Here is a 111,786-nt window from a genome sequence, read left to right as displayed (position 1 = left end):
TAGGTGGTTATCCATCTTATGGCTCAACTTTCATCAAGCAGACTGACTGGCCATATAACAAGAAGATCAAAGAAATGGGTTTAATTTACAGCGTTGGCCCTGTTATTAGCTTAGTACTGGCCTCCTGCTTTTTAACTCTATCCTACCTGGCAAATACTGGGTGGCCTGTAACCTTGGGAATGGTCGGGTTTTGGGTGAACTTTGCACTTGCTCTATTTAATTTGATTCCGATATTTCCTTTTACACCATTTGACGGCAGGAAGATATTTCTTTGGAATAAAATTGCCTGGTCGTTGTTGGTTATATGGCTAGTTGTTCTGGTTATATTTGGGAAATAAACACCCCACTGTTCGCATTATCGCCTAACAGCGGATAAAAGGAAAATCAAAGATTTCCCCAAATTCAAGCGAGGAGTTAAATATGAAAAAACATAAATGGCAAGCATACAATGAGTTTGCATGGACTGATCCAATCATTGCTCCACCTGAGGAATATGTAGAAGAGACAGAGGTATTTAGCAGGGTAATCAAAGATCATTCAAAATCCAAAACAAAAACCTTGCTTCATCTTGGTTGTGGTGCAGGTGGCAATGATTACACCTTTAAAAAACATTTTAAAGTAACAGGGGTGGACTTGAGTCCCGGTATGCTTGAAATTGCAAGAAATTGCAATCTGGAAGTGACATATCACCATGGTGATATGAGAACAGTAAAATTAGGCGAATGTTTTGATGCAGTTGCTATTCCTGATTCTATAGGTTATATGACCACGGTAGAAGACCTCAAAAGTACAATTATTACAGCATACAACCACTTGAAACCAGGCGGTGTACTCTTAATTGTAGCTAATATCAAAGAAGAGTTCATAGAGAATAATTTTGTTTATACTGGTTCTAAAGGAGATATAGAAATCACAATTTTTGAAAATAACTATATTCCAAACCCTGCTCTGACGATTTATGAAGCAACACTTATCTATTTGATTCGTCAAAAGAGTAAACTGAGAATTCACACTGAATGCCATACATTAGGCATTTTCAATTTGAAAACATGGCTTGATCTTTTAAAAGAGGTAGGATTTGAAGTAAAACAAATGAAAATGGAACATCTGTATGACCGTTTTATTATGGAAGATGGTAAATATCCTCTCATGGTGTTTGCATGTGTCAAACCATTAGATAAAAGTGTTAGGAGGATTATATATGACCAATCAGGTAAGTAAGCTTGGAAAAGTAGAAGGAAAGTTACTTTTTAAATCCATTTCTTTCCTTGCATTAATGATTGCTATAACATTCATTGGTGCAGGACGCATCGATTACTGGCAGGGATGGGTGTACAATGGATTGAACATTATTTTTATATTGCTCTCCCATTTCTTACTACCTCCCGAATTAATAAATGAAAGGTTAAAACCTGGAAAAGGCATGAAGAGATGGGATAAAATCATCTATATTGTTTCTGTACCTGTCTTTTTTGCGACTCTTATAATATCAGTCTTTGATGGTGGGCGTTTTACATGGGAACCACGAATCCCTATTTTTATAGTCATCGTCGGAATTGTGGTGTATTCAATAGGGCAGATAATCATATTATGGGCAAAAAAGGTGAACAAATTCTTTTCATCTGTTGTTCGTATCCAGAAGGATAGGGGACAAACAGTTTGTAAAAGCGGTCCATATCACTACCTTAGACATCCAGGATACTTTGGAGGGATACTTTTTATAATTGCTACACCATTAGTTCTTGGTTCATTCTGGGGATTAATTCCATCGGTAATTGCAGTGTTTTTGCTTGTTATAAGAACCTACCTTGAAGATGAAACCCTGCAGAGAGAATTAGAAGGATACATGGAATATACAAATGAAGTAAGATACAGGCTGTTACCTGGAATCTGGTGAATATTGAAATATTTGAAAATGATTTAAAACGGCTCTAAAATCCCTTCTTCAGTAATGATACCAGTAATCAAATCGCTGGGCACAATATCAAATGAAGGATTCTCTACTTCTGTTCCTTCAGGTGCAACTCGGCATTCTCCGAAGTACATAACTTCATTGGGATCTCTTTCTTCTATTTCAGTATCATATATGGAGTTTTCAAAGTCAAATGTACTTTTTGGCGCTGCAACATAAAATGGGATGTTAAACCTTTTTGCAGCAAGGGCAACCATTAAAGTGCCTATTTTATTAGCTACTCCTCCTTTTGCAACTCTATCTGCCCCTACAATAACTTTATTAACTTTTCCAGCCTGCATCATGCGTCCTGCTGCGCTATCAACGATTAGCTTAACTGGAATTTTCTCCTGCTGCATTTCAAAGACACTGAGCCTTGCGCCCTGACAAAATGGCCTTGTTTCATCACATATGACCTTTATTTTTTTGCCTTCATGGAACGCAGCTCTAATAACACCTAAAGCTGTTCCATAATCTACACAGGCAAGTGCACCTGCATTACAATGGGTTAAAATAGTATCTCCATCGTCAATTACTTTTGCACCATGTCTTCCAATGGCTTTATTTGTTTCAATATCTTCATCATACATTTTTAAAGCTTCATCAAGTGCATTATCTGAATTATGTACTCTATCAACTGCCCAGAAAAGATTTACTGCTGTAGGACGTGCTGCTTTAATTTCTTCACCTGTTTTTTCAAGGTCTTCACCTGCCAGTTCTGCAAGTGCCATACCAAAGGCTGCTGCAACTCCTATTGCTGGAGCGCCCCGCACTTTCATGGTTTTAATGGCATAAATAACATCTTTGTGGGTTTTACATTCAAAGTAAGTGATTTCATCAGGTAGTTTAGTTTGATCCAGTAAAAAAAGGTGATTATTTTTCCAGTACATTGTCTTCATGTTCTGCCTCTACCAAAATAGTTTAATAATGGCTCATTGGAGTCATATCAAGGTGTTTGTCCTTTTTACCAGGAACTCCATATGCATCTGCCCTGCATTGGCTGCATGCTCTAAATACTGGGATTATCTCCTCAACCTGGTCTCTTACCTGACTTATCAGTGTGCAGCCTGGTTTTTCATAGTCTTTGAACTTGTTAAGAGGTATCAGTGGAATTACATTCATAAGTGATGCGCCTCTTTTTTTAGCTTCTCTGGCTATATCCACGATATGATCTTCATTTAATCCCGGAATCAGCACTGCATTTACTTTAATAACGATTCCCTTTCGAGCCACCTTTTCTATTCCCTCAAGCTGATTTCTGGAAAGTATTTCAAACCCTTCTCTGCCTCTGTAAATCTTTCCATCATAAAAGACTCCTGCATAAATCTCCTCTCCAATTTCAGGGTCAACAGCATTTACAGTAACTGTAACTGAATTAATCTTAAGTTCGGCCAGTAAATCAGCCTTATCGGGTAATAAAAGTCCATTTGTACTCATACATTTTATGAGGTCTGGAAATTCCTCACCAGCCCTTTTAAAGAACTCAAATGTTTCTTCATTAAAAAGGGCATCTCCCGGACCAGCAACACCGACGACAGATATGGGCATTTCTGCTGTAACCTTTCTTACATGTGCTATCGCATCATCCACGGTCATTACTCTTGAAGTAACTCCTGGACGAACTTCACATTTGTTTATATCTCTTGTACAGAAATTACACTGAATATTACATTTAGGTGCAATTGGAACGTGGATTCTTCCAACTTTATCGTGCATTTTCTCGTTAAAGCAAGGGTGTACCTTTGTTATGTGGGCAAATTTACTTTCTCTCATACCTCATCCTCCAAGCTTTTAATCATTTCTTCCTGCTTTTTAATCCATTCTTCTTTAATAATCTCATCAGAACATACCATTGCAATGATATCTTCCTTAGAATAATGTCTGATAACCTTAAAACCTTCAGGGATAATCCTGAATATGGCGTCGTATATCCTTTTTTTCAGATCTTCTTTTGGGTCGTGAATTGCCAGGCCCTTAAGCTCTGTCTTTGGATCATTGATAATTACTTCAAACCTGCTTGGCTGCCGTATTTTTTCTCTCCCCTCTATTTCCCATAGTTTTTGAAGCAGTTCTGGAAGATAGGTTTCATCTTTAACTCTTATATATGTCATATTTTCATTTTCATCGTATTTATATTCTGTAAAATCATCGATAGTAACTGGAGATGTGATCTTTTCATATTTAACTGCAATTATAAATACTGGTTCTCGGGGGTCTACAAAGACTTTCATGTCCTTTATTGCCCTCCCAATCTGTACATCCTGCAGTATCTGCCTTATTATCATCTCATAAACTTCTGCACCCTGTGGATCATAACATTCAACTAACATTTAAATTCTCCAGAGCTATTTTTTCCCCAGTCCAGATACTAAAAGTGCAGCTCCAACAGCGCCGATATGCTGGGAATTTTCAGGTACGATAATTTCAATACCACCCAGTACAGTGCTTACAGCTTCTACAAGTCCTTCTATAAGAGATGTCCCCCCAACCTGAATTACAGGTTCTCGAACATCGATTTCCTGGAGCTGCTGTTCATAAACCTGTTCAGCAACAGAATAACAAGCAGCGGCGGCTACATCTTCCTTTGAACCTCCAGCAGCAAGTGATGTGACCAGATCCTGGATACCAAATACTATGCAGTAACTGTTTAATAAAGCTTTTTTGAAGTTTCCTTTTAATGCCAGGGCTCCAAGTTCGCTAATGTCCACCCCCAGTCTTCTTGCAGTTATTTCAAGGAATCTTCCCGATGCTCCTGCACAGATCCCCCCCATGGTGAAGTTATCAGGAATACCATCGTTAACAGTAATAACCTTATTGTCCATTCCACCAATATCAAGAACTGTAGCTTCACCTTTCTGCCGACCTGCCAAGTATACAGCTCCTTTTGAGTTTACACTCAGTTCTTCCTGGATTAATGCCGCACCAAAATGTTTTCCTATGGTTAGTCTTCCATATCCAGTTACTCCCATTCCATCGATATCATCTAACCCGTATTCTGTGTCTTGAAAGGCAATATCCATCCCATCTTGAGCAGATTTTATAACATCGATTGTAGGAACCCAGCCGGTTCCAAGTATTTTATCATTTTCCATTAAAACCACTTTGGTGGTTGTGGAGCCTGAATCTATTCCAAGGGTCAGGCCTTCCTGTTTTTCACGTGCAAGCAAGCTTTTTCTATCTACAATGGTGGATAAAGCCTCCATTCTTATAAAAAGCTCATCAGCCTTTGTTCTTTCTGTAAATGAATAAGTTACAACCGGTAAATTTGTGTTTTGCTGGATAAAACGTCTGATTTCATTTCTTACAAGTGCGCCTTCAGCACATCTAAAGCATGTTGCAATGAAAACAGCGTCTGCATCTGATTTTCCCTCAACCAGGGATATTGCTCGTGCTATCATCAGATGTATGCTTGAACTTGCAGCAGTAAAACCGAATTTATTGTATGCTTCCTCAATGTAGTCCAGATCTGCTTCTGGAATAACTATTTCAGCACCAAATGTTCGAGCGGCTTTTTCAATCTCCTTTTGAATACCGCTGTATTCTGTCCCACACGATAACTGTGCTATTTTAACCATCTTTTTCCTCCAGTTTGTCTAAGAATGTGTTAATAGTGTTTACCATTTCTATTGCTTCTTCCTTTGATGCTGGGTATCGAAGTTCTAAAATAGGAATGTTTTTCTTTCTTAAACAGTACATCGAAAGTTCATTTGTTCTTGCACACCCCACACATCCAAATCCGTATGGTGCTTCTTCCATTATAATTGCAGCATCTGCTTCATCAATTAAAGGACCAAATATGGCCATTCTTCCCCTAACACCTGATGGAACTTCAATTGCCGCATATTTAAGCCCTTTTATAGGTTCTTCTTCAGTAATGTTAAATGGTGGTGAATCAATTTCAGGATCTATAACCTTCTTTCTGATTTCCTTTTGTAATGCCAGGGCTTCGTGCCCCTTTCTTTCAACTAAATCTGCGAGTATTAAGGAGTTAGGAGGAAATATAGCTACTTTAATAAAACTCCCCCCGTGGCTCTTCTTTAATTTCCGCTGGTCTTCTTGTAATGTGCATAAGATCACTGAACACTCCTCTGGTTATGTCAACAAGTCCTAATGCACAAATAACTTCATCATTCTCTTTTATTGGTACAACGATAACAGGAATTCCTTTATATACTCCTCTTTCTGGAATTTCCTGGATTATTCTACCTTCAGAAAGTACTTTTTCCAAGACCGGACCAGTATACTCATAATCAATTATTTTTCCCTCTTCAATTCTAACTCCCGTGGAGTTTTTTGTCCTCATTGTTGTGGGCAATTTATGTACAAGCTCGTGAACAGCAAGTGCAAATGGCGCTATTTCCTTACCAGTTGAAAAAGGAGTTATCTGCATTTTATCAAGCCTCTTTATTTTTATGGGTTAAAAAGATAAAAATTATTCACATTCTTCAATGATCTTTTTAAGCAATTCAGGATCAATTTTACATGGTTTTTCCACATACACTCCCCTGGGCTTTGCAAGCGCTTCACTTACACCTTCAAGAAGCTCAAATTCCTTTTCAAGCTGATGAAAACCTTCTCTTGCAGCCCCTCTTTTAGCTCTGCATCGTCTTGGATCGCCTGGAGGAAACCCTCTATCCTTAGTAAAAATATTGTAAGGGTCTAATTTCCTTATTTTCTCCACGGCGTCCATGACAACATCTTCCGGGCCATGAACCATAGCTCCGTAACATGTTGACTTAATGGTAAGTGGAAGTTCCAGCATATGGAGTTTCTGGACAAGTTCTGCCTGATTTATCTTTGCAGAAGGTCCTAATATTATCATCCGGGTCACATCCAAATTTTCAAGATCTGGCGACATAAACAATATCTCCCTCTTTAAATTTCTCAAGATTCTCCAATCCCTTAACCACCATCCCCACAACATTAGTACCATCAAAAGGCTCTCCTATAGAGTCAACCTTTTTTTTAAAAAGGTTGATCAAAAACTCGGGATCCTGACTTGTACATATTATCATCCGGGTCACATCCAAATTTTCAAGATCTGGCGACATAAACAATATCTCCCTCTTTAAATTTCTCAAGATTCTCCAATCCCTTAACCACCATCCCCACAACATTAGTACCATCAAAAGGCTCTCCTGTAGGTCCAAATTCATCATTATCCTCAAATCTTACCCCTACCATCCCCACATGCCTCCTGGACATGTTGGTTATACCAATCTGACCTGCGGTAATGCATTTTGAGGGAATATTTTCTGGAATTAATCCTCTTGCATCTTTTGATCTTCCCTCAAACATCATTACTTTCATTCCAGGAAATGCGAAATGAACTTTAAGGGATCCTATTGGTGAATCTACAAGGCCTGTAAGTTTCTTGAAATACCATGAAGACCGGGGAGCCATGTCATCTATATCAATATAAATTATTTCATCTTTGTTTATTCCAAGAGTTTTAACTTTTCCTTCTTTGATTATATCCATTGTAAATCCTGGTTCCTGCCTTACAATTATCGCATCATCATTTTTTAGTCCTTCACGTATATGTTCCACCCCTTTTGAGGATAAATATTTTTCTGCTTCCTCCTGGGTCATGGAAAGGGTCATTATTCTTTCAGGGTCAGATTTAAATGTGATATAATCTCCAGTACTGGCTATATCTAAAAGCTGCATCCCCTTTTCAACATGCCCTATTACTGTATGGGATGGGGTTGAGACACGGTCCTCCCTGTAAATATAAACGCGGCCAACTCCCTTGCCGCTATTTCTAAGAGTTACGGTGCCTCTTCTTCTTTGATCAATGAATTCAGTTCTTTTTTGAAGCCCCTGTAATTTGTAAAATCCCACAAAGGAGTTTGAATCATAATCTACATGAATTTTACCGGATTGTGACAATGCAAAGAAGTGTTCTGCAGAATCTGGTGATTTAAATTCGGTTTTAACAAGCACATAAGTAAATATTTCATTTCCTTCAGTTACCATCGTTTCTAGATCAGTTATCGTAGCACTTTTAACTGTGCTGCTTCTTTCTATAACAGGTTTAACCTCTTTTATTAAGTCATCATCAGTAATATTATATAGAGTCCTTTTTCCACCAATAACTCTGGCGAATATTCCCCTGTTTTCTTCAGGAGATCCGTAAACTGCTTTATGCTTAGATTTACTGAAAATAACATGGGTTGCATCTGCAGTGAATCCTGAAAGGCTTATTATAACGTCCCACTTTTCATATTGATGTTCATTCTTTGTTGGAGTAAGTTCAGACTTTATTGGACCCATTGAAACTTCGTTGGATGTTGTCCAGCGTATCCTGTGAGCTCCAAACTCTTTATACATGTTTTTCCATGTTTTAATCAAATTAGGAGCTGTTTCTAACAATTCAATTATTATGCTCCCCCTGGTAGTTTTGATTTTGTATTTATTGACGTGCCTTTCAATTTCTTCCTTACCTTTAACAACACCAAGCACGCAACCATCCATATAAGGTGCTTTCGCTGTTTCAATCGCATCCCTAATGGTAGAACCTTCAGGAAGCTCTATTTCTTCACTGTTAACCCTTACAAACATGGGAACTCCTCATGAACTTTATAAATAATTTATCTTGGCTGCTTAAATTTTTTAGCACCATCTTTTGCAATGACTATATTAATTTACAAAAATTAATACTAACTTTTTATTATTTTCTAAATATTTAAAAACTTTTAAAAGTATTTTAAGTTCAGGGAAATTATCAATGATTACATCATGCTTGAAATTCTTTCTTTAATACCTGCTATTATATCCTTTTTAAAGTCAAAAAGAAGTTCTTTTTGTCCTTTATGAGTTAGATACATTTTTTCCTCTTCTATAATTTCCCCACAAACAGATGAACTTATATTCACCTCTTCAAGTAATTTAACACATCTTTGGACTTTATCTTCTGGTGATGTTAAAACAAATCCTGCTCCTGGATAGAGTTTCAGCCACTGGTCCCATCCAATGCTTTTGTTTCGAGGTATTTTTCCAACTTCAACAACTGCACCTTTTCTGGATGTTTCAAGAAGCATTCCAAGAGTACCAAGCGTTCCAGGGTTGCTTATATCCCGTCCTGCAGTAACGAGCTTCAGATGCCCTATCCTATTCATTACCTCGATTTGAGCCTGTACAAGCTCATTACTTTTCATTGTTGTTGTATCCCAGTTTAAATCAAATTTTGGGTGTATTTCACCGTTAATATCAATGGCTACAATGATTTTATCCCCAATTTGTGCTCCGCAGCTTGTAATAATATCATTTTTATCTACAATTCCAGTAATAGAAACATCCAGGGCATTGTAAGGTGTGTCTGGATGATGGTGACCCCCCACCATAGGTACTCCGAATTTTTTCACCCCATCTTTTATTCCATTCATAATTTCGCGGCGTATTTCATCGTTCTGTGTAGATAAGACATTTACCATGCCAATGGGCTTACCTCCCATCGCTGCTATGTCATTAACGTTTACAAGGACAGAACAGTACCCTGCCCAGTAAGGATCAGCTTCCATGAGCTTCCCCCATATACCATCGGCTGCAAGAAGAACTAATTTTTCATCTCCAATGTCTATTGCAGATGCATCATCACCAAAACTTAAGAAAGTATTTCCCGCAATGTTATAGGTATCATCCAAAATACTGGTAATATTTCTTATGGTATTTTTTCTTTTAATCCCTTCAAAATTCTGGATAGAGTCAATGAGAGCGTTTAAATCCAATTATCCACCTCAGTCTTCTTTTATTTTATATTTACTGGCGGTATTGTTTATTATCTGTAGTATTTCATTTTTAAAAGTTTCGATATTTTCTATTTCAATGATTTCTTTTCTATTAAAAAGCTTATCGAAAATTATGTCACCAGTAATATCATCAAAACCTGGTTCCAGTTCAATTATCAAGGATTCAGGTGATTTAAACCCCTTTTCCACAACCTTATCTATATCCCCATCTGTGATCCCAATTATAGGAATTCCAAATCTGTACAGAATATCGCCTGCAAGTAAAGTTGTATCATCTCCAACTGTTACTACATAGTCAACATTTTTTAATTTATAAACATCTTCTGCTCTATGATTTAGGAAAGCAACACAAAACTTACTGCTATCTTTACATGGATTTATAACTCTTGGAATTACTTCTGATCTTCTAAGAAGTCCAGTTTTAATTATTGCTGATTTTAGATCTACTTCTCCCAGTTTTTCTACGCCGTGCTCTTTAAGTTCGCCTCCGATTATTCTGGTTATGGTTCCATCTTCAACTACTAAAGTTACATCTTTTGAAGTTGATTTTCCAATAACAAGACCATTAACAAATATATTTTCTCCCTTGCAAACCCCATAAACCTTTCTCATAGTTTTTGAAACATGATTAGGGTCTATTTTTGAGGTGATTTCTCCAGGTTTAACAAGTTTTAATTTCATCTCTCGGCCGATAGTTTCTGCAAATTCAGTTAGTGAATCCTGCCATGGAATGACGCTGCCATTTGTTTCTCCAGGTCTTTCGATTTGTATGAGTGGTGGATTGGTTTTAGTTCCTTTAAAAACTTTAAATCCAAATGTATGGCCCGTAATGCTGGATTTACCATAATTAATCAGAAAAATAACATCAAATTCTTCTTCTACAAATTTATTAATAGATTGACTTGGAAGCAGCTTCTCGCTTATATCAATTACATTTTCAAGTTCTGCATCGTGAACTGCTGTTCTACCCATCGTTCCTCCAAGACGTGCTTTTACTTCCCCATAATCTTTTAATAACTTCAAAATTCTCTCTGCATGGCCAGAATCAACTATATAAGGTCCATGCACAACCACACCTATTTTCATTATTGAATGTTTGGCAGATGACATATTAAAATTATTGTTATTTTTCATTTTTTAAGTTTCATCCTCTTTTTGTAAACAGGAGACCCACAAATCTCGCAGTCTTCAAAACCATAATCAGAAGGATATTTCTTTTTACATCCCCTGCAGATTTTAGCCCAGTTATATATTTCTTTGATTCCCTCAGTTAAAACACTTCTATATGACATATTAATAGTTTTAAGTGTATTTTGCATGGAATAATCATCAGTTACTACAGTAGGTGTATATCCTTTTCTTTTAAGCTTCAGTGCAAGAGCTATGAGGTTTCGATCAACACAAGAAAGTCTTAAAATGTCTCCTGATGATTCAATGATTTCACTGGTTTTTTCGATATCTTCATCTTCTCCTTCTTCTACATGTACATGTCCATTTTCTATGGCTGATTGAAGTAATAATAATGATTTTAAGTCTTTTATTTCTAAAATAACATCACTGGTTGTAAAATTAGAATAACTCTTCGAATAGAAGCCCCCTATGATTGCAGACGCATCCAGAACATAAATCCTTTTTTGCATAATATCATTTCTCTGTTTTTTAAAATAATAAATATTACCTGAATTCCTGTTTATTCTGGCAAAAAGAAGGATTTTTAATCCATTGATATATTACATTGCAGAAAGTTTTTATTATATGAAGTACATAAAACTATCATGGGAGGGTATAATTAAGACTGAACTTAATTTTTTCCGCAAAAAATCAAACCGCCTCTGATTTGGATTTAACGCCCTCCCTATTTCTAAATTCTTCTTATTTATTTTACCGCAATTTAACGCATTATCTAAATCTAATGCCTTTATCATGGTTTGTTAGAATTATATATAAATCTTTTGTTTTTAAAATGCCTTTAAATTCCCTTTAAAGTTTATTTTAATTTCATTAATTAGTTTAACCCCATGATTATTTATTTTTTATAGATTTGAACTCTAATTTAAGGATTCATCACCCTGTTTGTCTTTGAAATTTCATTGTATGTACAACAAAATATAAAAGAAATAAAAAATATAGCCTCCTATGTATATTAATTAATAATTAAAAACTCAAACTGGAAATTATGGCTTTAATAACCTTTTAAGGAGAAATGGTCAACTATTTAATGGTGATTTTATGAAAAGCAAGAGTATGAATGAGCATAAAAAAAGAGCCCCTGAATCTGTAAATGTGGCAGTAATTACACTAAGTGACTCTAAATACAGAGATTTTTTAAATTTTCAAAAACTGGAAAATAATAGTGATGTATCTGGAAAACTAATTAAAGATGCTTTAAATGAAAAAAATAAAGTTGTTTTTTATTCAGTTATACCAGACGATGCTGGGATTCTTCTTTCAACAATAAACCATGTTATAGAAACCTATGACGTTGATGTAATTATTACTACTGGAGGGACAGGAATTGGGCCCCGTGATATAACTATAGAAACATTAAAAGGTGTTTTTGATAAGGAATTGAACGGTTTTGGTGAGATTTTCAGATATGAGTCATATAAAGAGCTTGGAACCGGGGCAATTTTAAGCAGGGCAGGAGCAGGAGTTTATAAAGGAAAATTGATTGTTTCAATGCCTGGTTCACCCAACGCTGTTAATCTGGCCTTAAAAATTATTTTACCTGAGATGGGGCATCTGGTAAAGCATTTAAAGGAATAAGTATCGAAGTTTAACTTTCTTTAAAATCGTTGATTGAAAGGAGCGGTTCTAAAAGGATCCCCTCTTTTTCAAGATTTTCTATAGCTCCTTCATCCCTATCAACAATCACCACAGCTTTTTTTACATCCCCCCCATTTTCTTCAATGGCTTTAACTGCTTTTAAGAGTGAATCACCAGTAGTGGTAACGTCTTCCACTACAACTACAGAATCTCCTTCTTCAAGAGTCCCCTCAATAAGTTTGGAAGTACCATAACTCTTTTTTGCCTTTCTTATCATAAGCATGGGGATTTCTGATTCAAGAGAAATTGCAGTGGCAATGGGAACAGCTCCAAGTGCAGGACCTGCTATTTTATCTATTTTTTCCGAGGTTATACTGTTTGAGACAATTTTTGCTATGGTTTTCAGTATTTTAGGGTCTGTAACAGCCATTTTCATGTTTACATAGTAATCGCTTTCTTTCCCTGATGAGAGTGTAAATTTACCAAATTTTACAACTTCTTTGTTTCTTAGAAGTTCTATGAGTTCTATTTTTTCGCTATTCATCCTGCATCACTAAACTCGCTGGTCTTTTTTAGAAAATTTTGAAACACCCACGAAATCTTTCAAAAACATAGTTTTTGCAAGCTTTGATTTTTGAAGGTAACTAAATTCTCCTTGGAACTCTTTCACATAACCTGCAGACACCTTTTTTGATATTATAACATTCTCCGCACACTATGTTTCCACAAAGAGAGCATGTATACATTTTTCCAACCCTTCCACAAATATTGCATATTCCCTTAACTTCCAAAATTTTCGATTTTGAAGGTTCAAAAAATCTCTGATTTTTTTCAACTTCCAGATAAACATCCCCATCATTTGGACTTTAAAAAGTAGATTGAGTTTACTAAATCCCTAATTCATGTGCTTCTAATCCAGGCTCATCTATATGTTCTTTAAGCAGTATTTTATCTCCAATTTGCTTAACCATGTCATATGGAATGACATTTTCTTCTCTGGATATACCTATACTTTCAGATAAGCCTCCCTTCCCCACTACAATTGCTTCAATTTTTTTAGTGCCCAGATTTACTTCAATGTCTTTTACTTTACCGATTACAGTTGCTGAACTGTCCAAAACTTCTTTTCCAATAATTTGTTCGGCTACTCTCATTATATCACCTTTTTTTACACGTGAACATAAAAAGTATGTTCATCTCCATTTATGGTTATCAATAATTAAGTTCTACATGATACTTATACTTTCATAATTTATTTTTAAAAGAATAATAGGATTTAAATTGATTTATTTTTGCTATATAACTAATTATATGGATTTAAATTGAGTTATATATTTCATATTTTCTTTTATTTATCTAACCTTTTCCATGATCGCAAAGTTTAAATATCAAAAATATAACATATAACATAAATCATAAAACATAAAGGTGAGGATTGAATGGGAGCAATCACAGTATGCATTCCTGATGAACTTGAAATTGCATTTAGAAGGATTGCAAGGAAGAAATACGGCGATAAACAGGGCAAATTATCTCGTGGAGCTACTGAGGCTCTTTATGACTGGTGCAGGAAGGAAGGATTTGAATATCTATATATGGAAAATGAAAATATCACCTGCGAGTAATTCAGCAGCCATTAATCCTCCACTAAAGAGGTGATTAAATGCTTGATTTAGGAATTCAAAAAGGAAATATCAGTTTTGAAGATGAAGACTATGAAACTATCTATCTTTCTGATGTGGAAGTAGGAAACGAAATAACTGGAGAAATTTATATATCAGAATTGAAAACAAAGGAATTTAAAGGAAACGAGTTCCAGCAGTTCTATTTAATAATTACAGACCGTGAAAACAAACAGAAATGGGTTTGTGGAATAAATACTTCAGTATATACCAATGATGGTATTGTATCAATTTATGGTGCTAAAGGCGGTAGAGTTTACCAGTTAATCGACAGTTTAAGCCACGCTTTAAATGGTACTGAATTAGAGCAGCTTGAAAGTTATTCCGTGGTTTTTAACACATTCAGAGAAACAATAAACGAAAAGGTAGAGAAAGTAACAGTTAAAGCAGTTCAGCCAAGCAACCCTAATGCCAAAACTCCTAATTTGAGTGTAGTTGAGGCTGTCGAAAAACTGTAGGTTTTTTGAAAATATATCCTCATCGAGAACCAATAATCATAATACTCGTCTTAACATTAGTAGTTGCATTTAAAACTAACACCAGCCACAGAATAAGTGCCATCATCACTATTGACTTCAGTAATATTACCTGACATCTGCAAATCCTGCAAGGAGACACATCTATCTTGAACTAATCAAAACCACATCTCCCCTACTTTTATTCCTATAAATATTTTAATAGCTCTTCCTCTGATAGTCTGCATTTTTTCTGCTGACAGTTGCATGCTGGCTGGTGCTGGTACACTGGCTGATAGTTGCTGTCCTTGATAATCTCCATTTCTTCGCTTGTCAAAGCTGTGCCGCACGTACCAGGCCATGCATTGTTGTCCCTGATGTATCTGTGCCCGCAAGAACTATCAGTTCCTGCTCTGTAATATTGAAACCCATGTTCTGCAGGACGGTCGCAAGTGCAGCCGGTCCACAACTGAAATCACTGCTCTGCATTACAATTCCACTGGTATCTATTTGTGGAATTGTAAGGTTTTCTGTGGTATCATTTTCTAAAACAAAAACGCCATTGTTCTCTAAATTATCATTCGAAAGCTGCACTTCTGCATCTGTGACCGGGTCATTTGCTGAAGTCACAGGAACTTGCAAATCTGCACCTGTGGCCTGATCATCTGCTGGTGCAGGATCATTATTTCCTATCGGCCCTATAGCTGTATTTGACGTTTCTGTGGTCATGTTTTGTCCTGTGCTTGTGTTATTTTCGTTTTCTAATATCTGTACTGCCGATTCAGCAGTACCTTTTCCTTTAACTGCCATTGCATCGGCAGTTTCACCATGCGGAATAGCAATTGCTGGCGCCGTCCCTATAATAAGGATCGCAAGCAAGACTGCCATCATTTTTTTCATTCTATTCATGCCTCCTACGTGTTTTAAATTTTGGAAATATGGTTTTAAAGCTGTACATTGTTAAAAAACCATACTTTACTAACTTCCCATTATAGGAAGTTATGTACACATAAATTTTTCATGCCATATAAATTTAACCATTTTAACGTTGTTTTAGCAGGTTTAAATTGCTCTAACAGAACAATATTGTCCTGTAAGTACAAAGAATTTTTATATATTATAAATTATAAAAATAGCCAAGTTATAAATTATATTTAGAAATCTTTAATTAACTTTCAACGTGATTAATACAGAGAAATAATAACACAAAAAAACAAGAAAATTAAACACTAATTTTCAGCGAATATGCCAGTGTGACTTATTTAAACAGAAAAAAATTAATTTAATGGATACTGGAGCGGAAATACAGTTAGCCTGCTAAAACAGATAACTGGATAATTTGAACCTGCTGATTTAATGCAGTTATTTAAAAATGAAACAGAGAGGTCTGTTTTTCTTTATGATCATTTTCTTTTTTAGATGGATCATTCCTGCTTGATTTTTCATCGCCGGATTTTTCCTTCTTCGCTGCATCACTACTTTTTTTAACTTTTTTTGTGGATTTTGAAGATTTAGTTTCTGTTTTTATTTTTGATTCAGGTATTTTAACCTTCCTTGATCTAAAAAGCTTGACTTCATCGTCTTCCAGTCCAAAGTACATCATCATGTTATAGGCAATTTCATTGTCCTGAAACATCACTTCAAAATATGGAAATTGAGATATAGCTACTCTTTTTGAGGTGTGAAGCTTTCTGGCTATTTTACCGGCAACTCTATCCTGTAAATCTCTTTTACTCCTGCTTTTAGAAAGCATAGTATAAACAGATGAATTTGCATAACGTGCAAACTTTTTATAGCTTTCTTCTTTTGAAAGAGCAACTCCAACGCTCATAAAATCATAGGCATATTTCCAGTAAGTGTAAGCGCGGGTTGAAAAAGCTCTTCCCAGGTAGATATCAGCTTCAGAAACCATTTCATAGGCTTTTTCTATCTCCCCTTTTTTTTCATATTCACGGGGGATATTTTCAGTAACTATTTCAAGTAAAAGAGATGGATCAGCTTCTATTTGACGCATAGCAGCCTTTATTCTGGATGGATTTTTACTTTTAAGAATTGTTCTTGCTGCATCAAAAACTGTAGCTCTTTCATCTTTCTGTGCTATAAGCTCAAGGTCTTTAGAAGTTATTTTTTCCTCACCGCCAGCTATTATTTCAAGATCATTAACAGCAGACCTTAAATCCCCCTTTGACCGTTTGGCCAGTTCCCTTAAAACATGTTCTTCAAATTCTACCCCTTCCTTAACACATATTTTCTTTAGAAGAGATACTATAGAGTTAGTATGTATCTTACGAAGATTTATAACCTTACATTTAGGCTTAAAACTTTTAATTCTGTTACTGTAAGGATCATTGGCCATCATTATGATTGGTTGGGTGATATCCTTAATTATTTTATTTATAGCCTTTGATCCGCCCCGATCTTCGTTCCCATGGAGTCCATCAACCTCGTCAAGTATTATTAACTTTAATCTGGATCCAAACAAGGTTTTTGAGGCTGATGCTTCTCCCACAATACTCATAATAGCATCATAAGACCTTTTATCACTTGCATTTAATTCTATAGAATCTGAAAATTCCTCTGCAATTAAACCTGCAAATGTAGTTTTACCTGTGCCTGGAGGACCTACAAGTAAGAGGCATTTTTGAGGATTACCTGCCTTCCAGTCTTCCACCCACTGCAGAATCTCTTTTTTCGCCTTCAAATTCCCCAGAACTTCATCAAAGTTTTTAGGGCGGTATTTTTCTGTCCACAACATTTAATCTGCCTTTGATTTTAATAAAAATTTTGCAAGAAGAGCTTCAAGTTGTATCCGAGGATTTGAACCTTCTCTAATTCTGAAATCGTATTCACCTATGCTTTGAATTAGATCCACATATACATTATTTTCAATGAGACTTTCCATAGACATTCTGGAGACTTCCTGATAAATCTGTGTTATCATGTCCTCTCCACTGGTGCCCTGAATAACCATAACTTCTCTTAAAAGGTCTCTTGAACCTAAGAAATCTCCATTTAATGCCATTTTCACGATTTTTCTCACATCCCGAGGTTTTGCCTTGGATACGATTTCGTATATGCTGTCGTCTGTGATTTCCTCTGTAGTGGATGCAGATGCTTGAAGAATATTTATGGCTTTTCTTAAATCTCCTTCAGCAAAATAAACAATGCTTTCAATTGCACTTCTTGTTACTTTAAGATTCTCTGCTTCTGCTATTAATTCCAATCTCAAAATTATCTGGTTACCTTTTACAGGAGCAAACCGGAATATAGCACATCTTGATTGGATAGGGTCAATGATCTTGGATGAGTAATTACATGAGAGAATAAATGATGCAGTTTTAGTGTACATCTCCATTTCTCTTCGAAGTGCATGTTGAGCATCTTTTGTCATGTTGTCCACTTCATCAAGGAACACTATTCTAAATGGAGCTCCCACAGCTTTTAAACGGCAGAAGTTTTTAATATAGGTTCTTACGGTGTCTATTCCCCGGGCGTCTGATGCGTTCAATTCCATGAAATTCTGCCGCCAGTATTCCCCTAAAATTGATTTTGAAAGTGCAATAGCTGTTGTTGTCTTTCCAACACCTGCAGGTCCTGTAAACATTAAATTAGGCATACTTTGTTCTTCAACATATTTTTTAAGGCGCTCTACTATGTGATCCTGACCTACAACTTCATCTAAATTACCTGGTCTGTACTTTTCAACCCATGGTCCTTTCATTTAATCACCATTAACTTTTTTTTGATAGTATTACATTAATTTAAAAATTTAATTCAGGGGTTTGGTAGAAATCATTGAATTATAATGTTTAAATAGCTTTTTTATCTGTATTATGGTTTGTTAAAAATAGATATAAAATTTATTGTTTGAGGAAAAATGTAATTAAAAAACCTGATTTTAAAAACAAGATTAAATAAATGTATTATTATTCTATTGGGGGCTCATCAGGTGTATTTAATTTTAATATTTCAGTTAAATTATTATATTTAATTAAACACATATTAATTACATGAAATTAAAATATATTGAAACTGGAATCGTTTTCTTAGTTGTTGTTGTGGTTGCACTTTGCAATGGCAGGAATTTCCTTGATTTTAGGGACAATACACGGAATCCTGGCACTTTCAATCCATTTAAACTATTAACTTAAATTTGATCGCATGCCCATTAATTATCCATTAACTACCCAACATTTTTTTATTTCTAATTTTCATAGAATTAACTGTTATTTAACAAATCAATGAGTTCATGATGTATTTTATCTTTAATTCCCAGTTCTTCCAGGGGTTTCCCATAAGAACGGTTAATTATCTTGAATTCTCCTCGAACCATCCCTCTAAAGGCATCGAAACCCATGACTTTACCGTAATTTTCTGTTATAATTCTAATAATCCTGCTGAAGTCAGTAATAAGTGTTTTTTCTCGTTTATCTAAAGGTATATTTTTACTATTTTCTCTTATTTTATCAAAATCAATAGAAGAGTTACTTTTCACCTCAACTCCTTTAAGAAGAGTTTTACAGTCTTCCAGTGGTAAAAATCTCTTTATAAGGCCTCTTGCAGGAGATACACCCATGATCTTACTTGCTCCGATTGACATTGCCAAAAATATAGACTCATAAATATCCAGAACTAAATTAATTCTTTCTTCTGGATCTTCCGGTACTTGTACTGTGTCAGGTAACTTTGGAAATGAAATAGGAGGTTTAATAACTGGAATACTGCTTTCAGGCTTTTTAATTTCTTCATAAACTTCCTTTTGAACTTCAATTTCAGGAGCCATTTCCTCATCTTCTATTTTAACTTTCAGAATTTCTGTAAGTTTCTCTTTGGCCTCTTTAGAATCAAGGGATTCAAATTCTGGTGATTCCCTTATTTCATCTAATTTTTCACTCCCCACCACTTTATCAAACGCTTCTGCTATACCTTCATTTTCAGCAATTTTTTCAATAACTTCTTTTATTTCTTCATGTCCGATGTCTTCGGCTTCAATAATTTTATCAATCTCTGACTTTTCTGGAACTGGTTCAGCAAAAGCTATCTCTTTTGTAAGCTCTATTATGTCTTTGGCTGCTTTTTTTGCTGAAATCATTACAAATCCAAGGTTTGCTGATGCATCCATGAGCAAAATAAGATGTACGTTTCCAGGACGTAAAAATAAAGCTTTTCCTTCCTTTGACTCAACCAGAACTCTCTCTATCTGTCCTTGATTTGCAGAACCAAGCAATCTTTTGGATGAACTTGTGATCACATGTGCCATTGGCCCAAAAAGAGAAGTATCAGTTTCACTGGACATGGTATGGCATATCACATTTCCACTGCTATTAGAAATTAAACTACTTTCTACGCCGTCGATCCTATTCAAATCCATCAGTATGTCCATTAGCTGGTTTTCAAGCTTTGAGTCCATATAACCACTTAGAAATTGAATATTATGTCCTGTTTTTTTATGTTTTTAAAACATTTTACCAAAAATACTATTCCTTTATTGTATTTAAATTCATTACAATTATTTTTATTTGAATTATCAGTTAATAATTATCAATTTAAAAAAAATAAAATAATTAAAAAACTTTATTCTGTTATAACACATGTCTTTTAAGGAGTGCACCTTCACTATCATGTATGTCCACAAGTAAAGGAGATTCTCCGTTTATCATGTGGGTGGCACAGGAAAGACATGGATCATAAGCCCTTATGATCATCTCAAGCTGGTTTTTAAGCCTTTCTGAAACTTCTTCGCCCTTAATCAGGGCTTTTGCAGTTTCCCGTACACCTATATCCATTGAAAGGTTGTTCTGGCCTGTTGAAACTATGAGATTGGCACGGGTTATGTAACCAGCATCATCAGTTTCATAATCATGGATCAGAATTCCTCTTGTAGCTTCAATCATTCCAACTCCTCTCCTTGATCCGCCGGATACTTTTGCCTCCTCCTTTGTCTGGAGGGATTCTGAAAGTCCCTGCCTTAAATCGGTTCCAGTTATTGAATCATCCTCAAGAAGCTTGACAGCTCTTTCAGAGGCGTACATTAATTCTATTAGGCGTGCGTAGTGATACAGGAGAGCATTCTGGGCAATTCCATATTGGTCTTTGTACTCGCTGAAAAGTTCAGAAGCTTTTTCAGTGGGAACATTCTCTGCGATGTTTAACCTTGCAAGCGGCCCAACTCTGTAGTTTCCTTCAGGAAATCCAATCTGTTTTAGATAAGGGAATTTTAGATAAGACCATGGCTGAACCTTCTCTTCAATGTAATCCAGGTAATCGTTTGCCTCGAACTGGTGGAGAGCATTACCCTCTTTGTCAATGATTTTAACCGGTGCATCGTAAAATTCTATATTTCCATTGTTGCTTAAAGCTCCGAAACAGGATTCAACAGGACCTAAAAGTTCTATTGTTTCACTGTACTCTTTAAATAATGGTTTAGATGCTTCAATACCTTTTTCTACTAATTCTACTGCTTCTTTAGCCTGTGATAATAACCTGGATCTTTCTTCCTCACTGATTCCTTTGGACTGGCCTCCAGGTATGGCTGTAACAGGACTTATAGGTTTACCTCCAACCACAGCTGTTATGTACTGTCCTATCTTTCTGGTGTCTATTGCCATTTTTGCAAGGGCCGGATCTTTTTTAAGAATGCCTACAATGTTTCTAAGTGCAGGATCAGATTCAGGACCCATTATAAGGTCAGGAGCCCCCAGGAAATAGAAGTGGAGAGAATGGGAGTGAATGTACTGACCTAAAAGCATCAGTTCTCTTAATTTTTGAGCGGTTTCAGGAGGTTTGAGTCCAAACACCTGATCGGTTGCTTTAGCAGCGGCCAGGTGGTGGGCGGTTTGACATATACCACATATACGTGGAGTTATTCGTGGTGCTTCCTCCACAGCAGCGCCTTCCAAAAATTTCTCAAAACCTCTTATTTCCATCACATGAAAATGCGCATCTGAAACGCTTCCAGAGTCATCTAATTGAACTGTAATTTTTGCGTGTCCTTCAATTCTACTTACAGGGCTTATTTCAATATTTTTCATATAATATCACCTTTTATTTCCTGACAAGCTGAGGGATCAGTGAAACCTGTTTTTCCTCCATTATTGTGCTTCCAATCACAAATCCATATATAATATGCCCTATATCATAGATCTGCTTTTCAACATCCTTTTCAGGCATTTTAGAAAGATGAGCAATTCTTTTGACTATTCCATTGTATACATCGTGGCTCGGCTCTCTTAAAACATCCAGTGAAGGCCCACCGCAACCGTGACATTGAACTCCGGCTTCTGTACAGAGTGCACCGCATCTTCCAAGAGTTACTGAGCCCAAACATACATATCCCTGGCTTAAGAAGCATTGTCTTGGATCAGGCTCTCCTTCCACTCTTCTGTGGATTTTATCAAATTCCACATGGTCCATCCATCTTTGACAGTCTGCACAGACACTCTTTTTAGGAACATCTGGAACTTCACCATTTATTAAAGGCATTAGTATGTCTCCAGTTAACTTTTCTTTAGGCGGGCATCCGGGAATATAGTAATCAACTTCAGTAAAGTCTCCTGCAGGGTGTACGATGGGTAGAAGTTTAGGAACAACTTCTGAGGGCACATCTGCAGGCTCTGTACTTGGATTATCTGAATATGTACGTGATGTAACTTCTTCGGGACTGTATAAATCTGCCATTCCAGTTATGCCTCCATAACATGCACATGTCCCATAAGCAATTAGTGTTTTTGATTTCTCCCTTAATTCTTCGAGTCTTTCCTTATTTTCTTCGTTTCGAACAGACCCAGATACTATTGCTATATCAACGTCGTCAGGAATTTTTTTTGCATCAACTAATACTGGACTGTAAACAATTTCAGATTTTTCCAGTATTTTTAATAGTCCATCGTGTAAATCAAGAATAGAAATTTCACAACCTGCACAGCTTGCAAGTGCTTCCATTGCAATTTTAACCATTATTTACCACCCCATTTTATAGTCAGGGTTTTAAGACATGCATTTGGACCAACATGGTCTATGTCCAGTTTTCCTTTTATGCTCATAACTTCCTCAACTGCACCCACCATATATCCGTATAAAAGATAGCATAATGGCCCTTTTTGAGGGAGTCCTGTCCTCCTAAGTGTTTGTCTTACTACACAGTCCATAAATAGGAGCTGCACCACTGTTTCGTCGCCTTTTTCAATGGTGTATCCTTCTTGGCCTGCTGGCTTCCACATTTCAAAATAAAATTCAATTCCAAGTATTTCGCCAAGCTCCTTCATGGCCTTTTCAAGGTTATCTGTTTTTTCCATGAGTTTACCAGCTTCATGCCCCATTCTTTTTCCTGCCTGGTAAACGATTGCATTAGCACCACGTCCTGAAACCTGTTCCAGTGCACTGGACATTGAACCTACAAATTTCATTAAAACATGCAGTGCTTCTTCATAATCATCAATATCCCCACTGGTTTCTTTAGGAATTAATTCTGGTTTAAAATCGCCCCTTATATCTTCCCTTTCGATCTCCATTACAAATCCCTCATATTATTTTACTTAGAGCTTTGTTCACTTTTCTATCAATATAAAGCCTTTTAGCAACGTGTATGTCGTCGTGTTCAAGTGCCTGAGAAGGGCAGATCTCGTGGCATGAAAGACAGGCCATGCAATCTGCTTCGTTTATCACCACTGTTTTCCCATGTTCTTTATCTAATTCATACACATCGTTTGGACAGTCTTCCACACAGGAACCACACCCAACACATGCATCCTCGTCAACCTTTATTTTTACCATATTAATCCCCCAATTTTCCGTTTTCATTTTTTAAGAGGTTCTTAAATGACTGAACCTCTCTCTTATTTAAAGGTAGTTCCAAAAATTTAAAATACCTTTAGATATGTTTTTTAATATGAAATGTTTTTATTATTAAGGATTTATATTTGCTCCTTGTAGTCAATACCTGATAATAAGAAACCATTATCTGATAATAAAATAAATAAAAGATATTTACAAAAATAACGGCGCATTAATTAATTATATTGTGTTTTTAGTTTGGAAATCGTACATTGCTAATAAGATTTGTGAAAATTTCCTTTTTTCACTTTTAAAAATGAATAAAACTAAAAAGAAATTAGAAGTGGCAATACAAGTAGTTTTATCATCTTAAAATTTCTAATTCAGTTAAATAAAAATTTTTAAGCTTCATAATCTAAAATATCAGATTATTTTGTCTAAAATTTTGTTTACTTTTCTATCAATATAGAGTCGTTTAGATACATGGATGCCATAGTGTTCAAGTGCCTGGGAAGGGCAGATCTCGTGGCATGAAAGACAGGCCATGCAATCTGCTTCGTTTATCACCACTGTTTTCCCATGTTCTTTATCTAATTCATACACATCGTTTGGACAGTCTTCCACACAGGAACCACACCCAACACATGCATCCTCGTCAACCTTTATTTTTACCATATTAATCAATCCAATTTTTTAGAGTCTCTGGAAGGATTTTCCAGAGTTCAATTTTTCTGTTTTTTGTAAAAGGTTATATAGTGAATTTCTTTACTATTAAAGATTTGCATCTGGTCTTTGAAACTTCTAATATAGGATAATAAGAAATTATTACTTGAAAATAAAAATAATAAGTTTATCTGGTTTAAAATAGTTTGATTTATTAATTGATTTTAAAAATTAAGAAATTTTTGTGGTGGATACCAATTTACAATGGGTTATGTATGCAGCCTGTTTCCTTCCAGGAGGATAGCAGGTTACTAAAAGTAATCTGGCTTCACCGCTTTGATCAAACTGGATAGGGTTTTCTTCATAGTCCCACCGGATATCATTGCCATTGGAAGTGACTTTATATATGTATTTTTTATTTGAAGAGTAGTCTTTTACTATCACTTCATCTCCAACTTTAAGACTACCTAATTTATTAAACACTCCAGAATATTTCGTTCTATGACCCAAAAAACCACTTTGACCACTTTGACCAGGATTTACACTTTCAGGATAGTGATAAACCGCATTATACGCATTTACAGTGTCTGAACGAATGGTGCTGTCCACGCCAATTTTTGGAATTATGAGCTTGGATCTGCTTATCCCCCCTGTAGAAGTGGACCTTGTAATTGTGGGATTCAGCACATTTATGGGTGTGCTTTTGTTTCCTTGAGCTTGCAGGGCAGTATTATAAGAGTTTAATAAACTGGATTTCTCAAAAGCGTTTATTATGATAACTGAGGAGATAAGAATACTCATCACAATAATTGCTACTGATAAAACTTTATATTTCAGCATTAAAACACCTGAATTATGAGAATGTCTATTTATAATCCTATATTTTTTCCCGAAAGTTAATCAGCTAAAACTTTCATCATTGTCTTTACTGGACTGCATATCAGTTAAAGCTTTACTTACTTTTCTTGCAAGCTCAGACCTTGAACTTGCAACTTTCCATGGATCGTTTATCCAGATGCAGAGCTTTAATTTAACCCCCATATCAGACAATTCTTTAACAATGACCTTTGGTCTGGGCTTTTTTAAAGCATCTTCACAGGTTAAAGCCGTGTCTTCCAGTGTTTTTATCACATTTTCTAATTCAAGTTCATAGGGCACAGTAATATTTAAATCAACCCTTCTAATTTCTGATGCAGTGTAATTGATGTAAGGGCTTGATGAAAATACGCTATTTGGGACTTTTATCAACCTCTTATCATAAGTAAGCAGTGTAGTAATCCTGAAACCAAGTTTAACAACTTTTCCTCTTTGACTATTGATTTCAATAATGTCTCCCACCCTTACACTTTTATCTGCAAGTATGAAAATCCCTGAAATAAAGTTGGATATGGTATCACGTGCACCAAAACCTATTGCTATACCAAAAATACCTAAACTTAGTGCAATGGCTGTTAAATCAAATCCTAACTCTTTTAATATTATGATCAGGGCGGATCCATAAATTGAATACTTTATAATTTCATGGAGTGCTTGAACTAATGTTAAATCTATATCCCATTTGTCTTTTGATTTTTTAAGAAAATATGTGGCCCATTTATAGATTAAAGATGCTCCAAGCAGTGTGACCGCTATTATTATTATATCCCTAAACCATGCTGCTGCAATTATCCATTCTAAGGCCATTTATTAACATCCATATTAACTTGTTCTTTGTTCTTTTTCTGGTTTTCAGTTTAAATACTTTGGCCAAAACTATAATAATTATTCTCTGCTATGTTTTATCTCAATGCTCATCAGATCTTCTGCCACTACAGAATTATCAAAAACTTTTTTCGCTTCTTTTTCCAGTAAATCGGATTTTTTATACCTGGTGCTGACATGGGTTAAAATCAATTTCTTAACATTTGCTATTTTAGCGATTTCTGCAGCCTGAATAGATGTGGAATGGCAGGTTTCAAGTGCTTTAGCTCCATATTTTCCTTCAAAAGTTGATTCATGTATTAGAATGTCTGCATCTTCGGCAAAACCAATCATTTTGTTACAGGGACGTGTATCTCCAGAATAAACAATTATACGTCCCTTTCTTTCCTCTCCAAGGACCTGTTCTGGCTGAATTATTTTACCATCCATTTCTACCGGAATTCCCTGCTGAAGCTTTCCAAAATCAGGCCCCGGTATGATTCCAAGTTCTATAGCTTTTTTTCTTATAAATTTAGGCCTTCTTTTTTCCTCAATTTTATAGGCCAGGTTTAAAACACTGTGTTTCATAGGAGAACAGCTTATTCTGTAGCCTTCTTCTTCTAAAACAGTTCCTTCATTAACTTCATGCATGTGAATTTCAAAGGTTAAAGAGTAATACCCAAAGTTTCTAATGTTATCAATAAGTGGAACAAGTCCTTTAGGGCCGAATATGTGTAAGGGTTCGCTACGTCCCCTGAAAGCCAGAGACTGTATTATTCCAGGAAGACCTAATATGTGGTCACCGTGAAAATGGGTTATAAATATTTTACTTATTTTCATGGGACTTATCCTGGCTTTAGATAGCTGGAGCTGGGTTCCTTCACCACAATCAAAAAGCATTGTTTCTCCAAATGCTTTAAGCGCTATTGCAGAGTGGTTTCTGTAACTTGTGGGTATTGCTGATGATGTTCCTAAAAATACGAGCTCCATTTATTTCACCTTATTAGTTTAAGTTTAAAATGAGATTATAATTAATTTTGGGTTAATGTTTATATCTTTTATCCTACAAATCTAAACACAGATTATTATGAGAGATATTTTAAGGCAAATGGTTTATGAAGATGTTGGTTTTGAGGATATAACCACGAATGCTTTAATTCCAGAGGACATGGAATCTGATGCAAGAATAATAGCTAAAGAAAAAGGCATTATAGCTGGAGTTAATGTTGTAAATGAGTTATTTGATGAATTTAACCTTAAAACTAATATTTTTAAAAAAGATGGAGATAAAGTTAAAAAAAGTGATATTATAATGGAAATTAATGGTAATACAAGGTTAATTTTAAGTTTAGAGCGTACTGCACTCAATTTACTCATGAGGATGAGTGGTATTGCTACATTAACATTTAATACACTTAAAGATATACGTGAATTTAATGATGATATTATTCTGGCATGTACCCGTAAAACAACTCCCAGACTACAGTTTTTTGAAAAAAGTGCGGTTAAAACAGGTGGCGGTGATACTCACAGGTTTAGATTAGATGACTGCGTTCTTATTAAGGATAATCACATTGAAGTTGTGGGAGATATTGAAGAAGCCATAGTCAGAGCCAAAAATAATGTTAGTTTCACCAAAAAAATTGAAATAGAAGTTGAAACTCCTGATGATGCTTTAAATGCAGTAAAAACTGGAGCAGATATTGTCATGCTGGATAATATGGATTCTGATGAAATAGGAAAGGTCTTATCATCTCTCGAATCTGCAGGTTTAAGAAATAAATCCATGATAGAAGCTTCTGGAGGAATTAAACCTGAAAATATCACAGAATATGCAAAAACAGGCGTGGATATAATTTCTGCAGGTTTTTTAACACATTCTGCTAAGGCGCTTGATCTGAATCTGGAGATATACAGATAATAGCAGGTCGAAAATGGTTAGGTATACATAATTCCAAATCTCAGATTGCTTAATTTTACATCTTATTTTTGAAACCCCTCAAACACTACGTGTTTGGGGCATCAAAAAATCGACGATTTTTTGAATGCACCATTTATATTTCAGGTAGAAATAATTTCCATTAATTTGAATTAAATTAAAGAAATGGTTATAATTCGTGCATAGATTTATATGCACCAATGTTTAAAATGAAACATAGGTACCAGATTATTTAAGATGTGATATGGTTTTTTTTATCAATTAGTTAAATTTTTTATCCTGGAGGTTTTTTATGAGCGATGAAGAAATACGTGAAAATGAAGAAAATAATGAAATAGCAGAAGAGGAAACTGAAAGTTTACCATTTGCCAAAGCTGAAGTTGTCAGATTAATGAAACAGAACTTAGATAGTGATAAGATGATAAGGGAACGTGTTAAAGTTGAAATGAACAGGTTCCTGGGCCAGATTCTTGAAAATGTCTGCAGACAGCTGAATGAATATCCCTACACCACAATTGAATATGAAATGTTTAAAGAGTCCGTTTATCCATACAAAAATATAGAAAGGATTAATGAAGAAAAAGAAAGAATTTTAAAGCATTTAGATGCAATTAAAGCTGATTGTGATGCTTTAAGTCTTGATGTTAGAAGAACATTAAAGATTAAAGAAGTGGAAGATACTGTTTACTAAAAATTCTATTTCTCCACACCTTTTTAATCCTCTTTGGGACATATCGCCTTTTTAAGTTCATTAATATTATGAGCATAAACTGTTAAGCCTTCATCTCCAGGATAAGCATGCATTTCATACCATTCTTCTGATACTATAGATTTTATTTCAAAATGCACAGGAACATTCTCTTTTTTAGCTTTATGGTACTGTTTATAGATTTCTCCATCTTTTAATTCAGGGATAACGTCCCATATTATATTTCCAATTAATTCTGTACGTTTTTTACCAAGTATCTTCGAAGCTTTTTCATTAGCTTCTACAAAACTCCATTCATTATCCAGTTCAAAATATGCCTCTACTATCTCTTCAAGAGCCCTTCTGGTTCTCTCTTCAGCTTTTTTACGCTCTGTAATATCAAGGTCAATTACAATTCCAAGTATTATATTTCCTTTATTGTCCCTCACTGGAACAGAATTAACGCTTAACCAGCCTTTTGTACCATCACCACGTAGAATTTCAATTTCTTCATCTTTAACTACCTCACCAGTCCTGATAGAACGTGATAAAGGCCATTCACCTGGTTTATAGGGTCTGCCATCAGGATGGAAGCCTTTATATTTCTTAAATTCATCAGCCCTGGCTGTTTTTGGATAACGCCATATCTTTGAAATCTGTTTATTGGCTAAAAGGAACTTTCCAGAAGGAGCTTCTGCAATAATAACTCCAACAGGAGTATTTTCTATTATGGCGCTTAGCTGGTTTTTTTCAATTTCTAAATTCTTAAGAGTATCCTGTAATCTTTCTTCAGCTTTTTTCTGCCAGGTTATATCTCTGGTAATGCTACCTACAATTCTACCTTTCTCAGTTTTGATTGGATAAGTCACAGACTGTATGGTCCTTATTTCCCCATCTTGACGTTGAATTTTACGATCCAGTGTTTTGTTTATCCATTCAGCGTGTCCAGTTTCAAGAAAATCCAGTATTGTGCCTTTAATATAATCATATAATCTCGAAGTTTTCTGTTTTTCTGGTAATAATTCATACTGTGAATCCCATACCAGTTTACCAATTTCATATTCTCTTTTATATCCTGTAATTTTTTCCATAGCTTTATTCCACTCAATGATGGTTCCATTTTCATCTATTATTACAATACCATCACTGGACTGCTCAATTGAACTTCGAAATTTTTCCTCACTTTCATGTAATTCTATTTCAATTCTTTTCTGCCTGCTGATATCATGAATTGTTTCAATTGAACCAACAAGACTTCCCTCCTTGTCATAGAGTGGAGAGGCCTTTTTAAACACATAAGCGCCTTTTCCTCCAGAAAGTCTATCCATAAAAAGTTCAGCAGATAAAATATCCCCTTCCCTACTCACATAATCATACTTTGCTTCTATTTCTTCATCTTCTAAAAAGATCAGGTCAATTAAAATCGGTCTTCTCTCCCCATAAAGAGGTATTGAATAGGCATAATCACCCTTACCCAGCATTTCCTCTTTAGGTGTGCTTGTCATTTCCTCCATAGCTTTATTCCAGGCAATCACCTTCTTATCTTCATCAATTACAAAAGTAGGGTCAGGTAAAAACTCAATAATATCTAAAAGCTTCTCACGCTCTATCCGAATTTCTTCCTCGGCCTTTTTCCGTCTTGTTATATCTGTTGTTAGTGTTATATACATGTTCTTTTTTGGTGAAAATGCCGTAACCAGGAAACATTTATCCATAAAGACATAATAAATTTCATATTTTGTCCCTTTTCCCGTAGATACCACTTCATTAGCTTTTTTTAGATCAAAAGCAGCAGCTTCATGTCCATAAAGTTCTATAATACTATTCCCAATCAATCCTTTCTTTAAGGATTTTCTCTGCCTGTAAGCTGCAAGATTAGCAAACTTTATGATTAAATCCACTATTTTTCCAGATTCATCACATACTGGAGCATAAACTATTACTCCTTCCTGCATATACTCAAAAAATCGATAATCCAGACTGGGTAAAAGGCCATGTTCTCCAGATCCAATTTTACCTTTTTTGTTATTATTTAAGTTAGGTTTCCGTTCCATCTAAAATATACTCCCTTCATGTTCCTTTTTTTGTTTGGCCCCATTTATACAGGACTTTAGAACAAACTATTTATGTATATTATTTTATGATTATATACATATAAAACCTTAGAACTGACTTTTGAATGCGTGCTCCCATGAAATGGTTTAAATGTTCCCATTTTCAAATATTATAAAACCAGTTTTTAACTTTTTAATCTCCTCCGGAGTTAATTCCCTTTTGGAGGCATCCTCATGAATTATCATACTGTGTCCGAATGGATCTTCAATTAGTATTGTAGCTGTATTTTCTCCATTTTTAATTTTTTCAATTTCTTTCAGGATGTTAAATGCATTTTCCCGGGATTGTTCATCTTCAGCAAGATTTAAGGCCTTTTTAACTGCATCATGGAACCTATTCAATACGCCTTCAATATTTGACACATATCCCTGTGATCCTGGGCCTGGCTCTACTTTTAAACCCAGTTCTGGTATGCTTACAGTTGCAGATTGAGATTTTATAACTCTTGCATTCAAATTAGATTTATTCACATTTAAAATGAATTTAACAGGTTCTTTCTGGTCCAGACACATTACATCAGAATGTCTGTATCCACATTCATGACATCTGGCGGTTGATTCCATTATTTTCCCAAAATATGGAATGTTTTCAGTTTTTGTTATAAGTATCATCGAATTTTTGCACCTGCAGACTGGACAGTCTATTTTCATTTCATTCAAAATTAATTCTCCCCTAATTACTTATTTTGGAGTTAATCAGAACTCTTATTCTCTTTAACTAAAAAACCTTTCTTATCAAGTTCTTTTATCATTTTCTCCAGACTTTCTTCATCAGGAGCACATAATTCTATCCCATGAATATTATCAGATAATTTATAAAGCTCCTCAAGGTCCTTTTTTCTATCTGGATTTGTGGCTATGGAATTTAAAAAACGTTTAACATCATGTGGGTCAAATATATTTACCTTTCTTTTTACAGGTTCCCTGAAACCGCGTAGATAATAAGAAATATCTACCACCCTGCCCCCATATTTCAGTATGGTCTCTGTTACTGAACCAATGTCTTCAACAGTGTTACTCAACACTACAGATCTGCATAACCTTCGGATTACAGTAAGCATTCTTTTAACTGTACTGTCAATATCCAAATTGTTTATAACGTTTACACCATGTTCTTTAGCACTTTCAACTAAAACATCGTTTATCACCCGATTTTCATTGAAATATTCCAGATGCTTACCTCCGCGCTTTATTTTCATGGCCCTTTTAACGAATCTTTCCATATGAATTTCTTCATCAGATGTAAGTACAAAAAAATGAATTGAAGCATCTGTTTCAAACTGTTTTGCATTAATGAGGCCTGGAACAAGGTGAACCCCTTCAATTACTATATCATCATAATCATCAATTGCCCTTCTGATAACTTTTTCAATAGCAGGAATTACAAAAGAAGCATGTTCTTCAAACCCTGCACTTATAAGACTTTCAGCGTCTTCACCATACCTTTCCTTGTCTCTTATAGTAACATAGGCATCGAAAGAGGATTTATGTAGTGCTGGAGCAAATTCAGGTCCTATTATTCCCCTTACTATTTCTCTTATAAAATCAGTTTCTATTAAATGTTTGATTCCTAACGTTTTTGCCAGTTCTGAAGCTATTGTTGACTTTCCAATTCCTGAAGCACTTCCTATTAAAATTACATAAGGTTTTCTTGCCATGTTCAGTCCACACAAATAAAAAGTTATGGAGGAAAAGAGTTAATTACAAGCATTTATAGTCATGTGCATGAATAATTAAACCTGTGATTTTTAAAATCCCTGATATTAATAGTATAAAACTTTTTGCACCTAACTCAATCATATCTATGTTAATATTATCCAACTTAATATTAAGATTTTATGGTCACCATAGTTATTAAGCCTTTAATTTAGTTATCCTAAAAAGTCAGTCACGCGCTCTGCACTTCTTCTCATTTCAATCCTGATTAAACCAAGGTTAATGTCTATATCTGTAATAACTACTAAAATACCTTCTCCAGCGTCAATCATTAACGTTTTCCCTTTATTTCCTTCTATCATTACCTGTTGTAAGGGTTCATGTTTCATTTCCTCTGCTGATCTTTCTGCTGTACCAAAAACAGCAGATGACATTGCTGCTACAAGTTCTGAGTCAATATCGCCTGGAACTTCTGCTTCAATGATCAAACCATCTTTTCCTACCACTAAAGAACCATTTACCCCGTTTATTCTGCCCAGATCTTTAAGTATTCTTTCTATCATACTGTGCCTCCAAATAGATTGTACAGATACTTAAAATATAATATCTTAAACTATATATCTTGGTTTAACATTTATTAAATAAATAGGTAATGTAATTTTACTGAATTCATGGATTTAATATGGAGTGATTATTCTGTATGAGGTAATTTCTGCAAGCGAACTTCAAAAGCTCAACCCTTTTATAGTTGTTGGATGTGGTGGTGGAGGTGAAAAGTTTGCTAATTTTGAGGGAATTGAAACTGTTGGTTTTGTCGATGATAATATTAAAAAACAGGGCATGGAATTTTGCGGTAATGTAGTATCTTCAAATTTAAACAGGCTAATTGCAGAAACAAATGCCAATAGTGTTGCAATAATGCTTCCTATCGGCGCTGAAGGGGCAGCGCTCAAATATGCTGTACAGGCAGTGGATAGTGGAAAAAATGTTGTGACCTCCTTCAGATCGCTCTCCCTTCTTGAAAATAAGTCTCTGGTTAAATTTGCAGAAGATAAGGGAGTAGTTTTAAAAGAAATCAGCCCTCGTTTAGATATTATTAAAAAAGTATTTGGTATTGCACCCTCTAAATGCACTGAAGTATTGCCCAAGATTTTCTACAGGCCAAAGGCACCGGTTGTTTTTATTGGGGGTACTTCTCAAGAATGCGGTAAAAGAACAACCACAAGAATTCTTGGAAAAACAGCAGAAGAAAAAGGATTAAAAGTCGCAGTAATATCTACTGATGAAATGGGTCTTGAAAGTCCTGTTGACATGAATTTCCGGGCCGGTAGTCTTTCAGTAATGGATGTGGCAGCAGCAGTTATGGGTTCTATGAAATACATGGAAGAAAAGAAAGATCCGGATATTATATTTGTGGAAGGGCAATCCAGCCTCACTGAGAAAGGAAATCCCCATCCAAGGGGACTTTCAGCTTCAATACTCATAGGATCAATGCCTGATGCTACTGTTGTTTGCCATAGGCCTAACCATCCCTTCAGGGAACCGCGTGGAATAAAGGATGAAATCAGGGCAATAGAAGCACTGGAACCCACAAAAGTTGTTGGTATTTCTTTAAATATGAGAAATGTTACTGACAAAAAGGATATATTGAAGTATGAGGAAAAATACAAATTACTGGCAGTAGATATTAAAAATGGTGGAGCATCAAAATTACTCGATGTTATACTTGATCATGTGGGGTTGAATTAGCAGGGTAAGTCTGCCTAACACCATTAATTGATTTAAAGGGGATATTAAAATGAAAGATGTCATGGATTATATTAAGAAAAATCTGGGAATGGAAGATGAAAGAAAAGAGGAAGAAGATAAAGAACCTATTATAGTTCCGGAGCATTCTTTCTATGAGATAATCCTGATGAAAGCCAGTAATATTCCAGATGTAGAAGATGCACTGAATCAAATAAAAGAAGAAAAAAATCCAATTGTATTGGATATGGGTTTTATAGAGAATAGCCCTGAGGATTTCAAGCTTGTTGGAGAAAAATTAAAGGAATTCAGAGAAACTGTGGGTGGAGAAGCCATCTTACTGTGTAAAAATGGCAAAAACGTGGTGATTATTACTCCGCCTGAAATCAAACTTGTAAGAAAGTAATTATGAACTTACAAAATTTATATTTAAAAACCCAGAAAAACATAAAATTAAAAAGCAACCGATTTCAATGGTGTTTTAATATAGAATAGTTTTTGAGGAGTAAAAATGGAGCTGCCAATTAACAGGCCATCTCAAATGTTTTATGCTGATGAGGTAGACTTCAATGGACTTTTAGGCGAACTAAAATCAGAAAGGTTTAATGGATTTATAAGGGTAACTTCTGGATCTGGTGAAGGTTATATTCTTTTTAACGAAGGTAAACAGAGAGCATCATCATTTGAGGATTATTCAAAAGTAGAGGCACTTGAGGAAATAAAATCTATAGTTAAGGATAGTAAAACGTTTATAGAAGTTTTTGATATTAAAAAATCCCAGATGGATTATATTATGGAACTTAATAAGTTTTTTATAATTGATTCTGATTTAAGCGTTGATGATATTGTTGATGAACTTAAAAAAACTGAAAAAATCCCTGCACCAGTAGAAGAAATGGAGGAAAACCCTGGTGTCATTTCAAACTCTGTTACAGAAACTCATGAAAGCATAAAAGATTCTTTAGAACAGGTAGATAAACAGGAATCTTTAAATATTCCTGAAGATGTTGAAAAAATCTCCAGAAAAGATGAAGAACCTGAAGGTGATGGATCAAAGCATCAAAAGGAAAACGAATTTATAGAGCCTGGAGCTGAAGGTGAAAATGTAGATAGAGACGAACTTATGAAGAAATACGGCCTGAAGGACATTAGCGAAGAAGAAGCTGGTAATATCCTTGAAACATATAAAGGAGGATCATTAAGCGATGATGATGTTGAAAAAATTGAATTAACGCTGATGAATAAAATTAAAAAGTCAATACTTGGTATTCCTAAGATAAGAGGTAGCGAAGTTATGGTATTTTTAGATAATACTTCGAAAGTTTCTGGGACTGTAAACATAATCACCGAATACGAAGGTCAAGGATTATTATCCAGGATCATGGGTGAATCCAGAGATCTTGAAAATTTAAGAAAACAGATAATAAATATTACTCAAATGGAAGTAAAAAAGAGTTTTAGAGAATATCCAGAAATCGTGGATGATTTTATAATTAATGTGGAGATCAGATAGGAGGTATCAAATGACAAGAGTTATAACTGTCGCTTCAGGAAAAGGTGGGGTCGGAAAAACAACAATAACCGCAAATTTAGGCGTTGCCTTATCCACTTATGGGGAAGAAACAATAGTGCTCGATGCAGATGTTGCAATGGCCAATTTAGAGCTTATACTTGGAATGGAAGGAAAATCTGTTACTTTACATGATGTGCTATCTGGAGAAGCTTCAATAGAAGATGCTATATATGATGGTCCTGGAGGAGTTAAGGTTGTTCCTGCAGGAATTTCTCTGGAGGGGCTTCGTAAAATAAGACTGGATAGGTTAGAAGGTGCATTAGAAATTATTATTGAAAATTCAGACATACTTTTAATAGACGCTCCTGCAGGGCTTGAAAAAGATGCTCTGGCAGCAATAGCTGCTGCACAGGAACTGATTCTGGTCACAACACCGGAAGTCCCATCAATCAGCGATGCTTTAAAGACAAAAATTGTTGCCAATAAGTTAGGAGTGGACATAATCGGCGTTGTTGTAAACAGGGAACAGCATGATAAGACATTTTTAACTATTAATGAAATTGAAACTATTTTAGAAGTACCAGTTATTGCTGTGATTCCTGATGACCCTGAAGTAAGCAGAGCTGCTGCTTTTGGGGAGCCACTTATAGTTAAAAACCCTAAATCTCCTACAAGCAATGCAATTATGCAGTTAGGTGCAGATCTTATTGGAGAGGAATACCATCCAATTGAACCAGATAAGAAAGGAGTTATTTCTAAACTGGTTGAAGGATTACTTGGAAGAAGAGGTTAAAGGTTCGAAAATCTCAATGCAACAAATCTTTAGATTTGCATGCTGTGTTTGAGGACTATTAAAGGCAATGGTGGATATGTCAACGTTTATAGGAATTGTTTCAGGAAAGGGAGGAGTTGGAAGAACCACGTTAACTTTTAACCTTGGAGTTGGAATGTCCCTTTTTGGAAGGAACGTTGTAATGCTGGACTTGGATCTGGTAATGGCCAATATGGACGTGATAACAGGCCTACTAAATCCTGAGGTTACCTTGCACGATGTTCTTGTAAGGAATAGGTCGATAGAAGATTGTGTTTATGAAATAGAACAGGGAATCCGTGTTATTCCCACAGGAATACATTTTGAAACACTTAGACATATAAATCCCAAATATATTTCATGGAACAAGATTTTAGAAGAGATTTCAGAGTATGGGGATATTTTCCTCATGGATATACCTGCAGGAATCAATTCCAGTATTTTTGAAGGTCTTCCTGAAAATGTGGAGATGGTCATTGTAACTAATTCAACAATGATGTCTGTTGCTGATGCCCTTAAAATTAAAATACTCAGTAACGAGCTCAATATTCAGATAATTGGATTTGTACTGAACATGTGGTATGATGATGGGTTTTTACTTTCTGTAAATGAAATAGAATCCATACTGGAAGTCCCTATGATTGGAATAATTCCTTACGACCGTGAAGTTGAGCGATCAATGGCCCTTGGAAAATCTGTAGTTGAAATTAACCCTTCATCCCCTACAAGTAATGCTATCATGCAGCTTACTGCCCATTTACTTGGAGAAGAATATAAACCAATTGAACCAGATAAAGAAGGTATTTTAAACTGGTTGAAAAAATTCATAGGGATTTTACCCGATTAATTTTTGATATAACTTCAAATGAGGACGAGTTTATTGGTTTTGACGTGGTAGGGCTTGGAGCATGCAACATAGATTTTTTACAAAAAGTCCCTCGATTTACCTCACCAGATGATGAAGTGGAAATAAATAACCTCCTTTTATCTGTTGGAGGGTCTGCATCTAATTTTACAGTTGGAACATCCCGTTTAAATGTTAATACGGGCATTATAGCAAGAATTGGTAGGGATTATTTTGGTGAAGTCGCTCTTGGAGAACTTGAACATGAGAGGGTTGATATTCAGCGACTCTTAAAAACAGACCACAAAACAGGTATGGTGTTTATTGCTGTTGATCCTGGGGGTGAAAGGTCCATGTACACATTTATAGGTGCAAATAAAAAATTCAAGCTTGAAAGAGAAGATATTAATTATATAAATGATTCAAAAATCCTCCATGTCACTCAGATGTATAAGAGCGTTGTTAAGGAGGCTTCAAAACATGCAAATATTTTTTCTTTTAACCCTGGTGCTATTTTATGTTCATTTGGTACCACTAAACTTGCAAAAATAATTAAAAGAACCGATATTTTGTTTTTAAACAAAAAAGAGATGAAAATATTAACTGGTGAGGATATTAGAGTTGGTGCACATGTTCTTCAGGATATGGGGGCTAAAATAGTGATTGTAACATGCGGTGAAAATGGTGCAAGTCTTTATACTGAATATGATGTAATTCACTCGCCTGCCAGAAAAGTAAATGTACTGGATACAACTGGAGCTGGAGACTCATTTGCAGCAGGGTTTATTGCAGGGTACATAAAAGAAAAAAAACTTAGAGAATGTTTGGATTATGCAAATTTAGTTGCTTCTTACTGTGTTAGAAAATTAGGGGCTTTAAATACTCCTCATTATTTTGATCTGGATGAAATTTGAGGTTTTCAATTCATTAAATACCAAAAAACATTGACGCATTTTCATTTGAAACTTTATCAATATCTTTTTCTTCAAATCCTGCTAATCTCATTTTATGTACAGTTTTAGGGACAGATAACGGATCTGAAGGTGAAGAGCTCATGTCACTGTTTAACATAAATTTTTCAAATCCATACTCTAAGATTAATGAAACTGCTTCGTCTGGAGTCATCTTGAGGGGCTGTACTGTAATTCCAAGCATTGACCCAAATTCAATGACATCATCGACAATGCTTTTATCCACATGATCTATTACAACCATTTCAGGATCAATATTTTCTTCAATGATTGAAGTTATAACTCCTGTAACTTCCTTTTTGTTCCTGCGTGGTGTGTGAACAACCACTTTCATTTCAAGACTTTCAGCAAGCTTTAACTGTCTTTTAAATATTTCTTTTTCCAGTTTAGAGGCAACTTCAAGACCTATTTCTCCAACTGCCACCACACCATCATTTTTTAGATAGCCTGGTAGCTTTTCAAGTGCTCTTTCAAAATCAGCTGAAATGCTTCGTGGATGAATCCCAATGGCAGCGTATAATTCTAATCCATTTTCTGCGGCTCTTTTAACATCATTACTTAAAATTCTGTCCCAGTGATCAAATATCACGTCTGAAGTACTCATTTTTAATGGATCATGGGCACATGTAACTGCTTTTTTTATTCCTGCTATTTTCATCAGCTCAAAGTCTTCATAAGGTCTTGTATCTGCATGTATGTGTGAGTCTATCATATAACACCTGATCATTTAATAGAAAATTCTTCAGTTGACTAATAATAATCCTTTCAGATTTCATACCCTGGAACTGTCTAAAACTTTTGATAATACTATTATAGAACCTATTTAAATATTATTAAATATATCTATTGATTGTTGTGGGTCTTCCGGCATATCATAACCAGTATTTAAAAAAGATTGTATAAAAATTTATAAACTTTTAAGAGATGTTTCAATGAATATGAATGATATCCTGGATGTTTATGATGAGGTAAAGGAAGATTTAAACTTTATTACAACATCCAGTATTCGAACAAAGATCATTTTAAGTTTAAAAGAAAGAGGTAAGCGTTTAAATGAGTTTAAAATCCAGGGAAGTCTAAAGCCCTCATTGTCCCATGCTCTTAAAAAACTTGAAAATGAAGATATGATATTTAAAAAAGGAAAAAGGTATTTTCTATCATCACTTGGTAGAATATACGCTGTTAAATATGAAAATTTATTTAAGTCCTTCAGCGCAGTTAAAAATTGTGAAAAAATGTGGCTGAATCATTTAATAGATGGAATACCTTCTTTTTTAATTAAAAAAATCGGATATCTTAACAATTCTTTTATTGTGGAATCTACCCCCACAGATATTATTAAACCCCATACTTATTATGCTGAAATTCTATCCAGATCCAGTAACATTAAGATTGTTTCCCCAATATTTTATTATCCTCTATTTGACCTGTATACCAGTGGCTTACAAAATGAAGCAGAAGCAGAAATTATATTAACTCCATTAATATTTGATGCCATGATTAAAAGTATAGGCCTGGAAAGGTTAGAAGAAACAATTTCATTAAACAATCTAAAATTTTTAAGCATTGATGAGGATATAAAAATAGCATTAACTGTAACTGAAAGGTTTTTAAATCTGGGTTTATTTTTAAATGACGGCATCTATGATGCCACAATGTCTTTAGTATCCTATGATGAAGATGCTATTAGCTGGGGAGAGGAATTATACTGTTATTATTTTAAAAAAGCGAAAATAATTCATTTAAATGATATTTAGAGATTTTAAAGGTTTATTAACCAGTTCAGGTGAATTCATGTCCAGGGATAATACTTTAAATTTTTATGAAGAAGTAAAGGAAGATTTGAAATTTTTTGGTATATCCAGTATTAGAGTAAAAATTATGATCATTTTAATGGATGGGCCTAAAAAAACCAGTCAACTAAGGAAATTAACTGGAATTCAGTCTTCTACCATATTACGTGGAATAAATGGGCTTGAAAAACAAAGGATAGTATCAAGAGACATTGATAATTACTACTTATCTGAAATTGGACATATATTATCCCTAAAATTAGAAGACATGATTAAAACACTGATTGTACTTAAAAAATGCCAGAATTTATGGCTTAATCATGAAATAAATGATATTCCTAAGAAATTATTAATGAATATAGGAAATTTAAGCGATTCAGAGTTTATTGAGTCAGAGAAGACTAACATTTTTAAGGCTCACGGGCTGTTTATAGATATATTACTCCAATCCAAAACTATAAAGGGTGTTTCTACTATTTTTCACCCGGATTTTACAAAAACATTTCTACAAATACTTGACAATAAAGAAGTTAAAGTTGAACTAATACTGAGTGAAGCTGTACTAAAACAAACCATCAAAAACCTCAATCCCCTGAATTTAAAAGATTTTATTAAGTTAAATTCCAGTGGAAGCATAAATTTATGGATATTAAATGAAGAAGTGAAAGTAGCTTTTACAGTTACAGATAAACACCTGTCTTTAGGACTATATACAAAAGAGGGAGTATACGATGCTTCAAGGGGTTTAATAAGCAAAAATAATGATGCTATTTTATGGGCAAATGATCTATTTGAATACTATCGCCAAAAATCTGATAAAATCGGATTAAAAAAGCTGGATAAATTGATATCTCATTTAATATAGTTTATAAATTATAAGTGTATATTTAAACATGTAAAAATTGGAACATTGGAGGGATAAAATGAACGTCGAAGAAATGGCTAAAAAAGCAAAACTAAAGGATCTTAAAGAAATTGCAAAAAAACATGATATTAAACTTGGAAGATGTCCAACAAAACTTGATATCGCTAAAAAGATACCGAAAGACGAACTTGAAGCTTTGGTATCTAAATAAAAATAGTATCCCCACTTTACCATCCTAAATACATGAATTTTAGATAAAACAGGTGTCCCCTGCTTTTTACTCTTTTAACCTGAAGATGGTGTTCAATTGATTGATTTATGTTTAACTAACTGTAAAATTGTCCCTGAAAACCTGGAATGCACCATTGGAATTGATAATGGAAAAATTGTCTCCATTACAAAAATCCCGCCAAAAAGCAGCGAAATAATCGATATCAAAGGAAACCCAATTTTACCTGGTTTAATTGACTCACACGTTCATTTTAGAGACCCTGGACTTACTTATAAAGAAGATTTTAAAACTGGAAGCAAAGCAGCTGCAGCAGGCGGTTTTACCACAGTAATGGACATGCCCAATACAGAACCTCCAACAAACACTAAAAAAGCGTTTCTTGAAAAGCTTGATATTGCAAAAAAGAGTATTGTTGATTTTGCGCTGCATGCAGGAGTAAAAGATTTAGATGATATTGATCAGGTAGCCGAGCTTAATCCTGCTTCTTTTAAAATATTCATGGATCTTGCAGATAACAGCTTTTTAATGGAAACATTTAAGGAAATTTCTAAATTAAACCAGAAACACATTATTTCCATTCATGCAGAAGATAAAAATATTATAGATCACTGCACCCGGATAGAAAAAGGCCTGATGAATGAAAATCCCAGAATATATGCTAAGGCACGCCCACCAATTTCAGAAGTGGTTGCTGTAGCTACAGCTATTGCTCTTGCCTCCTATTACAACCAGAAAGTTCGCATATGCCATGTGAGTACTAAAAAAGCCCTTGAATTAATAAATTATGCTAAAACTCTTGGTTTTGATATTTTTTCAGAGATAACACCTCATCACCTTCTTCTGGATGATTCCTACTTTGATAAATGCGGTAATTTTGTGAAAACAAATCCTCCACTTAGGGATAATGAGAACAAACTGGATATCTTTGACCTTAAAGAAATTGATATTATTGGAACAGATCACGCCCCCCACACATTAAAAGAAAAGGAAAGAAATGTATGGGAAGCACCGCCTGGAATTCCAAACCTTGATACAACCCTTCCCTTGCTTTTAACTCAAATAAATAATGGAAAAATAACTTTTGGTGAAATTAAGCGGCTTTTATGTGAAAATCCTGCCAGATTTTTTAATCTTAAAAACAAGGGCAGAATAGAAATAGGAAGAGATGCAGACTTTGTAGTTGTTGACATGAAAAAAGAAGATATAATAAATGCTGAAAAATTCAAAACAAAGGCAAAATATTCTCCATTTGAAGGGTTTAATGTGAAAGGAATTCCTGTTATGACCATGGTCCGTGGAAATGTGGTTTTTGAAAATGGAGAAGTTTTTGAAAATAAAGGAAAACATGTTTATTGCCCTGAATAAGACCAAAATTAAGGGATACTCACATGATCTTTGCAATTTCTACTTGTACAACATTTTAAACATCATAACCTTCTTGCTTCATCAAAACAATGCTCATAAATATGTGCAGAAATACTGTGTATAGTTAATGTGCCAATTTGTACATTTAATCCGTCTGCCACATATTTGGATAAATGGGTTAATCCTACAGCATTGGGAAACCAGGCCTGATATATGTCATGAGAACGCCATAATCCTGTGGTATTAATCTTCCCATCTCTTATTTTAAAATCCACCAGGATCATGCAGGGTACTTCATCATTTTTAGTGTCAGTTAGTGGATCCCATGTTACAGATATAGCTCTCCTTGATTCCTCACAGTTTTTAAGTCTTTCAACTGCCTCTTGAATCTGATCAATATCCTTAAAATGTTTTCTGAGCCGGTTACCATAAGTATAAACAAAACCCTGTTTATCTTTACTTAAAAATTGTTCAGAGTACTCTTTAAGCCTTTCTCCTGCCCAAAAACATCCATCAGGAATTCTAATTGATTTTAAATCTTTTAAATAACCTGTAGGATTCTTAATTGTAACAATAGTATTTAAGAGCTCTAAAGTTAGTGATCCTCTTTCATCTTTAATCTCTTTACCATTTTCCACTATTTTTCTTACAAGTGTTTCCCAGCCATCTGCAATTTCATTGACTTCAATTAAAAATGCCATTTTGGTAGCCGCCCCCTAAATTTTCATTTTATGATATTATAAACCTTTTATGCAAAAACTTTGTTTTGTGGCAAAAAATCAGAGATTTTTCACTGCCTCAGCCATTACTTTAAGCTTTGAAAACGCCGCATCTCTTGACCGCATTCGCATTCCGCAATCAGGGTCTGCAATCATGTTTTCAGCACCTATTAACTCTATACCTCTTTTAATAAGGTTTTTAACTTCTTCTTTAGTTTCAGTTTTATTGGTTTTTGTATCTAAACATCCAAATCCTATTTTTTTACCTTTTAAGTTGCAATTTTCAAGCAAATTCACATTTTGAGGAATACCTGCAAATTCACAATCAATTATATCCACATCAAATTTTAAAATCTCATTGAAGACATCTGCCACATCCCCACAGACATGTAATGCTTTAGGGATAGATAAATCTTCTGTTATAATCCCCACGGCTTTTTTTGCAACATTAACATCCACAACACCAGTGGAAATAAATGGCTCATCAACCTGGATATAGATAGCTCCTGCTTTTTCTAAAAATTCAGCTTCCTTTTTTAAAGCATACGCCATATCAAAAACTGCGTCTTCTTTTTTTCTATAAAATCCTTCAAGTCTTGAAGAGAAAACAAGAGTAGAAGGACCCGTAATTATGCCTTTAACTCCTTTAACGCCTTTTTCAATTGTTTTACTCTGATTTGAGCCATATTCCTTGGAAATGTTTTTAGAAATGTTTATTGCATATTTAAGGTCTCCAGCAGATATTGACCTGTGAGGTGGCATGATTTTTCCCACAATTTTAGGAGTATTATCTTCAACAGCCATTCCAGGAATAGCTTTAGCAAAAATTTCAACCATTCCACATCTTACCTGCCCATCTGAGATTATATCAATCCCTGCTTCTATCTGGTCACGTATTGCAAGTTTTATTGCTGGTTTATATTTATCATATATCCCAAAAAAGTTTGAAAGTTTTTTTGAAATTGATGACGGTTCTTCAGGTAATGCAGGATAACTTCCCACCACTGTAGTTATCATATTTAGCCCTTAAAAATTTAGTAATTGATTTTTTAATACCGATCATTAAATGTTTATATATCAAAGTTTAAAAGCATTTCTACAGAGTCGTCCAGCACCTGGCAACCTGAAAAATTTATATTATTAATTTAGAAAAAAATATTAAAGAGAGGATAAAATGAAAATAGCGGCAGGTCTTGGGCAAAATAGAAATATTTTAGAGGCTTCAAAGAGAGTCGACTTTGAAGTTATATTAACTGAATCTGAAGATGAATTGATTCACATGCTGCTAAATAAAGAGGTAGACGCTGCTTTAAGAGGTTCATTAAGTGTTTCAAATATAATGAATATTTTAAAAGAAAAATACAGTAATAAGATACATCGGGCTTCATTTTTAGAGGCATGTAATTGCAAATTTCTTTTTGCGCCTGTTGGAATTGATGAAGGAGAGAATTTACAGGATAAAGCAAAAATAATAGAATTAGGCGCTGATTTTTTATTTAAAATTGGAATTGAACCTAAGATTGCTATTCTTTCTGGTGGAAGACCTCAAGATATTGGTAGAAGTCCTAAAATTGATGATTCCATCGAAGAAGCTATGAATTTAACAGAGATCATAAAAGATAAATATTTTGTAAAACATTATTTTATATTAATAGAGGATGCTATAAAAGATAATGTAAACTTCATTCTGGCACCAGACGGAATTTCTGGGAACCTGATCTTTAGAACGCTTGTTTTTTTAGGTTCAGGAAAAAGTTATGGTGCAATAACACTTGGAATTGACGAAATTTTCATTGATACCTCAAGATCACAGACTGTAGAAGGATATAAACGAGCTTTAGAGTTTTCAAACTATCTGGCAAGACTTAAAAGTAGGAGTGAAAATGGAACCACTGAAACCACTTTATAGAATTTATGAATGGTACATATCAAGAAATCTTAAAGTAAAAAATATGCCCAAGCACATCGCTATAATAATGGACGGCAACAGGCGTTATTCAAAATTAATGGGGAATATGCAAGCTATAGAAGGTCACAAAAGAGGAGTAGACACCCTTGAAAAAGTTTTAGACTGGTCAATAGAATTTGGAATAAAAATAGTAACTGCATATGCCTTTTCTACCGAGAATTTTAAAAGGCCACAAGAAGAGGTTAAGGGCTTAATGAAGCTTTTCCAGAAAAATTTTGAGGAAATAGCCAACAATCCTAAGATCCACAAGAATAAGGTGAGGGTTAAGGCCGTTGGTAATCTGGATTTACTTCCCAAAAACGTTCGGGAAGCCATAAAGGTTGCCGAAGAATCGACTGCTTCATACGATAAGCGGATTGTTAACATTGCAATTGGCTATGATGGACGTATGGAAATAATTGATGCCATAAAAAAAATATCAAATGAATTTAAAGAAGGAAAAATTAATCTTGAGGATATAAATGAAGATCTGGTTAATAAAAACCTTTACACTGCAGGTTTAGAGGACCCAAATCTTATAATAAGGACAAGCGGTGAAGAAAGGCTGAGCGGCTTCCTTTTATGGCAGTCTTCATATTCAGAACTTTACTTCTGCGATAGTTTATGGCCAGAGCTTAGAAAAGTAGACTTTTTAAGGGCACTAAGGTCTTATCAAGAAAGGGAAAGGCGCTTTGGGATTTAATACTTCTTATTTTAATTTATTTTTGAATCGGAGGTAGTATTATGATTGATTCACACTGTCATGTTGATTTTAAAGAGTTTAACCAGAATAGAGAAGAAGTAATGGAGAGAGCAAAGAAAAAACTGAGTGGAATTATAAATTCAGGAGCTACTCTGGGCGGTAACAGGCGAACTCTTAAATTGGTGGACGAATATAAAGGATTTTTGCAGGGAACGCTTGGATTTCATCCAGTAAATGCTTCTAAAGCAGATGCATCAATAATTGAACAGGCATTTAAAGAAATTAACGAAAATATTGATAAAGCCGTAGCTCTTGGGGAAACTGGCCTTGATTTTCACCATGTAAAAGATACTGAAAAAAGAAATAAGCAGGTAAATGTTTTCAGGTCATTTATAGACCTTGCAAATGAGTATGAAATGCCTCTTGTAATCCATGCCCGGGATGCTGAATCAAAATCTTTGGAAATAGTTATGAAATATTCAAAGGGTATAGACGTTATATTCCACTGCTATGGCGGTGATGTGGAAACTATGAATAAAATCATAGAAGAAAACCATTATATCTCTTATTCGACGGTGATTTGTTATTCTGATTATCACAGTAAACTCGTTGAACAAACACCATTAGAAAATATTTTAACAGAAACTGACAGCCCTTATCTCTCTCCATTTAAAGGAAAGAAGAATGAACCTGCATTTGTAGAAGAAACAGTTAAAAAAATTGCAGAAATTAAGTCAGTGTCTCCACTAAAAGTTGATAAAAAAACAGAAAAAAATGCAAAAAGGGTTTTTGGAATGTAGCATGTTACTTTAAAAGTAGATGGTGAAATTCGTTATCTATGATTTAGTTTTTAAATTATTATTTTCATTCATATCATGTTAATTCAATGAGAGAAATTTTTTATATATTTATAATACAAAATATTCATAATGAAAGTTTTCCTGTTTTTGAGGTTATATGGATGTTATTTGGAATCGTAGACATTGGTTCAAATACAGTTAAATTAAACGTTTATCGCTGTGAAAACCGTGTAGTAAAGGTTTTATTTTCAAAAAAAGAGAATTTAGGTTTAGTATTTTATATTAAAGAAGGAAAGTTAACCAATAAAGGTATTGGGAAATTAGTAACTGTTCTTAAAGAAATGAAAAAAAGTCTGGATTCTTTAAAAATAGAAAATTACAGCTTCTTTGCCACGGCTGCACTCAGAAATATTGAAAATAGGGCTGATGTTATTGAAATTATTAATGAAGAAGTTGAAATTGAAATTGATGTATTATCTGGTGAGGAAGAGGGAGAATTAAGCTTTTGTGGATCTGTTTCCACCTTAAAAAAGGACAATGGGATTTTAATTGATGTAGGGGGTGGCAGCATTGAAATTGTACTTTTTGAAAGTAAAAAAATTAAGAAAACCTACAGTATTCCGGTTGGTTCTTTAAAAATGTATAATGATTATGTATCTCTTATGTTACCCGATAAAAAAGAGTCTAATTTGATTAAAGAAAGAATATATTCAGAATTAGAAAAAGCGGGCGTTAGTAATGAAAAAATTCCTTTCATATGTGGTATTGGTGGAGGTCTTCGTGCCATTGGAAAATTATTGGTGGATTTAAATTTACAGCAGGAAAAAGCTGATTTAATAGATGTTGAATTACTGAAACAGTTAGAAAATGAATTAAAGCACAATAATAAAGATACTTATAACAGAATATTACATGTTAAACCATCAAAAATTCATACTCTGGTCCCTGCTTTATTAATACTGGAGTCAATTAATTCTTATTTTGGATGTGAAGAAATACAAATCAGTAAATTTAGTGTTAGAGAAGGTTATTTATATAAAAAATTGTTGAATAGGGCTTGTTGAAATTAATTATTGCTTATTTGGATAGGAAACATAATTAACGAATAATAAGGAAAATAAAATTAAACAGGTGCCCAAATGTCTGAAATAGATTATAGTTTTACCCAGAACCGTGAATTATCATGGTTAAAATTTAATGAACGTGTTTTAGAAGAAGCAGAAGATATTTCTGTTCCTTTACTTGAACGCTTAAAATATGTATCTATTTTTACCAGTAATTTAGATGAATTTTACAGGGTTAGATGTGGAAGTTTATATGATTTATCTTTGATTGATAAACACTATGTTGATAATAAAACCGGTTTAAATGCACAGGATCAATTAGATGCCATTTTTGATAGGACCAAATTTTTATATAGACGTAGAGATAATGTGTATGAATCTCTTATTCCTCTTTTAAAAGAGGAAGGTATTTGTGATTTAGATTTTGAGGATTTAACTAAAAAAGAAGCTAAATTTATTCATAAATATTTCTTTAATTGTGTTTTTCCACTTTTATCTCCCCAAATCATTGGTTTTCAACATCCTTTCCCACATATAGTAAACAAATCCATAAATGTCATGTTAATTTTGAAAGATGATGGCGAAACAGTATATGGGCTTATTCCGATTCCTGCATCTTTATCCCGAGTTGTTTATTCTCCAAATGATAAAAAGCGTTTTATTTTAATGGAAAAAATAATTTACAAATTTGCTAATGAAATTTTTTCTAATTATGAAGTAAAATTTAAAACCATAGTCTCTGTAACCAGAAATGCAGATATTGCTTTATCTAATGATCAAATTGATGAAGATGAAGATTATCGAGGTTATATGAAAAAAATTTTAAAGAAGAGAGCTCGTTTAGCACCAATTAGATTGGAATTTTATAAATATTCTGATGCACAATTAACCGAATTTTTATGTGATCAATTAAATATCAAGAAAACCCAGGTGCAAATCTCCAATACTCCTTTAGAAATGAGTTATGTATTTGAGTTATATGATCATCTTCAAAAAGTAGATAAATTAATTTTCCATAAATTATCGTTTAGTCCATATTATCCTAAAATACCAAAGTCGTTTAGAAAAGGAAAGATTATTTCTCAGTTAAAAAAGAAGGATATTTTACTTTTTTATCCATATGATTCAATAGAACCTTTTTTGAAATTTTTAAAGGAGGCAGCTAACGATAAAAATGTTGTATCAGTTCAGATTACTATTTACAGATTGGCCAGGTCTTCTTCTGTAATAAAATATTTATTAGAAGCAGTTGAGAATGGAAAAGACGTTACAGTTTTAATTGAACTTAGAGCCAGATTTGATGAAGCAAATAATATTCATTATGCTGCTTTACTAGAAGAAGCTGGTTGCAGAATATTGTATGGCTTTGAAGAGTATAAAGTACATTCTAAAATTTGTTTAATCACCAGAAAAGAGAGAGATGGTATTCAATATATTACTCAATTAGGAACTGGTAATTACAATGAAAAAACCAGTAAACTATACACAGATTTAAGCTTAATGACCAACAACCAGGCTATTGGAGAAGATGCAATGTTATTCTTTAAGAATATGTCTATTTCCAATTTGCATGGGAATTATAAACATTTATTAGTTGCTCCTTTCGGATTTAAAAATAAATTAATTGAAAAAATCAATGAAGAAATCGATAAAGCAGAGAATGATCAGCCCGCAAGAATTATCATGAAAATGAATTCTTTAACTGATAGGGAATTAATTGACCGGTTAAGTGAAGCATCCAACGCTGGAGTAAAAATTAAATTAATAATTAGAAGTATTTGTTGTTTAATTCCAGGACTGCCTGGTAAGACTGAAAATATTGAAGTTATTAGTGTAGTAGGCAGGTTCTTAGAGCATTCCAGGATTTTTTGTTTTGGTACTGGAAAAGATATCTCATTATATTTATCCAGCGGAGATTTAATGACCCGAAATACAGAAAAAAGAGTTGAAATTACTTATCCTATTGAAGACAAGGCATTAAAGAAACAAATTATACGTATTTTAAATATTATGTTTAGTGACAATGTTAAAGCCAGAAAAATTAATGAGAAAGGAGATTATGAGAAAATTATTGGAGACAGGGATTTAATTGATTCTCAAGATTATTTTATGCACCACGATTTTAGAAAACTGAAAAAGGAAAAGTAGTTGTCACATTTATATAGACTCACTTACTTATCTAACTTTTCAAAAACTTCTTTTGCAATGTATATTCCGTTTAAAGCAGCCGGAAAACCAGCATAAACAGCCATCTGGATTAAAACTTCTACGATTTCTTCACGGGTGCAGCCCACATTTAAAGCACCATTAATATGGCTTTTAAGTTGTAATGGAGCAGTACCAAGAGCAGTGATTGCTGCAATAGTTACAAGCTCCCTTGTTTTTAAATCCAGGCCAGGACGTGTGTAAACATCTCCATAAGGAAATTCAGCAACAAAACGGGCTAAATCTGGAGCAATATCCTTTAAAGTATTTTTTAGTTCTTCGTATGACTTTGGATTCATTCTTTTAAGCATTTCCATTCCTTTTTGGTAACGATCTTCACTCATCTTTCCTCTTCCTGTTTTCATGAATTATGTAAGTTCACTGTTTATATTTAAGATATTCCTTACCTCCCACATCAAATTTACCTGTACAGTCTATTAAATCTCGTGCACAGCTATTAATACACTGGATACACAGGATACATTCGGTTGAAAGAACACGCTGGCCTGCTTTCTTATATTCAAGAATTTTAATGTCCATCGGGCACATTTTTTCACATACTCCACATTCATCACAGCCATCATCATCTACCTCTATTTTCATGAAAGAAAATCGTGAAAATGCTTTCAATAGAACTGTAAGAGGGCATAAATATTTGCAAAAAGCCCTGTTGTCTTTTAAAAATGCTGCTGATGCCGTTCCAACCACATAATATATTACATTACCTGCTATAAACCATTGAAGCGCTGTTGTAGTATTTGCAATGATTGAATCGCCAGATAGTACAAATATGAAAATGTAAGCTACAATAAAAGATGCGGTGAAAATAACATATCTTAATCCGCCCCAATATGGCAAACGTCCATTTTTAGGTCTTTTCCAGGGGAGCAGATCCAGTATCATGACTGTCCAGCAGGCCCATCCACACCATCCACGATTGAATACCATGGGTCCTGCAATTTTTGCAACTGCAATATGAATAAAAGCCGCCCCTATCAATGCCCCGGTTAATATGGATGCGAAAAATGCTTCTATTTGTATATTTTCACTATTCCATGATCCTACAATAACCAGGAGGTATGTTCCAACTAAAAATAGAGTTATTCGACGCCCCCACAGTATATGTTTCCTTGGCAATGCTTGATTTAAAAAAATACCCATAGAAACTGCTGATCCAATACATAAAAAATTAAAGAGCATGTAAGAGTTGTCTGATAACTTCCAGGAAATAATTGCAATTGCCACAAAAACAGTTAACATAATTAGAGGCATTCTGATAGATTCTGGAGATATGTTCCAGTTATTAGCCTGTTTCATGCAATTCACCCGTTCTATAAGAGTCAAATGTTGTTATTATTCTTTTAATTTGTAAATTAGCCATAATGCAGCCGTCAAAATAAATTACTGAATTCTTCAACCATTTCAGCAATCTTTTCATCACGCTGTTTGTTCCAGACCACAATGCCAGTTCCGTAGACTATTCCACCTTTAGCCTGGCAGATTTTTTTCATCTGTCCAATTGCACGGGTTCCACCAGTCCAGTTAAAGGGTAATTTCTTGGTAACAAAACACGCAATCCGTTTATCTTGAAGCGGTGCCATCTGCTCCATATATGCTTTCATTGCCGGTGCAAGGGAAAATCCTTGTACTGGTGAGCCAAAAATCAACGCATCATATTCATTTACATCAGGCTTGTTTTCAAACTCGATATTTTTCGATCCAGGGTGTACTTCACCTACAGGTATTACCTTTTCGATATTCACTTCATTTCCAGCAACTGCAAGCTTCTCCTGAAGCTTTTCGGCAACAGAATATGTATTGTTGGTTTGGGAATAAACAATAATTCCTATTTTCATAATATACCCCCTTTTAAAGATTTTGCATAAAGTTCTCAATTGACTTAAATAGATTTCTATAATTGAAACTTTATTTAAATTAGTAGTTTCAGTTGCATTTATAGTTATTTTATTTGCAAAATTATCTGTTTTAGTAGAAAATGGAGCCTTTTATTTCGTAATAAACATTATTATGTTTATAATAATTTTAGAGAATTCCTATTTAATTAGTTTTTGTTAATTTTATTAGTCTAAAATTTTCTTTCCAATACTATGAAATCTTTATTAACTAACGGATAGAAATTATATTATTAAATCTTATTTGATGATATATCTTTAAAAGGTGATAAAATGGAAAAATCAGGAAAACATTTCCATCACGGCCGTTCAAGTAGGGAAATACTGGATTCTTCAAGGGTATTAAGTACAATAGAACTTAAAGAAGGGGATGTATTATTAGATGCTGGTTCTGGTGATGGTTACATGTCTCTTGCTGCTTCATCAATAGTTGGAGAAAATGGAACAGTATATGCTGTAGATATTTATGAAGACTCCATGGAAATTCTTAAAAATGAAATAAAAAGCAAAGATATAAAAAATATAACTCCTGTTATTGCAGATATCAGTGAAAAAATACCAGTAGCAGATGAATCTATTGATGTACTTTATATGGGAAACGTTTTACATGGTTTTGTTGAAAATGATGAAGTTGAGACTGTAATGGGTGAAATCCAAAGAGTAATTAAATCAAATGGTGTCTTTGCTGTTGTTGAATTTAAAAAAGAAGAGTCTAAATGTGGTCCTCCGTTATCAGTTAAAATAGCACCAGAGGATGTTAAAAAAATAATGCAAAATTATGGTTTTACTGTAAAAAAGGTCGAAGAGGTTGGTACTCACCACTATGTTGTTATTTCAATTAAGAAATGATCATAAATTCACCAATACTTCCTGTTTTCAAAGTAATGTTTTCAAAATTTAGATAATCAGTGAATCATGATAAACTATTTTAGGGATGAATTCCAAATAATAGACATATAATACAGCGAGGATAATTATTTTTTTTTCATAGTTTTAAATTAGAGCTGTCCAAGTCTTCTTATTACAAAAGGAGGTGTTTTAGTTGGCTGAAAAGAAATAACCTGCCGAAGGATGGCCTGTAATAAATGGAGATTATATAGTAGGTGACCCTGAAAGTCCGGTAGCAGCAACAACACTCGCATCCCACATTGAAAGCATCCCAGTGGACGCTGGCGCTGCAATAGCTGGCCCATGTAAAACAGAAAATCTTGGAATTGAAAAAATGCTTGCAAATCTTATTTCCAACCCTAACATAAGATTTTTAATCTTATGCGGTTCAGAGGTGCAGGGACACATCACAGGGCAGAGCATTGAAGCATTACATGCAAATGGTGTGGATGAGAAAAGAAAAATCGTAGACGCTACAGGCGCCATACCATTCATTGAAAACATTCCAGATGAAGGTATTGAAAGATTTCAGCAGCAAATGGAAATCGTTAGCATAATTGACACAGAAGACGCAGGTCAAATCCAGGCAAAAGTTAAAGAATGTATAGAAAAAGACCCGGGAGCCTTCGAAGAAGAAGCCATAATTTTTAGATTAGACCAAATAGATAAAAAAAATAAAATAAAAATTGAAGAAACAGCCGAAGTTAGCTCTGATATTTAAAGTCTTAAATCAATATAAAGGTGTGAAATCATCTAAAAATTCAGAATAATTTTTATCAAGCAGTCTTAGTGCTGACATTGCTTCTGGAGATGTGCAACAGCGTGCTTCTACTAAATTACGCAGGGTTCCATTTTTGATATTTTCCTGTATCTCTCTAACTGCAAAGTCCATACTGTTTTTATTATATTCTTTTAGCCTGGGTAGGCTTAAATCATATATATGATAGTTTTTAAGGTCATATTTAGAATTTGGAGTTAGCATGATGCCCAGATAAGCATAATATTCTGCTTGAAATCCCCCAAAGAAGTCCACACCCATGTAAGAAAGTAAAGGAAGAAAATTTAAGTCTGCAAATGGAAAATAAAGTGCTGCATTAGGATTAACTGTTTTTCTTATATTTACCATGATATTTACAAGATCTCGAGGATTCCTTAAAAGTTCCTTAGAATTAGCTATTAAAAATGAATTAAATCCAAGATCATCCAGCTTTTGGGCGCATTTCACCCGTAAATCCACGTATTTTCCTCCATGAATAACTACCATACCTTCAACACTGCTATTTTTTGCAAATTCAATTGTTCTATTTACTGACCACTTTGCAAGCTCCTCTGGAACATCATAGGGCATGGGTTCATCCCGTATCATTTTTAGATCAAAAGAGGAAGGTAAAATATTAGGGGTTATGAGTTCATTACATTTTCCAAATCTTGCAGGGCCGTCGTGTAGTGTTATTTCTATCATAAAAATCACAATTATTAATAAGAGTATTTACTTCATATGATAAAAGTCTATTTACTTTTTTAATTTCTATCCTTTTATACAAAAAACTGCAAACGCTGTTGAAATAAGAATTAAAATCAGTAATATCTCTTAGGACTATTCATAAAAGCCTTAAACAGCTTTCTATCCTTATAAATATCATTGCGATGACCAAAATATAAAATAAAAACTTTCTTCTCATCCTCTAAAATATCATAAATAATCCTATAACTACCTACAGGAGCTGACCTAGCATCGTGCAGTTCTCCACTAAGAACCTTAAAATGATACGGGTTCTCCACGATAGTTATAAATTTAGCTTCTATTCCTCTTTTAGTGCCCTTATCATTTTTACTAAACTTTCTAAGTCTAGCTTCAGCTTCTTCAGATAATTTAATAGAATAAGTCATATAAAAAAAAAAGTAGTGATATTAGGATTTTAGTCCAAGGTCTTCTAACATGGCTTCAACACTATCATATTCAGTAGCTTTACCTTTTCTTATCTTATTAAGCTTTTTCTGGAACTCTTCAGATATTTCAGGTTCAGCTCTAATTTTTTTCTTATTCATTTGAGCTAAATCCATCATTTCTAATCCGCCTTCAATTTGTACAATGGCAATCTATAAAAATAGTAGTCATAGAAATTCTATAATATAATTTTCTATACTATAATTAATTATTTTTTAGCATATAAATAATTCTATAAAATATTATAGAAATTTAAAATTATTTAAAAAAGAGTTATATAACCTTCCAAGATGTAGAATAAGAGAAATGATGTTATATAAGGTTAAAACATGACAATATAACATTTTCTGTAATAATTTTAAACGATTTCATCAGGATTTCAACTCTCAAAAGACATTAAAGCATCACAGAACAAAAGGGTAATAAAAATTCTCAAAAGTTTATTTAATTTTCCAGCTTATTATTTTCTTTTTAAAATGTTTTAAAACTTTATTTAATTTTTTATTTTCCCAAAGAGGGATAAACTTATATAACGACTTACCAATGATACAGTTGAAGTCAGGACAATAAGAGTGAGTATATAACCATATAACGATATATTATCAAATAATAAAGTAATTAAAGCCCCTCCAAACAGGATGCTTCCAAAATATTTACCTACATGATCATAAACCAATATTTTAATCTTTGAAGTTAAAATAAACTGTAAAAACATGAATATTATCAAAAACAATATCCAGTAAGGATAAATTCCTTTTATAACAAAAGCTGTAAAAGCAGTTAAAATCAGGATAAAATCAGCAGTTGTATCAAAATATGCTCCGAAAGATGATGAAATATTCAGTTTTCTTGCAAAATAACCATCTATAAAATCGGTTAAACATAGAAATAGAAATAATGGGATTGTAAACAAGTTTAAATCATTAAGTAGTGTATATAAAAACAAAGGCGTTAATATAATCCGTATTGAAGTAATTCCAGAGGGTATGTATGCATAAAAGCCTTTTTCCTCCTTTATTTCACTCCAGCTTTTTAATTTTTCATTCATACTGATTTTTCCTTGAATTTTGGAGTTTTTAAATATTATCTTATTCTACATTTTTCCAAAATTTAGAATGTGTCATCAAAAAGGTTACAGTTAGCAAAATTTTCGTAATGTATATATATTGAGATCATCAACCTATGTATGAAAATTACAAGTTTTCACATAAACCCTGTATTCACGGGCGTGAAAAAGAATGAATGTACTAAAACGTTTGAAAGATTTTTTAACTGGGGAAGAGGCAAAAAAGGATAAAAACACTGAAACAGAAAGTACAGAATCACCAAAAACCAGTGAATCAGAAACAAAACAAGAAACCGTCCCTGCAGTAGAAAAAGTTAAAGCTGTAGCTACCGTAGAAAAAAAGAGAGAAGAAACAAAAACCCCTGAAGTTCAAGAAGAAACTGAAAAAGTAGAACCTGAAACAGAAGTTATTGAAGAAGCCAAAAAAGAAAACCCCAAACCCAAAGGAAGTGTAAATATGACTTTACTCAATAAAGATGAAAATTTAGTAGTTGCTGAAAAAATAGATCCAACATTTCAACAAAGCATCATTGACGCTGGTGTGGAAACAATAGCTTTATGCTACCAGTGCGGGACATGTACTGGATCATGTCCATCTGGAAAAAGAACCCCATACAGAATAAGAAGTATCATAAGAAAGGCAAATTATGGACTTAAAGAGGAAGTTTTAAACGATGAAACCATCTGGGAATGTGTTACATGCTACACATGTCAGGAAAGATGCCCGAGAGGTGTTGAAATTGTGGATGTAGTTAAAGCAATAAGAAACATGCAATCCAGGGCAGGAAAAATGGCGCCGGCACACAAAATGGTGGGCTCATTTGTATTAAAAACCGGACATGGTGTACCCATTAATGATGCTACAATGGAACTTAGAAAAAGAGTAGGATTGGGAGAATTGCCACCAACCACCCATGAATTCCCTGAAGCACTGGAAGAGGTACAGAATATACTCAAGAAAACAGGATTTGACAGTTTAATTGGATACAACTGGGAAACCGGAGAATTAGAATAAGGAGGAAATAAAATGGATCTTGCATATTTTTTAGGATGTATAATGAACAACAGATACCCGGGAATTGAAAAGGCAACAAGAGTAATGTTTGAAAAGTTTGGTATAACTCTTCATGATATGGAAGGAGCTTCCTGCTGCCCTGCACCTGGTGTGTTTGGATCATTCGATAAGACCAGCTGGCTTTCGATAGCAGCAAGAAACATCACCATTGCAGAAGATATGGGAATGGACATAATGACCGAATGTAACGGATGTTTCGGCACATTATTTGAAACTAACCATGAATTACATGGTGATGAAGAATCTAAGGCAAAAATAAACGAAGTTCTATCTGAAGTAAGCAGAGAGTATAAAGGTAATGTTAATGTAAGACACTTTGCAGAAGTACTGTACAACGAAGTAGGTCTTGATAAAATATCTGAAGCTGTAACCACACCTCTGGACGACCTTAATGTCGGTGTTCACTATGGATGCCACTTCTTAAGACCAACAAAAGATATCCAAATCGATAATGCAGAAAAACCAACAATTTTAGATGAAATTGTTGAGGCAACCGGTGCAAAATCTGTAAATTACAGAGATAAAATGATGTGCTGTGGTGCTGGTGGGGGAGTACGTTCAAGAGACTTAGAAAATGCTTTAGACTTCACAAAAGAAAAGCTAACCAACATGACAGACGCTGGCGTAGATGTTATTGTAAATGTGTGTCCTTTCTGCCACCTGCAGTTTGATGTGGGTCAAACAGAAATCAAAAGCAAGTGGGGAGATGAATTTAACATACCTGTTTTCCATCTTGCTCAGTTTTTGGGTCTTGCAATGGGATACAGTCCTGAAGATCTGACTGTAGATGTGCACCAGATCTGTGTGGACCCAGCCCTCGAAAAATGTTCACTTGAGGAAATTGAAGAATTAGACAAAATAACCGGCGGAGAATAAAAATTCATTCGAAAATTGAGAGCTTGGATTTTGGGGCATTCGATTATTCGATTTACATGCCCCTGAAATCTCTGATTTTCGACGGCTCCTTTTATTTTATTTTGTAAAAATCATAAATAAAGAAGTGATAAAGTGTGTGAATCAACAGTTTATTCAACAGATGGTGATACCATCATGGAAGATATCTTACATATTAAAATAGATGGAGAAAAAATAAATCTCATAGATATATTAGGTCAGGAAAAAAAACTGGAAGGAAAGATAGTTGAACTTGACCTGGATAAACACAGTATTTTTATAAAGTTAAATGAATAAAAAAATATTCCACGCTTATCTCCAGAGTTATTAAACATATCTTTTGAAGTTTTTAAACCTTATACTTTAACTATGTATGAAATCTAAAAATCTTAAAAAAGAAATTATTAAACAATGTGAAGAACTTGGAATTAAGATGTTGGGTTTTGCTCCAGTTAGTAGATGGGAAAATCCTCCAGAAGAGCTTCCAAATAAATTTAATGAATGGATACCTGAAGAATTCTGGCCACAGTCAATTTATCCAGAAGCAAAAACAGTTATTGTAATAGGGCTTCCGGTACAGCTTCCAATAGTAGAAACTGCGCCTTCAATATATTACCATAAGCTGTATGAGACTGTAAATAATGCACTTGACTTAAAGGCATATGGAATTTCAAATTTTTTAACTGAAAAAGGTTATCCTTCAATTTATGTTCCAAGGGACTGTTATGGTGATATAGATGTACTGCTTGAAAAACCATGTGCATTCTTTTCACACAAGCATGCAGCATATCTTGCAGGTTTGGGCTCTTTCGGCCAGAATAATGTGCTTTTAACTCCAGAATATGGGTCAAGAGTTAGATTTACATCAATATTTACACAAGCTGAGATAGATGGAGATCCAGTTAAACCCATAGATTTGTGTACAAAATGCCTTTTATGCGTAAAAGAATGTCCTGTCGGGGCAATAAAAGAAGAATTCCCATTACCAATAGATAAAATACTTTGTGCAAAAAGGAGTAAAAAGCTTCGAGAAGAATACAGATCTCCCTGTGGCATTTGTATAAAGGTTTGTCCGGTTGGAGAAGATAGAAAGGTTTTTGATAGGAAAGATGTATCCCTATATAAAAAAGATAGAACACCCGAAAAATATAAAAATGCATGGGAGCATGTAAGGAAGTATGGAAGTAAAAAAATAGGTTCTTAGGGAAACATACAAAAACTTTGAATTTTTGAGCGCCGGGGACGGGATTTGAACCCGCGTGATCCAAAGGATCATGGGATTAGCAGTCCCACGCCGTACCAGACTGGGCCACCCCGGCAGATAGATTTAAAAATTGTTGGGTAAAAAGGATGATTGTTTTTAATTACTTATAATAGTTTTGGTTTTGTTTCTATATTAATTTGGTTTTATGAAAATGGGCCTGTCCAGGAGTGGACAAACCTCCTGAACACTGGTAATCCAGAACCTCAACTCCGCCCCGTTGCTCCACAAGCATCAGCTGTCCAAAGTAGAGCTGCTTCTTTCCAGACCTGACCCGTTCCCCTGGTTAAGACAGTTAATTTCGGTCCTACAACCGAAATTCTGCCACCACTGATCCTGCGGGACGAGGTTTCTACGTTGAAATTCTGGGCCAGTATTCATTTGGTTTGCCGCCTCCTGAACTTCAACCACGCCGTATAGGGGTTTTGCGCTTACAGAGGACCCCTGACCCTCCAGTCTAGCCCATAATAGATATTGATATTATAGTATTTGAACCTTTTGATCAAATTTTTTTTCCAATTATTTCGGGCTATTTATCTAAGTTTTAAATTCTTTTATTCCTTAATTTTAAATTAAACAGAATTCATAAGATATGCATGGAATGGTTACTGATAATTGGAGTTCTAACCGGCGTTTATCTTGCAAGTAACATTGGAGCTAATGATATTGGAAATTCAATGGGAACTGCTGTAGGAAGTGGTGTTATTAAAATGAGGCAGGCTCTCATTGTTGGAGCTTTATTTATGTTCCTGGGTGCAATATTTTTAAGCAGTAATGTTATTAAAACCATATCTGGAGGAATAGTTGATATTTACTTTATAACACCCATAGGAGCAGTAATAACAACCTTAACGGCAGGATTATGGGTGAGTATTTCTATTTTAAGAAAAACACCAGTTTCTGGAAGCCATTCCATAGTTGGAGCCATATTTGGATATGGACTCGTTTATGCAGGTTTAAATAATATTAAGTGGAATTCTTTACTGGTTATAGGTTTAAGCTGGGTTTCATCACCACTATTAGGTGCTTTAATTGGATTCATATTTTATTATTCTTTGAGGAGTCTTATACTTGAAAAAGTCCAAAATATCGCTGTTAGTGGTAGGATTGAAAAGATTTTTTCTTATATACAGATTCTAAGTTCCTGTTTCGCTGCTTTAGGTATAGGTGCTATAGATATTGCTGCTGCAACAGGGGTGATGATTGCAGTCATGGGAATCGGTACAGGTACAGATATAAAACTTTTAGGCACTTTTGGACTTGTTACCGGCATACTGATTGCTGGAAATAGAATTGTTGGAACTGTTGGAAAAAGAATAACTAATTTAGTTCCTACAAGGGGAGTTTCAGCCCAGATATCTGCAGCATCAGTTATTTTAACTTTTGCATTTTTAGGAATGCCTATATCTCCAACTCAGACGCTTGTTGGCTCTGTAATTGGAGTTGGCCTTGCAAGAAGAACCAGTGATGTTGGTGGCGATGTTGTAAAACAAATTCTTTCATCATGGGTTTTTACATTTCCAGCATGCGCAATAATTTCTGGAATTCTAACTGGATTAACTTATCAATGCTTTTATAATATCTCCATCTGAGATAATTCCTTTTATTTTATGGTCATCAACCACAACCAGCTGATTCACTATTTCTTCACCAGCACCGTATTCTTTCATTTTTTTAACAGCGGTTTGAAGACTATCTTCTGGCCCTATACACCCTACATTTGTAACCATTACCTCTGAAACTGTTGTTCCAAGCTCATATTTATCAAGAATAAGGTTATGCCCCAGATCTGTAGCTGTTACGATACCTACAAGTTTCCCATAATCATCGACAACAGGAAGAGAACTTACTTTGTATTTCATCAATTTTTCAAATGCAAAGACAACATCTTCTTCTGGAGAAACTGTTATAACGTCTTTACTCATCACTTCTTTAACTTTGTGCTTCTCTAACATCTTCTTCACTTCCATAAGTCTTGGTAAGATTTCCTATTATACAATCAATTGTTGTGGTAACGTCTATGTTTTCAATGGTGGGTATATCATACTTTTTAGCCTGGCTTTTAAAGTATTTGTGTGTTCTTCGAATGGCTCCAAAGTAATTCATATATCTTTGAAGAGGTCTTCGTGCCCATAGCTGCCTGCATCTTGAATAAAATCTTCCTTTATGGACTTCTTCATCAGACAAAGTTAAAATGAACATTGCAACATTATGTTTATTTACAAGGCCTTCATTAATAAAGCCAGGCACTATATGGACGCCTTCGATTACAATGCTGACCCCTTCTTTTAAAGCTCTTTCAATCACTGCTTCCACACCCACGCTGACTGTATCAACATGGTCTCTAAATCCTATGAGCACTTCATCAAGTTCAGGTGGAGGGGGGATTCTTAAAGATTTATATGCAGTGTAGCTTGATTCAAATATGGTTGGTAGAAGTTCTTTTGATACCATTTTACGCATAACTTCTCTTATTATATCCGTGCTGGTCATGTTCCGTATTCCAAGTCGGTTTGCTACTTCAAAAGCAATTGATGACGTTCCAACTCCAGAAGCTCCCCCAATAAGTATTATCAGAGGTTCTCTACATTTACGGATCCTTCTCCACATACCATACTTTTCAGCAATTTCCCAGTTCTCTCTTTTTAGCTTTGCACGGACAATATCAATCAAATCATCCAGACTAATGATTTCAATACCTTCTTTTCTTAAATAAGATTCTATTTGAGATGCAAAAGTATATGCCTTGTTTGGATCCATTTCTGCACGAGTTAAAGATCTTGCAAGAACTCCTTTAGAAAATGGTTCTGTGTACTTTTTTCCGCTAACTTTACCTTCTACCATTATCATTTTCAATTTTACACCCCAAACAGAATGATAATTGTTTTATTTTATATTTTTAGAGGAAGTTTTATCATATAATTTAAATTTTAGATTATACCTGCCCATTTAGGTTAAATAACAGCACGCATAACGTAAGAGTTACATTTCTATCTTTTAGGATTATTGCCTTAAATACTTATACTATTTTTTAGATAAAAAGAATTTAAATTATATTTTTGAATCTGCTGATCACGCGTTTTAAACATGTATAAGTTCTGGAAATATCTTCACATTTCCATTTCTGTTTTCTATTTCTATGATACTGGCAAACCCTTTCGAAGATTCTCCCGGATTTATGATAATAGTATCCCCTATTTTGTCAATTGCCTTTGATTCATGTATATGGCCGCATACATTTAATGTTGGTTGATATTCTTCTATTATTTTTCTGATGCTTTCACTTCCAGCATGATGGCCTGAAGATAAAATATCAGCTCTGGTGTTCCAGGGTGGTGCATGGGTAACAAGTATCCTTATCTCCTGATTTTCTATTTCGCTCATCAATTTTTCAAGCTGACTGTATATCTGTATTTCAGCAAATTCAAGAGGGGTGTTAAAAGGAGTTGGATTCGAACCTCCGAATCCACATATACCTATATTTTTTATTATCAGTGATTTATTGTGGATGTTGATGGCATTAGAATTTTCTATTTCGCCGTAAATATATGTCTGGTCACAGTTACCTGGAATGGTCAGAGTTAGGGTTTCAAAGATGCATATCTCCTTTAATATCTCTTCTCCTAATTTTTCAGGCCCAAAATGAGTTATGTCACCAGTTAATATTATGAGGTCTACTTTATTTTTTTGAAGATAATTGAATATGTTCGGGCATTGTCCATGTATATCTCCCATTACAAGAATTTTCATCTCTAATCTCCATGATCTTATAAAAAAGCATTTTAATGAATAATCATTCCTTGAAAAATGAAGCTATTTCCTTTAAACTCTTTTTTACATTGTCTTTATCCCCATAAATTGCAACCACGTCATCTTCTTCAAATTCAATTATAACTCCGTGGGTTTCTGCAATGTCATTCAACCTTTCTTCAGATAGTGGCTCTTTAAAAGTAACTCTAACCATTGAAAAACCTGCAGGTGCACCAACCACGAATCTGGGAGAAATATCCTGTTTTTCAACCACTTTTTCTCCTCTTGATGCTCTCATCAGTTTTTGTAGCCATTCATCCCTGTATTCGATATTAACTTCCTCAGCAATGTCAATAAGAGTGTCCTGACTTGAGTTTAAAAAGTCATTAATTCTTTTAAGTTCCCTCATCATTTCAGGATTAGTGGGATCAGATTTATAGAAGTTTATAGTGCTTTTTGCCAGTCTAAGATTTCTGGTTACTTCATCTGGAATCTGCTTTTCCTTTTTTCTAAGGTCGGTTAAAAGATCTACAAGGACCAGCCATGTTTGTTCTACTGGTAAATCCTTCATAAATGTCCTTCCAGAATTTTTTTCGTGTTATAATTAAGTTTTGCATGGGCTTCTTTTAATTCGTTTTCTATTTCTGTAATATTCTGATAAGAGCTCAGTAATAGGGCATGATAGCTTTGTGTACCCTTTATATTTAAAATTGCAATTTTTTCGTTTTCATCAATGTCTCTATCTTCAAGAGAGGCCTTGTATCTTACAAAAGGGGCGTATTCTTGAGGTAATTCTTCTAATTTAAATATTCCAACCAGTGTAGCAATGAACATAAAACACCTCGTGCATGATTTTGAAACTGATTTATATTTAAATATAAATTTCAAGATATTTAAAATTTTATACATGGTTAATCGGTTGATCAAGGATAAAATATTTCGAATATTAAAAATGAAACATTAAATTGGCCTTAAATAGCTTTATAAGATGTCTAATTTAATAAACACTAAAAAACCTGTAAAAAATAGATTAAAATATCAAATAAATAAAATAAAATAGCCGTTTAAAATCGTAGATTTTTCGGGCCATGAAATTGAAAATATAGAAAATGCCTTGCATTTTCTATCTTACAAAAATCGTGGATTTTTGGTGGTTTTGTGCAGCCCCAAACACATGGTGTTTGGGGCCCCTCGGAAATTCTACGAATTTCAGGGGCATGGATTTTCGAGGGCTTGTAGAATAAACCACCAGTGTTTACCTATTTTAAAGACAATGCATTCATTGGACAGGCAGATATGCACTGATCACAAAGGATACAGAACCCTTTAAGCGGGACCTTGTCTTCGGTGAGTTTCAGCATATCGTAAGGACATACTTCAATACATTCCCCACATTTATTACATAATGCTGGACTAAACTCTATTCTTTCTCTTTTTGCAACCTGACCATCAACGACCTTGTCCATCTCTGATACTTTAAGGGCTCCAGTAGGACATATAGATGCACATGCTCCACATCGGGTGCACATTGCAAAGGATGGACCTTCGTCTACCTCTTCTTGATCCGGCAGTTTCATACCAGTTTTTGTAACCACACGTATGGCTTCATTAGGACATATCTGGGCACAGGCACCGATAAAATCACACTTTTCAGGGTCGTATACAAGTCCTTCTTCACTGACAGGTTTGGCAGATCCTAATTCAACTTCAAGATTTATAGCATCCACAGGACAAACTTTCTCACACAAACCACAGGCTGTACAGATATTTGGAAGTTCTACTGAAAGATCTGCTGGTCTGGCTTTAATAAAGTCTCCTGGACACGCTTCAACACATAAATTACATCCAATACATGTTTCCTTGTCCAGATCAAATGCTAATATCTCTTTACTTCTTTTGACTGGCTCTTTACCAGATATGTAAACTGCATTCCATGGGCAAGTTTGAGCACATATACCACATTTTATACATGCATCCTCATCTATTTCAATAGATTCTCCTAATTCTGGAAGAGTTATGGCATCTACAGGACATTCAGGGACACACATTCCACAACCAACACAATCTATAATGGCTATAGGTCCTGTGATATCCTTTTCAATGACTTTAGGCTCCTTAATACCTTCTACTCCTATTACATCAACTGGACAGATATCAACACATTTCTGGCACATTACACAGAATCCATGTAAAGGAATTTTCTGGACTTTTCCCTCTTCAAGTTTTAAGACATTTGGAGGACAGACAGCTACACATTCTCCACATTCATTACACGCTGAAGGGTTGAACACTATACGAGTTTGAGCATTGCCCGAGTCGCCCAGCATCATTTCTTCTGCTTTTAAAGCACCTGTTGGACAGGTTACCACACATTTTGGTTCTGGTTCACCAGCACACATATCACAGTAAATCACATCTTCAGGAGTTACTGCAATTGCTTCTGTTGGACATACGCCCTCACAAGCTCCGCATCTGATGCAGCCTTCTTTGTTTACTACTATCATTTTATTATCACCTGTTAAATGGTTTAAATTTTATTGATAAGGTTTCCTTGGCTGTCGAAAACTTCAATGGTTGCAAGTTTCATTTGACTGTCAATTTCATGGGTTGCACATGATAGGCATGGGTCGTATGCTCTTATTACCATCTCCATCAGGTTGAAAACACTGTCATCCACTTCCACACCTGGTTTTATGTAGTCACGAGCAACTTTCTGAATACCCATTTCCATGGAAGGGTTGTTCTGGATTGTTGCAACTACTATGTTTGCTTTACTTACAAGTCCATCTTCGTCAGTAGCATAGTGGTGAGTTAATGTTCCCCTTGGTGCTTCTACAATTCCTACACCTTCACCAGCGGTCTTTTCCAGTGAATCTTGCCATTTCTGACCAGATAAATCCTGTTCTAAGGTGTCAGCAGCACATTCTGCACATGCTAAAAGTTCTATAAGTCTTGCCCAGTGGTAGAGTAATGGTTCATGTGCGTAACCAAATTTGTTTTTAAATTCGTTGAGGTAGTCCTGTGCTTTACTTGCAGCAGCTGGCATTTTGTCAACTACATTTAACCTTGAAAGTGGAGAGACCCTGTAAATACCATCAGGGTAACCTAATTCCTTAATATAAGGGAACTTCAGGTAAGAATATGGTTTGGTTTTTTCTGCAATGTAGTCAAGGTAGTCGCCAGGTGCAAATTCTGCATAGTGGTTACCCTGAACATCTTTCATTCTAACATTTCCGTCGTATACATCCCATACCCCGTCTTTTACAAGACCAGTGTGATATGTTTCAACGTAACCCAGTTCTTTTACAAGATCCAGGTTTTCTTCAAAGATTGGAATTGCTGCTTGAAGTGTAGCTTCTGCTAATTCAATGTTCCTTTGTGCTTTTGCAAGAAGGTCTTTTTGAGTCTCATCATCAAGTTCTGTGGATATTCCACCAGGTAAGTTTGATATTGGGTGAATTGGCCTTCCACCAATGGCTTTTACTACTGAAAGAGCGTTTTTTCTGAGTTCTATTGCCTGTAAAGCTAATTCTGGGGCGTCTTTAATGATCTGGAAGACGTTTCTTGTTTTTCTGTCTTTGCCAGCTATAAAGTCAGGTGCAGCCAGGAAATAGAAGTGAAGTGCGTGGGAGTGCATGTATGAACCCCAGTTCATTAATTCTCTCATCTTGTAAGCTGCAGGGAGAACATCTTCTTGAGCAAAGCCAAAAATACCGTCAACAGCTTTTGTAGCTGCAAGGTGGTGCTGTACATCACAGATACCACATATTCTTGGTACTATTCTTGGCACGTCTTCAATTTGTCTTCCCTGTAGGAATTTTTCAAATCCACGGAATTCCATAACGTGAAGTTTTGTATCTTCCACGTTTCCAGCGTCGTCAAGTTGAACGGTGATTTTAGCATGACCTTCAATTCTTGTTACAGGTTCAAGTGTTAATTTAACCATTTATTTTCCCTCCATTTTCCTTACTTTCATAGGTACTAATGAAGCAGGAAGTGTGAATGTGTAGAAAGTACCTACCACATCGTCTAATTGTTCTGCAACTTTTTCTGGGTCAACGGTTTTATCTTCTTCTACACCGTAGTCAGATCCAATTGCACTTATCATCTTAGCACCCTGGTCTTCTACCCTGGTAGTTGGTCCGTAGCAACCTCTGCAGGGAACAGCGACACTTGGACATTCTGCTCCACAAAGTGAAATTGTTGCAGGTCCCATGCATACCAGTCCCTGAGTTATCAGGCATACGTCTTCTTCTGGTTTACCTAATTCAAACTGTCTTTTAATTTCGTCCATTGCCATTCCTTCTGGCGGCTTTTCTCTTGGACAAACTTCACACAGGTTTGTGTTTGGTATTTCAACAGGTTTACCTGTAAGCAAAGCCATGATTGCCTCTGCAGTAACATCAGATCTTGGCGGGCATCCAGGGATATTTAAATCCACATCTATAACTTCACCAAGTGGCCTTACTCTGCTTTCAAATACTGGTACTTCTTCAGATGGAAGCACATTTTCCGGGTTTATGTTACTTGGACAGACTAAATAAGCTTCATTTAAAAGTTCTTCATTAGTAAATAAGTTTCCAAGTCCAGGGATTCCACCGTAAACAGCACATGTACCATATGCTATAACGATATCTGCTTTTTCTCTGATTTTGTGTGCCATTTCAAGGTTTTCATCGTTTCTGATTCCACCTTCAACGATAGCAACGTTTACTTCTGGAATTTCATCGTATTTAACATCCATCAAAACTGGGCTGTGTTCAAATTCTGCAAGTTCCATTACATCAATAATTGCTTCGTGTATATCTGCAATGGATAAGTGACAGCCAGAACATCCTGAAAGCCATGATGTTAATATTTTAACCTTTTCTCCTTCTGCCATTTTTATGCCTCCGCCCCTACTTCCTGTAATTGTGCCTTAAGCGGTGATGGTCCCAGATTTTTAATGCGATTAACCATCATTTTAACTGTTTCTGCGAATTTTTCCCCTTCTGATGCTGAGATCCAGTCGTGGTACACTCTTTCTTTTCCAATTCCAAGATCTTCCACCAGTTTGTAAATTAATCTCATTCTTCTGTCTAATTTGTAGTTTCCTGCGTCGTAGTGGCAGTCTCCGTGGTGGCAACCAGTTACAAGTACACCGTCTGCACCTTCTTTGAATGCTTTTAGAACAAATTGTGGTTCTATACGTCCTGAACACATTACTCGTATTACACGTATGTTCGGAGGATATTGCATCCTTGCAGTACCTGCAGTGTCTGCTCCACCGTAGGAGCACCAGTTACAACAAAACATAACGATTTTTATATCATCCTCAGCCATAGAGTTTCCTCCTTACGTTTTCTATGTATAAGATTGTACTAATCTTTGTGTATTATGTACACTAATAATATAAAATCAATTAATATAAATGTTATTTATAAAACTAATTCGAAAAATTTATATATAATGACATGAATGTCTGTATCTTGCCTTAAATAGCTAAAGTTATCAGATTAATTTTCCACTTTAAAATTTATCTGTTTATATACTATGAATCTAAAACTACATATGCAAATTAATAGAATTTTTTTACATGTGCTTATCATTTTATGTGAATACTTGAATATAAAGACAATTTAAAGGCTGTTACTGGATTTTTCCAGTAAAATTAACAATTGTTAACTTGAATACAACGTTATATATATCCTCAATAAATTATAAAAAGATTACTTTAGTAAATAAAAAATAAAACTTATATTAATATAAAAAACGGTGGTGGTAAAACTGCTACTTGAAATAACTGATTTAGCTGTTGAAGTTAACGGAAAAGAGATTTTAAGTGACATAGATTTGTATATCGACAAAGGAGAAACTCATGTTCTTTTAGGGCCAAATGGTTCTGGTAAAAGTACTTTATTCATGAGCATACTTGGATTTCCAAAGTACAGTATAACCAGAGGGGAAATTATCTTTAAAGGAAATAACATAACCAACTTATCTACTACAGAACGTGTAAAAATGGGGGTAGGTGTGAGTTTTCAAAATCCTCCAGCCATAAGAGGAGTGAAACTCAATGATCTCCTTAAAATCGAACACGGTGAAACTGGTGAAGAATTAAGCCCAGAAATGAGGAAGCTTGCAACTAAACTCAAACTTGATGAAAGATTCCTGGAAAGAGATGTTAATCTGGGATTTTCAGGCGGAGAAGTGAAGCGGTCTGAAATTTTACAGCTTCTTGCTCAACAACCAGACTTTATCATGTTTGATGAGCCTGATTCTGGAGTGGATATAGAAAATGTAGAGTTAATAGCTGAAGAAATTAATGTATTGCTTGATAAGGACAAGAAACCAGGTATGAGAGAAAAATCTGGTCTTCTTATAACTCACCTGGGCTATATTCTAAATTTCGTAAATGCAGATATCGCTCATGTGCTTATGGATGGTAAAATAGCCTGTTCAGGAAACCCGGCTGAAATTTTAGAAGACATTAGAAAAGAAGGATTTAAAGGATGTGTTGAATGTTGCAGAGTGCATTAGAACGTGCTAAAAAAGCTCAAGAAAAAAAGGCCCTTTATGGAAAAGATATAGATCTGGAAAAATTCATAAGAGAAGAAGCAGGGGAACATGAAAGAGTAGATAGAGCCAGTGAAGTTCCTAAAAAGGTTCAAGAAACTTTACTTAAAGTAGGAGTTGATCCAACTGAAAAGGAACGGGCAGGTACATTTATCCAGGTAGACCAGAGCGGCGTCTGTGCCACATGTCCTTCTGAAAATGTTGAAATAATGGGGATGAACATAGCGCTTGAAAAATATGGGTGGATTAAAGATTACATGTGGAAAGCTGTAGGGCCTGACACTGATAAATATACCGCACAAACTGCTATAAGAGAAGCAGAAGAAGGTAGCAGCGGTTATTTCATAAGATCATTACCAGGTTCCAGAGAGGTTTTTCCATTACAGGCATGCATGTTTATTGGCGATGAAAAAGTAATGCAAACTGCCCATAATATCATCATTGCAGAGGAAAATTCAGAACTTCACATTATTACTGGCTGTGCAACAGGCGAAGACGTAAGCTCCGCACTTCATGTCGGAGTATCCGAATTTTACCTTAAAAAAGGAGCTAAAATCACATTTACAATGGTACACAACTGGGCAGAGCAGGTAGATGTGCGCCCAAGAACAGGTATTATGGTTGGAGATGATTCCACTTATATCAGCAATTATATACTCACAAGTCCTGTTAGGAGCATTCAATCATATCCAACTGCATATTGCTCTGGTAAAAACTCAAAAGTATTGTTTCAATCTATTTTAGGCGGGCAAAAAGATTCAATAATGGATATTGGATCCCGTGTTATTTTAGAAGGGGAAGGTTCCAGCTGCGAGATGATTTCAAGAGTAGTTTCTAAGGATAGTTCTCAAATTTACTCCCGCGGGCATTTAGCTGGCAGAATGCATGATACAAAAGGGCATTTAGAATGCCATGGACTTGTTTTATCTGATGATTCCATGATATATGCAGTTCCAGAACTTGAAGGTAGTGCTACAGAGCTTGAACTGTCTCACGAGGCTGCTGTAGGTAAGATAGCTGAAGAAGAAGTGTTGTATCTAATGTCAAGAGGCCTTACAGAAGATGAAGCCACTTCCATGATTGTAAGAGGATTTTTAAGCATGGATATCACTGGATTACCTTCAGAGCTTGCTGAAGAGACAAAAAGAATGCTGGACATGAGTCTAAAAGGCATGTAATCGTTTATTCATGGATATCTATTGGGTATCCGCTTACTATTTTCTCTATTAAATTTAAACATTATTAGCGCTGTTTAAACATTATTTTCATTTATTTTTTTGCATTATTTAATTTTAGAAAGATTGAGCATTAAATAATCTTTTAAAATTCAAAAAAGCTTAGATATAAAAAAGAAGAGGGTTTAAAAAATTAAAACCCTGATTTATTTTGACACTGGTTCGTTTAAAGCAGCTTCAATTTGAGCCATGATCTGGTTTGTTTTGAAGTGGCTCTGGTCCATTGCTCCAGATGGACATGCTGCAACACATGTTCCACATCCGTGACATAAAGCTATGTTAACAACTGCATGTCCCTCTTCTCTGGACACGGCACCGTATGGACATAGTTCAATACAAACTGCACATTCACCACAGACATCTTCATCTATAACTGCTACAATTGGCTCAATTTCCACTTCACCTTTAACCATTGGGATAGCTGCTCTTGCTGCAGCACCTGATGCCTGTGCTACAGAGTCAGGAATATCCTTAGGACCTTGAGCTACACCTGCAATATATACACCTTCAGTCAAGGTATCCACAGGCCTTAGTTTGGGGTGAGCTTCCATTAAGAACCCATCTGCACTCTTGGAGAGTCCGATGGTCTGTCTTAGTTCTTCTGCACCTGCGGGTGGCACTAAACCTGCTGCAAGGACGACCATATCGTAGTTGTATTCAGTTACTTTTCCAAGTAAACTGTCTTCGCTTCTGACGGTTAAAGTTTCGTCAGGATTTTCTAAGACCATTCCTGGCCGGCCTCTTATAAACTTAATACCGTATTTTTCCTGGGAGCGCTTGTAGAACTCTTCGAATCCTTTACCGAACGCCCTGATATCCATGTAGTAGATTACAACTTCAGTGTCAGGCTTTTTGTCCTTTATAAGTTGAGCATTTTTCATGGAGTGCATACAGCATACTCTGGAACAGTATTCATTTCCTACTTTCTCGTCCCTTGAGCCTACACATAATATGAAAGCAACACTTTCTGGTTTTTGACCATCTGATGGCTTTAAAACTTTACCTTCTGTTGGGCCTGATGCGTTGATCTGTCTTTCAAGTTCCAGACCGGTGAGAACGTTTGTGTAGTCTCCGTATCCGTATTCGGGTTTTTCTGTTGCATCGAACTGGTCATAGCCTGTTGCAACGATGATTGTACCTACCTCAATTTCAACTTCTTCTGCTTCCTGGTCGTGCTGTACTGCACCTCTTTCACATATCTGGTCACAGAGGTTACATTCTATGCAGTAATCTTTGTCGATTGTAGCAAGTAGTGGTACTGCCTGCGGGAACGGGATGTATGCAGCTTTAACCATTCCAATTCCTTCGTCGAAGTAGTTTGGAATTTCTATTGGACAAACATCTACACAGGATCCGCATCCCACACAGAGTTCTTCGCTTATGTATCTTGCTTTTCTCTCTACGGTTACTTTGAAGTTACCGATGTATCCGTCTACCTTTTTAACTTCAGAGTAAGATAAGAGTTCAATATTATCATGTTTACCTACATCAACCATTTTAGGTGCAAGAATACACATGGAACAGTCAAGAGTTGGGAATGTTTTGTCTAACTGACCCATTCTTCCACTGATAGTAGGCTGTTTTTCTACAAGGTAAGTTTTAAATCCCATGTCCGCCAGGTCAAGTGCAGCTTGAATTCCTGCAACTCCACCACCGATAACAAGTGCACTGTCCTTTACACTAACTTTTTCAGCGGTTAAGGGCTCTAATAATCTTGCTTTTGCAACTGCCATTCTTGTAAGGTCTTTTGCCTTTTCAGTCGCTGCTTCAGGTTCGCTCATGTGTACCCATGAATCGTGTTCCCTTATGTTTGCAAATTCAAATAAAAATGGGTTTAAGCCTGCTTCTCTAACGCATCTTCTGAATGTTGGCTCGTGAAGCCTTGGCGAACATGCTGCTACAACCACTCTGTTTACACCCTTTTCTTTGATGTCCTTTTGAATCAGTTCTTGGCCAGGGTCAGCACAGAAGTATTTGTATTCTTCACTTACAACAACATTAGGGAGTGTTGCTGCATATTCTTTAACTGCATTTATATCCACAACACCTCCGATGTTAATACCGCAGTGGCACACGTATACTCCTATTTTAGGTTCTTCAGTAGTTTCTTGTATATTTTTTTCTTCTGCCATTAGATCACCTTTTCACTTACTGTGATAAATGATTTTTATATAGATGTAGGGTCTATCTATACAATATAAATAAAGTTTTCTATTTATTTTTTTATACAAAGTTTATATATGAGAACATTTTTGGGGCTCTAAATATAAGACTCTTATATACTAACTTTTTATTCATCGAATACCATTTTAATTAATTAAATATTGCAAATTTAGTATGATTAGAATTTTGATTAACATTCTGATTGTGCGTTTATTTTGCAGCATACCTTATTGTTTTCCTTCCTTTTATTTTAATAAGTCCGATTTTATCAAGATCCTTTATAATAATCTCTATAAAATCTGAATCAATGCTGAATTCCACATCAAGATCCTTAAAAGAAAAAATGTCGTTGTTTAACATATCCGTCATATCAAGTATGAATTTTCTGTATTTAACTTTTTTAGATTCTTCAAGGGATGACATAATTTCATCAGCCAATACCGAAACCATCTGGATCTGTTCAAAAACATCCTCAAAAACATCTTCATCAACTACAGGTAACTTAGAAAGGGAATCTATTAAATCTTCCTTCTTGAAAACGAATTCCAGGCCCAGATTTAAAATATAAGATACATAGGTGTTGGATAAAATTTTCATTCTTAAATCGGCAGCATTAAATAAATCTTCCAATCTGGTAACATTCAGGTATACACCATTCATAAAGCAGGAACATGGATCCTCAGAATCTTTATGAAAATAAACACTTTCAAGTATAGGATTTATCAGAAACCCTCTTTTCCATGCTATTTCCAGGAATTTGTCCAGATTATTATCAGGAAGTAAATCACCAGAATCATTAGCATCTTCAGCCCTATCCAGCGTGTCATCAGAATGGAACTCTTCAGATTTTTTCTTTAACATTTCTAAATTCCTGAATTTATCATTGAGATCTATTTCTGCAACAATTTCAAAAAGTTTATCTTCAGCCTCACTGAGATCTTTGTTCTCCAGTTCCCTAAACTTTCCACTTTCAAAAAGCTTTTTTAAAACAGTTAATGCCGTGTACAAATATTCCACAGGATTTTCATCATTTTCATCATGAGATATATCTTCAAACCTTTTTTCAGCATTTTTAAGCGCATCCAATGCCTCGTCATAATTTGAATTCAAAAAATACTTCCTCATAATAATTTCATGATTAATTCTTTTATCAATTTTAGCCTTTCCTAAATAGGAAAGCTCATTTAAAGCCTCTACTGCATCGTCCATTGAATCAAATTCTATTTCAATCATATTAACCACCTGTAAGAAGTTACTATTTGTCGTTTGTTTTGATTTTATTAAAACATTTTGACAAGCTTTTCAAAATCTCTGATTTTCGACGGCTTTTCAAAATCTAACTATATCTTATGATCGGTACTTCCTAAATTATTTTGTAGATATTTAAGTGAGCTTCTTATTTCAAGTTTTTCATCCACTATTGTTTTATAAAAACAGGAGCATCAATGGAATTGTGACCAGACTAATAAGTGTACTTGCAAATATGCAGGCTGCAGTGGTTTTAATGTCCAGATTATAGGTGATTGCCAGGACCAGGCTTAGCATTGCAGAGGGCATTGCAGCCTCTATAATTGTCACCTGTTTTTCAAGGCCGCCCATGCCCAATATAGCCACAATTGATAATGCTATTACTGGAGATAAGATTAATTTAATGAGGGAAACAGAAAATACGGTCTGGATATTTTCTTTTATTCCTCTAAATTCCAGTGATAAGCCCAGTGATATCATTATAAGCGGAATGGCAGCTCCACTTAAGTAATCAAGTGTATTTGAAAATAAAAATCCGATATCGAAATTTATAAGATTTAGAATTACTGCCAGAACCACTGCCCATAATGGGGGGAAAATTAAGGCCCTCCTTAAAATTGTAGTGTATTTCCCGCCGTATATTAAAAGAAGTAAAACTCCAAAAGCTATAAAAAGTATCATGGAGCCCAGATCGTAAAAAACAGCTCTAACAAGGCCTTCTGCACCAAAAACCCCCAGTACTACGGGGTATCCAAGAAATCCTGAATTAAACATTGCAGAAGTTAGCACAATGCTCCAGCGGGTCTTTTGAGGATATTTCCTGATCGTTGCAAAGACATATGCTATTAAACCACTTAAAACTCCTGTAAGTATGCATATAAAAGGTATGGGAGCTATAACTGGAAGAATGGATAGATCTATGTCATAAATTGCCAGAAAAATCAGTGCAGGAAGTGCAATATTTATCACAATTTTATTCAGTGCTATGGCGTGTTCTGCCTTTAAAACATCTGTTTTTTTAAATAAATAGCCTGCTATTATCATTATTATAATTGGAATGATGGTTTCAACTGAATTCATATAATCAGACTTTTGTAATTTAAGAAAAGAAAAAATAAAAAAAATTAAAAAATCGTGAGGATGTTCCAGACATTTTACTGTCTAGACACTTATTTCTGGTTATAAACCTCTATTCAGATTTTTAGGTTGCAGATAGTTACAATAATTTTTTCATGTTCTTTGAGCTATTATCTTTATCAGTCAGTAACTCCTTCAGCCACTATCTTAAAGACAGCTTCACCTTCAGGTAAATGAGGACTGTCTACCAGTCTTGCTATTCTTTTGCCAGCAAGCCCTTTTTTAAGCCATATTCTGTAGGTTGCAGCGTGTCCAAGCACGTGACCTCCAATAGCTTTGGTTGGACTTCCAAAGAATGCATCCGGTCTTGCCTGCACCTGATTTGTAACAAATATTGCTGCATTATAGGTATTTGCAATGTTTTGGAGTGTGTGAAGGTGCTGGTTTAATTTTTGCTGTCTTGTAGCAAGTGATTCCCTTCCAATGTATTCTGCTCTAAAGTGGGCAGTTAATGAATCCACTATGACCAGTCTTATGTTTACTCCACTTTGAATTAATTCGTTTACCTTGTCTGCCATTAAAATCTGGTGACTTGAGTTAAAAGCTCTTGCAATATGTATTTTTTGCAGTACTTCTTCGTAGTCAAGCCCAAATCCAGCAGCAATCTGTTCTATTCTTTCAGGCCTAAAAGTGTTTTCTGTATCAATAAAGACACATTCACCATTAAGACCTCCTTTTTCTTCTGGAAGCTGAACTGTAACTGCAAGTTCGTGTGATATCTGACTTTTCCCTGAACCAAATTCACCAAAAACTTCTGTTATGGCCTGTGTTTCGATTCCTCCACCAATAAGCTCATCAACAGCGCTGCTTCCACATGTTATACGACCCACGTCTTTTCTACGCTCCATAACATCATATGCAGTTTCAAAGTCAATAGATTCAGCTTTTCTTGCAGCTTCAATAACTTTTTCGGCTACTCCTTCACCTATTTCAGCTTTTACGCTGAGTTCTTTAGCTGTTGCGGTTGCAAGTCTCATCATATCTGCAAAACCCGCATCTCTAAGTTTTTGAGCGGTTTTTTCTCCAACACCCTGTAAATCTTCTAATTCGGCCATTTTAATTCTCCTTGTTTAATAAAAATTATGGAATTAAAGCTCTCTATTCACTATTTTCCTGGCAATTAGCCTTATTTCCTCATTGTATTCATCGAAGCTTGCATCTGCAATTAATGTAACTGTACTGCCTACAAGGTCTTCCACCTTTGAAGCAAGGGATCCTTCATCTGCAGTCTTTATAATCACTTCATTTGCCTCTTCTGTAGTCATTCCAATGAGCTCTTCAGCAAGTTTTCTAAAGAACGTTGTTCTGATTGTTCCAGTGTCATCCTCTATTACACACGGAATTATCATTAGATAGTTGGGCTGCTGTATTTCTTCCCCGCAGAAATCACAAACAAATGCCTCATCTACATATTCAACTCTTTTATTACAGTTTGGACACATTTCATAAAGTATTCTGTCCCCATAAGCTTCAGCAATCTTTCCACTTACCTTAATATTTTTATCTTCCTCTTCAATTTCTTCAATTTGCCGTGGTTTGTAAATAGATTCTTCAATTTCTTCAAGTGATGGAATTTGCTTCATACTTTCTTCTTTAGGCTTTATAACTATAGTTGCTCGCCCTACACTGAGCTCAACACTGTCATTACGGAATCTTGGACGTGCATTTTTAATCCAGATTGCATCACCCCTATTTAATCCCATTTCAGCTTTTTCATCCCAGAATGATGCCCTGACTGAGCCAGTATCATCAGCAAGTTCCACTGTTCGAACCATGCCCATGGTTCCATTTGGTCTCTGGAATTCGTTCACGTCATAAAGATTTATTATACGTCCCATTACTCCAACTTCTTCCTTTTCACTCTTTATATCCTGTAAATCTTTGATTTTAAGGGGTTTGTACATTTCATCTTCAAGCTTATCAAGTGAAGGGAGGCTCTGGCCATCATCATTCATTACTATTACTCTAACAGTTTTACCAATGCTTAACTCTACATTATCGTCTCTAAACCTTGTTTTTGCATTTTCTATCTTTACAAGATTTCCCCTGTTTAATTTGAGCTCTGCTTTATCATCCCAGAATGATGCCCTGACAGTCCCGGTGTCGTCAGCTATTTTAACTGATCTTACCAGTCCTGCACTTCCATCAGCTCTTTGAAACTCATTAGCGTCGTAAAGCTCCATGATTCTTCCAATTATGTCTACTTCTTCCCCTTCATCTTCAATTTTGTGCAGATCTTCAATTTTGATTGGTTCAAGTTCTTTTTTATGTTCTTCAAGGATTTGTTTTAAACCAGCGTCTTCTTCAGGATTTATAGTCAGATTACTACTCCATCCTGTGTTTACTCTATAATCTGTCTCTGAATATTCGTCAAACTCGATATTTCCACCTGTAACTTTTAAAATATCTCCTTTGTTAATATTCAGATCTGCGTCATCATTCCAGAGAGTTACTTTTATTGAACCAGTGTCATCAGAAATTACAATGGATTTTACAGCCCCAGCACTTCCATCACGTCGCTGGAATGTTATTTTATCATGTATTTTACTCACAACACCCATTAAAGTGACGTTTTTCATTTCATGAGCGTCCCCTATTTTTATCATATTCTCTTCATGTTCTGGAACATCAAATTCACCTTTTATTATTCTACCAATCCATGAATGGGTCAGGCTAACTTCTTCGTTTCTAACACGGCTTTGAGCACCTAATATTTTTACAGAATCCCCTTCTTTAAGTCCTATTTCATCAAGGATTTCAATATCTCTGTTCCATAGAGTAAAAGATATTGAACCTGTATTGTCTTTTAAATCGAGGGTAATGAATTTCCCTTCTCTACCGTTGCTGTTATATGTTCTTATTCTTGATATCCTTACCACTCTGGCAACTATATTAACCTGCATTTCCCCTTTAACATCAGATACTGGTGTTATTTTCTCCTCATAGGCAGGATATTTATCATCACTCTCATCGTCGATCTTTTTTATGCTGGATCTGTTCTGCATATGGGCTTCCTGAGCTCTGTATCCGTCCTTTATTTCTACATCGTTTATTTTTACAATATCTCCTTCTGAAATCTTTTTGAGGTGTTTAATGTTATCTGTCCATAAAACAACGCGGATTTCTCCACTGTTATCTGCAATCATGAGATTTGCTACTTTACCTTCTTTTCCTTTCTTTGTTATAAATGCCTTGGTGTTAGAAACATGCATTACTCTTCCAGCTATGCTTATGTCGTGTAAACCGGTTTCAAGTTCAGATATTTTACGTAATTCATTATCCTTGGTAACAGGAACATTTTTTTCGTCTATATACTCCCCTACTATCATTCTGGCAATATCCAGCTCGTCCATGAAGCTCACGTCTTCATAATCCTTTTTCATCTCTTCTATTCTTTTTAAGAAATCATCATATGAAATTTTATCGCTGATCCGCTGGTATTCACTTTTTATATCATTTTCCATGTTGATGCCTCACTTAAACCGACACATTTAAATTATTAGAAAATTAACAAGTGTCATAATATATATGTAGTAGTATTCACGCTCCAGTATATATGCTTAACTGCTTAAAAATGCCAGTTTTTTTAGGTTTATCAGGCCTATTTTTGCATTTAAACTGATTTTATCATTTAAATAAATTGTTAAGCTTTTAATTGAAAGTATAAGGAGGATTATAGATGTCAATGACAATGGCAGAGAAAATACTTGCAAAAGCTTCTGGAAAAAAGGAAGTTGAGGCCGGTGAGATAGTTATGACTAACATAGATGTTGCAATGACCCATGATCTTACTGGTCCGCTATCTGTAGAGTCTTTTAGAAAAATAGGAGTTCCAGAGGTCTGGGATCCAGAGAAAATTGTAATAGTTTTTGACCATCAGGTGCCTGCAGATTCTCTTGATGCGGCCGAAAATCACGCTATAATGCGTAAATTTGTTAGAGATCAGGGAATAAGCAATTTTTATGATGTTAGAGAAGGAGTATGCCATCAGGTACTTCCAGAAAAAGGTCATATAGTTCCTGGAGAAGTTGTAGTTGGAACAGACTCACATACATGCACTCATGGTGCATTAGGAGCATTTTCAACAGGTATAGGGTCAACAGACATGTCAATGGTATTTGCTACAGGAAAACTCTGGTTTAAAACCCCTGAAACCATAAAATTCAATATAGAAGGTACTCTTCAAGATAATGTTTATGCAAAAGATGTTATTCTTAATATTATTGGTCAAACAGGTGCTGATGGTGCAACATACAAAGCTTGCCAATTTGGAGGGGAAACTGTAACTGAAATGTCAGTATCTGACAGAATGGTACTTTGTAACATGGCTATAGAGATGGGAGGTAAAACAGGGCTTGTAGAACCGGATCAAAAAACTCTTAATTACGTTAATGCACGATCAAACAAGTCATTTGAAGTAATTAAAGGAGATGCGGATGCTGCATCTCTTGAAATAATGGACATTGATGTAAGCGATCTTGAACCTCAAATTGCATGTCCTCACAACGTGGACAATGTAAAAGATATATCTGATGTTGCAGGAACACCTATTGATCAGGTATTTCTTGGATCATGTACAAATGGTAGAATTGAAGATCTAAGAGACGCAGCAAGGATTCTTAAGGGAAATAAAGTTTCAGACAACATAAGAATGCTTGTAATACCTGCATCACGTGAAGTTTACAGGGATGCACTCAATGAAGGTTTAATGAATATATTTGTAGATGCAGGAGCTCTTGTATGTAATCCTTGCTGTGGTCCATGTCTTGGAGGTCATGTAGGTCTTATAGGGCCTGGTGAAGTAAGTCTTTCTACTTCAAACAGAAACTTTAAAGGTAGACAGGGTAGTTCAGAAGCAGAAGTTTACTTAAGCTCAGCTGCAGTTGCAGCCAGCTCTGCAATCACAGGAAAAATCGAGGATCCCAGAGATATTAAGTAAGTGGTGATACCATGAAAGGAAAAGTATGGAAATTTGGCGATGATATTGATACAGATCTGATAATTCCTGGAAGATACCTTGTGCTTAAGGATGAAAAAGACCTGGCAGCATGTGCAATGGAAGGATGTGACCCTGAATTTGCAAAAAATGTTGAACCTGGCGATATTATAGTGGGAGGTCGTAATTTCGGCTGTGGTTCATCAAGAGAACACGCTCCAATTGCTATTAAAGGTGCAGGCATTTCTGCAGTGGTTGCAGAGTCATTTGCAAGAATATTTTACAGAAACTCAATCAATATAGGTCTTCCACTTATAGAAATAAAAGGTATATCCAAACACGTCTCCCAGGGAGATGAAATTGAAATTAAGATGGAAAAAGGCATTTTAAAGAACTTAACCACAGGTAAAGAATTCAAAATTAAAGGATTACCTGAATTCATGGTAGACATACTGAATGAAGGTGGACTAATCCCTTATTTAAAGAAACATATTGACGAAATAAAACAGAAATAAGTTAATACAAAATAATAGGTAATAATAGGTGTTTTTATGTACAAGATAGCTGTAATACCCGGGGACGGAATTGGAAAAGAAGTAATGGAAGCAGCATTACATATATTGGAAGCTTTAGACGTTGAATTTGACTATACATTTGCAGAGGCAGGGGATGAATACGAAGCAGTATCTGGAATCGCTCTACCTCAAGAAACAATTGACATAGTTAAAAATTCGCAGGCATGCCTCTTTGGGGCTGCAGGAGAATCTGCAGCAGATGTAATTGTTAAATTAAGGCAAGAATTAGACCTTTATGTCAATTTACGTCCTGTTAAATCATATCCGGGTACAAAAAGTCTCTATGATGATCTGGATTTTGTTGTAGTTCGGGAAAATACAGAAGGGCTTTACATTGGTATTGAAGAGGAAACAGAGGAGGGTGCAACGGCTTTAAACGTTGTTACAAGGAAAGCAAGTGAAAGAATTTGTAGATTTGCGTTTGAATATGCAAAAAAAACAGGTAGAAGCAAGGTTACTGCAGTTCACAAGGCTAATGTGCTTAAAAAAGCTGATGGATTATTTAAAGAAACATTCTATAAAGTGGCTGAAGATTTTAAGGACATTGAAACTGACGACCGTTATGTGGACGCTACAGCAATGTTTTTTATCACAAATCCGTACATGTTTGATGTTATTGTCACCACCAACCTTTTTGGAGATATACTCTCTGATGAAGGTGCCGGACTTGTTGGAGGGTTAGGATTAATACCTTCAGCCAATATTGGAGAAACACATGGTTTATTTGAACCAGTGCATGGATCGGCACCAAGACATGCAGGTAAAGGAACTGCAAATCCCTCTGCCATGATATTATCTGCAGTATTAATGCTTGACTACCTTGAAGAGTATGATGCTGCCCGCACTGTTGAAAATGCCTTAATAGAAGTATTAAGCGAAAGTAAAGTTGTAACTCGGGATCTTGGTGGAACTGCGTCCACAATGGAAATGGCAAGAGAAGTTAGAAGCAAAATAGAAAATAAATAAGTATTCTTAAAGCAGATCGGATGGAAAGGTAATATCAGGAGGATTTAATCCATGGTAAATATCAATATAAGGGCAGAAATTCCATTACTTGAGGAACTGATCTATCTGGATGCTGCAAGTACCACCCCAACTCCTGAACCGGTAGTAAGAGCCATGTGTGATTACTATCATCATTTCAATGCCAATACTGGAAGGGGAGCGTATAAAACAGCAGTTAAAGCAACGACAAAATTTGAAAATGCCAGGGAAAATATTGCAAAATTCATCAATGCAGCTAACAATGAAGTGATATTTACAAAAAACACCACCGAAGCCATAAATATTGTTGCAAACGGCCTGAACTTTAAAAAGGAAGATTCTATAATTGTTCCAAATATAGAACACCACTCCAACTTTTTGCCATGGCTTAACTTAAAGAAAAAAGGAATTAATTTAAAAGTTATAAAAGCCGATAAATACGGGGTTATTGATGCTGCAGATATTGAAAATGCAGTTGATAATACAACAAAGCTCATTACAACCACCCATATTTCTAACTCCATCGGGTCATGCCAGCCGATATATGAAATAGGTGCCATTGCAGAAGAAAATGATGTACTCTACTTAATTGATGCTGCTCAATCTGCAGGACATATGAAATTCAATGTTAAGGAAACTAAAGCTGATTTTGTGTCTTTTCCGGGTCATAAAGGACTTTTAGGCCCTGTGGGAACAGGATTTTTGTACTGTAGGGATGAGATTGCAGAAATGCTTAAACCAATGAACTTGGGGGGTGGAACTGTATCTAAAGTTTCAGAAGAAGATTTCACTCTTGAATCCCATCCTGCAAAATTTGAAGGAGGTACTCAAAATATAGCTGGCGTAATAGGTCTTGGAGCCGCTGTAAAATATGTGAATGAAATAGGAATTGAAAATATTGAAAAACACAGCGTGAAACTTACAAAGTACATGTACGATGAAATCAACAACATAGATAACATAATATGTTATGGTGATCCTGAAAATATTCATGGAATACTTTCTTTTAATATAGAGGGTATGAATTCTCATGATGTTGCTAAAATACTGGATGAACTAAAAAACATATGCGTTAGAAGTGGTTATCACTGTGCCATTCCTTCAATAAAACATATAGGTGCAGATTCTCTTGATGGGACAGTCAGAGCATCAGTTCACTATTACAATACCCGGGAAGAAATAGATACACTCGTAGAAACACTGAAAGAAATATCTAAGTTTGCGGGAGGTTGAGAAAAATCATAAATTTTTCTCAATCACAAAAATCAAAGATTTTTGGAGGTTGAAAAATGGAAAGACCACAACTTATAGCACTGTTTATAATATTTATAATGATTTTAAGCGCTGTTGCAGCAGCTTTGTTATATATATAATTAGACAAACTGATATGATATCTAAGATAAAATTTATTTTGGATCATTACTGTATTTCATCAACTTCAGTTGATTGGAGGTAAAAAAAATGGTAAAAGTCAGATTAGGAGCAGTAGTGGCTGAGTTCAACTATGATATAACTCAAATGATGTTAGAATTAGCTAAAGAACATGCTAAATTCTTAGATTCTGAAATAACAAAAGTAATTACAGTACCTGGTGTATTTGATATGCCACTTGCAATTAAAAAACTTCTAAAGGAAGATGACATAGATGCGGTAATAACTCTTGGTGCTGTTATTGAAGGTGCAACATCCCATGATGAGATAGTCGTACAGCACGCTTCACGTAAAATAGCGGATTTAGCACTTGAATACGATAAACCAGTGGCTTTAGGAATATCTGGCCCTGGAATGACACGTTTAGAAGCACATCAACGTGTTGATTATGGTAAACGTGCTGTAGAGGCTGCTGTTAAAATGTGTGAACGTTTAAAATAATAATATTTTTTTTCTATTACTTTTCAATGGTTTCAAGTAGTTCAAAACTAAAAAGGTGAAAAATATGCACGAAAAGGAAATAGAAGCAAAAGTACGAAAACTTCCTGAAGATTTAAAAAAGAGGTTCTGGATTACATTGAGTTTTTGTTAAGTAAATACGAAAGCAAGAAAATCAAAAAGAGGAAGTTCAATTTTAACTGGGAAGGAGGATTATCAGAAATAAAAGACAAATTCACTTCTGTTGAGTTACAACACAAGGCTTTAGAGTGGAGATAATGTTTTTAGTGGATACGGATGTATTTTTGGAAATTCTTCTAATGCAGAATAAGAAAGGTGGAAATTTTTTGTTTCTATAGGGTGTCGCTTAACAAGTGTATAACTTCACCTGGACTTTTTGAGATATTTCCAAAACTCTAAGTTTAAAGACTTTTGATGTTTATAATTAATATAATTCATTTAAAGAGGATAATTATGGAAATATTAACACCTCGCGATCTTAAAGAGAAATTTAAAGATCCATGGATATCACCGTACAAAAAAGTCCTTACGATGGTTGATGGGGACCAAGTAGAGATAGTTGAATACCATCCCTGTATTGGAGGCTCTGAATGGGTTGTGTATCAATACAAAAGGTCAAGTGAACTGGTTGAAAAATCTAAAAGAGACGGGAACAAACATACATTCCTTGTAAAGGTAGGTAAATCTGATTTTAACCTTAAACCAAGTTTTTCTGCAGCGGGAATTGAAGAAGTCTCAATTGAAGGCGGTGAAGTTAAAGTGGTCCACGCAGGACTTGCAGGAGCAGGGGTAGGCGCAGCTATGTGTCGTGGGATGGCAGAAGGAGTAAAAAGAGTGGAAATTTATGATATAGGTGGGGGTTCAAAGGTTGGAAGGGCTGCAGTAATAACACCAAAGCTTGAAAAGGTTGTAATTGGAATTGATGATACAGATACAAAGGAAAAAGGAGCTACATGGACTCTTGCAAACAATGTAGGTATTGAACTTTCTAAAATGGGTTTTGAATACATAGATCACGTTATTGTGCAACTTTACCCCCATAATCCTAATAAAACACAAAATTGTGTGGCCATAGCGCTTGTTTTTGCAGTAAAGCCTGGTGAAAGAGACAAACTCATAGAAGAGGCATATAAATTATTTAAAAAGCATACACTGTCCCAAAAGACTTCCATGGCAGTTTTAGATGGACTTGAAATTCCAGAAGAGCTTAGAAAGTATGCACAATCAGCTAAAAAATCCATGATCACACTAAAAGAAGCTGAAAAAGTTGGAAAAGATATAGGAATCCAGTTTGTAGAAGTTACAGGCTCTCAAGGTAAAATAGGCGCTCTTGCAGCTTTAGGTCTCTATGATGATGTAAAAGAAGCGGTGAAGGTTTATTATTAAAATCTCTTTCTATCCCTTAACTCCTGCATTTTACCAGGATTCCAGCCGCCTGATGCAGATTTAGACCTTCCAACCTGCTGAACATAACCAGTTATCCGGTCATACCATTCAACTTCACTCTGTTCTCCACATGTTCCACACACATCATGTAACCCTTTCATTAAGGCCTTACATTTTATGCAGAAGCTCAAAGCTGAGCTATAGGCCCAAAATCCAATGTCTGACTTACGTGCAATTTTATCTGTGAGGCTCATAAGTGAATCCGGGTTTGAATAGGATTCTCCCATGAATGCATGGAATATATGACCTCCAAGAGTCCTGGAATGGAATTTTTCTTCAATTTTAATCTTTTCTGGGAGTAAAACATCCGCATTAACCGGTACATGTGATGAATTGGTGTAATAGGCAGTTCTTCCATCTCCCTGTGCAACGATTCTGTCCCTGTGTTTTTCCATATCCAGCATTGCAAACCTGTAAGCGGTTGATTCTGCTGGTGTTTGGAGAACAGACCATCTTAAACCAGTCTTATCCTTTAATTCATTTGCTCTATCATTTATATAATCTAAAACATTTAATCCAAACTTACAGGCATCTTTATCTTCTATTCCACTACCCATGTATGAATAAAGCATTTCATTAAGTCCCACAAAACCAAATGAAAGTGTAGAATTTTCTATCCTGTAATACAGTTCATTGTCATTGGCTCCACGAAATTGTTGTCTGAGAAATGGGAGTAAATTATAATTATTAAGACAATTCATGGCCTGCGTTCTTCTAAGCATTAAAACCTGTTCAGCGAGGGAGAGATAGGAATCAAGATATTCATATACGTCAGAATCATCCCTTGAGTTATAAGCAATTCTTGGAAGGTTTAATGTAACATAAGCAAGGTTTCCTGTACGTAAACAGTCTTTATCCCAGTCTCCAGTCCAGTTATCATTTAGGGATGTTCTGCATCCCATGTAATTGGCCATATTTCCTCTGTAGTCCGGAAGCATATTTACAAAGTAAGCTCCCCCAAATTTAGCTGAAAGCTCGTGAACAAGTCTTATATCTTCTTCAAACTCACTATTTAAAATGTTTTCTCTTAAAACATAGATCGTGTTTGGGAAAAGATGAGGTTTACCCTGTGAATCTCCTTCAAGGAGTGTTTCTGTGAATGCACGCTGTAATATTCTTGTTTCTTCTTCAAAATCCCCGTATGTCCCCACGATTTTTCCTTTTGGTCCATAAGCAGGTTCGTCGCATAAAAAGTCAGGGACAGTGAATTCAAGGTTAATACTTGTAAATGGAACCTGCGAACCTCTTGCAGCGTAAGCCATGTTCAGATTGTAGATAAACATCTGTACTGCCTGCTTTACCTTCATGTAAGGTAAACCTGCTGCAAATGGGGCTACAAATACATTCCATAAACTCATTGACTGCCCACCGCTCATGTTCTGCTGAGCTGCAAGCATTATTTCACCTGAATGGTTCATCAATGTTTCAATATGATTTGGAGGGCCTGCTACAGATGTATGATCTCCAGTACCGTCTACTTTAAGTCCATTTTTTATGAAAACCCTTAAATCGTGCTGCATACAGTTTAATGGTCTTCCTGCAAAGAATTCAAGGTCGTGGATATGTATGTCCCCACCCATGTGTGCATCTGCCAGATCATGAGGGAGGATGTGTAACAATGCGTACTGTTTGAGTGCTTCATCTGCAACGTACTTATGAACAGTTTCAGGATTATGAATCATATTTGCATTATCACGGGAGCCATTTTGAATGAGGCTTGCGATGTTATATACAGGGATACCAACCCTTGTATATTTACGCCTTAATGATTCAAAACCATGTTCAACAAGTTTGGTGTTTACAATTTCCCTGATCATTGGGGCTGTGAGGTATTCAACATCAAGTTTTTTAAGTTCTTTCCATGCATTATTAGCTATTTCTTTTGCAAGTTCAGGTGATGCATTTGTTTCTACAATAAGCGTGTTTTCGATTCTTTCCTTATTAAAAGGTTCTATTGTGTCCCTGGTTGTTCTAACTTTCAGTTGATTGGTTGCCAGATATTTGTCGGCCATTTTTGTATCAATTTTTTTTAAAGAATCATAAACCAGCATCTTAATTTCTGTAGTGGGAATTCCATCATAAGCAACACTTGCAACATAAGATGAGATTTTCTGTGCAGCTCCAAGAGGTGCACCTACCATGAGAAGGGACATTACTATCTTCTCCTGGCTGAATTTTTCATGGATCCCGTTGTTTTTTAAAACATGTGCTTTTGCACTTAGTGTAGCCATTACATGCGTATCTTTCAATTCATATCCCCCATTTCAATCATCTGTTTTTTTAATCCCTCAAAATCTATGATTTTGGGGCATCGAAAATCTATGATTTTCAAATGCTTAATAGTTTTGTTATGCAACATTCTTTCATCTGTATCTTTAGAGAAATGCATCCAGTGAACTCTGTCTGGATTTGTCGCTTTCAAACAGTGAATTTACGCTTGACTCAATAAGTTCAATTCTCTGGATAAGGTAGTTGTCTATAGGATATTTTCTTGCAAGTTCCTTTGAAATTTTGAGGTACTTGACCACCGAACCCTTGGAAATACTTAATATCAAATTCCCTCCGCATGTACATTCCCCACTTAAGGGAATTCTTCTATACTTTTTATTGCACCTGGTGCACCTTACTTTCTGCCTGGAAAATGCCCTTGAATTCCCTGCCATGTCAGGTAGGAAATGGGATTGTAGAACGCCTTCCACAACACCTTTCTGGTCAACAGCCCTTATTTTCCCGGCTAATTTGACCTGTTCTTCTACCTTTTCCTTCATTGTAGGGAGCATTTTATAAAGACACGATTTTGGCCCGGAATGAATACTTGAAGTATCATGAGAAAACATTAATCCCTGATACTGGTCTTCTGTGCCCAATCTTTTTTTTACATTGTCTATTAAGTCGATCACCTCAGAAGGCCTGGCAAATTCCAGAGTTCTCTCGTAAAACTCCAGTGGAAGAGTTGACAGGCAATCGATATTGTGGGATTCATCATCAATTTCTTCTGGATCTATCCTTGATGAGAGAACCAGTGGTGCATCCATTCTCCCTCCCCTGGAACTTGGAAGATATATCTTTGAAAAGTTAATTAAAGCGTCCAAAAGCAACATTACCGAATCTTCGTCACTGTCACAGTTTCTTCTTTTTGCAGAATGGAAGTATGGATGTGCGTAGCATGCGGATGCCTTTGTAAATCCAACAATTCTTCCCAAAACCCCCGCAGACGTGTGTGGAGCTAATCCCACCACCAAATGACCTACAAGGTCTTCTTTTTCTTTTATATTGTAAAATCTCTCCTCATGATAAAAATTTTCAAGGAGATCATCTATGAAGCTTGAAACCCGTATAAGATATTCTGCACAGTTTTGGGAGATTACTATGTCCTGGATTTTGATTTCAATTATCTGATCCTCATTTTCAATTTTCTCCCCATAAATATCATACTTATATCCCATTTCAACTAATTTATCTGGACTTACACCAATTTCACCAGGTATAAAATGGGTGAGAGGTAGATCAGTGGAATCATGTCGTATTGTGGCATCCTTAAAGGCAAAAACATCGTTTTTAGCTCTCAATATTCCTTTTTCTAAGGGTTCAGGGAATTTTTCCTCAGATATCATCCCGATTACTCCCTTTATTTCATCCAGCTTGCGGATGCCCACTTTTTCAAATGATTTTTTTAATAAACTGTCCAGATTGATTTTTTTCTTAGAAGCACCAGTTGGAAGAGCCTTTCCTCCACAAATCGGACATTTAGCCTGAAACGATGCTATTCCACATTCGCTGCATTTACACCTTGAAATTTCAACGTAAATATTTCCTTTTTTAGCAGCATCAACAATATTACGCCTGTTTCCACCACTGGTGCCTATTGGAAACAGTGCGTGAGGTGCAGGTTTCATTTTTCTTTCTTTTGTTTTTTCAGGTCTTCCAACTCTTGCACCAATATAAGTGGGGGCTTTAGCCATTATTTTCACAGGAGAAACTTCATTTAACGCTTCTAAAGTGTTAAAACCCTTAGAATCATCCAAAGGCCCGGTTAAAGTGTTAATTAATGCTGAAGCATGATCATTTTTTATTACAACTTTATCGTCCTCAACAATATGAGGAACTCCTAAAATTTCAAGAATCCGCTTTGAAGGACCTATATCCAATATTAAATCATTATCTGCATCTAAAGGGTTGTAATACTTATAAAGCCAATTTCTAAGCTGATTTAAATCTTCAATTGAAACATCGTGATAGAAATATGTGTAATTTGGATGTAAAGGTACATTATACTTTTTTGATATTTCAAAGGCTGTCGAAAAATCAGGGATTTTTAGACGGTTTAAATCATCCCCTTTTTTTATGTATTCTGCTGAGTTTTCTATTTTTTTCTCCCACCATTCTTCACACCAGGCAGATGGAAGTAAAAACTGGTTATTTCTCAAAAATTCACCGAATGCTACCAGTATATCTCCTAAAAACAGGATTTCAACCACGTCTTTTCTAATCTTTCTGGCCTGGTCTATTGATTCAACTTTAACCACATCACCGTTCCTTAACTTAACGATTGGGCCTTCAATACTGTCACATGGCACGACACACATTCCCTTACCCGGCCTTTCAATCTTCATCTGAGTACCTACAGCCAGAAATTCCACAATTTCCATGGTCAGAGGACTAATTCCCATTGCAGCAAGCCCTGAATTTCTTGATCTTCCATATCTAAGTCTGAATCCTCCTTTTGCCTGAGGATATGACAAAACAGGCCTTCCACCAATTATGTCCCTCATGTATTTATCATCTACTTTGACTTTATCTCTTTCATCATCGTCCAGGCTACTGCTATTCTTTGAATATTTTTCAAGCCATTTCCATCCATCTATTCCTAATTTAGCAGCGTATTTCATGACTTTTGGAGCTTTCTGTATAATTCCTTCAACCATAGCAAGAAGCGCTCCCCCTCTGATGTTATTGGTCTCAACACGCTCTAAATCGCGGTGTGAAACTTCTATTTTATCTGTAGGCTCTCCTGTAACCTCTACAGGAATGTTCCCTGCAGCAAGTCTCACCTCATCAGGGGATGGAGAATATTGAAGGTTGGTCACCTCAGATTCATAAAGCTCCACTTCTTCCACATATCTTTCAATTTCCCTTTCTGTGGGTTTATAAACGTTAAGGTCAATAGAAAGTCTTATATAATCTCCAATTAGAACTGCAAGAGCTGCTGCAGTACCTCCCGCACTTCTTATGGGACCTGCAAAGTAAATTGCAAGATACCAGCTTTTATCAAAGTTCTGCTTAATTTTAACCTTTGCAATTCCTTCAAGAGGCGCTGCTACAACCCCTTCTGTTAAAATAGCCAGCGCTGTCCTTAGGGCCTGGTCAGATTTAGCTTCTCTAACTTCAATGCTGTCTTCCTGGCCTTCTATGTCTGGAGTGGTTACAATTTCCCTTGCAATTTGAAATGCAACCTCTTCCCTTGAATATTTATTCTCAAGTTCCTTAATTCTCTTTGAAACACCATTAGGGCCAACTAATCCCTCTACCCTTTCTGCCAGGTCCTTTGCAAGAGGTATTTCCGGCTCTAACCCAATATCATACCCTTTAAGCCTTGCACATCTTGCCACAATGTATGCCTTTTCTGTTTCTTCTTCTAAAGCTTCAAAATACTCCATATTTATTCCCTTATCCTGCTAAAAATGTATTTTAGATAAAAATTATCCACAACGATTTGCCATAGTATTAAATGATCAGGATCAGGTTCATTAAATATTAAAAAACAAAAATCCGATCCCGATTTTTATATATGGGATTAGATGGGTAATAAACTTTACGATAAGGTACTATCTGTTCCTAAATTGTGTAAAAACTTTATATAAATAGAGATCATTATCCTAAAATAAAAGTATTATATTCTCTAAAATCATAGAATCCAAGAATGCAACATCTTAAATTATTATTGGAGATGTATTTATCATTTAAATGGATTTAAATCCCTGATCAGTATTAAACAAACAAGCTGTAACGAGGATCAGCCTCAAAAAATCGAAGATTTTTTGGGGTATCAAAAACCTTTGGTTTTGAACGTAGAACAGATAAACTTATTAGTAATAAATATGCATTAATATAATACAGATTCGTTGAATCTGCTTAAAAAATCAGGTGGCGGTACTATAGCAGAACCTAAATATAAACTATCCAGGTTAAGCACCACTAAAAAAGCCATTTTGGTACTTTTAACGGCTTTTGTGCTTATAGTATGTGTAATGCCTGCAAGTGCTGAAAATAATACCACAAACAATACTACAAATTCAACTCCTTACACTATCTCCACTTTTGACGGCGCTGTTGGTGCAGACGTGACTCAAAATGCAGAAATAAACAAGCACATTAACAGAACACCTCTATCCAATGAAATACTGGACAAACAAAAACAGGGATCAACAATAATTCAATTTGGAAATGGAAGCAGTAGCGGTAACAAACTCCTGATCTGGTCAGGAATTCATGGAAATGAAGTAGAAGCGAATATAGCAACCATGAACTACCTGGAATATCTGAAAGAGTTTTCAAAAAGTAATGTTCTTGATGGAACTTTGTATGTAATCCCATTTGCCATTCCAAAAAGTACTGCGGTGAATTCAAGAAATTACGGACCAATACCTTACACATATACAGAGATGGTCCCTTACAAAAAAGGATGGTACAGACAAGCTGTTACAAGATGGGTAAGGAAAGTCCAGCGAGCAAAACAAGTGATTCGTGGTCGAGCCCGATGGGTGAGGCAAGTCCAATGGGTGAAGCGAGTGACCCATAGACGGGTATACGGCTGGCTTTACAGACCAGTGACAAAAACAGGATATAAATACGAAGACCCGAACAGAATAGCCAATGTACCAGGAACTCCCGGATGGAATGCTGTTGAATTTGCAAAAAACAACGGAATCAGCCATATTCTCGACGTGCACTCTGGAGGGGGCTTAGAGGGTTACCCTAATGGTATGATATTTGCAACTCCAAACAGGAGTGGTGAAAGCAACTGGGCCGACTACATAAGCAACCAAACTAAATGTGCAGTGGACTACGGTGATGGTAAACCAGGAATGGTCAGAATACATGGACATAACTACGGAATAAACACCATAACACTGGAAGTAGAAAGAGATAATGGATGTTCAGCCCAATGGGCTGGTAAAACATACAAGATGATAGAAGCAGCATGTAAATACCTGTTTTCTGCATTAAGATGAATCTACAAAACTTTTCTTTTTTTCTTTTTTTTGAAATCTGGTTGCAGTTTAAAAATAAAATTTTAGATATAACTTTAAATTAAACTTAAAATAAATATATTAATTCAGTGAAACTAAAATCAATTTTATATGATTAATTTGTAAACGGTGATTTTATGGCAAAGAAAGATAAGAAAGTGCTTCCACCAAGCGGGGCAGGTCTTGTAAGATACTTTGAAGAAGAAACAAAGGGGCCTAAATTAACACCTGAACAGGTAGTAATAATGACCATAATTCTTGCAGCAGTCTGTATAGCATTGAGATTCACGCAACCTGTATGATGCCTGAATTTTAAATATTTTCGCTAATTACTGGTAGTTTGAAAAATTACTTTTTAAAGGGAGATTAAAATGGCAATTCACCCAATTGAATTCAGGTACGGCACAGAAGAGATGCGAAACGTGTGGGATTTAGAAAACAAGCTTCAAAAGATGCTTGAAGTAGAAGCAGCTCTTGCAAAAGCAGAATCAGAACTTAATATAATTCCAAAAGAAGCTGCAGAAGAAATAAATAGCAAAGCAAGCACAAAATATGTTACAGTCCAGAGAGTGGCTGAAATTGAAAGACAAACCAATCACGACATTGCTTCAATTGTAAAAGCCCTTGCAGAAGTTTGTGAAGGAGAAGCTGGTGAATACGTTCATTTTGGAGCTACTTCCAATGATATTATTGATACATCCCAATCACTGCTTTTTAAAGACTCCATTGGTATTTTAAGGGGAAGGCTTTCAGAACTTACAAAAACACTTTTAAAACTTGCAGAAGAGCATATAAACACTGTTTGTATTGGTAGAACTCATGGACAGCATGCACTTCCAACCACTTATGGAATGAAATTTGCTTTATGGGCTGATGAGGTTTACAGGCAAATTGAAAGGCTTAACCAGTGTGAAGAAAGGTTATGTGTGGGAATGATTACCGGTGCTGTTGGGACCATTGCAGCTCTTGGAGAAGAGGGATTAGAAGTTCATAGAAGGGTTTCTGAAATTTTAGGCCTTAAACCTGTATTAATATCTAATCAAATTCTGCAAAGAGACAGCCATGCAGAGTTCATAATGGATCTTGCAAACACTGCAAGCACACTCGATAAAATTGCAGTTGAAATCAGAAACCTTCAGCGAACTGAGATTAAAGAAATTGGTGAAAGTTTCGATGCTAAAAAGCAGGTTGGAAGCAGTACAATGCCTCATAAAATGAATCCTATTACTGCTGAAAGAATTAGCGGTATTTCCAGGGTCATACGTGCTTATGTTGTTCCGGCGCTTGAAAATAACCCTCTCTGGCATGAAAGAGATCTTACTAATTCCTCATGTGAGCGGATTATTCTCCCTGAAGCATGTATTTTAACCGATTATATCATAGTTCTTACCTTAAAAGTGCTAAATAATCTGGTGTTTTATCCAGAAAACATTGAAAAAGATTTAAACACTACAAATGGACTTATAATGGCAGAAAGATTAATGGCAGAACTTACATATAAAGGAATGGGAAGGCAAACAGCCTATGCACTTGTTAGAGAGTGTTCAATTGAGGCTAACCAGAAAAATACTGGCCTTTTGGATGTTGTTTTAAGAAATAACGAAATTAGAAAGTATCTATCTGAAGATGAAATTCAAGATATTATGAACCCCCATACTTACATCGGGTCTTCAGCTGAAATTGTAAATGATGTTCTTCAAGCGTCTAAAGGGTGGTTTTAAGTTAGAACCTGGATAAATTATCTATTTCAGTTTTCACCAAAAAGGAAAAAAATTATATACCTTAAAATACAATATAAAATGGGTTATTCAATTAAAGGAGGTGAAAAGAATGGGGGATATCAAAGAAATAAAATCAATTCCAGTTGTACCATTTGCACTGATGATAGCAGCGATTGCAGCAGTTATAACATTTATTGTAGGTATATTAGCCACTCTTTTCATAGTGCCATTTTTAGCCATGTTACCACCAGAAGCAGCTGGGGCGGCAGGTTTAGGTGGAGCAATGACAGCAGTAATGTTCATCATAGTCTGGCCAATACTGGCATTTATAGCTGGATTCATAACATATGCCATTATAGCACTCGTTTACAACGTATTAGCACCAAAAATCGGCGGGATCAAGCTGGAACTTGAATAAATTTTTATTTTTTCTTTTAATCTAAACAAGTGATTTCATGAAAACTATAAAATGCAGGAAAATCTCCAAAGGGCATGCAAAAGGTGAAGTATTGATTACAAAAGATCCGTTAAGCTTTCTTGGGGGAGTAGATCCTCATACTGGTGTTGTAATTGAAAAGGGGCATGAACTGTATGGAGAAAAGATAAGTGATAAAATTCTGGTGATTCCATCTGGGAAAGGGTCCACAGTTGGATCTTACGTCATATTTCAGATGGAGAGAAGTAAAACTGCCCCCCAAGCAATAATATCAATTAAAGCAGAACCAATTATTGCTACCGGCGCTATTATGGCTGGTATCCCCATGGTCCATCAACCAGAAATCAATGTCTTAAATATTTTAAAAAATGGAGATATTGTTGAAGTTAATGCAGATGAAGAAATAATTAAACTGTTTTGATAAAATAATGAAAACTTAAATTAGTTTTCAGTAATCTTCGTACTGTCCTTTACCTGCAGATTGTATGTATTCTCCTATAGCTCCACCAATAGCTGAAAGAACTCCACATACAAGCATTGTAAGAACCGTAAAGAATATCACAAATATGGCGCCAATAGCACCCAGTGCAACCCCTAATTCTGCAAGCAAGAGACTAACCAGGGCTGCTACAATTCCAACTCCAAACAGGGACAGAATTCCAATAATAAGGCCACCCAAAATCCCGGCTAAACCTCCATGTATTATGCCGCTTTCGCTTTCAAATTCATCCCGTATTAAGTATACAGTTACAAAACCACCTATTATCGGCCCTAAAAAGAACAAAGGGAAGAAAATAAGTGCCAGAACAATGGTCAAAGCTGCATTTATAACTGCACCAATTCCAATGGATATCCAGTCTGTCATCTTTTTTTCACCTCAATCTTGAGTCAATATAATTATGTTTTTGACCCCTAAAATACTTTTTCAGAAAAAGCACAGGTAAACTTTCTAAAAAAAATTTGAATGACTTGAGAATTTCTGATTTTGATTTATTTTTCCAACGCAATAATAGTTCCTACAGCCCCTCCGACAGCCCCTAAAACTATGTCGACCCCTGTCTTAACTAATAAACCAGATATTTCTACTTTTACTATAAAAAACCCGCCTACAAGAATTAGAATAATAATTGCCACAATTCCTCCAGTAATACCTATTAAAGCCCCATGAATTGCCCCATTTACTGTATTTTGCTTAACACGATATCCTACAACCATGCCTGCAATTATAATACCTGCATATGAACCAAATTCACCTATAAATGGGTTTAAAATCAGTACAATTATTATGATTATGATTAATCCTGTGAGCACTGCTTTCCAGTTAATCATGATATCCCTCTCTTTTTTCAAGCACTACTCCATGAAAAATGAAAAATTAAAATATAACTTTAAATTCTGCCCCGTTTGTTCTATTTAACTCTATACTTCCATTAAGTTGATTTACAAGTTTATTTACAAGTCTAAATCCTGATGTATTAGCATTTTTAATTTCTACGTTTTCTGGAATACCTTTTCCATCATCTGCAACAGTTAATATTGTATTTTTATTGCTGGAACGCAGTTTGATATATATTTTGCCGCTTTTTTCCTCAAATGCATGTTTGATAGAATTTGTCACAAGTTCATTAACAATTAAACCACATGGAATTGCTAAATCAATGTCAAGAGGAATTCCTTCAATATCCATTTCTAATTTCATTAAAAGAGGATTAACATCATAAAAATCATAAAGGTAACTGGTCAAATTACGTATATAGCATGCAAAATCAATCATTGCAAAGTCTTCTGATTGATCAAGCATCTCATTAATGAGTTCAACTGCTTTCACCCGATTTTGAATCTCCTGATTGAAATCATCGAGATTTTTACATTTATTTTGAAAATATTCCCCATCAATAATCCTTATAATTATCTGCAAACTGTTTTGAATTCTCTCCTGTATTTCATCAAGCAGTATTTTTTTCTCCTCAAAAGATGCCCTAATCTCTTCTTCAGCTCTTTTACGCTCGTTAATTTCTCTTAAAAGTTGTATATTTGCTTTTTTTAATCCGAGGGTTCTTTTTTCAACCAGTTCTTCCAGGTGATCCCTGTGTTTTTTCAGTTCCTCTTCTGTCTGTTTACGTTCAATTGCATAAAATATGGAACGTGCCAGTAATTTACCCTCAACTTCCCCTTTCATAAGGTAATCCTGGGCACCTTCATGAACAGCATCTATTGCAACCTTCTCATCAGCCGCCCCGCTAAATATTACAATAGGTAAATTTGGAGCATGGTTTTTTGCTTTAAAGAAAGTATCGATTCCATAGCTGTCAGGTAAATTAAGATCAAGCAGTAAAACATCAAACACATCATTTTTAAGGTATTTCAATCCATTTTCTAAGCTTTCACCATGTTTAAAGCTAAATTTAAAGCCTTTGACATCTCTAAGCATTTCCTGCATGATCCTGACGTCTGCATGATTATCCTCTATCATTAAAATCCGGGTTATCTTGCTCATCACATTATGCTCCAGTAATTTAAGTCTTTAAAGTGGATGATTATAGTTTTACCTTTTTTGATTGCTTTAAATAATAGCCAAACAGCCTTTTTCCCCATTCAATAGCTTCTTCGTCTTTACCTATTAGATACTTGTGAAGATCGTAAATCCCATCTGTTGAAAACAATCCAAGTGCAATGAAAGTGTCTGACACTGTAAATGACATCTTAGCCCCACTCTTTATTTTCCATAACTTAAAATCTTTTTCTAAAAGTGCGTTTTTCAAATTTTCCCGCCCTTTTATTTCAATCCATTTATCAAGTATTTCAGATGTTAAAATAAGTTGAAGGGAACCTTTTTCCAGTGTTTTCTCAAATGATTCTATTTTTTGAGGAAGCAGAACTGAAGAAATATATCTAACGTCCCTTGAATTTTGAATAAGCTCTGCATGAACTGTATGCGGCTTCATAACATCTGTAGGTGTGGATTCCACTACAACCGAGCTTTTTAAGCTTCCTATACTTTCAAGCAGGTATTCTGGTATGGGAGATATCTCATGCTTTAAAAATATCTTTCCTATTTCCTCAAGAGACGTGGATACTTTTATAAGATTTATAATGTTCAGTGCAACTATTTTACCGGTTTGAGAAAGGGAATAACCTCCAGATTGTTTAAAGACCAATTTTTTTTCTTCAAGCTGGTTCATTCCATGTAAAATAGTGGATGAATTAAGATTTGTTTCTTCTTTAAGGTCGTTTAAATTTTTTAATCCATCATTCAAAACTATAACAATTTTTGTCCTTACATCTGAAGCTGTAAGAAACTTTAAGTCATCTCTTACTTTTTCATAAAGTTTTAAAATTTCATTTGACATGCTATTATCCCTTAAACTTAAATAAAAGCTATTATAATGTCATTTTTAAAGATCAAATTGTTCAACGTACATTAAATAAAATTGATTTCAACTGAATTTGAATGTGATTACTAAATGGCTTATCTTTTTTTAACTGGAATAACTGAATTACACTAATACATAGTAGGTTTTGTTAGTTTTACCTATTTATTATTTATGATTTTATTTTTTATAATTCAATCCTTTTTAAGATGTTTAAATTAAGTTCATATGACTGCAAAAATTATTCAACATTTTTTAACGGTTTGAAACTATTAAATTTATAAACATATTTCTAAGCTAATGAAAACAAAAATACTTTAAAGACCTCACATAATAGTAACTTTATCTGACTAATCAATAATAAAAACTGTTTCCAAAGGACTTTGAAAAAATGAAATACACTCTTATACATAACGGAACCCTTATTGATGGTAACGGCAGGGAATCCCTCCCAAATGCTGCTATTTTAATTAAAAATAACCAGATTATTGAAGTTGGAAGTGAAAATTCCATTCCAATACCAGATGTGGAAATAATGAAAATCGACGCCCATGGAATGTTTATTCTGCCGGGTTTTATTGACACCCACGTCCATATGATGGCAAATGGATTTAAAATGGAAGATGCCATGTACAATCCACTCTCATTTTATTTTTACAGAGGAGTGGATAATTTAAGACAGACAATTAATGCAGGAGTAACAACAGTTCGGGACGCTGGCCTTGCAGATGCAGGTGTTAAAAGAGCGGTTGATGAAGGTTTGATTGATGGACCAAGACTGCTTATCAGCATTATGCCCCTTTCAATAAGCGGCGGTCATTTTGATTTCTGGCTAAATTCTGGATTTGATATGAAGATTTCCTATCCCGGACTTCCTGAAAGCATATGTGATGGTGAAAATGAAGTTAGGAAAAGGGTAAGGGAAATACTTCGTGCAGGAGCTGATTTTATCAAAGTAATGGCTACTGGAGGTGTTATGAGCACCAACGACCACCCAGAATATACTCAGTTTACAGTTAAAGAACTGAAGATCATGGTTCAGGAAGGAAAATATCACAACGATGTAAAGGTAATGGCCCATGGACACGGTACAGAAGGAATTAAAAACGCATTGAAAGCAGGTGTTCATTCTATAGAGCATGGAACTTATCTTGACGATACGGCAATCCAGATGATGGTGGATCAGGGAACCTATCTGGTTCCTACATGCGTGGTTATAAAGCACAACAGAAAATTGGCTGAATCTGGAGATCTGCCAGAATACAGTAGAGATCAGGCCATATCACTGGTAGATGCACATGATAAAAGCATCAGAAAAGCTTATGAAGCTGGAGTTAAAATTGTAATGGGTACTGACTGCGGTGTTGTCCCCCACGGACTTAATTTAGAAGAATTAGGATATTTATGCGATATAGGGATGAGCCCTATTGAAGCCATTATGGCTGGAACTAAAAATGCCGCAGAATGCCTTGGAATTGATGATAAACTCGGTACAATTGAACCAGGAAAGATTGCAGATATTATAATCAGTAAAAAAGATCCACTTGTCAATATAAAGTCTCTTGGAAACCCTGATAATGTAATGCTTGTAATGAAAGAAGGGAAAGTTGTAAAAGACTTAAGAAATTGATTTATTATATTTCTATCCTTTAATTTGAGGTAGAAAATGAAAATTGCCATAATCACAATAACTGAAGATGCCCAAAAACTTGCGATCAGCGTTGCTCACGACTTAAAACAGGATCCAATAGTAATTTCTGTTAAAATATTTAATAAAGGCGTTAAAAAAGCTTTAAAAAATGCTTTTAGTGAATATGACTGTATACTGGGGATTATGGCAACAGGAATAATGGTCAGGAACATATGTCCTTTAATTAAAAATAAGATGGAGGATCCAGCAGTTCTGGTTATGGATGATAAGGGTAAACACGTCATCAGTTTGCTTTCAGGGCATTTTGGAGGGGCTAATGATATTGCATTAAAAATAGCAGAAATTTCAGGTGCTGAACCTGTAATAACAACAGCTACTGATGTTCATGGTAAAATAGGAATAGATTCGCTTGCCAGAAAGTATTATTTTGATATTGAGGATGTTTCAAAAATAAAAACAATTAATTCGGCCTTAATTGATGATAAAGAAGTTAATTTATATGTGCCTGAAAAATATGAATTTGTTTTTAAAGATCCACTGGTTGAAAAATCTTATAATCCGTGTAAATCATTTAATAATGAGTTGAAAGCTATTTATGAAGAAAATTCTGTTATTTTAAAGCCTAAAAAGCTTGTTTTTGGAATTGGGGCACGTAAAAATGTATCCAAAAGTAAAGTACAGAGAGCTGTCTTTGAAGCAGTTAAATTACTTAATTTATTCCCTGAAAGAATTGATTCATTTGCAACTGCAGAAATAAAGAAAGAAGAATTAGGGATAGTTAAAACTGCACTGAATTTAGGAGTACCTCTTGAAATAGTTACGATTAACCAGATTAAATCACTGAAACATCCTGATTGCTCACATTCGAAACTGGTAAAAGAGAAATTTGGTATTGGTGGAGTTTGTGAACCAGCAGCTTTAATTGCAGCCGGGAAAAATTCGAGGCTTGTATTTAAAAAAACATCTTATGATGGAGTTACAGTTGCAGTTGCTGTTTCTTTATACAGATGATTTATCTAATTTCTGAAAGAATACTATGACTTCTTTTAAGTCATTAGATGAATTTTCAGACTAATACTTAAATCAAAGGGTTAAACAATACGAAAATATATAGAAATGCAACAAAAACGATGAAAACCATAACTAAATCCTACAAATATAGAATATATCCAAATAAAGAGCAACAGGATATATTAGAATTTAACATGGGCAGCGCACGCTTTGTATTCAACCATATCAAAGTCATGTATGAACTATACAGAAAACAGACAGTGGAATACGGTTTAAAACCAGTATATGCAAACAGAAAACTGTTCAATAACATATTAAATGATTTAAAGAAACACCATCCATTTTTAAAAGAAGCTAACAGCACAGCCCTTCAAAAAGCATATGATAACCTCATAAATGCCTATAAAATGATGGGTAAATCTAATCATGGAGGGGTGAAATTCAAATCCCGTAAAAATCCCGTACAATCATTCAGAACCTTAAACGCTAAAATAGTGGAGGGAAACTAAAATTACCCAAAATTAAGAGCCTAATATCTATGAAATATAGTAGAAAAGTTCGTGGAGACATATTAACTGCAACTATCAGCAGGAACAACTCTAACCAATATTTTGTAAGTTTCAATGTTAAAAACAGCCCTGTTAAACAGTAAAAAAAAACTAATCAAGTAGTGGGTATTGATCTTGGATTAAAAAATCTGGCAACATTTAGTAACGGTTTCAAAACAGGTAAAATCCATTTAAAAGAGGTTGACAACAAAATAAGGAGATATAATCAAATCATAAGTAAAAAAGTTAAAAATGGGTGTAATTGGTTAAAAGCGAAAACCAAGCTTAACCAATTATACCAGAAGAAAAAAAATATAATAAACGATTTTCTACATAAAACAACAACACAAATAGTACAAGAATTTGATAAAATCTATATTGGAAATGTAAATAACCAATTAGGACTGAAAAATAAGTATTTAGCAAGAACTACAGCAGATCAGCATTGGTTTGAGTTCAAGCGACAACTACAATATAAGTCTGATTGGTATAATAAACATTTTAGAGTTGTTGATGAAAAATACACATCTAAAACTTGCAGTAACTGTGGATATGTTACAGAAAGTTTAAAATTGAATATTCGCAGATGGATATGCCCTGATTGTGGTCGTGACCATGATAGAGATGTTAATGCTGCACGCAATATGAAAACCTTGAATGACAAACAACGTCATTCAAGGTTTTTTCTAACCGTAGGAACTACGGGGATTGCCTTTGGTAAAACCAGTAAAATAACTGGTGGATTAGGAATCCATTGACCTCTCAGGTCATGGTAGTTCAATATACTACACTGTTACCTGTTTTAATTTAGATATTAAATTAATTAAGTTTGTTTATATACCAAAAGGTTTTTAGTTTATTAAATATAAAGATGAATAATTAGACTATTTTACATGACTGGTTTGATTATTACCAAAAAAAGATAAGCCACGAAATCCCTTTATAGAGGATTTTACATGATATATGGTTTGATTATTAACGGAGGTTTTATTATGAACGAAGAAGCATTTAATAGGGTTACTGAGATATTACAGCACATTATGGAAGATACAAGCGTGCCACGGAATATTAGAAGGGCTGCTGAAGAATCCAGGGATATTTTAGCTAAAGGGGATGAAGAACCAACAATTCGTGCAAGTACGGTGGTTTCAATCCTTGATGAAATTAGTAACGATCCTAACATTCCTATACATGCAAGAACTCTTATCTGGAATGTTTTAAGTGAGTTAGAGTCTATTCGAGACTAAGTACTGATTTTAAATTACTGTCGGCTAAATGCTGACATTTTTGTATTCTATTACCTGGATTTTAAACCCAAAACATGGGATATAAACTGAATTCTGGCAATATGTTCAATATATTCTGCAAGAAGAATAGCTTCATCCAGATTTGGCCCTGCAGCGACAACACCATGGTTTTTTAAAATTACGGCGTCTTCATATTTCATTATTTTTGCTGTATCTCCTGCAAGCTTCATACTTCCAGGCTTTGAATACTTTACCCATGGAATGTGGGAGTTTTCAATGGATTCAAAACCTTCCAGCCTTTTTAATTCCTTTTTTGACATTGAAAAGCCTACTGCATGAGGGGAATGAGTGTGCACCACTGCATTTATATCTTCTCTTTCACTGTAAATTCCAAGGTGCAGAAAAGTCTCAGAAGAGGGTTTACCCTGTCCTTCAAGGATATTCCCATCCATATCAATTATTATAATATCACTAATCCCCATATTTCCTTTAGAAATACCGCTTTTAGTAATTGCAACCTTTGAAATTCCATTTTCATAAAATCTACAGCTTATATTCCCAGATTTCCATGGAGTAAGGCCTTTACTGTTAACAGAATGTGAAGCATCAACTAGATCCTTTAATATTTTATTTATATCCATTTATGTTCTCCTTCAAGAATTTACAGTTCAGGTAAATTTAAGCAGTTTGAAAGAACCATTATGGAGTACAGGCACTTCTGCGCATGTGGGCATGATGTTGTAGATCTTCTGGAACTCTGTTTGAGACTGGAATGTCCCTGAATTTATCATGTGAACGCCTTTATACTTCTTATAAGCGTTAATATGTACGTGTCCTGTATGAAAAATGTCTGGAATTTCTTCTATTACCATATGGTCTTCATATTCAGGTGCAAGAGGAGTTCTTTCACCATATATCGGGGTCAAATGCCGTTTTTCAAGCAGATCTCTCATTATTAAGTCTGACTGCTGGTGAGAAAATCCTTTAATAGACATGGCCATATCATCAAAACTTCTTCCATGATAAATAAGGGTGTTAATTCCATCTAAACTTACTATTCCGGGATTGCTTACAAATTCAGCATTTTTAAGTTCGTATAGAGATTCTGCATATGATCTGGAAATTGAAGGTTGTGGTTCAGCTAATCTGACCGCATCGTGATTTCCAGGAGCAATTACAATTTTAATATCAGTCCTGATTTCACCTAAAAGCCTGGCAGCTTCATCGTACTGCTTGTAAATGTCTTTGATGGTAAGTTCCCTCTCCTGGTGAGGATAAATACCAATTCCATCTACCAGATCTCCTGCAATAAGAAGATATTTAACATTACTGGCAATTTCCTGTTGATTGTCATCTCCAAAATCCCCGTTAATCCATTTTATGAATTTATTAAATGCATCATCAAGAAATGTAGAGCTTCCAATGTGTACATCTGAAATAAAAACCGTAGAAAAGTCCATTGTCTTTTCTTCAATCCTTGGAACACCCGGATGAACCAGATCAGATGCTATTACAAATGATCCCTTTTTACTACCTACAATTCCAATGATTTCATCCTTAACTATTTTTTCTGCTCTTTCAAAGAGCTGATGATTTTCATTATGTATTAAACAGGAGATACTTCCGGTTTCATCCTCTAATTCAATAATCTTATGGTTATTTTTGGTGTTGTTGACATCATTCACCATTCCAATTATTTTTATGACATCTTCACTCTTTCTTATTTTGTTTATAGGACGATTGTCCTTTAAATTCTCCCGTTTATCCAGCATATCCTTTAGCTTGTGATACCTGCTTTTAAAATAGGCTGTAAAATCTTTAATTTCCCCACTGGTATACGATTTTTTGCTGGTATCCTGAATTATATGAAAATCAAAGGGCCTTCCAGTTTGAAATTTACTTTGGGATGGTTTAAGAATGGCTTTCGGGGTTTCTGATTTTGACTGCCCATATATTTCGTGTTCAATGACATCATCAGTTTGTACACATTCATTATCCTCATTAATAAAAAATGAATCATTATTTTTAAAATATTTATCAATAAATTCTTCAGTTATAATGAATATGTCTTCTTCAAAGCTGGTTAACTCATCAATAAGTGAATCAACAAGTTCAAGAGAGTTTTCATGTTTTTTAATGCGCTCATATGCTTTATCGTTTACAAGAATGCTGGCATTGGTGAATTTTAAAATGATATCATCGTTCATGACTACCTCCATGCAAAGCCCTCAAACACATAGTGTTTGAAAGCCGTCGAAAATTCGTAGAATTTTCGGGCTTCAAAAGCGAAGCTTTTGAAAGCCGTCAAACACGAAGTGTTTGGGCCAACAAATCTTCGATTTGTGGCCGAGGAAATACATTTCCCCCGGCAGTCAAAATCGGAGATTTTGACAGTGTTCGGGCAATCAAACCAAAATTTTGACTGCTTTTTTAATGTTTAGATCATGCAAATTTCCTTTGAAGTTTTAGGATCACTGCACTTACTGGTGGCATTTCTTTATATATTTATACATCATATTAAATTAATTAAACTATTTCATGCAAAATATAGTAACTGATCAAACTTATAAATAATTCAATTAAAATTCATATTTAGAAGGGTGATAATATTGCTTAGAATCATTAAATTTATACTTTTCCTATTACTATTTGGGATTGTTTTTGAATTAGGGCTTTTGAGCTCTTACACCATTGTAACATCACAACCCCCAGACGTTGAAGAGCTTATGAACATGCAGATAGATAAATTAACTGCTATATGGGACAGTATAACTGCTGGTTCTGATGAAGGTCCGGCAACAAAGACTGTTAATGTCACCAACGTAGATGTGGTTGCAAATGCTTTGAAGGCCAGAACACAGCTAAGTGGAATTAACGTTGACACGCTTGGTGCACAACTTCCTGAAGGCACAGCAAGTGATAATATAACTGTTACCTTAACTGCAACTGGATATAAGGAAAATCAAACTGGAGGAGCAGCGCCAAATGCAACTGGTTCTTCAAGTGGGCAGATAATAATAAAACAAAGCGAAATATATTCTATTACTGCAACAGCAATCGCTAAGAAGAAATCTAAAGGAGTAGAAGTTGATGCTAACACCATCCAGGTAACAGCACTTAAGAAATTATATAGTCAATAGGACTTTATTTCAGTGAAAGGCTTAAATAAAGCCTTTAATAACTTTTCTATTATATCGTGGTGATCAAATGATCAGTGTTATAGGTATAGGGCCTTCTCGTGAAGATATGACCATCAGAGCTTTAAATGCGATCAAAAATGCTGATGTGATTATCGGCTACAAAGCATACATAAAGCAGATAGAAGACCTGATTGAAGAGAAAGAAATCTTTAAAAAGGGAATGGGTGATGAAATTGAACGTGCTGAAATTGCAGTACAAAAATCAAGGGAAGGGAAAAATGTTGCTGTAATAAGTTCTGGAGATCCTGGCGTTTTTGGAATGGCCAACGTTTTTTTCCAGTTGATTGGTAAATACAGTGATATTGAAGTGGAGGTTATTCCGGGAGTAACAGCAGCAGTCTTTACAGCATCGAAGCTTGGTGCACCTCTCCATGATTTTGCAGTTATCAGTTTAAGTAATATTTTAACTCCTCTATCTGAAATAAAGCGTAAAGTGGAGTTTGCAGCAAAAGGAGATTTTGTTATTGTTATATACAACCCTTTAAGCAGGACAAGAAAGATACCTTTTGAAGAAGCATACAAAATCCTTCTTAAAATCAGGAAAGATTCGACTCCTGTAGGTATTGTAAGAAGTGAGGATGAAAAAGTTCAGGTTACAGTTACAACACTTAAAGAATTGAAAGATCATGAGATTAACATGTCCACAACGCTTATTATTGGAAATTCAATGACTTACATCCAGGAAGGTTATTTAGTAACCCCCAGAGGCTATGTTGTTAGATCAAAGATACATCCACTTTCAAGGGAATTTTATGAACGCTTTTTAGAAGAGGGGACAATTAAGGGCCCTAATTTTGAATGTGATTATTATCCCTGTCATGAAGGAAGGGTTAACTGTACTTTCTGTTACTGTCCATTTTATCCCTGTGGAGATAGCTCTACTGGAGGTAAATGGATAAAGGAAAAGAATGTTTGGAGCTGTGAAGCCTGTACATGGATACATGAAGATAAAGTGGTGGACTGTATTTTAAAAAAATTCCCTGAAATTGTTAGGGAAGTTGATGACCTTAAAAAAAGAAGAAAAGAACTTTTAAAACTTAGAAGGGAATGCATTCAAATGACAGCATAATCTTTTTTTATTGTTTTATCCCCAAAAATTGGGAAATACAACAGCACCCTCACTGAAAGTTCCCTTAAAAAGGTGTTTTTTAATACTATTATCTAATTATTTTTATATCAGGAAATTCATAATATAATCCTATATTGTATTTACAATAGTAATTTGAGGACTATTGTAAGTTAAAAAGAGTAATTATACATTCAAATATCATTTTAAGCTATTTAGGAGGATTATAATGAAAAAGGAAGTCATGACATATGAAAAATTCCATGATGCCCTTAGATGTAAGGTATGTGAGAGAAAGTGTGTTATAGCAGAGGGAGATGCAGGATTTTGTAGCATGAGGGCAAATATAGATGGTAAGCTCTGTGCCCTTAATTATGGTGCAGCATCATCTGTAGCAGTTGATCCAATAGAAAAAAAGCCTCTTTTCCATTTTTATCCAGGTACAACTGTTTTTTCACTTGGAAGTATTGGATGTAATTTCAGATGTAAACACTGCCAGAACTGGAATATATCTCAGGTGGGTTTAGGTGAAATTCCAACACAGGAAATACTTCCAAAAGAAGCTATAAGGCTTACAAAGCAGTACGGATGCAAATCTATTGCCTGGACCTACAACGAACCCACCATGTGGTTTGAATATACCTATGACTCAGCTAAACTTGCAAAAAAAGAAGATATAAAAACAGTTTATGTTACAAATGGATATATGAGCGAAGAATCCTTTGAACTAATCAGACCCTATCTTGATGCAGCTAACATTGATTTAAAGGGCATGTCCGATAAATTCTATAGAGAACTGTGTCAGGCAAGGCTTCAGCCAGTTTTAGACAATATAAAACGTTTCTATGAAAGTGATATCCACATAGAAATCACTAATCTAATAATTCCAGGATACAATGACTCTGAAGAGGATATTAGGGCTCTAATAAACTTTATGGTGGATGAAACTGGTTTAGAAGTTCCCCTGCATTTTACAAGATTTTTTCCATACTATGAATTAGGCCAGCTCCCTCCCACACCTGTAGAATCTCTAAGAAGAGCTTATAATATGGCTAAAGATGCTGGAATGAAATATGTATACATTGGAAATGTTTCCACAGGTGGAGAAGAGAGTACTTTCTGTCCGGAATGTGGTGAAGTTCTTATAGAACGTGATGGCTTTGAAATTGTAAGTGATGAACTTAAAAAGACAAGGAAATGTCCAACATGTAAAGCTCCCATAAATATTATTAGTTAACAATTTTTTAAACTTTTTAACGCTTTGCAGAGTCCATGAATGAAAAATAAGATGAACTGATCATTCACTAAAACTAACCCTTTCAAACTTCTCTTTTTTATCCAATGGCTTAGTTGCATCAACTCCGACCTTAGTAGTTGTACCATCAGGCGTTGCACACGGATCAAGCGAAGAACCTCTCGCTCCAGGCACAATCATAATATCTTCATCGCCTTTAACCCTTGTTGCTATTGCATATTCAATATCTTCCAGATTAAAGATATCAATATCTTCATCAACTACAATTGCATGTTTTAGTGAAGGATGTGCTGCAAGAGCAGCCATTAAAACGTTTTTTCCATCACCCTGAGTTTGTTTCTTTACAGAAATTGCTGCATGAAGCCAGCAGCAGCCCCCTTCAGTTAAAACCACGTTTTGGACTGTTGGAACAGTGTTTAAAACTGCATTATAGATTCTTGGCTCCTGTGGAAGTCCCTGGAGAAGTCTGTGTTCAAATCCAGCAGGCATTATGGCATGATAGTACGGATTTTCTTTGCAATGAATTTTATCGAGCTCTATGACTGGTTCGTTTCGTATAACATCATAAGTATCTGTTAAATCTACAAATGGCCCTTCAGGTTCTCTTACATGAGGCAAAATTTTACCTTCCATTATTATTTCAGCTTCAGGCACCTCCAGATCAACACTTTCACATTTCATAAGCTTCATGTTTCCATTATGAAAATTATTGGCAACTTCAAGCTCGTCAATTGTTATTGGAACTGATGTAGTTGTTGCAAGAAGCGTTGCAGGATGCATTCCTATTGCAATTGCCACTTCAAGTGGTTTATCCATTTCTTCTGCTTTTTTGTAGTAAGTGTAAAGATTTCGCGGAACAATACGTACTCCTAATCTGCTTTTACCTGAAACAAGCATTCTATGAATTGATGCATTCCTTATTCCTGTTTCAGGGTCTTTTGCAATTATAACTCCTGCTGTGATATAAGCTCCGCCGTCTTTTTTGTAGTAAGTTGGTACGGGGATTTCACTTAAGTCTGGCTCTTTTTGAGTTATATAGTTCTTTTTAACACTTTCAATGTTTTTAATCCTGATTGGATTGAGGGTAGCTTCCATTATCTTTTTTGTAATTTCAGGTACAGTAACTCCTATTCCTCTGGCTATTTTATCCCGGGTGTTGCAGATACCGGAAACAATTTCCATATCGCTTCCTTTAACATTCTTAAAGATTAAAATATCTTTTGGATACTCTCTTAAGACCTTTGCGACTTCATATTTTGTGGATATCTCTTCTTCAACAGTTATAACATTGAATTTTTTTTTCAAAGCACTTAAAAATTCTCTCATTCCATCACCGATTTTGATTGCCAGAATTTTTATTTTCTTTTTTCATTTGGCTGCTTCTAATTAAATGCATTAATTTATTATATAGAAAGTAAATATTACTTTTAAATATTTCAAGATATGGTCTGCACTATTTATAAATAATTTCATCAAGTCCTGAGGTGTATGTTTTGTCATGGATTATTCTAATTTTTCTCCTGATAATAGCTTCCATAAAAAACAGGGGTTCCAACAAAAAAATGTCAGTATCCATTGTTATTCCAGCATATAACGAATCAAAAACAGTTGGATCTATTATTAAAGTTGTTAAGAGTCTTGATATTGTAAATGAGGTCATAGTTGTTGATGACGGCTCAACCGACCAGACAGCTGAAATTGCCAGAAAGGCCGGTGCAATAGTTATAAGTCATACTACTAATTCTGGAAAAGGGGCTGCCTTAAAGACAGGTTTTAAAAATTCTAAAGGAGATATAATTGCTTTTATCGATGCTGATCTCCATAATATAAATTCAAATCAGATTAAAAAAATCATTAAGCCAATACTGGATGGAAAGGCTGATGTAACCAAAACAAAATTTAAAAGAAAATCAGGAAGGGTCACTGAATTAACTGCAAAACCCTTATTAAATTTCTTTTTCCCGGAAGTGAAGTTTGATCAACCTCTAAGCGGACAGTTTGCAGCTAAACGGACTTTTTTAAACAGGATAAAATTTGAAGAAGATTACGGTGTTGACGTTGGAATAGTTCTGGATGCTAATGCAAGCGGCGTGAGGATAAAAGAAGTGGACATAGGCCAGATTGAACATAAACATTCTTCTATTAAGGGACTGAATAAAATGGCCAATGAAGTTGTAAGGACCATAGTAGACCGTGCCATGGAATACGGCAGAGTTTCAATGATGGACACCCTTGGAAAATATATAAGAATGAGTATTTTAGGTCTTTCGCTTACATCACTTGGACTTTTTTCAATATTCTTCATTAACAGAATCCCTGCAATAATCGGGGCTTTAATTTTAGTCATTGGGCTTATAATCGCCCTTTTCTACACATTCAAACTTATAAGAAGATCATTTAAAGTTTTTTCAAAATCAGATAGTAAATCATCTACCATGAAATCATTCTTCTACATGCATTTTCCTATTCTTGTTTCTGCATTGATACTTCTGGCCATGATTTTCACTCTTCTGGGAGGAGTACAGATCGATGGAGGCAAACTTACAATCCAGCCTGCATCTGGCAATCTTATAATCCCCCTGGGAACATCTCCAGATCTTACAAAAGCAGAAATAAGAGGACCCTATATTGTAGACAGCGCCCTTGAAAATGAAAATAGCACAATAAGGATGCCTGCAGAGGCTATGAGCACTTTAGAGTTTAGCTATGGTGATTTTATCTACATAAATAATAAAAGGTATTTACTGAATGAAACACGGCCAGAAGAGTATAACATAATTAGAATGCCACAAGATGCAAGAAATCGCATGGGATTGAATATAGGAAATGTTATACTTGATGGAAATCTCAGAAACACATTTAAAAACATGTACGCAGAAAAATCTATGGCTTTAGACCCTAATTTCAATAATTCAAATAATTTAGAGGTTAAAAAAGGTATAATCATAAATCCAAGTACAGAAAATGGTAGAATGATTAATATATATGTTGATGGACAAAAAGTAGTTAGTACAGCAGGAATAATTGAAAATGGAACCTACAGCATCTACATTAACAACGTAAAGTATAGAACAATTAGAATCAATAAAAATGATCCTGATAAAGTAACATATGTTTACTGGGGCAATAACGTAATTAAAATAGAAATAGGTGGTCCTGCAGATTCAAATGCATATTTTACAACATCGGATAAAGGTAAGTTCTTAAACTTTCTTTTAAGTATTAATCCATCATGAGCGAAAAATGAAATCCTTAAAAAAAACAGTGATCTGCCGCTTTCCAGTGGGTTTTGTATGGAAAAAGGATTTAAATATGGATTTCGGTGATTAAATGATAAGTAAAGTTTATTTTTCAGATTTCAGATCAAGGAATAGTAGGGAAAATAAGATCAATAAAATCAGAAAGCTTTTTAAAGCTGCAGATTTTGAAAGTAACATCAATAAAAATGATTTAACTGCCATTAAAATTCATTTTGGTGAGAGGGGAAATGATTCTTATGTAAATCCAGTGTTTGTAAGGCAAATTGTTGATGGCGTGAGGCGAGCAGGAGCCAGGCCATTTTTAACAGATACAAATACTCTTTATTACGGCAGCAGGCATAACTCTGTTGATCATTTAAACACCGCAATAATGCATGGATTTGATTACGCTGTTACTGGAGCACCGCTTATAATTGCAGATGGAATTCGTGGAGAAAATGAAATTGAAATTGAAATCAATTTGAAACATTTTAAAACCGTAAAAATTGCAGGAGATATAGAAAAAGCAGATTCGATGGTGGTAATATCTCATTTTAAAGGCCATGGGATGAGTGGATTTGGAGGAGCTATAAAAAACCTTGCTATGGGTTGTGCATCGCCTGCAGGTAAATTAGAGCAGCATGAATGTACCAAACCCTTAATATCAGCAGAATGCATGGGCTGCGGCAAATGTCTAAAATCATGTCCTGTTTCAGCCATGTACCTTGAAGCTGGAAAATCTAAAATAAACTATGATGTATGTATTGCCTGTAATAACTGTCTCATGGTCTGCCCTGAATCAATGATAGACCTGGACTTTGATAATATACAGCCTTTCATTGAAAAAATGACCGAATATGCTTATGGGGCAGTAAAAAGCAAACAAAACAAAATCTGTTATATTAACTTCCTTATGGACATAACCCCTGACTGTGACTGCGTTCCATGGAGTGATTCTCCAATAGTTCCAGATATTGGAATATTAGCTTCAAATGATCCTGTAGCTCTGGATACTGCCAGTTATCATCTTGTAAATGAGCAGCACGGGTTTAAAAACTCTCTTTTAATTCATAACCATGAAAAGGGAGGGGATAAGTTCAGGGGACTGTATGAAAAAATTGAAGGCAATAT

Annotated in this window: 114 protein-coding genes, 1 tRNA gene, 1 other RNA gene and 2 pseudogenes (1 of these 118 cut by a window edge); 53 read left to right on the top strand and 65 right to left on the bottom strand. The window is 35.1% G+C overall.

What is annotated here, in order from left to right; all coding sequences use genetic code 11:
- The 3 genes from PQ963_03580 to PQ963_03570 form a co-directional block, all read left to right on the top strand.
- Positions 1 to 338: hypothetical protein (locus tag PQ963_03580; GenBank protein MEN4028748.1), on the top strand; the 338-nt coding region annotated here is incomplete at its 5' end.
- 82 nt (positions 339 to 420) lie between these two features.
- Complete coding sequence (locus PQ963_03575; protein MEN4028747.1) at positions 421 to 1,221, top strand: class I SAM-dependent methyltransferase; 801 nt, start codon at positions 421 to 423, stop codon at positions 1,219 to 1,221.
- Positions 1,202 to 1,897: an isoprenylcysteine carboxylmethyltransferase family protein gene (locus PQ963_03570; protein ID MEN4028746.1), complete on the top strand. Its 696-nt coding sequence runs from the start codon at positions 1,202 to 1,204 to the stop codon at positions 1,895 to 1,897. The genes PQ963_03575 and PQ963_03570 overlap by 20 nt, the downstream gene beginning before the upstream one ends.
- Positions 1,898 to 1,920: 23 nt before the next feature.
- On the opposite strand, the gene mtnA is transcribed toward PQ963_03570, so the two are convergent.
- From mtnA to PQ963_03510, 12 genes are all read right to left on the bottom strand, one after another.
- Positions 1,921 to 2,850 (bottom strand): S-methyl-5-thioribose-1-phosphate isomerase, encoded by a 930-nt coding sequence (gene mtnA, locus PQ963_03565; GenBank protein ID MEN4028745.1) that lies wholly within the window; start codon positions 2,848 to 2,850, stop codon positions 1,921 to 1,923.
- Positions 2,851 to 2,872: 22 nt separating this feature from the next.
- Positions 2,873 to 3,724 carry a radical SAM protein gene (locus tag PQ963_03560; protein ID MEN4028744.1) on the bottom strand — a complete coding sequence of 284 codons (852 nt, stop codon included), beginning with the start codon at positions 3,722 to 3,724 and terminating at the stop codon, positions 2,873 to 2,875.
- Complete coding sequence (locus PQ963_03555) at positions 3,721 to 4,281, bottom strand: methanogenesis marker 17 protein (GenBank protein MEN4028743.1); 561 nt, start codon at positions 4,279 to 4,281, stop codon at positions 3,721 to 3,723. The genes PQ963_03560 and PQ963_03555 overlap by 4 nt, the downstream gene beginning before the upstream one ends.
- A 15-nt stretch (positions 4,282 to 4,296) precedes the next feature.
- Positions 4,297 to 5,526, bottom strand: a complete 1,230-nt coding sequence (locus PQ963_03550) for a methanogenesis marker 15 protein (protein ID MEN4028742.1) — start codon at positions 5,524 to 5,526, stop codon at positions 4,297 to 4,299.
- Entirely contained in the window at positions 5,519 to 5,965 is a 447-nt protein-coding gene (locus PQ963_03545; protein ID MEN4028741.1) for a methanogenesis marker 5 protein, read from the bottom strand. The genes PQ963_03550 and PQ963_03545 overlap by 8 nt, the downstream gene beginning before the upstream one ends.
- On the bottom strand, positions 5,961 to 6,341 hold the full coding sequence (locus tag PQ963_03540; GenBank protein ID MEN4028740.1) for a DUF2111 domain-containing protein: 381 nt from the start codon (positions 6,339 to 6,341) through the stop codon (positions 5,961 to 5,963). The genes PQ963_03545 and PQ963_03540 overlap by 5 nt, the downstream gene beginning before the upstream one ends.
- A gap of 42 nt (positions 6,342 to 6,383) precedes the next feature.
- Positions 6,384 to 6,809: a methanogenesis marker 6 protein gene (locus tag PQ963_03535; GenBank protein ID MEN4028739.1), complete on the bottom strand. Its 426-nt coding sequence runs from the start codon at positions 6,807 to 6,809 to the stop codon at positions 6,384 to 6,386.
- Entirely contained in the window at positions 6,793 to 7,002 is a 210-nt protein-coding gene (locus PQ963_03530) for a hypothetical protein (protein MEN4028738.1), read from the bottom strand. Before PQ963_03530 ends, PQ963_03535 begins: the two co-directional genes overlap by 17 nt.
- Positions 6,986 to 8,515, bottom strand: a complete 1,530-nt coding sequence (locus PQ963_03525) for a methanogenesis marker 3 protein (GenBank protein ID MEN4028737.1) — start codon at positions 8,513 to 8,515, stop codon at positions 6,986 to 6,988. Before PQ963_03525 ends, PQ963_03530 begins: the two co-directional genes overlap by 17 nt.
- Positions 8,516 to 8,685: 170 nt before the next feature.
- Positions 8,686 to 9,681 (bottom strand): methanogenesis marker 2 protein, encoded by a 996-nt coding sequence (locus PQ963_03520; GenBank protein MEN4028736.1) that lies wholly within the window; start codon positions 9,679 to 9,681, stop codon positions 8,686 to 8,688.
- Positions 9,682 to 9,690: 9 nt separating this feature from the next.
- Positions 9,691 to 10,788: a DUF2117 domain-containing protein gene (locus PQ963_03515; GenBank protein MEN4028735.1), complete on the bottom strand. Its 1,098-nt coding sequence runs from the start codon at positions 10,786 to 10,788 to the stop codon at positions 9,691 to 9,693.
- A 44-nt stretch (positions 10,789 to 10,832) separates the two neighbouring features.
- Positions 10,833 to 11,342 (bottom strand): ribonuclease VapC, encoded by a 510-nt coding sequence (locus PQ963_03510; protein MEN4028734.1) that lies wholly within the window; start codon positions 11,340 to 11,342, stop codon positions 10,833 to 10,835.
- A gap of 589 nt (positions 11,343 to 11,931) precedes the next feature.
- On the opposite strand from PQ963_03510, the gene PQ963_03505 reads away from it, so the two are divergent.
- A complete protein-coding gene (locus PQ963_03505; protein MEN4028733.1) occupies positions 11,932 to 12,468 on the top strand; it encodes a MogA/MoaB family molybdenum cofactor biosynthesis protein in 537 nt (178 codons plus the stop codon).
- Between the two features lie 10 nt (positions 12,469 to 12,478).
- On the opposite strand, the gene pyrE is transcribed toward PQ963_03505, so the two are convergent.
- Both pyrE and PQ963_03495 read right to left on the bottom strand, forming a co-directional pair.
- Positions 12,479 to 13,012, bottom strand: a complete 534-nt coding sequence (gene pyrE / locus PQ963_03500; GenBank protein ID MEN4028732.1) for an orotate phosphoribosyltransferase — start codon at positions 13,010 to 13,012, stop codon at positions 12,479 to 12,481.
- Positions 13,013 to 13,355: 343 nt separating this feature from the next.
- Complete coding sequence (locus tag PQ963_03495; GenBank protein ID MEN4028731.1) at positions 13,356 to 13,622, bottom strand: PRC-barrel domain-containing protein; 267 nt, start codon at positions 13,620 to 13,622, stop codon at positions 13,356 to 13,358.
- A 285-nt stretch (positions 13,623 to 13,907) separates the two neighbouring features.
- Between PQ963_03495 and PQ963_03490 the strand changes: the two genes are divergently transcribed.
- Both PQ963_03490 and PQ963_03485 read left to right on the top strand, forming a co-directional pair.
- Complete coding sequence (locus tag PQ963_03490) at positions 13,908 to 14,093, top strand: hypothetical protein (protein ID MEN4028730.1); 186 nt, start codon at positions 13,908 to 13,910, stop codon at positions 14,091 to 14,093.
- 38 nt (positions 14,094 to 14,131) lie between these two features.
- Positions 14,132 to 14,608, top strand: a complete 477-nt coding sequence (locus tag PQ963_03485) for a hypothetical protein (GenBank protein MEN4028729.1) — start codon at positions 14,132 to 14,134, stop codon at positions 14,606 to 14,608.
- Positions 14,609 to 14,784: 176 nt separating this feature from the next.
- Here the strand turns inward: PQ963_03485 and PQ963_03480 are convergent, their stop codons facing one another.
- The 13 genes from PQ963_03480 to rnz all read right to left on the bottom strand — a co-directional run bounded on the left by PQ963_03480 (position 14,785) and on the right by rnz (position 26,710).
- Positions 14,785 to 14,967 (bottom strand): hypothetical protein, encoded by a 183-nt coding sequence (locus PQ963_03480; GenBank protein MEN4028728.1) that lies wholly within the window; start codon positions 14,965 to 14,967, stop codon positions 14,785 to 14,787.
- Positions 14,939 to 15,505 (bottom strand): cysteine peptidase family C39 domain-containing protein, encoded by a 567-nt coding sequence (locus PQ963_03475; protein ID MEN4028727.1) that lies wholly within the window; start codon positions 15,503 to 15,505, stop codon positions 14,939 to 14,941. The genes PQ963_03480 and PQ963_03475 overlap by 29 nt, the downstream gene beginning before the upstream one ends.
- 466 nt (positions 15,506 to 15,971) lie before the next feature.
- The gene (locus PQ963_03470) at positions 15,972 to 17,360 is read right to left on the bottom strand and encodes a replication factor C large subunit (GenBank protein ID MEN4028726.1); all 1,389 of its coding nucleotides are present in this window, start codon (positions 17,358 to 17,360) and stop codon (positions 15,972 to 15,974) included.
- Positions 17,361 to 18,326, bottom strand: a complete 966-nt coding sequence (locus tag PQ963_03465) for a replication factor C small subunit (protein ID MEN4028725.1) — start codon at positions 18,324 to 18,326, stop codon at positions 17,361 to 17,363.
- Positions 18,327 to 18,824: 498 nt separating this feature from the next.
- Positions 18,825 to 20,015 carry a roadblock/LC7 domain-containing protein gene (locus PQ963_03460; GenBank protein ID MEN4028724.1) on the bottom strand — a complete coding sequence of 397 codons (1,191 nt, stop codon included), beginning with the start codon at positions 20,013 to 20,015 and terminating at the stop codon, positions 18,825 to 18,827.
- 172 nt (positions 20,016 to 20,187) lie between these two features.
- Positions 20,188 to 21,636, bottom strand: a complete 1,449-nt coding sequence (locus tag PQ963_03455; protein MEN4028723.1) for a Ni/Fe hydrogenase subunit alpha — start codon at positions 21,634 to 21,636, stop codon at positions 20,188 to 20,190.
- Positions 21,637 to 21,649: 13 nt separating this feature from the next.
- On the bottom strand, positions 21,650 to 22,561 hold the full coding sequence (locus PQ963_03450; GenBank protein MEN4028722.1) for a F420-nonreducing hydrogenase: 912 nt from the start codon (positions 22,559 to 22,561) through the stop codon (positions 21,650 to 21,652).
- The gene (locus PQ963_03445; protein MEN4028721.1) at positions 22,561 to 23,115 is read right to left on the bottom strand and encodes a hydrocarbon binding protein (contains V4R domain); all 555 of its coding nucleotides are present in this window, start codon (positions 23,113 to 23,115) and stop codon (positions 22,561 to 22,563) included. Before PQ963_03445 ends, PQ963_03450 begins: the two co-directional genes overlap by 1 nt.
- Before the next feature lie 10 nt (positions 23,116 to 23,125).
- A complete protein-coding gene (locus PQ963_03440) occupies positions 23,126 to 23,377 on the bottom strand; it encodes a 4Fe-4S binding protein (GenBank protein ID MEN4028720.1) in 252 nt (83 codons plus the stop codon).
- A 423-nt stretch (positions 23,378 to 23,800) separates the two neighbouring features.
- The gene (locus PQ963_03435; protein MEN4028719.1) at positions 23,801 to 24,052 is read right to left on the bottom strand and encodes a ferredoxin family protein; all 252 of its coding nucleotides are present in this window, start codon (positions 24,050 to 24,052) and stop codon (positions 23,801 to 23,803) included.
- A gap of 219 nt (positions 24,053 to 24,271) precedes the next feature.
- Positions 24,272 to 24,880 (bottom strand): class E sortase, encoded by a 609-nt coding sequence (locus PQ963_03430; protein MEN4028718.1) that lies wholly within the window; start codon positions 24,878 to 24,880, stop codon positions 24,272 to 24,274.
- A gap of 60 nt (positions 24,881 to 24,940) precedes the next feature.
- Positions 24,941 to 25,723: a mechanosensitive ion channel family protein gene (locus tag PQ963_03425; protein ID MEN4028717.1), complete on the bottom strand. Its 783-nt coding sequence runs from the start codon at positions 25,721 to 25,723 to the stop codon at positions 24,941 to 24,943.
- Between the two features lie 78 nt (positions 25,724 to 25,801).
- On the bottom strand, positions 25,802 to 26,710 hold the full coding sequence (gene rnz / locus PQ963_03420; GenBank protein MEN4028716.1) for a ribonuclease Z: 909 nt from the start codon (positions 26,708 to 26,710) through the stop codon (positions 25,802 to 25,804).
- A gap of 97 nt (positions 26,711 to 26,807) precedes the next feature.
- Here rnz and nadC point away from each other — a divergent pair, with 97 nt between their 5' ends.
- Together nadC and PQ963_03410 are read left to right on the top strand one after the other, a co-directional pair.
- The gene (gene nadC / locus PQ963_03415) at positions 26,808 to 27,641 is read left to right on the top strand and encodes a carboxylating nicotinate-nucleotide diphosphorylase (protein MEN4028715.1); all 834 of its coding nucleotides are present in this window, start codon (positions 26,808 to 26,810) and stop codon (positions 27,639 to 27,641) included.
- Positions 27,642 to 27,951: 310 nt separating this feature from the next.
- Complete coding sequence (locus PQ963_03410; protein MEN4028714.1) at positions 27,952 to 28,350, top strand: hypothetical protein; 399 nt, start codon at positions 27,952 to 27,954, stop codon at positions 28,348 to 28,350.
- Positions 28,351 to 28,373: 23 nt separating this feature from the next.
- Here PQ963_03410 and PQ963_03405 read toward each other — a convergent pair whose 3' ends face one another.
- The 4 genes from PQ963_03405 to PQ963_03390 form a co-directional block, all read right to left on the bottom strand.
- A complete protein-coding gene (locus PQ963_03405; GenBank protein MEN4028713.1) occupies positions 28,374 to 30,401 on the bottom strand; it encodes a PAS domain S-box protein in 2,028 nt (675 codons plus the stop codon).
- A gap of 147 nt (positions 30,402 to 30,548) precedes the next feature.
- Complete coding sequence (locus PQ963_03400; protein MEN4028712.1) at positions 30,549 to 31,112, bottom strand: ZPR1 zinc finger domain-containing protein; 564 nt, start codon at positions 31,110 to 31,112, stop codon at positions 30,549 to 30,551.
- 41 nt (positions 31,113 to 31,153) lie between these two features.
- Entirely contained in the window at positions 31,154 to 32,119 is a 966-nt protein-coding gene (locus PQ963_03395) for a 3H domain-containing protein (GenBank protein MEN4028711.1), read from the bottom strand.
- 213 nt (positions 32,120 to 32,332) lie between these two features.
- Positions 32,333 to 32,680 (bottom strand): roadblock/LC7 domain-containing protein, encoded by a 348-nt coding sequence (locus tag PQ963_03390; protein MEN4028710.1) that lies wholly within the window; start codon positions 32,678 to 32,680, stop codon positions 32,333 to 32,335.
- Between the two features lie 133 nt (positions 32,681 to 32,813).
- Between PQ963_03390 and PQ963_03385 the strand changes: the two genes are divergently transcribed.
- The 6 genes from PQ963_03385 (at position 32,814) to PQ963_03360 (ending at position 37,945) form a co-directional block, all read left to right on the top strand.
- On the top strand, positions 32,814 to 33,866 hold the full coding sequence (locus PQ963_03385) for a DUF1611 domain-containing protein (GenBank protein MEN4028709.1): 1,053 nt from the start codon (positions 32,814 to 32,816) through the stop codon (positions 33,864 to 33,866).
- A gap of 49 nt (positions 33,867 to 33,915) precedes the next feature.
- On the top strand, positions 33,916 to 34,269 hold the full coding sequence (gene sepF / locus PQ963_03380) for a cell division protein SepF (protein ID MEN4028708.1): 354 nt from the start codon (positions 33,916 to 33,918) through the stop codon (positions 34,267 to 34,269).
- A gap of 105 nt (positions 34,270 to 34,374) precedes the next feature.
- Positions 34,375 to 35,376: a DUF2226 domain-containing protein gene (locus PQ963_03375; protein MEN4028707.1), complete on the top strand. Its 1,002-nt coding sequence runs from the start codon at positions 34,375 to 34,377 to the stop codon at positions 35,374 to 35,376.
- 10 nt (positions 35,377 to 35,386) lie between these two features.
- Positions 35,387 to 36,169: a cell division ATPase MinD gene (minD, locus tag PQ963_03370; protein MEN4028706.1), complete on the top strand. Its 783-nt coding sequence runs from the start codon at positions 35,387 to 35,389 to the stop codon at positions 36,167 to 36,169.
- Positions 36,170 to 36,245: 76 nt separating this feature from the next.
- The gene (minD, locus tag PQ963_03365; GenBank protein MEN4028705.1) at positions 36,246 to 37,034 is read left to right on the top strand and encodes a cell division ATPase MinD; all 789 of its coding nucleotides are present in this window, start codon (positions 36,246 to 36,248) and stop codon (positions 37,032 to 37,034) included.
- 44 nt (positions 37,035 to 37,078) lie between these two features.
- Positions 37,079 to 37,945, top strand: a complete 867-nt coding sequence (locus PQ963_03360) for a carbohydrate kinase family protein (protein ID MEN4028704.1) — start codon at positions 37,079 to 37,081, stop codon at positions 37,943 to 37,945.
- Positions 37,946 to 37,958: 13 nt separating this feature from the next.
- Here the strand turns inward: PQ963_03360 and PQ963_03355 are convergent, their stop codons facing one another.
- Complete coding sequence (locus PQ963_03355) at positions 37,959 to 38,714, bottom strand: TatD family hydrolase (protein ID MEN4028703.1); 756 nt, start codon at positions 38,712 to 38,714, stop codon at positions 37,959 to 37,961.
- A 220-nt stretch (positions 38,715 to 38,934) separates the two neighbouring features.
- Here PQ963_03355 and PQ963_03350 point away from each other — a divergent pair, with 220 nt between their 5' ends.
- The 4 genes from PQ963_03350 to PQ963_03335 all read left to right on the top strand — a co-directional run bounded on the left by PQ963_03350 (position 38,935) and on the right by PQ963_03335 (position 42,257).
- Positions 38,935 to 39,759: a DUF1724 domain-containing protein gene (locus tag PQ963_03350; GenBank protein ID MEN4028702.1), complete on the top strand. Its 825-nt coding sequence runs from the start codon at positions 38,935 to 38,937 to the stop codon at positions 39,757 to 39,759.
- 37 nt (positions 39,760 to 39,796) lie between these two features.
- A complete protein-coding gene (locus PQ963_03345; protein MEN4028701.1) occupies positions 39,797 to 40,660 on the top strand; it encodes a DUF1724 domain-containing protein in 864 nt (287 codons plus the stop codon).
- A gap of 58 nt (positions 40,661 to 40,718) precedes the next feature.
- Positions 40,719 to 40,871 (top strand): hypothetical protein, encoded by a 153-nt coding sequence (locus PQ963_03340; protein ID MEN4028700.1) that lies wholly within the window; start codon positions 40,719 to 40,721, stop codon positions 40,869 to 40,871.
- Positions 40,872 to 40,967: 96 nt separating this feature from the next.
- Entirely contained in the window at positions 40,968 to 42,257 is a 1,290-nt protein-coding gene (locus tag PQ963_03335) for a dihydroorotase family protein (GenBank protein MEN4028699.1), read from the top strand.
- Positions 42,258 to 42,319: 62 nt separating this feature from the next.
- On the opposite strand, the gene PQ963_03330 is transcribed toward PQ963_03335, so the two are convergent.
- Both PQ963_03330 and PQ963_03325 read right to left on the bottom strand, forming a co-directional pair.
- A complete protein-coding gene (locus PQ963_03330) occupies positions 42,320 to 42,958 on the bottom strand; it encodes a thymidylate synthase (protein ID MEN4028698.1) in 639 nt (212 codons plus the stop codon).
- A gap of 78 nt (positions 42,959 to 43,036) precedes the next feature.
- Entirely contained in the window at positions 43,037 to 43,993 is a 957-nt protein-coding gene (locus tag PQ963_03325) for a methionine synthase (GenBank protein MEN4028697.1), read from the bottom strand.
- 157 nt (positions 43,994 to 44,150) lie between these two features.
- Here PQ963_03325 and mtxX point away from each other — a divergent pair, with 157 nt between their 5' ends.
- From mtxX to ppk1, 5 genes are all read left to right on the top strand, one after another.
- Positions 44,151 to 44,885 (top strand): methanogenesis marker protein Mmp4/MtxX, encoded by a 735-nt coding sequence (mtxX, locus tag PQ963_03320; protein MEN4028696.1) that lies wholly within the window; start codon positions 44,151 to 44,153, stop codon positions 44,883 to 44,885.
- A complete protein-coding gene (uppS, locus tag PQ963_03315) occupies positions 44,860 to 45,627 on the top strand; it encodes a polyprenyl diphosphate synthase (protein ID MEN4028695.1) in 768 nt (255 codons plus the stop codon). Before mtxX ends, uppS begins: the two co-directional genes overlap by 26 nt.
- A 41-nt stretch (positions 45,628 to 45,668) precedes the next feature.
- The gene (locus PQ963_03310; protein ID MEN4028694.1) at positions 45,669 to 46,427 is read left to right on the top strand and encodes a TatD family hydrolase; all 759 of its coding nucleotides are present in this window, start codon (positions 45,669 to 45,671) and stop codon (positions 46,425 to 46,427) included.
- Positions 46,428 to 46,588: 161 nt separating this feature from the next.
- Entirely contained in the window at positions 46,589 to 47,491 is a 903-nt protein-coding gene (locus PQ963_03305) for a phosphatase (protein MEN4028693.1), read from the top strand.
- A 75-nt stretch (positions 47,492 to 47,566) separates the two neighbouring features.
- The gene (gene ppk1 / locus PQ963_03300; protein ID MEN4028692.1) at positions 47,567 to 49,639 is read left to right on the top strand and encodes a polyphosphate kinase 1; all 2,073 of its coding nucleotides are present in this window, start codon (positions 47,567 to 47,569) and stop codon (positions 49,637 to 49,639) included.
- Positions 49,640 to 49,662: 23 nt separating this feature from the next.
- Here ppk1 and PQ963_03295 read toward each other — a convergent pair whose 3' ends face one another.
- The 3 genes from PQ963_03295 to PQ963_03285 form a co-directional block, all read right to left on the bottom strand.
- Positions 49,663 to 50,061, bottom strand: coding sequence for a carboxymuconolactone decarboxylase family protein (locus PQ963_03295; protein ID MEN4028691.1), 399 nt, complete (start codon positions 50,059 to 50,061; stop codon positions 49,663 to 49,665).
- 13 nt (positions 50,062 to 50,074) lie between these two features.
- Complete coding sequence (locus PQ963_03290) at positions 50,075 to 51,013, bottom strand: 4Fe-4S binding protein (protein MEN4028690.1); 939 nt, start codon at positions 51,011 to 51,013, stop codon at positions 50,075 to 50,077.
- A 74-nt stretch (positions 51,014 to 51,087) separates the two neighbouring features.
- Positions 51,088 to 51,552: a flavodoxin family protein gene (locus PQ963_03285; GenBank protein MEN4028689.1), complete on the bottom strand. Its 465-nt coding sequence runs from the start codon at positions 51,550 to 51,552 to the stop codon at positions 51,088 to 51,090.
- Positions 51,553 to 51,882: 330 nt separating this feature from the next.
- On the opposite strand from PQ963_03285, the gene PQ963_03280 reads away from it, so the two are divergent.
- Together PQ963_03280 and mtrA are read left to right on the top strand one after the other, a co-directional pair.
- Positions 51,883 to 52,458, top strand: a complete 576-nt coding sequence (locus tag PQ963_03280; protein ID MEN4028688.1) for a methyltransferase domain-containing protein — start codon at positions 51,883 to 51,885, stop codon at positions 52,456 to 52,458.
- Positions 52,459 to 52,651: 193 nt separating this feature from the next.
- Positions 52,652 to 53,218 (top strand): annotated as a pseudogene (mtrA, locus tag PQ963_03275) (tetrahydromethanopterin S-methyltransferase subunit A).
- Between the two features lie 9 nt (positions 53,219 to 53,227).
- On the opposite strand, the gene PQ963_03270 reads toward mtrA, so the two are convergent.
- The 3 genes from PQ963_03270 to PQ963_03260 all read right to left on the bottom strand — a co-directional run bounded on the left by PQ963_03270 (position 53,228) and on the right by PQ963_03260 (position 55,493).
- Positions 53,228 to 53,959, bottom strand: coding sequence for an archaeosine tRNA-ribosyltransferase (locus PQ963_03270; GenBank protein ID MEN4028687.1), 732 nt, complete (start codon positions 53,957 to 53,959; stop codon positions 53,228 to 53,230).
- Positions 53,960 to 54,408: 449 nt separating this feature from the next.
- Positions 54,409 to 54,564, bottom strand: a complete 156-nt coding sequence (locus tag PQ963_03265; protein ID MEN4028686.1) for a hypothetical protein — start codon at positions 54,562 to 54,564, stop codon at positions 54,409 to 54,411.
- Between the two features lie 374 nt (positions 54,565 to 54,938).
- Positions 54,939 to 55,493, bottom strand: a complete 555-nt coding sequence (locus PQ963_03260) for a CDP-alcohol phosphatidyltransferase family protein (GenBank protein ID MEN4028685.1) — start codon at positions 55,491 to 55,493, stop codon at positions 54,939 to 54,941.
- A 190-nt stretch (positions 55,494 to 55,683) separates the two neighbouring features.
- Between PQ963_03260 and hdrC the strand changes: the two genes are divergently transcribed.
- The 4 genes from hdrC (at position 55,684) to PQ963_03240 (ending at position 58,684) form a co-directional block, all read left to right on the top strand.
- Positions 55,684 to 56,526 carry a CoB--CoM heterodisulfide reductase subunit C gene (gene hdrC, locus PQ963_03255; protein MEN4028684.1) on the top strand — a complete coding sequence of 281 codons (843 nt, stop codon included), beginning with the start codon at positions 55,684 to 55,686 and terminating at the stop codon, positions 56,524 to 56,526.
- Positions 56,527 to 56,538: 12 nt separating this feature from the next.
- Positions 56,539 to 57,462 carry a CoB--CoM heterodisulfide reductase subunit B gene (gene hdrB, locus PQ963_03250; protein MEN4028683.1) on the top strand — a complete coding sequence of 308 codons (924 nt, stop codon included), beginning with the start codon at positions 56,539 to 56,541 and terminating at the stop codon, positions 57,460 to 57,462.
- A gap of 132 nt (positions 57,463 to 57,594) precedes the next feature.
- The gene (locus tag PQ963_03245; protein MEN4028682.1) at positions 57,595 to 57,777 is read left to right on the top strand and encodes a CooT family nickel-binding protein; all 183 of its coding nucleotides are present in this window, start codon (positions 57,595 to 57,597) and stop codon (positions 57,775 to 57,777) included.
- A gap of 136 nt (positions 57,778 to 57,913) precedes the next feature.
- Positions 57,914 to 58,684, top strand: a complete 771-nt coding sequence (locus PQ963_03240; GenBank protein MEN4028681.1) for a 4Fe-4S binding protein — start codon at positions 57,914 to 57,916, stop codon at positions 58,682 to 58,684.
- A 30-nt stretch (positions 58,685 to 58,714) separates the two neighbouring features.
- Here the strand turns inward: PQ963_03240 and PQ963_03235 are convergent.
- Both PQ963_03235 and ffs read right to left on the bottom strand, forming a co-directional pair.
- Positions 58,715 to 58,799 (bottom strand) — tRNA-Ser (locus PQ963_03235).
- 94 nt (positions 58,800 to 58,893) lie between these two features.
- Positions 58,894 to 59,209: signal recognition particle sRNA (gene ffs / locus PQ963_03230), an RNA gene on the bottom strand.
- A gap of 128 nt (positions 59,210 to 59,337) precedes the next feature.
- Here ffs and PQ963_03225 point away from each other — a divergent pair.
- A complete protein-coding gene (locus PQ963_03225; protein ID MEN4028680.1) occupies positions 59,338 to 60,333 on the top strand; it encodes an anion permease in 996 nt (331 codons plus the stop codon).
- On the opposite strand, the gene PQ963_03220 is transcribed toward PQ963_03225, so the two are convergent.
- The 9 genes from PQ963_03220 to PQ963_03180 all read right to left on the bottom strand — a co-directional run bounded on the left by PQ963_03220 (position 60,298) and on the right by PQ963_03180 (position 67,813).
- Entirely contained in the window at positions 60,298 to 60,696 is a 399-nt protein-coding gene (locus tag PQ963_03220) for a CBS domain-containing protein (protein MEN4028679.1), read from the bottom strand. The genes PQ963_03225 and PQ963_03220 overlap by 36 nt on opposite strands.
- Positions 60,674 to 61,591 (bottom strand): 2-phosphoglycerate kinase, encoded by a 918-nt coding sequence (locus tag PQ963_03215; protein MEN4028678.1) that lies wholly within the window; start codon positions 61,589 to 61,591, stop codon positions 60,674 to 60,676. The genes PQ963_03220 and PQ963_03215 overlap by 23 nt, the downstream gene beginning before the upstream one ends.
- 231 nt (positions 61,592 to 61,822) lie before the next feature.
- Entirely contained in the window at positions 61,823 to 62,491 is a 669-nt protein-coding gene (locus PQ963_03210; GenBank protein MEN4028677.1) for a metallophosphoesterase, read from the bottom strand.
- Between the two features lie 43 nt (positions 62,492 to 62,534).
- Complete coding sequence (locus PQ963_03205; GenBank protein MEN4028676.1) at positions 62,535 to 63,062, bottom strand: DUF2096 domain-containing protein; 528 nt, start codon at positions 63,060 to 63,062, stop codon at positions 62,535 to 62,537.
- Positions 63,059 to 63,325 (bottom strand): DUF749 domain-containing protein, encoded by a 267-nt coding sequence (locus PQ963_03200; protein ID MEN4028675.1) that lies wholly within the window; start codon positions 63,323 to 63,325, stop codon positions 63,059 to 63,061. The genes PQ963_03205 and PQ963_03200 overlap by 4 nt, the downstream gene beginning before the upstream one ends.
- Positions 63,326 to 63,750: 425 nt before the next feature.
- Positions 63,751 to 64,995 (bottom strand): 4Fe-4S binding protein, encoded by a 1,245-nt coding sequence (locus tag PQ963_03195; GenBank protein ID MEN4028674.1) that lies wholly within the window; start codon positions 64,993 to 64,995, stop codon positions 63,751 to 63,753.
- Positions 64,996 to 65,018: 23 nt separating this feature from the next.
- Positions 65,019 to 66,437, bottom strand: coding sequence for a F420-non-reducing hydrogenase subunit MvhA (gene mvhA, locus PQ963_03190; GenBank protein MEN4028673.1), 1,419 nt, complete (start codon positions 66,435 to 66,437; stop codon positions 65,019 to 65,021).
- Positions 66,438 to 67,373, bottom strand: a complete 936-nt coding sequence (locus PQ963_03185; GenBank protein ID MEN4028672.1) for a F420-nonreducing hydrogenase — start codon at positions 67,371 to 67,373, stop codon at positions 66,438 to 66,440.
- A gap of 2 nt (positions 67,374 to 67,375) precedes the next feature.
- Complete coding sequence (locus PQ963_03180) at positions 67,376 to 67,813, bottom strand: hydrogenase iron-sulfur subunit (GenBank protein MEN4028671.1); 438 nt, start codon at positions 67,811 to 67,813, stop codon at positions 67,376 to 67,378.
- Between the two features lie 444 nt (positions 67,814 to 68,257).
- Here PQ963_03180 and sufC point away from each other — a divergent pair, with 444 nt between their 5' ends.
- Together sufC and PQ963_03170 are read left to right on the top strand one after the other, a co-directional pair.
- Positions 68,258 to 69,010, top strand: a complete 753-nt coding sequence (gene sufC, locus PQ963_03175) for a Fe-S cluster assembly ATPase SufC (protein ID MEN4028670.1) — start codon at positions 68,258 to 68,260, stop codon at positions 69,008 to 69,010.
- Positions 68,992 to 70,224: a SufD family Fe-S cluster assembly protein gene (locus tag PQ963_03170; GenBank protein MEN4028669.1), complete on the top strand. Its 1,233-nt coding sequence runs from the start codon at positions 68,992 to 68,994 to the stop codon at positions 70,222 to 70,224. Before sufC ends, PQ963_03170 begins: the two co-directional genes overlap by 19 nt.
- Before the next feature lie 203 nt (positions 70,225 to 70,427).
- Here the strand turns inward: PQ963_03170 and PQ963_03165 are convergent, their stop codons facing one another.
- From PQ963_03165 to PQ963_03145, 5 genes are all read right to left on the bottom strand, one after another.
- Positions 70,428 to 72,413, bottom strand: a complete 1,986-nt coding sequence (locus PQ963_03165) for a CoB--CoM heterodisulfide reductase iron-sulfur subunit A family protein (GenBank protein MEN4028668.1) — start codon at positions 72,411 to 72,413, stop codon at positions 70,428 to 70,430.
- A 241-nt stretch (positions 72,414 to 72,654) separates the two neighbouring features.
- Positions 72,655 to 73,677 carry a hypothetical protein gene (locus tag PQ963_03160; GenBank protein MEN4028667.1) on the bottom strand — a complete coding sequence of 341 codons (1,023 nt, stop codon included), beginning with the start codon at positions 73,675 to 73,677 and terminating at the stop codon, positions 72,655 to 72,657.
- Positions 73,678 to 73,869: 192 nt separating this feature from the next.
- The gene (locus PQ963_03155; GenBank protein ID MEN4028666.1) at positions 73,870 to 74,772 is read right to left on the bottom strand and encodes an AEC family transporter; all 903 of its coding nucleotides are present in this window, start codon (positions 74,770 to 74,772) and stop codon (positions 73,870 to 73,872) included.
- Positions 74,773 to 74,948: 176 nt separating this feature from the next.
- Positions 74,949 to 75,884: a DNA repair and recombination protein RadA gene (gene radA, locus PQ963_03150; protein ID MEN4028665.1), complete on the bottom strand. Its 936-nt coding sequence runs from the start codon at positions 75,882 to 75,884 to the stop codon at positions 74,949 to 74,951.
- Between the two features lie 33 nt (positions 75,885 to 75,917).
- Entirely contained in the window at positions 75,918 to 78,293 is a 2,376-nt protein-coding gene (locus PQ963_03145; protein ID MEN4028664.1) for an OB-fold nucleic acid binding domain-containing protein, read from the bottom strand.
- A 215-nt stretch (positions 78,294 to 78,508) separates the two neighbouring features.
- On the opposite strand from PQ963_03145, the gene hacA reads away from it, so the two are divergent.
- The 6 genes from hacA (at position 78,509) to PQ963_03115 (ending at position 84,600) form a co-directional block, all read left to right on the top strand.
- Positions 78,509 to 79,768, top strand: a complete 1,260-nt coding sequence (gene hacA, locus PQ963_03140; protein ID MEN4028663.1) for a homoaconitase large subunit — start codon at positions 78,509 to 78,511, stop codon at positions 79,766 to 79,768.
- 11 nt (positions 79,769 to 79,779) lie between these two features.
- A complete protein-coding gene (locus PQ963_03135) occupies positions 79,780 to 80,280 on the top strand; it encodes a 3-isopropylmalate dehydratase small subunit (protein ID MEN4028662.1) in 501 nt (166 codons plus the stop codon).
- A gap of 36 nt (positions 80,281 to 80,316) precedes the next feature.
- The gene (locus PQ963_03130) at positions 80,317 to 81,306 is read left to right on the top strand and encodes an isocitrate/isopropylmalate family dehydrogenase (GenBank protein MEN4028661.1); all 990 of its coding nucleotides are present in this window, start codon (positions 80,317 to 80,319) and stop codon (positions 81,304 to 81,306) included.
- A gap of 51 nt (positions 81,307 to 81,357) precedes the next feature.
- Positions 81,358 to 82,557, top strand: a complete 1,200-nt coding sequence (locus PQ963_03125; protein MEN4028660.1) for a cysteine desulfurase — start codon at positions 81,358 to 81,360, stop codon at positions 82,555 to 82,557.
- A 228-nt stretch (positions 82,558 to 82,785) separates the two neighbouring features.
- Positions 82,786 to 83,196, top strand: a complete 411-nt coding sequence (gene ribH, locus PQ963_03120; protein ID MEN4028659.1) for a 6,7-dimethyl-8-ribityllumazine synthase — start codon at positions 82,786 to 82,788, stop codon at positions 83,194 to 83,196.
- A 471-nt stretch (positions 83,197 to 83,667) separates the two neighbouring features.
- Positions 83,668 to 84,600, top strand: a complete 933-nt coding sequence (locus PQ963_03115) for a DUF1743 domain-containing protein (GenBank protein ID MEN4028658.1) — start codon at positions 83,668 to 83,670, stop codon at positions 84,598 to 84,600.
- On the opposite strand, the gene nrdD is transcribed toward PQ963_03115, so the two are convergent.
- Both nrdD and polC read right to left on the bottom strand, forming a co-directional pair.
- Complete coding sequence (gene nrdD / locus PQ963_03110) at positions 84,597 to 86,891, bottom strand: anaerobic ribonucleoside-triphosphate reductase (GenBank protein MEN4028657.1); 2,295 nt, start codon at positions 86,889 to 86,891, stop codon at positions 84,597 to 84,599. The genes PQ963_03115 and nrdD overlap by 4 nt on opposite strands.
- Positions 86,892 to 87,035: 144 nt before the next feature.
- Positions 87,036 to 90,317, bottom strand: a complete 3,282-nt coding sequence (gene polC, locus PQ963_03105; GenBank protein ID MEN4028656.1) for a DNA polymerase II large subunit — start codon at positions 90,315 to 90,317, stop codon at positions 87,036 to 87,038.
- Between the two features lie 465 nt (positions 90,318 to 90,782).
- Here polC and PQ963_03100 point away from each other — a divergent pair, with 465 nt between their 5' ends.
- From PQ963_03100 to PQ963_03080, 5 genes are all read left to right on the top strand, one after another.
- Positions 90,783 to 91,892 carry a hypothetical protein gene (locus PQ963_03100; protein ID MEN4028655.1) on the top strand — a complete coding sequence of 370 codons (1,110 nt, stop codon included), beginning with the start codon at positions 90,783 to 90,785 and terminating at the stop codon, positions 91,890 to 91,892.
- Positions 91,893 to 92,047: 155 nt separating this feature from the next.
- Positions 92,048 to 92,212: a preprotein translocase subunit Sec61beta gene (locus PQ963_03095; GenBank protein ID MEN4028654.1), complete on the top strand. Its 165-nt coding sequence runs from the start codon at positions 92,048 to 92,050 to the stop codon at positions 92,210 to 92,212.
- Positions 92,213 to 92,281: 69 nt separating this feature from the next.
- Entirely contained in the window at positions 92,282 to 93,631 is a 1,350-nt protein-coding gene (gene purB / locus PQ963_03090; protein MEN4028653.1) for an adenylosuccinate lyase, read from the top strand.
- 109 nt (positions 93,632 to 93,740) lie between these two features.
- Positions 93,741 to 94,049 (top strand): hypothetical protein, encoded by a 309-nt coding sequence (locus PQ963_03085; protein ID MEN4028652.1) that lies wholly within the window; start codon positions 93,741 to 93,743, stop codon positions 94,047 to 94,049.
- 37 nt (positions 94,050 to 94,086) lie between these two features.
- Positions 94,087 to 94,488: a DUF126 domain-containing protein gene (locus tag PQ963_03080; GenBank protein MEN4028651.1), complete on the top strand. Its 402-nt coding sequence runs from the start codon at positions 94,087 to 94,089 to the stop codon at positions 94,486 to 94,488.
- A gap of 27 nt (positions 94,489 to 94,515) precedes the next feature.
- Here the strand turns inward: PQ963_03080 and PQ963_03075 are convergent, their stop codons facing one another.
- The 4 genes from PQ963_03075 to PQ963_03060 all read right to left on the bottom strand — a co-directional run bounded on the left by PQ963_03075 (position 94,516) and on the right by PQ963_03060 (position 97,417).
- Entirely contained in the window at positions 94,516 to 94,932 is a 417-nt protein-coding gene (locus PQ963_03075) for a DUF5518 domain-containing protein (GenBank protein MEN4028650.1), read from the bottom strand.
- 125 nt (positions 94,933 to 95,057) lie between these two features.
- Positions 95,058 to 95,417 (bottom strand): DUF5518 domain-containing protein, encoded by a 360-nt coding sequence (locus PQ963_03070; GenBank protein ID MEN4028649.1) that lies wholly within the window; start codon positions 95,415 to 95,417, stop codon positions 95,058 to 95,060.
- A 25-nt stretch (positions 95,418 to 95,442) separates the two neighbouring features.
- Positions 95,443 to 96,564 carry a response regulator gene (locus tag PQ963_03065; protein MEN4028648.1) on the bottom strand — a complete coding sequence of 374 codons (1,122 nt, stop codon included), beginning with the start codon at positions 96,562 to 96,564 and terminating at the stop codon, positions 95,443 to 95,445.
- 40 nt (positions 96,565 to 96,604) lie between these two features.
- Complete coding sequence (locus tag PQ963_03060; protein ID MEN4028647.1) at positions 96,605 to 97,417, bottom strand: DUF1724 domain-containing protein; 813 nt, start codon at positions 97,415 to 97,417, stop codon at positions 96,605 to 96,607.
- A gap of 412 nt (positions 97,418 to 97,829) precedes the next feature.
- On the opposite strand from PQ963_03060, the gene PQ963_03055 reads away from it, so the two are divergent.
- From PQ963_03055 to PQ963_03035, 5 genes and pseudogenes are all read left to right on the top strand, one after another.
- The gene (locus tag PQ963_03055) at positions 97,830 to 99,068 is read left to right on the top strand and encodes an amidohydrolase family protein (GenBank protein MEN4028646.1); all 1,239 of its coding nucleotides are present in this window, start codon (positions 97,830 to 97,832) and stop codon (positions 99,066 to 99,068) included.
- A 36-nt stretch (positions 99,069 to 99,104) separates the two neighbouring features.
- Positions 99,105 to 100,100 carry a cobalt-precorrin 5A hydrolase gene (locus PQ963_03050; protein MEN4028645.1) on the top strand — a complete coding sequence of 332 codons (996 nt, stop codon included), beginning with the start codon at positions 99,105 to 99,107 and terminating at the stop codon, positions 100,098 to 100,100.
- A gap of 119 nt (positions 100,101 to 100,219) precedes the next feature.
- Positions 100,220 to 100,609 (top strand): helix-turn-helix domain-containing protein, encoded by a 390-nt coding sequence (locus PQ963_03045; GenBank protein ID MEN4028644.1) that lies wholly within the window; start codon positions 100,220 to 100,222, stop codon positions 100,607 to 100,609.
- A 158-nt stretch (positions 100,610 to 100,767) separates the two neighbouring features.
- A pseudogene (locus tag PQ963_03040) lies at positions 100,768 to 101,406 on the top strand (RNA-guided endonuclease TnpB family protein).
- Between the two features lie 234 nt (positions 101,407 to 101,640).
- Positions 101,641 to 101,895 (top strand): UPF0147 family protein, encoded by a 255-nt coding sequence (locus PQ963_03035; GenBank protein MEN4028643.1) that lies wholly within the window; start codon positions 101,641 to 101,643, stop codon positions 101,893 to 101,895.
- 50 nt (positions 101,896 to 101,945) lie between these two features.
- Here PQ963_03035 and PQ963_03030 read toward each other — a convergent pair whose 3' ends face one another.
- Together PQ963_03030 and PQ963_03025 are read right to left on the bottom strand one after the other, a co-directional pair.
- Complete coding sequence (locus PQ963_03030) at positions 101,946 to 102,536, bottom strand: class II aldolase/adducin family protein (GenBank protein MEN4028642.1); 591 nt, start codon at positions 102,534 to 102,536, stop codon at positions 101,946 to 101,948.
- Between the two features lie 27 nt (positions 102,537 to 102,563).
- Positions 102,564 to 104,102, bottom strand: coding sequence for a DNA-directed DNA polymerase II small subunit (locus PQ963_03025; protein ID MEN4028641.1), 1,539 nt, complete (start codon positions 104,100 to 104,102; stop codon positions 102,564 to 102,566).
- Positions 104,103 to 104,504: 402 nt separating this feature from the next.
- Between PQ963_03025 and PQ963_03020 the strand changes: the two genes are divergently transcribed.
- From PQ963_03020 to amrS, 3 genes are all read left to right on the top strand, one after another.
- Positions 104,505 to 105,035: a hypothetical protein gene (locus PQ963_03020; protein MEN4028640.1), complete on the top strand. Its 531-nt coding sequence runs from the start codon at positions 104,505 to 104,507 to the stop codon at positions 105,033 to 105,035.
- 67 nt (positions 105,036 to 105,102) lie between these two features.
- Positions 105,103 to 106,164 carry a precorrin-3B C(17)-methyltransferase gene (cobJ, locus tag PQ963_03015; GenBank protein ID MEN4028639.1) on the top strand — a complete coding sequence of 354 codons (1,062 nt, stop codon included), beginning with the start codon at positions 105,103 to 105,105 and terminating at the stop codon, positions 106,162 to 106,164.
- Positions 106,165 to 106,390: 226 nt separating this feature from the next.
- On the top strand, positions 106,391 to 107,398 hold the full coding sequence (amrS, locus tag PQ963_03010) for an AmmeMemoRadiSam system radical SAM enzyme (protein ID MEN4028638.1): 1,008 nt from the start codon (positions 106,391 to 106,393) through the stop codon (positions 107,396 to 107,398).
- Between the two features lie 60 nt (positions 107,399 to 107,458).
- Here amrS and PQ963_03005 read toward each other — a convergent pair whose 3' ends face one another.
- Positions 107,459 to 108,742 carry a UbiD family decarboxylase gene (locus PQ963_03005; GenBank protein ID MEN4028637.1) on the bottom strand — a complete coding sequence of 428 codons (1,284 nt, stop codon included), beginning with the start codon at positions 108,740 to 108,742 and terminating at the stop codon, positions 107,459 to 107,461.
- A gap of 158 nt (positions 108,743 to 108,900) precedes the next feature.
- Between PQ963_03005 and PQ963_03000 the strand changes: the two genes are divergently transcribed.
- Positions 108,901 to 110,652, top strand: coding sequence for a glycosyltransferase (locus PQ963_03000; protein MEN4028636.1), 1,752 nt, complete (start codon positions 108,901 to 108,903; stop codon positions 110,650 to 110,652).
- Between the two features lie 94 nt (positions 110,653 to 110,746).
- Positions 110,747 to 111,786: the 5' portion of a DUF362 domain-containing protein gene (locus tag PQ963_02995; protein MEN4028635.1), read on the top strand. 64 nt of this gene lie beyond the right edge of the window; the window shows 1,040 of its 1,104 coding nt (coding positions 1-1,040); its start codon is at positions 110,747 to 110,749; its stop codon lies beyond the right edge, outside the window.

The sequence above is a fragment of the Methanobacterium sp. genome, assembly GCA_039666455.1.
GTDB lineage: Archaea > Methanobacteriota > Methanobacteria > Methanobacteriales > Methanobacteriaceae > Methanobacterium_D.
Note: the sequence above shows the minus strand (reverse complement) of the source record. Positions and strands in the feature narration are given on the sequence as shown.

Excerpts from the sequence above, each read along its gene's own strand:
- PQ963_03325 (MEN4028697.1), bottom strand. The coding sequence starts at position 43,993 with ATGATAACTACAGTGGTGGGAAGTTATCCTGCATTACCTGAAGAACCG.
- PQ963_03345 (MEN4028701.1), top strand. The coding sequence starts at position 39,797 with ATGTCCAGGGATAATACTTTAAATTTTTATGAAGAAGTAAAGGAAGAT.
- radA (MEN4028665.1), bottom strand. The coding sequence starts at position 75,884 with ATGGCCGAATTAGAAGATTTACAGGGTGTTGGAGAAAAAACCGCTCAA.
- PQ963_03240 (MEN4028681.1), top strand. The coding sequence starts at position 57,914 with ATGTTGGGTTTTGCTCCAGTTAGTAGATGGGAAAATCCTCCAGAAGAG.
- PQ963_03460 (MEN4028724.1), bottom strand. The coding sequence starts at position 20,015 with ATGGACTCAAAGCTTGAAAACCAGCTAATGGACATACTGATGGATTTG.
- PQ963_03425 (MEN4028717.1), bottom strand. The coding sequence starts at position 25,723 with ATGGCCTTAGAATGGATAATTGCAGCAGCATGGTTTAGGGATATAATA.
- PQ963_03310 (MEN4028694.1), top strand. The coding sequence starts at position 45,669 with ATGATTGATTCACACTGTCATGTTGATTTTAAAGAGTTTAACCAGAAT.
- hacA (MEN4028663.1), top strand. The coding sequence starts at position 78,509 with ATGTCAATGACAATGGCAGAGAAAATACTTGCAAAAGCTTCTGGAAAA.
- PQ963_03405 (MEN4028713.1), bottom strand. The coding sequence starts at position 30,401 with ATGGAACGGAAACCTAACTTAAATAATAACAAAAAAGGTAAAATTGGA.
- PQ963_03465 (MEN4028725.1), bottom strand. The coding sequence starts at position 18,326 with ATGAAAGGACCATGGGTTGAAAAGTACAGACCAGGTAATTTAGATGAA.
- polC (MEN4028656.1), bottom strand. The coding sequence starts at position 90,317 with ATGGAGTATTTTGAAGCTTTAGAAGAAGAAACAGAAAAGGCATACATT.
- PQ963_03355 (MEN4028703.1), bottom strand. The coding sequence starts at position 38,714 with ATGATAGACTCACACATACATGCAGATACAAGACCTTATGAAGACTTT.
- PQ963_03375 (MEN4028707.1), top strand. The coding sequence starts at position 34,375 with ATGGAGCTGCCAATTAACAGGCCATCTCAAATGTTTTATGCTGATGAG.
- ribH (MEN4028659.1), top strand. The coding sequence starts at position 82,786 with ATGGTAAAAGTCAGATTAGGAGCAGTAGTGGCTGAGTTCAACTATGAT.
- amrS (MEN4028638.1), top strand. The coding sequence starts at position 106,391 with ATGAAAAAGGAAGTCATGACATATGAAAAATTCCATGATGCCCTTAGA.
- nadC (MEN4028715.1), top strand. The coding sequence starts at position 26,808 with ATGAGAGATATTTTAAGGCAAATGGTTTATGAAGATGTTGGTTTTGAG.
- mvhA (MEN4028673.1), bottom strand. The coding sequence starts at position 66,437 with ATGGTTAAATTAACACTTGAACCTGTAACAAGAATTGAAGGTCATGCT.
- PQ963_03440 (MEN4028720.1), bottom strand. The coding sequence starts at position 23,377 with ATGGTAAAAATAAAGGTTGACGAGGATGCATGTGTTGGGTGTGGTTCC.
- PQ963_03455 (MEN4028723.1), bottom strand. The coding sequence starts at position 21,636 with ATGAAAAATATTGAAATAAGCCCTGTAAGTAGAATTGAAGGACACGCA.
- PQ963_03400 (MEN4028712.1), bottom strand. The coding sequence starts at position 31,112 with ATGAAAATAGACTGTCCAGTCTGCAGGTGCAAAAATTCGATGATACTT.
- PQ963_03570 (MEN4028746.1), top strand. The coding sequence starts at position 1,202 with ATGACCAATCAGGTAAGTAAGCTTGGAAAAGTAGAAGGAAAGTTACTT.
- PQ963_03130 (MEN4028661.1), top strand. The coding sequence starts at position 80,317 with ATGTACAAGATAGCTGTAATACCCGGGGACGGAATTGGAAAAGAAGTA.
- hdrC (MEN4028684.1), top strand. The coding sequence starts at position 55,684 with ATGAATGTACTAAAACGTTTGAAAGATTTTTTAACTGGGGAAGAGGCA.
- PQ963_03205 (MEN4028676.1), bottom strand. The coding sequence starts at position 63,062 with ATGAAGGATTTACCAGTAGAACAAACATGGCTGGTCCTTGTAGATCTT.
- ppk1 (MEN4028692.1), top strand. The coding sequence starts at position 47,567 with ATGTCTGAAATAGATTATAGTTTTACCCAGAACCGTGAATTATCATGG.
- hdrB (MEN4028683.1), top strand. The coding sequence starts at position 56,539 with ATGGATCTTGCATATTTTTTAGGATGTATAATGAACAACAGATACCCG.
- mtnA (MEN4028745.1), bottom strand. The coding sequence starts at position 2,850 with ATGAAGACAATGTACTGGAAAAATAATCACCTTTTTTTACTGGATCAA.
- PQ963_03135 (MEN4028662.1), top strand. The coding sequence starts at position 79,780 with ATGAAAGGAAAAGTATGGAAATTTGGCGATGATATTGATACAGATCTG.
- PQ963_03045 (MEN4028644.1), top strand. The coding sequence starts at position 100,220 with ATGAAAACCATAACTAAATCCTACAAATATAGAATATATCCAAATAAA.
- PQ963_03485 (MEN4028729.1), top strand. The coding sequence starts at position 14,132 with ATGCTTGATTTAGGAATTCAAAAAGGAAATATCAGTTTTGAAGATGAA.
- PQ963_03510 (MEN4028734.1), bottom strand. The coding sequence starts at position 11,342 with ATGCAAAAAAGGATTTATGTTCTGGATGCGTCTGCAATCATAGGGGGC.
- PQ963_03215 (MEN4028678.1), bottom strand. The coding sequence starts at position 61,591 with ATGATAATGGTAGAAGGTAAAGTTAGCGGAAAAAAGTACACAGAACCA.
- PQ963_03305 (MEN4028693.1), top strand. The coding sequence starts at position 46,589 with ATGTTATTTGGAATCGTAGACATTGGTTCAAATACAGTTAAATTAAAC.
- PQ963_03220 (MEN4028679.1), bottom strand. The coding sequence starts at position 60,696 with ATGTTAGAGAAGCACAAAGTTAAAGAAGTGATGAGTAAAGACGTTATA.
- PQ963_03125 (MEN4028660.1), top strand. The coding sequence starts at position 81,358 with ATGGTAAATATCAATATAAGGGCAGAAATTCCATTACTTGAGGAACTG.
- cobJ (MEN4028639.1), top strand. The coding sequence starts at position 105,103 with ATGATCAGTGTTATAGGTATAGGGCCTTCTCGTGAAGATATGACCATC.
- minD (MEN4028705.1), top strand. The coding sequence starts at position 36,246 with ATGTCAACGTTTATAGGAATTGTTTCAGGAAAGGGAGGAGTTGGAAGA.
- PQ963_03170 (MEN4028669.1), top strand. The coding sequence starts at position 68,992 with ATGTTGCAGAGTGCATTAGAACGTGCTAAAAAAGCTCAAGAAAAAAAG.
- PQ963_03550 (MEN4028742.1), bottom strand. The coding sequence starts at position 5,526 with ATGGTTAAAATAGCACAGTTATCGTGTGGGACAGAATACAGCGGTATT.
- PQ963_03210 (MEN4028677.1), bottom strand. The coding sequence starts at position 62,491 with ATGAAAATTCTTGTAATGGGAGATATACATGGACAATGCCCGAACATA.
- PQ963_03270 (MEN4028687.1), bottom strand. The coding sequence starts at position 53,959 with ATGATAGAAATAACACTACACGACGGCCCTGCAAGATTTGGAAAATGT.
- PQ963_03285 (MEN4028689.1), bottom strand. The coding sequence starts at position 51,552 with ATGAAAATAGGAATTATTGTTTATTCCCAAACCAACAATACATATTCT.
- PQ963_03200 (MEN4028675.1), bottom strand. The coding sequence starts at position 63,325 with ATGTTCATTGCTACACTGGTTGGAATATTTAAATTAGAAGAATTACCT.
- PQ963_03085 (MEN4028652.1), top strand. The coding sequence starts at position 93,741 with ATGGGGGATATCAAAGAAATAAAATCAATTCCAGTTGTACCATTTGCA.
- PQ963_03035 (MEN4028643.1), top strand. The coding sequence starts at position 101,641 with ATGAACGAAGAAGCATTTAATAGGGTTACTGAGATATTACAGCACATT.
- PQ963_03160 (MEN4028667.1), bottom strand. The coding sequence starts at position 73,677 with ATGATTGAAATAGAATTTGATTCAATGGACGATGCAGTAGAGGCTTTA.
- PQ963_03575 (MEN4028747.1), top strand. The coding sequence starts at position 421 with ATGAAAAAACATAAATGGCAAGCATACAATGAGTTTGCATGGACTGAT.
- PQ963_03025 (MEN4028641.1), bottom strand. The coding sequence starts at position 104,102 with ATGAACGATGATATCATTTTAAAATTCACCAATGCCAGCATTCTTGTA.
- PQ963_03515 (MEN4028735.1), bottom strand. The coding sequence starts at position 10,788 with ATGAAAATAGGTGTGGTTGTGCATGGACCTTATATAGTTGATTCTGGC.
- PQ963_03265 (MEN4028686.1), bottom strand. The coding sequence starts at position 54,564 with ATGATGGATTTAGCTCAAATGAATAAGAAAAAAATTAGAGCTGAACCT.
- PQ963_03495 (MEN4028731.1), bottom strand. The coding sequence starts at position 13,622 with ATGAGAGTAGCCGAACAAATTATTGGAAAAGAAGTTTTGGACAGTTCA.
- PQ963_03475 (MEN4028727.1), bottom strand. The coding sequence starts at position 15,505 with ATGAAAAAAATGATGGCAGTCTTGCTTGCGATCCTTATTATAGGGACG.
- PQ963_03030 (MEN4028642.1), bottom strand. The coding sequence starts at position 102,536 with ATGGATATAAATAAAATATTAAAGGATCTAGTTGATGCTTCACATTCT.
- PQ963_03290 (MEN4028690.1), bottom strand. The coding sequence starts at position 51,013 with ATGAAACAGGCTAATAACTGGAACATATCTCCAGAATCTATCAGAATG.
- PQ963_03050 (MEN4028645.1), top strand. The coding sequence starts at position 99,105 with ATGAAAATTGCCATAATCACAATAACTGAAGATGCCCAAAAACTTGCG.
- nrdD (MEN4028657.1), bottom strand. The coding sequence starts at position 86,891 with ATGGCTACACTAAGTGCAAAAGCACATGTTTTAAAAAACAACGGGATC.
- PQ963_03505 (MEN4028733.1), top strand. The coding sequence starts at position 11,932 with ATGAAAAGCAAGAGTATGAATGAGCATAAAAAAAGAGCCCCTGAATCT.
- PQ963_03005 (MEN4028637.1), bottom strand. The coding sequence starts at position 108,742 with ATGAGAGAATTTTTAAGTGCTTTGAAAAAAAAATTCAATGTTATAACT.
- PQ963_03060 (MEN4028647.1), bottom strand. The coding sequence starts at position 97,417 with ATGTCAAATGAAATTTTAAAACTTTATGAAAAAGTAAGAGATGACTTA.
- PQ963_03075 (MEN4028650.1), bottom strand. The coding sequence starts at position 94,932 with ATGACAGACTGGATATCCATTGGAATTGGTGCAGTTATAAATGCAGCT.
- sepF (MEN4028708.1), top strand. The coding sequence starts at position 33,916 with ATGAAAGATGTCATGGATTATATTAAGAAAAATCTGGGAATGGAAGAT.
- PQ963_03490 (MEN4028730.1), top strand. The coding sequence starts at position 13,908 with ATGGGAGCAATCACAGTATGCATTCCTGATGAACTTGAAATTGCATTT.
- PQ963_03470 (MEN4028726.1), bottom strand. The coding sequence starts at position 17,360 with ATGTTGTGGACAGAAAAATACCGCCCTAAAAACTTTGATGAAGTTCTG.
- purB (MEN4028653.1), top strand. The coding sequence starts at position 92,282 with ATGGCAATTCACCCAATTGAATTCAGGTACGGCACAGAAGAGATGCGA.
- PQ963_03480 (MEN4028728.1), bottom strand. The coding sequence starts at position 14,967 with ATGGCCTGGTACGTGCGGCACAGCTTTGACAAGCGAAGAAATGGAGAT.
- PQ963_03260 (MEN4028685.1), bottom strand. The coding sequence starts at position 55,493 with ATGAATGAAAAATTAAAAAGCTGGAGTGAAATAAAGGAGGAAAAAGGC.
- PQ963_03435 (MEN4028719.1), bottom strand. The coding sequence starts at position 24,052 with ATGGTAAAAATAAAGGTTGACGAGGATGCATGTGTTGGGTGTGGTTCC.
- PQ963_03225 (MEN4028680.1), top strand. The coding sequence starts at position 59,338 with ATGGAATGGTTACTGATAATTGGAGTTCTAACCGGCGTTTATCTTGCA.
- PQ963_03185 (MEN4028672.1), bottom strand. The coding sequence starts at position 67,373 with ATGGCAGAAGGAGAAAAGGTTAAAATATTAACATCATGGCTTTCAGGA.
- PQ963_03525 (MEN4028737.1), bottom strand. The coding sequence starts at position 8,515 with ATGTTTGTAAGGGTTAACAGTGAAGAAATAGAGCTTCCTGAAGGTTCT.
- PQ963_03080 (MEN4028651.1), top strand. The coding sequence starts at position 94,087 with ATGAAAACTATAAAATGCAGGAAAATCTCCAAAGGGCATGCAAAAGGT.
- pyrE (MEN4028732.1), bottom strand. The coding sequence starts at position 13,012 with ATGAATAGCGAAAAAATAGAACTCATAGAACTTCTAAGAAACAAAGAA.
- PQ963_03390 (MEN4028710.1), bottom strand. The coding sequence starts at position 32,680 with ATGATAGAAAGAATACTTAAAGATCTGGGCAGAATAAACGGGGTAAAT.
- PQ963_03530 (MEN4028738.1), bottom strand. The coding sequence starts at position 7,002 with ATGTCGCCAGATCTTGAAAATTTGGATGTGACCCGGATGATAATATGT.
- PQ963_03540 (MEN4028740.1), bottom strand. The coding sequence starts at position 6,341 with ATGCAGATAACTCCTTTTTCAACTGGTAAGGAAATAGCGCCATTTGCA.
- PQ963_03180 (MEN4028671.1), bottom strand. The coding sequence starts at position 67,813 with ATGGCTGAGGATGATATAAAAATCGTTATGTTTTGTTGTAACTGGTGC.
- PQ963_03410 (MEN4028714.1), top strand. The coding sequence starts at position 27,952 with ATGAGCGATGAAGAAATACGTGAAAATGAAGAAAATAATGAAATAGCA.
- PQ963_03555 (MEN4028743.1), bottom strand. The coding sequence starts at position 4,281 with ATGTTAGTTGAATGTTATGATCCACAGGGTGCAGAAGTTTATGAGATG.
- PQ963_03155 (MEN4028666.1), bottom strand. The coding sequence starts at position 74,772 with ATGAATTCAGTTGAAACCATCATTCCAATTATAATAATGATAATAGCA.
- PQ963_03445 (MEN4028721.1), bottom strand. The coding sequence starts at position 23,115 with ATGGAGATCGAAAGGGAAGATATAAGGGGCGATTTTAAACCAGAATTA.
- PQ963_03280 (MEN4028688.1), top strand. The coding sequence starts at position 51,883 with ATGGAAAAATCAGGAAAACATTTCCATCACGGCCGTTCAAGTAGGGAA.
- rnz (MEN4028716.1), bottom strand. The coding sequence starts at position 26,710 with ATGGAGCTCGTATTTTTAGGAACATCATCAGCAATACCCACAAGTTAC.
- minD (MEN4028706.1), top strand. The coding sequence starts at position 35,387 with ATGACAAGAGTTATAACTGTCGCTTCAGGAAAAGGTGGGGTCGGAAAA.
- uppS (MEN4028695.1), top strand. The coding sequence starts at position 44,860 with ATGGAACCACTGAAACCACTTTATAGAATTTATGAATGGTACATATCA.
- PQ963_03395 (MEN4028711.1), bottom strand. The coding sequence starts at position 32,119 with ATGGCAAGAAAACCTTATGTAATTTTAATAGGAAGTGCTTCAGGAATT.
- PQ963_03145 (MEN4028664.1), bottom strand. The coding sequence starts at position 78,293 with ATGGAAAATGATATAAAAAGTGAATACCAGCGGATCAGCGATAAAATT.
- mtxX (MEN4028696.1), top strand. The coding sequence starts at position 44,151 with ATGAAAATAGCGGCAGGTCTTGGGCAAAATAGAAATATTTTAGAGGCT.
- PQ963_03165 (MEN4028668.1), bottom strand. The coding sequence starts at position 72,413 with ATGGCAGAAGAAAAAAATATACAAGAAACTACTGAAGAACCTAAAATA.
- PQ963_03065 (MEN4028648.1), bottom strand. The coding sequence starts at position 96,564 with ATGAGCAAGATAACCCGGATTTTAATGATAGAGGATAATCATGCAGAC.
- PQ963_03330 (MEN4028698.1), bottom strand. The coding sequence starts at position 42,958 with ATGGCATTTTTAATTGAAGTCAATGAAATTGCAGATGGCTGGGAAACA.
- PQ963_03055 (MEN4028646.1), top strand. The coding sequence starts at position 97,830 with ATGAAATACACTCTTATACATAACGGAACCCTTATTGATGGTAACGGC.
- PQ963_03115 (MEN4028658.1), top strand. The coding sequence starts at position 83,668 with ATGGAAATATTAACACCTCGCGATCTTAAAGAGAAATTTAAAGATCCA.
- PQ963_03560 (MEN4028744.1), bottom strand. The coding sequence starts at position 3,724 with ATGAGAGAAAGTAAATTTGCCCACATAACAAAGGTACACCCTTGCTTT.
- PQ963_03340 (MEN4028700.1), top strand. The coding sequence starts at position 40,719 with ATGAACGTCGAAGAAATGGCTAAAAAAGCAAAACTAAAGGATCTTAAA.
- PQ963_03295 (MEN4028691.1), bottom strand. The coding sequence starts at position 50,061 with ATGAAAACAGGAAGAGGAAAGATGAGTGAAGATCGTTACCAAAAAGGA.
- PQ963_03350 (MEN4028702.1), top strand. The coding sequence starts at position 38,935 with ATGAATATGAATGATATCCTGGATGTTTATGATGAGGTAAAGGAAGAT.
- PQ963_03430 (MEN4028718.1), bottom strand. The coding sequence starts at position 24,880 with ATGCTGAAATATAAAGTTTTATCAGTAGCAATTATTGTGATGAGTATT.
- PQ963_03195 (MEN4028674.1), bottom strand. The coding sequence starts at position 64,995 with ATGATAGTAGTAAACAAAGAAGGCTGCATCAGATGCGGAGCTTGTGAG.
- PQ963_03535 (MEN4028739.1), bottom strand. The coding sequence starts at position 6,809 with ATGTCGCCAGATCTTGAAAATTTGGATGTGACCCGGATGATAATATTA.
- PQ963_03095 (MEN4028654.1), top strand. The coding sequence starts at position 92,048 with ATGGCAAAGAAAGATAAGAAAGTGCTTCCACCAAGCGGGGCAGGTCTT.
- PQ963_03450 (MEN4028722.1), bottom strand. The coding sequence starts at position 22,561 with ATGGTTAAAATTGCAATGGAAGCACTTGCAAGCTGTGCAGGTTGTGAA.